The sequence below is a fragment of the Sphingomonas sp. SUN039 genome (assembly GCF_024758725.1).
Classification (GTDB): Bacteria; Pseudomonadota; Alphaproteobacteria; order Sphingomonadales; family Sphingomonadaceae; genus Sphingomonas_O.
Genome location: NZ_CP096972.1, coordinates 456,514 through 569,874, shown reverse-complemented (window position 1 = coordinate 569,874; position 113,361 = coordinate 456,514). Strand labels below are relative to the sequence as shown.

The 113,361-nt window shown below is 62.3% G+C and carries 112 protein-coding genes, 1 tRNA gene and 1 pseudogene (2 of these 114 cut by a window edge); 60 read left to right on the top strand and 54 right to left on the bottom strand.

Annotated elements, in window-relative coordinates:
- Positions 1–140: the 3' portion of an MFS transporter gene (locus M0209_RS02880; protein ID WP_258886800.1), read on the top strand. 1,057 nt of this gene lie to the left of the window's left edge; 140 of the gene's 1,197 nt are visible here — the last part of the coding sequence; its start codon lies beyond the left edge, outside the window; its stop codon occupies positions 138–140.
- Complete coding sequence (locus M0209_RS02875) at positions 137–1,048, top strand: alpha/beta hydrolase (RefSeq protein ID WP_258886799.1); 912 nt, start codon at positions 137–139, stop codon at positions 1,046–1,048. Before M0209_RS02880 ends, M0209_RS02875 begins: the two co-directional genes overlap by 4 nt.
- Here the strand turns inward: M0209_RS02875 and M0209_RS02870 are convergent.
- From M0209_RS02870 to M0209_RS02860, 3 genes are read right to left on the bottom strand one after another with little or no spacing between them, the layout of a single operon-like run.
- Positions 1,045–3,381: a glycoside hydrolase family 3 C-terminal domain-containing protein gene (locus tag M0209_RS02870; RefSeq protein ID WP_258886798.1), complete on the bottom strand. Its 2,337-nt coding sequence runs from the start codon at positions 3,379–3,381 to the stop codon at positions 1,045–1,047. The genes M0209_RS02875 and M0209_RS02870 overlap by 4 nt on opposite strands.
- The gene (locus tag M0209_RS02865) at positions 3,362–4,531 is read right to left on the bottom strand and encodes a Gfo/Idh/MocA family protein (protein ID WP_258886797.1); all 1,170 of its coding nucleotides are present in this window, start codon (positions 4,529–4,531) and stop codon (positions 3,362–3,364) included. Before M0209_RS02865 ends, M0209_RS02870 begins: the two co-directional genes overlap by 20 nt.
- Entirely contained in the window at positions 4,528–5,628 is a 1,101-nt protein-coding gene (locus M0209_RS02860) for an LLM class flavin-dependent oxidoreductase (protein ID WP_258886796.1), read from the bottom strand. Before M0209_RS02860 ends, M0209_RS02865 begins: the two co-directional genes overlap by 4 nt.
- Before the next feature lie 85 nt (positions 5,629–5,713).
- On the opposite strand from M0209_RS02860, the gene M0209_RS02855 reads away from it, so the two are divergent.
- From M0209_RS02855 to M0209_RS02840, 4 genes are all read left to right on the top strand, one after another.
- The gene (locus tag M0209_RS02855; RefSeq protein WP_258886795.1) at positions 5,714–6,379 is read left to right on the top strand and encodes a TetR/AcrR family transcriptional regulator; all 666 of its coding nucleotides are present in this window, start codon (positions 5,714–5,716) and stop codon (positions 6,377–6,379) included.
- 79 nt (positions 6,380–6,458) lie between these two features.
- Positions 6,459–7,889: an MFS transporter gene (locus M0209_RS02850; RefSeq protein WP_258886794.1), complete on the top strand. Its 1,431-nt coding sequence runs from the start codon at positions 6,459–6,461 to the stop codon at positions 7,887–7,889.
- A gap of 79 nt (positions 7,890–7,968) precedes the next feature.
- Positions 7,969–10,371 carry a TonB-dependent receptor gene (locus M0209_RS02845; RefSeq protein WP_258886793.1) on the top strand — a complete coding sequence of 801 codons (2,403 nt, stop codon included), beginning with the start codon at positions 7,969–7,971 and terminating at the stop codon, positions 10,369–10,371.
- Positions 10,372–10,432: 61 nt separating this feature from the next.
- Complete coding sequence (locus tag M0209_RS02840) at positions 10,433–11,899, top strand: MFS transporter (protein ID WP_258886792.1); 1,467 nt, start codon at positions 10,433–10,435, stop codon at positions 11,897–11,899.
- Here M0209_RS02840 and M0209_RS02835 read toward each other — a convergent pair.
- Both M0209_RS02835 and M0209_RS02830 read right to left on the bottom strand, forming a co-directional pair.
- On the bottom strand, positions 11,869–12,375 hold the full coding sequence (locus M0209_RS02835; RefSeq protein WP_258886791.1) for a hypothetical protein: 507 nt from the start codon (positions 12,373–12,375) through the stop codon (positions 11,869–11,871). The genes M0209_RS02840 and M0209_RS02835 overlap by 31 nt on opposite strands.
- Positions 12,366–12,977 carry a thioredoxin family protein gene (locus M0209_RS02830; protein ID WP_258886790.1) on the bottom strand — a complete coding sequence of 204 codons (612 nt, stop codon included), beginning with the start codon at positions 12,975–12,977 and terminating at the stop codon, positions 12,366–12,368. Before M0209_RS02830 ends, M0209_RS02835 begins: the two co-directional genes overlap by 10 nt.
- Before the next feature lie 84 nt (positions 12,978–13,061).
- On the opposite strand from M0209_RS02830, the gene M0209_RS02825 reads away from it, so the two are divergent.
- From M0209_RS02825 to M0209_RS02800, 6 genes are read left to right on the top strand one after another with little or no spacing between them, the layout of a single operon-like run.
- A complete protein-coding gene (locus M0209_RS02825; protein ID WP_258886789.1) occupies positions 13,062–13,601 on the top strand; it encodes a gluconate 2-dehydrogenase subunit 3 family protein in 540 nt (179 codons plus the stop codon).
- On the top strand, positions 13,598–15,277 hold the full coding sequence (locus M0209_RS02820) for an FAD-dependent oxidoreductase (protein WP_258886788.1): 1,680 nt from the start codon (positions 13,598–13,600) through the stop codon (positions 15,275–15,277). The genes M0209_RS02825 and M0209_RS02820 overlap by 4 nt, the downstream gene beginning before the upstream one ends.
- Positions 15,274–16,041: a TIM barrel protein gene (locus M0209_RS02815; protein ID WP_258886787.1), complete on the top strand. Its 768-nt coding sequence runs from the start codon at positions 15,274–15,276 to the stop codon at positions 16,039–16,041. The genes M0209_RS02820 and M0209_RS02815 overlap by 4 nt, the downstream gene beginning before the upstream one ends.
- Positions 16,038–17,342, top strand: a complete 1,305-nt coding sequence (locus tag M0209_RS02810; RefSeq protein WP_258886786.1) for an MFS transporter — start codon at positions 16,038–16,040, stop codon at positions 17,340–17,342. Before M0209_RS02815 ends, M0209_RS02810 begins: the two co-directional genes overlap by 4 nt.
- Complete coding sequence (locus M0209_RS02805; protein ID WP_258886785.1) at positions 17,339–18,292, top strand: ThuA domain-containing protein; 954 nt, start codon at positions 17,339–17,341, stop codon at positions 18,290–18,292. The genes M0209_RS02810 and M0209_RS02805 overlap by 4 nt, the downstream gene beginning before the upstream one ends.
- A 2-nt stretch (positions 18,293–18,294) precedes the next feature.
- The gene (locus M0209_RS02800) at positions 18,295–19,224 is read left to right on the top strand and encodes an alpha/beta hydrolase (protein WP_258886784.1); all 930 of its coding nucleotides are present in this window, start codon (positions 18,295–18,297) and stop codon (positions 19,222–19,224) included.
- A gap of 32 nt (positions 19,225–19,256) precedes the next feature.
- Here M0209_RS02800 and M0209_RS02795 read toward each other — a convergent pair whose 3' ends face one another.
- From M0209_RS02795 to M0209_RS02785, 3 genes are read right to left on the bottom strand one after another with little or no spacing between them, the layout of a single operon-like run.
- Positions 19,257–20,087, bottom strand: a complete 831-nt coding sequence (locus M0209_RS02795) for a nuclear transport factor 2 family protein (protein ID WP_258886783.1) — start codon at positions 20,085–20,087, stop codon at positions 19,257–19,259.
- 16 nt (positions 20,088–20,103) lie between these two features.
- Positions 20,104–20,946 (bottom strand): DUF1080 domain-containing protein, encoded by an 843-nt coding sequence (locus tag M0209_RS02790; protein WP_258886782.1) that lies wholly within the window; start codon positions 20,944–20,946, stop codon positions 20,104–20,106.
- Positions 20,943–21,341, bottom strand: coding sequence for a DoxX family protein (locus tag M0209_RS02785; RefSeq protein ID WP_258886781.1), 399 nt, complete (start codon positions 21,339–21,341; stop codon positions 20,943–20,945). Before M0209_RS02785 ends, M0209_RS02790 begins: the two co-directional genes overlap by 4 nt.
- Positions 21,342–21,541: 200 nt before the next feature.
- Here M0209_RS02785 and M0209_RS02780 point away from each other — a divergent pair, with 200 nt between their 5' ends.
- Genes M0209_RS02780 through M0209_RS02770 form a run of 3 tightly spaced genes read left to right on the top strand, consistent with a single transcriptional unit; the run spans position 21,542 to position 23,366 of the window.
- Positions 21,542–22,552 carry a sugar phosphate isomerase/epimerase gene (locus tag M0209_RS02780; RefSeq protein WP_258886780.1) on the top strand — a complete coding sequence of 337 codons (1,011 nt, stop codon included), beginning with the start codon at positions 21,542–21,544 and terminating at the stop codon, positions 22,550–22,552.
- Positions 22,553–22,566: 14 nt separating this feature from the next.
- A complete protein-coding gene (locus M0209_RS02775) occupies positions 22,567–22,944 on the top strand; it encodes a DUF6379 domain-containing protein (protein WP_258886779.1) in 378 nt (125 codons plus the stop codon).
- A complete protein-coding gene (locus M0209_RS02770) occupies positions 22,941–23,366 on the top strand; it encodes a nuclear transport factor 2 family protein (RefSeq protein ID WP_258886778.1) in 426 nt (141 codons plus the stop codon). The genes M0209_RS02775 and M0209_RS02770 overlap by 4 nt, the downstream gene beginning before the upstream one ends.
- A 5-nt stretch (positions 23,367–23,371) precedes the next feature.
- Here the strand turns inward: M0209_RS02770 and M0209_RS02765 are convergent, their stop codons facing one another.
- From M0209_RS02765 to M0209_RS02750, 4 genes are read right to left on the bottom strand one after another with little or no spacing between them, the layout of a single operon-like run.
- Entirely contained in the window at positions 23,372–24,385 is a 1,014-nt protein-coding gene (locus M0209_RS02765) for an aromatic ring-hydroxylating dioxygenase subunit alpha (RefSeq protein WP_258886777.1), read from the bottom strand.
- Positions 24,385–26,091, bottom strand: a complete 1,707-nt coding sequence (locus M0209_RS02760) for a family 43 glycosylhydrolase (RefSeq protein WP_258886776.1) — start codon at positions 26,089–26,091, stop codon at positions 24,385–24,387. The genes M0209_RS02765 and M0209_RS02760 overlap by 1 nt, the downstream gene beginning before the upstream one ends.
- A 1-nt stretch (position 26,092) precedes the next feature.
- Positions 26,093–27,148 carry a sugar phosphate isomerase/epimerase gene (locus M0209_RS02755; RefSeq protein ID WP_258886775.1) on the bottom strand — a complete coding sequence of 352 codons (1,056 nt, stop codon included), beginning with the start codon at positions 27,146–27,148 and terminating at the stop codon, positions 26,093–26,095.
- 13 nt (positions 27,149–27,161) lie between these two features.
- Positions 27,162–28,277: a Gfo/Idh/MocA family protein gene (locus M0209_RS02750; protein WP_258886774.1), complete on the bottom strand. Its 1,116-nt coding sequence runs from the start codon at positions 28,275–28,277 to the stop codon at positions 27,162–27,164.
- A gap of 130 nt (positions 28,278–28,407) precedes the next feature.
- Here M0209_RS02750 and xylB point away from each other — a divergent pair, with 130 nt between their 5' ends.
- Both xylB and xylA read left to right on the top strand, forming a co-directional pair.
- Entirely contained in the window at positions 28,408–29,847 is a 1,440-nt protein-coding gene (xylB, locus tag M0209_RS02745) for a xylulokinase (protein WP_258886773.1), read from the top strand.
- Positions 29,848–29,858: 11 nt separating this feature from the next.
- Positions 29,859–31,172 carry a xylose isomerase gene (gene xylA / locus M0209_RS02740; protein WP_258886772.1) on the top strand — a complete coding sequence of 438 codons (1,314 nt, stop codon included), beginning with the start codon at positions 29,859–29,861 and terminating at the stop codon, positions 31,170–31,172.
- Between the two features lie 32 nt (positions 31,173–31,204).
- On the opposite strand, the gene M0209_RS02735 is transcribed toward xylA, so the two are convergent.
- From M0209_RS02735 to M0209_RS02655, 17 genes are all read right to left on the bottom strand, one after another.
- A complete protein-coding gene (locus M0209_RS02735; protein ID WP_258886771.1) occupies positions 31,205–33,688 on the bottom strand; it encodes a glycoside hydrolase family 2 TIM barrel-domain containing protein in 2,484 nt (827 codons plus the stop codon).
- A complete protein-coding gene (locus M0209_RS02730; RefSeq protein ID WP_258886770.1) occupies positions 33,685–33,972 on the bottom strand; it encodes a hypothetical protein in 288 nt (95 codons plus the stop codon). Before M0209_RS02730 ends, M0209_RS02735 begins: the two co-directional genes overlap by 4 nt.
- 30 nt (positions 33,973–34,002) lie before the next feature.
- A complete protein-coding gene (locus M0209_RS02725; protein WP_258886769.1) occupies positions 34,003–34,329 on the bottom strand; it encodes a hypothetical protein in 327 nt (108 codons plus the stop codon).
- A 73-nt stretch (positions 34,330–34,402) separates the two neighbouring features.
- The gene (locus tag M0209_RS02720; RefSeq protein WP_258886768.1) at positions 34,403–35,923 is read right to left on the bottom strand and encodes a GH39 family glycosyl hydrolase; all 1,521 of its coding nucleotides are present in this window, start codon (positions 35,921–35,923) and stop codon (positions 34,403–34,405) included.
- Positions 35,924–36,561: 638 nt separating this feature from the next.
- On the bottom strand, positions 36,562–37,857 hold the full coding sequence (locus tag M0209_RS02715; protein WP_258886767.1) for a sugar MFS transporter: 1,296 nt from the start codon (positions 37,855–37,857) through the stop codon (positions 36,562–36,564).
- Between the two features lie 18 nt (positions 37,858–37,875).
- Complete coding sequence (locus M0209_RS02710) at positions 37,876–40,308, bottom strand: glycoside hydrolase family 3 protein (protein WP_258886766.1); 2,433 nt, start codon at positions 40,306–40,308, stop codon at positions 37,876–37,878.
- A gap of 65 nt (positions 40,309–40,373) precedes the next feature.
- A complete protein-coding gene (locus tag M0209_RS02705; protein WP_258886765.1) occupies positions 40,374–41,594 on the bottom strand; it encodes an MFS transporter in 1,221 nt (406 codons plus the stop codon).
- A complete protein-coding gene (locus M0209_RS02700) occupies positions 41,587–42,651 on the bottom strand; it encodes a LacI family DNA-binding transcriptional regulator (RefSeq protein WP_258886764.1) in 1,065 nt (354 codons plus the stop codon). The genes M0209_RS02705 and M0209_RS02700 overlap by 8 nt, the downstream gene beginning before the upstream one ends.
- Before the next feature lie 3 nt (positions 42,652–42,654).
- On the bottom strand, positions 42,655–43,572 hold the full coding sequence (locus M0209_RS02695) for a glycoside hydrolase family 16 protein (protein WP_258886763.1): 918 nt from the start codon (positions 43,570–43,572) through the stop codon (positions 42,655–42,657).
- 23 nt (positions 43,573–43,595) lie between these two features.
- A complete protein-coding gene (locus tag M0209_RS02690; RefSeq protein WP_408988173.1) occupies positions 43,596–45,095 on the bottom strand; it encodes a tryptophan halogenase family protein in 1,500 nt (499 codons plus the stop codon).
- Positions 45,095–46,126: a cupin-like domain-containing protein gene (locus tag M0209_RS02685; protein ID WP_258886761.1), complete on the bottom strand. Its 1,032-nt coding sequence runs from the start codon at positions 46,124–46,126 to the stop codon at positions 45,095–45,097. Before M0209_RS02685 ends, M0209_RS02690 begins: the two co-directional genes overlap by 1 nt.
- Positions 46,119–46,838, bottom strand: a complete 720-nt coding sequence (locus M0209_RS02680; protein WP_258886760.1) for a SapC family protein — start codon at positions 46,836–46,838, stop codon at positions 46,119–46,121. The genes M0209_RS02685 and M0209_RS02680 overlap by 8 nt, the downstream gene beginning before the upstream one ends.
- Positions 46,835–48,421: a tryptophan 7-halogenase gene (locus tag M0209_RS02675; protein WP_309547048.1), complete on the bottom strand. Its 1,587-nt coding sequence runs from the start codon at positions 48,419–48,421 to the stop codon at positions 46,835–46,837. The genes M0209_RS02680 and M0209_RS02675 overlap by 4 nt, the downstream gene beginning before the upstream one ends.
- A gap of 72 nt (positions 48,422–48,493) precedes the next feature.
- Positions 48,494–51,445, bottom strand: a complete 2,952-nt coding sequence (locus tag M0209_RS02670; RefSeq protein WP_408988172.1) for a TonB-dependent receptor — start codon at positions 51,443–51,445, stop codon at positions 48,494–48,496.
- A 420-nt stretch (positions 51,446–51,865) separates the two neighbouring features.
- A tRNA-Leu gene (locus tag M0209_RS02665) sits at positions 51,866–51,950 on the bottom strand.
- 48 nt (positions 51,951–51,998) lie between these two features.
- Complete coding sequence (locus M0209_RS02660) at positions 51,999–52,574, bottom strand: DUF805 domain-containing protein (protein ID WP_258886756.1); 576 nt, start codon at positions 52,572–52,574, stop codon at positions 51,999–52,001.
- Positions 52,575–52,597: 23 nt separating this feature from the next.
- A complete protein-coding gene (locus tag M0209_RS02655; RefSeq protein ID WP_258886755.1) occupies positions 52,598–54,550 on the bottom strand; it encodes a recombinase family protein in 1,953 nt (650 codons plus the stop codon).
- A 625-nt stretch (positions 54,551–55,175) separates the two neighbouring features.
- On the opposite strand from M0209_RS02655, the gene M0209_RS02650 reads away from it, so the two are divergent.
- Together M0209_RS02650 and M0209_RS02645 are read left to right on the top strand one after the other, a co-directional pair.
- Positions 55,176–55,433, top strand: a complete 258-nt coding sequence (locus tag M0209_RS02650; protein ID WP_258886754.1) for a hypothetical protein — start codon at positions 55,176–55,178, stop codon at positions 55,431–55,433.
- Positions 55,405–55,824 carry a hypothetical protein gene (locus M0209_RS02645; protein ID WP_258886753.1) on the top strand — a complete coding sequence of 140 codons (420 nt, stop codon included), beginning with the start codon at positions 55,405–55,407 and terminating at the stop codon, positions 55,822–55,824. Before M0209_RS02650 ends, M0209_RS02645 begins: the two co-directional genes overlap by 29 nt.
- Before the next feature lie 70 nt (positions 55,825–55,894).
- Here M0209_RS02645 and M0209_RS02640 read toward each other — a convergent pair whose 3' ends face one another.
- From M0209_RS02640 to M0209_RS02630, 3 genes are all read right to left on the bottom strand, one after another.
- On the bottom strand, positions 55,895–56,413 hold the full coding sequence (locus M0209_RS02640; RefSeq protein WP_258886752.1) for a hypothetical protein: 519 nt from the start codon (positions 56,411–56,413) through the stop codon (positions 55,895–55,897).
- Positions 56,410–56,733: a helix-turn-helix transcriptional regulator gene (locus tag M0209_RS02635; protein ID WP_258886751.1), complete on the bottom strand. Its 324-nt coding sequence runs from the start codon at positions 56,731–56,733 to the stop codon at positions 56,410–56,412. The genes M0209_RS02640 and M0209_RS02635 overlap by 4 nt, the downstream gene beginning before the upstream one ends.
- A 106-nt stretch (positions 56,734–56,839) precedes the next feature.
- Complete coding sequence (locus tag M0209_RS02630) at positions 56,840–58,201, bottom strand: hypothetical protein (RefSeq protein ID WP_258886750.1); 1,362 nt, start codon at positions 58,199–58,201, stop codon at positions 56,840–56,842.
- A 277-nt stretch (positions 58,202–58,478) separates the two neighbouring features.
- Here M0209_RS02630 and M0209_RS02625 point away from each other — a divergent pair, with 277 nt between their 5' ends.
- The 3 genes from M0209_RS02625 to M0209_RS02615 all read left to right on the top strand — a co-directional run bounded on the left by M0209_RS02625 (position 58,479) and on the right by M0209_RS02615 (position 61,423).
- Positions 58,479–60,128 (top strand): recombinase family protein, encoded by a 1,650-nt coding sequence (locus tag M0209_RS02625; RefSeq protein ID WP_258886749.1) that lies wholly within the window; start codon positions 58,479–58,481, stop codon positions 60,126–60,128.
- Positions 60,097–60,318, top strand: a complete 222-nt coding sequence (locus tag M0209_RS02620) for a hypothetical protein (RefSeq protein ID WP_258886748.1) — start codon at positions 60,097–60,099, stop codon at positions 60,316–60,318. Before M0209_RS02625 ends, M0209_RS02620 begins: the two co-directional genes overlap by 32 nt.
- Positions 60,319–60,523: 205 nt before the next feature.
- Positions 60,524–61,423 (top strand): ArdC family protein, encoded by a 900-nt coding sequence (locus tag M0209_RS02615; protein WP_258886747.1) that lies wholly within the window; start codon positions 60,524–60,526, stop codon positions 61,421–61,423.
- A gap of 30 nt (positions 61,424–61,453) precedes the next feature.
- Here M0209_RS02615 and M0209_RS02610 read toward each other — a convergent pair whose 3' ends face one another.
- Positions 61,454–62,008, bottom strand: a complete 555-nt coding sequence (locus M0209_RS02610; RefSeq protein WP_258886746.1) for a hypothetical protein — start codon at positions 62,006–62,008, stop codon at positions 61,454–61,456.
- 874 nt (positions 62,009–62,882) lie between these two features.
- Positions 62,883–63,317 (bottom strand): hypothetical protein, encoded by a 435-nt coding sequence (locus M0209_RS02605; protein ID WP_258886745.1) that lies wholly within the window; start codon positions 63,315–63,317, stop codon positions 62,883–62,885.
- 108 nt (positions 63,318–63,425) lie between these two features.
- Between M0209_RS02605 and M0209_RS02600 the strand changes: the two genes are divergently transcribed.
- Complete coding sequence (locus M0209_RS02600; protein ID WP_258886744.1) at positions 63,426–63,677, top strand: helix-turn-helix domain-containing protein; 252 nt, start codon at positions 63,426–63,428, stop codon at positions 63,675–63,677.
- 53 nt (positions 63,678–63,730) lie between these two features.
- Positions 63,731–64,894: a type IV secretory system conjugative DNA transfer family protein gene (locus tag M0209_RS02595; RefSeq protein ID WP_258886743.1), complete on the top strand. Its 1,164-nt coding sequence runs from the start codon at positions 63,731–63,733 to the stop codon at positions 64,892–64,894.
- Here the strand turns inward: M0209_RS02595 and M0209_RS02590 are convergent.
- Complete coding sequence (locus M0209_RS02590; RefSeq protein ID WP_258886742.1) at positions 64,887–65,228, bottom strand: hypothetical protein; 342 nt, start codon at positions 65,226–65,228, stop codon at positions 64,887–64,889. The two genes, M0209_RS02595 and M0209_RS02590, sit on opposite strands and share 8 nt — an antisense overlap.
- 132 nt (positions 65,229–65,360) lie before the next feature.
- Here M0209_RS02590 and M0209_RS02585 point away from each other — a divergent pair, with 132 nt between their 5' ends.
- The 3 genes from M0209_RS02585 to M0209_RS02575 all read left to right on the top strand — a co-directional run bounded on the left by M0209_RS02585 (position 65,361) and on the right by M0209_RS02575 (position 68,688).
- Entirely contained in the window at positions 65,361–65,585 is a 225-nt protein-coding gene (locus M0209_RS02585) for a helix-turn-helix domain-containing protein (protein ID WP_258886741.1), read from the top strand.
- A gap of 30 nt (positions 65,586–65,615) precedes the next feature.
- On the top strand, positions 65,616–66,005 hold the full coding sequence (locus M0209_RS02580; protein WP_258886740.1) for a hypothetical protein: 390 nt from the start codon (positions 65,616–65,618) through the stop codon (positions 66,003–66,005).
- 199 nt (positions 66,006–66,204) lie between these two features.
- Positions 66,205–68,688: a type IV secretory system conjugative DNA transfer family protein gene (locus tag M0209_RS02575; RefSeq protein ID WP_258886739.1), complete on the top strand. Its 2,484-nt coding sequence runs from the start codon at positions 66,205–66,207 to the stop codon at positions 68,686–68,688.
- 31 nt (positions 68,689–68,719) lie between these two features.
- Here the strand turns inward: M0209_RS02575 and M0209_RS02570 are convergent, their stop codons facing one another.
- The 3 genes from M0209_RS02570 to M0209_RS02560 all read right to left on the bottom strand — a co-directional run bounded on the left by M0209_RS02570 (position 68,720) and on the right by M0209_RS02560 (position 71,205).
- Complete coding sequence (locus M0209_RS02570) at positions 68,720–70,069, bottom strand: ComEC/Rec2 family competence protein (protein ID WP_258886738.1); 1,350 nt, start codon at positions 70,067–70,069, stop codon at positions 68,720–68,722.
- Between the two features lie 266 nt (positions 70,070–70,335).
- The gene (locus M0209_RS02565; RefSeq protein WP_258886737.1) at positions 70,336–70,713 is read right to left on the bottom strand and encodes a hypothetical protein; all 378 of its coding nucleotides are present in this window, start codon (positions 70,711–70,713) and stop codon (positions 70,336–70,338) included.
- Between the two features lie 309 nt (positions 70,714–71,022).
- Positions 71,023–71,205, bottom strand: coding sequence for a hypothetical protein (locus M0209_RS02560; RefSeq protein WP_258886736.1), 183 nt, complete (start codon positions 71,203–71,205; stop codon positions 71,023–71,025).
- Between the two features lie 214 nt (positions 71,206–71,419).
- Here M0209_RS02560 and M0209_RS02555 point away from each other — a divergent pair, with 214 nt between their 5' ends.
- The 4 genes from M0209_RS02555 to M0209_RS02540 are packed head-to-tail and all read left to right on the top strand — an operon-like array spanning position 71,420 to position 73,408.
- Positions 71,420–71,947, top strand: coding sequence for a response regulator transcription factor (locus tag M0209_RS02555; protein ID WP_258886735.1), 528 nt, complete (start codon positions 71,420–71,422; stop codon positions 71,945–71,947).
- Positions 71,948–71,987: 40 nt separating this feature from the next.
- Positions 71,988–72,356 (top strand): hypothetical protein, encoded by a 369-nt coding sequence (locus M0209_RS02550; RefSeq protein WP_258886734.1) that lies wholly within the window; start codon positions 71,988–71,990, stop codon positions 72,354–72,356.
- Positions 72,357–72,410: 54 nt separating this feature from the next.
- On the top strand, positions 72,411–72,875 hold the full coding sequence (locus M0209_RS02545) for a hypothetical protein (RefSeq protein ID WP_258886733.1): 465 nt from the start codon (positions 72,411–72,413) through the stop codon (positions 72,873–72,875).
- A complete protein-coding gene (locus tag M0209_RS02540) occupies positions 72,827–73,408 on the top strand; it encodes a RadC family protein (RefSeq protein ID WP_258886732.1) in 582 nt (193 codons plus the stop codon). Before M0209_RS02545 ends, M0209_RS02540 begins: the two co-directional genes overlap by 49 nt.
- 46 nt (positions 73,409–73,454) lie before the next feature.
- Here the strand turns inward: M0209_RS02540 and M0209_RS02535 are convergent, their stop codons facing one another.
- From M0209_RS02535 to M0209_RS02525, 3 genes are all read right to left on the bottom strand, one after another.
- Complete coding sequence (locus tag M0209_RS02535; protein WP_258886731.1) at positions 73,455–73,652, bottom strand: hypothetical protein; 198 nt, start codon at positions 73,650–73,652, stop codon at positions 73,455–73,457.
- 85 nt (positions 73,653–73,737) lie between these two features.
- Entirely contained in the window at positions 73,738–73,923 is a 186-nt protein-coding gene (locus M0209_RS02530; protein WP_309547047.1) for a DUF5818 domain-containing protein, read from the bottom strand.
- 41 nt (positions 73,924–73,964) lie between these two features.
- Positions 73,965–74,807 (bottom strand): hypothetical protein, encoded by an 843-nt coding sequence (locus M0209_RS02525; protein WP_258886729.1) that lies wholly within the window; start codon positions 74,805–74,807, stop codon positions 73,965–73,967.
- A gap of 250 nt (positions 74,808–75,057) precedes the next feature.
- Here M0209_RS02525 and M0209_RS02520 point away from each other — a divergent pair, with 250 nt between their 5' ends.
- From M0209_RS02520 to M0209_RS02515, 3 genes are all read left to right on the top strand, one after another.
- Complete coding sequence (locus tag M0209_RS02520; protein ID WP_258886728.1) at positions 75,058–75,264, top strand: hypothetical protein; 207 nt, start codon at positions 75,058–75,060, stop codon at positions 75,262–75,264.
- Entirely contained in the window at positions 75,261–75,533 is a 273-nt protein-coding gene (locus tag M0209_RS17400) for a DUF3761 domain-containing protein (protein WP_408988171.1), read from the top strand. Before M0209_RS02520 ends, M0209_RS17400 begins: the two co-directional genes overlap by 4 nt.
- A 435-nt stretch (positions 75,534–75,968) precedes the next feature.
- The gene (locus tag M0209_RS02515) at positions 75,969–76,424 is read left to right on the top strand and encodes a DUF3761 domain-containing protein (protein WP_258886727.1); all 456 of its coding nucleotides are present in this window, start codon (positions 75,969–75,971) and stop codon (positions 76,422–76,424) included.
- On the opposite strand, the gene M0209_RS02510 is transcribed toward M0209_RS02515, so the two are convergent.
- Entirely contained in the window at positions 76,418–77,941 is a 1,524-nt protein-coding gene (locus M0209_RS02510) for a YifB family Mg chelatase-like AAA ATPase (RefSeq protein ID WP_258886726.1), read from the bottom strand. The two genes, M0209_RS02515 and M0209_RS02510, sit on opposite strands and share 7 nt — an antisense overlap.
- A 95-nt stretch (positions 77,942–78,036) precedes the next feature.
- Here M0209_RS02510 and M0209_RS02505 point away from each other — a divergent pair, with 95 nt between their 5' ends.
- The 6 genes from M0209_RS02505 to yihA all read left to right on the top strand — a co-directional run bounded on the left by M0209_RS02505 (position 78,037) and on the right by yihA (position 81,835).
- Positions 78,037–78,348 (top strand): PGPGW domain-containing protein, encoded by a 312-nt coding sequence (locus M0209_RS02505; RefSeq protein WP_258886725.1) that lies wholly within the window; start codon positions 78,037–78,039, stop codon positions 78,346–78,348.
- Positions 78,349–78,441: 93 nt separating this feature from the next.
- Positions 78,442–78,576, top strand: coding sequence for a 50S ribosomal protein L34 (gene rpmH / locus M0209_RS02500; protein WP_258886724.1), 135 nt, complete (start codon positions 78,442–78,444; stop codon positions 78,574–78,576).
- Between the two features lie 11 nt (positions 78,577–78,587).
- Positions 78,588–78,956, top strand: coding sequence for a ribonuclease P protein component (rnpA, locus tag M0209_RS02495; protein ID WP_258886722.1), 369 nt, complete (start codon positions 78,588–78,590; stop codon positions 78,954–78,956).
- 127 nt (positions 78,957–79,083) lie between these two features.
- Positions 79,084–79,296, top strand: coding sequence for a membrane protein insertion efficiency factor YidD (yidD, locus tag M0209_RS02490; protein WP_258886721.1), 213 nt, complete (start codon positions 79,084–79,086; stop codon positions 79,294–79,296).
- Positions 79,297–79,332: 36 nt separating this feature from the next.
- Entirely contained in the window at positions 79,333–81,093 is a 1,761-nt protein-coding gene (gene yidC, locus M0209_RS02485) for a membrane protein insertase YidC (protein WP_258886720.1), read from the top strand.
- Positions 81,094–81,193: 100 nt separating this feature from the next.
- Positions 81,194–81,835 (top strand): ribosome biogenesis GTP-binding protein YihA/YsxC, encoded by a 642-nt coding sequence (gene yihA / locus M0209_RS02480; protein ID WP_258886719.1) that lies wholly within the window; start codon positions 81,194–81,196, stop codon positions 81,833–81,835.
- Positions 81,836–82,454: 619 nt separating this feature from the next.
- Here yihA and M0209_RS02475 read toward each other — a convergent pair.
- Positions 82,455–82,916 carry a cupin domain-containing protein gene (locus tag M0209_RS02475; RefSeq protein WP_258886713.1) on the bottom strand — a complete coding sequence of 154 codons (462 nt, stop codon included), beginning with the start codon at positions 82,914–82,916 and terminating at the stop codon, positions 82,455–82,457.
- A 10-nt stretch (positions 82,917–82,926) separates the two neighbouring features.
- On the opposite strand from M0209_RS02475, the gene dapE reads away from it, so the two are divergent.
- Complete coding sequence (dapE, locus tag M0209_RS02470; RefSeq protein ID WP_258886712.1) at positions 82,927–84,063, top strand: succinyl-diaminopimelate desuccinylase; 1,137 nt, start codon at positions 82,927–82,929, stop codon at positions 84,061–84,063.
- Here dapE and M0209_RS02465 read toward each other — a convergent pair.
- From M0209_RS02465 to M0209_RS02450, 4 genes are all read right to left on the bottom strand, one after another.
- The gene (locus M0209_RS02465; protein ID WP_258886707.1) at positions 84,018–85,697 is read right to left on the bottom strand and encodes a bifunctional diguanylate cyclase/phosphodiesterase; all 1,680 of its coding nucleotides are present in this window, start codon (positions 85,695–85,697) and stop codon (positions 84,018–84,020) included. The two genes, dapE and M0209_RS02465, sit on opposite strands and share 46 nt — an antisense overlap.
- A 100-nt stretch (positions 85,698–85,797) precedes the next feature.
- Positions 85,798–86,331, bottom strand: coding sequence for a Smr/MutS family protein (locus M0209_RS02460; RefSeq protein ID WP_258886706.1), 534 nt, complete (start codon positions 86,329–86,331; stop codon positions 85,798–85,800).
- The gene (locus tag M0209_RS02455; protein ID WP_258886700.1) at positions 86,309–87,538 is read right to left on the bottom strand and encodes a murein transglycosylase A; all 1,230 of its coding nucleotides are present in this window, start codon (positions 87,536–87,538) and stop codon (positions 86,309–86,311) included. Before M0209_RS02455 ends, M0209_RS02460 begins: the two co-directional genes overlap by 23 nt.
- Entirely contained in the window at positions 87,538–88,182 is a 645-nt protein-coding gene (locus M0209_RS02450) for a Tim44/TimA family putative adaptor protein (protein WP_258889546.1), read from the bottom strand. The genes M0209_RS02455 and M0209_RS02450 overlap by 1 nt, the downstream gene beginning before the upstream one ends.
- A 176-nt stretch (positions 88,183–88,358) precedes the next feature.
- Between M0209_RS02450 and secB the strand changes: the two genes are divergently transcribed.
- Genes secB through trpS form a run of 3 tightly spaced genes read left to right on the top strand, consistent with a single transcriptional unit; the run spans position 88,359 to position 91,472 of the window.
- Positions 88,359–88,865 (top strand): protein-export chaperone SecB, encoded by a 507-nt coding sequence (gene secB / locus M0209_RS02445; RefSeq protein ID WP_258886698.1) that lies wholly within the window; start codon positions 88,359–88,361, stop codon positions 88,863–88,865.
- Positions 88,866–88,872: 7 nt separating this feature from the next.
- Positions 88,873–90,456, top strand: coding sequence for a murein biosynthesis integral membrane protein MurJ (gene murJ / locus M0209_RS02440; protein WP_258886695.1), 1,584 nt, complete (start codon positions 88,873–88,875; stop codon positions 90,454–90,456).
- A 5-nt stretch (positions 90,457–90,461) separates the two neighbouring features.
- A complete protein-coding gene (trpS, locus tag M0209_RS02435) occupies positions 90,462–91,472 on the top strand; it encodes a tryptophan--tRNA ligase (RefSeq protein ID WP_258886689.1) in 1,011 nt (336 codons plus the stop codon).
- On the opposite strand, the gene M0209_RS02430 is transcribed toward trpS, so the two are convergent.
- A complete protein-coding gene (locus M0209_RS02430; RefSeq protein ID WP_258886688.1) occupies positions 91,469–93,385 on the bottom strand; it encodes a potassium transporter Kup in 1,917 nt (638 codons plus the stop codon). The genes trpS and M0209_RS02430 overlap by 4 nt on opposite strands.
- Before the next feature lie 103 nt (positions 93,386–93,488).
- Between M0209_RS02430 and M0209_RS02425 the strand changes: the two genes are divergently transcribed.
- Positions 93,489–94,838 (top strand): DUF4118 domain-containing protein, encoded by a 1,350-nt coding sequence (locus M0209_RS02425; protein WP_258886686.1) that lies wholly within the window; start codon positions 93,489–93,491, stop codon positions 94,836–94,838.
- Between the two features lie 80 nt (positions 94,839–94,918).
- Positions 94,919–95,599 carry a DUF4136 domain-containing protein gene (locus tag M0209_RS02420; protein ID WP_258886685.1) on the top strand — a complete coding sequence of 227 codons (681 nt, stop codon included), beginning with the start codon at positions 94,919–94,921 and terminating at the stop codon, positions 95,597–95,599.
- On the opposite strand, the gene dnaA is transcribed toward M0209_RS02420, so the two are convergent.
- From dnaA to mutM, 3 genes are all read right to left on the bottom strand, one after another.
- On the bottom strand, positions 95,596–96,969 hold the full coding sequence (gene dnaA, locus M0209_RS02415) for a chromosomal replication initiator protein DnaA (RefSeq protein WP_258886683.1): 1,374 nt from the start codon (positions 96,967–96,969) through the stop codon (positions 95,596–95,598). The two genes, M0209_RS02420 and dnaA, sit on opposite strands and share 4 nt — an antisense overlap.
- A 427-nt stretch (positions 96,970–97,396) precedes the next feature.
- Positions 97,397–97,660, bottom strand: coding sequence for a 30S ribosomal protein S20 (rpsT, locus tag M0209_RS02410; protein WP_258886678.1), 264 nt, complete (start codon positions 97,658–97,660; stop codon positions 97,397–97,399).
- Between the two features lie 69 nt (positions 97,661–97,729).
- Positions 97,730–98,545, bottom strand: a complete 816-nt coding sequence (mutM, locus tag M0209_RS02405; RefSeq protein WP_258886677.1) for a bifunctional DNA-formamidopyrimidine glycosylase/DNA-(apurinic or apyrimidinic site) lyase — start codon at positions 98,543–98,545, stop codon at positions 97,730–97,732.
- A gap of 223 nt (positions 98,546–98,768) precedes the next feature.
- Here mutM and M0209_RS02400 point away from each other — a divergent pair, with 223 nt between their 5' ends.
- The 9 genes and pseudogenes from M0209_RS02400 to M0209_RS02360 all read left to right on the top strand — a co-directional run bounded on the left by M0209_RS02400 (position 98,769) and on the right by M0209_RS02360 (position 105,728).
- Entirely contained in the window at positions 98,769–99,005 is a 237-nt protein-coding gene (locus M0209_RS02400) for a hypothetical protein (RefSeq protein WP_258886674.1), read from the top strand.
- A gap of 4 nt (positions 99,006–99,009) precedes the next feature.
- Entirely contained in the window at positions 99,010–99,621 is a 612-nt protein-coding gene (locus tag M0209_RS02395; RefSeq protein ID WP_258886673.1) for a Fic family protein, read from the top strand.
- 57 nt (positions 99,622–99,678) lie between these two features.
- The gene (locus M0209_RS02390) at positions 99,679–100,419 is read left to right on the top strand and encodes a class I SAM-dependent methyltransferase (protein WP_258886672.1); all 741 of its coding nucleotides are present in this window, start codon (positions 99,679–99,681) and stop codon (positions 100,417–100,419) included.
- Entirely contained in the window at positions 100,416–101,951 is a 1,536-nt protein-coding gene (gene ubiB / locus M0209_RS02385; protein ID WP_258886667.1) for a 2-polyprenylphenol 6-hydroxylase, read from the top strand. The genes M0209_RS02390 and ubiB overlap by 4 nt, the downstream gene beginning before the upstream one ends.
- Positions 101,952–101,955: 4 nt before the next feature.
- On the top strand, positions 101,956–102,774 hold the full coding sequence (locus M0209_RS02380; protein ID WP_258886666.1) for a nucleotidyltransferase domain-containing protein: 819 nt from the start codon (positions 101,956–101,958) through the stop codon (positions 102,772–102,774).
- Positions 102,771–103,943: pseudogene (gene coaBC / locus M0209_RS02375) on the top strand (bifunctional phosphopantothenoylcysteine decarboxylase/phosphopantothenate--cysteine ligase CoaBC). The gene M0209_RS02380 and the pseudogene coaBC overlap by 4 nt, the downstream one beginning before the upstream one ends.
- Positions 103,930–104,382 carry a dUTP diphosphatase gene (dut, locus tag M0209_RS02370; RefSeq protein WP_258886663.1) on the top strand — a complete coding sequence of 151 codons (453 nt, stop codon included), beginning with the start codon at positions 103,930–103,932 and terminating at the stop codon, positions 104,380–104,382. Before coaBC ends, dut begins: the two are co-directional and overlap by 14 nt.
- Before the next feature lies 1 nt (position 104,383).
- Entirely contained in the window at positions 104,384–105,136 is a 753-nt protein-coding gene (locus tag M0209_RS02365; protein ID WP_258886657.1) for a molybdopterin-synthase adenylyltransferase MoeB, read from the top strand.
- A 73-nt stretch (positions 105,137–105,209) separates the two neighbouring features.
- Positions 105,210–105,728 carry a hypothetical protein gene (locus M0209_RS02360; RefSeq protein ID WP_258886656.1) on the top strand — a complete coding sequence of 173 codons (519 nt, stop codon included), beginning with the start codon at positions 105,210–105,212 and terminating at the stop codon, positions 105,726–105,728.
- A 92-nt stretch (positions 105,729–105,820) separates the two neighbouring features.
- On the opposite strand, the gene topA is transcribed toward M0209_RS02360, so the two are convergent.
- A complete protein-coding gene (gene topA / locus M0209_RS02355) occupies positions 105,821–108,334 on the bottom strand; it encodes a type I DNA topoisomerase (RefSeq protein ID WP_258886654.1) in 2,514 nt (837 codons plus the stop codon).
- Between the two features lie 124 nt (positions 108,335–108,458).
- Between topA and M0209_RS02350 the strand changes: the two genes are divergently transcribed.
- Together M0209_RS02350 and M0209_RS02345 are read left to right on the top strand one after the other, a co-directional pair.
- Positions 108,459–108,800, top strand: coding sequence for a hypothetical protein (locus tag M0209_RS02350; protein WP_258886650.1), 342 nt, complete (start codon positions 108,459–108,461; stop codon positions 108,798–108,800).
- Positions 108,797–109,159: a hypothetical protein gene (locus M0209_RS02345; protein ID WP_258886648.1), complete on the top strand. Its 363-nt coding sequence runs from the start codon at positions 108,797–108,799 to the stop codon at positions 109,157–109,159. Before M0209_RS02350 ends, M0209_RS02345 begins: the two co-directional genes overlap by 4 nt.
- Here the strand turns inward: M0209_RS02345 and dprA are convergent, their stop codons facing one another.
- Positions 109,160–110,242 carry a DNA-processing protein DprA gene (dprA, locus tag M0209_RS02340; RefSeq protein ID WP_258886646.1) on the bottom strand — a complete coding sequence of 361 codons (1,083 nt, stop codon included), beginning with the start codon at positions 110,240–110,242 and terminating at the stop codon, positions 109,160–109,162.
- Positions 110,232–110,828, bottom strand: coding sequence for a glycerol-3-phosphate 1-O-acyltransferase PlsY (gene plsY / locus M0209_RS02335; RefSeq protein ID WP_408988224.1), 597 nt, complete (start codon positions 110,826–110,828; stop codon positions 110,232–110,234). Before plsY ends, dprA begins: the two co-directional genes overlap by 11 nt.
- Before the next feature lie 141 nt (positions 110,829–110,969).
- Between plsY and murI the strand changes: the two genes are divergently transcribed.
- The 3 genes from murI to M0209_RS02320 all read left to right on the top strand — a co-directional run.
- Positions 110,970–111,767, top strand: coding sequence for a glutamate racemase (gene murI, locus M0209_RS02330; protein ID WP_258886637.1), 798 nt, complete (start codon positions 110,970–110,972; stop codon positions 111,765–111,767).
- A gap of 185 nt (positions 111,768–111,952) precedes the next feature.
- Positions 111,953–113,167, top strand: a complete 1,215-nt coding sequence (gene hemA, locus M0209_RS02325; protein ID WP_258886635.1) for a 5-aminolevulinate synthase — start codon at positions 111,953–111,955, stop codon at positions 113,165–113,167.
- Between the two features lie 24 nt (positions 113,168–113,191).
- A protein-coding gene (locus M0209_RS02320; protein WP_258886631.1) for an endonuclease/exonuclease/phosphatase family protein crosses the window boundary here: on the top strand, positions 113,192–113,361 show its beginning. The gene runs 1,000 nt beyond the window's last position; only the first 170 of its 1,170 coding nucleotides appear in the window; the start codon lies at positions 113,192–113,194; the stop codon falls past the right edge of the window.

Sequence of the window (113,361 nt, the reverse complement as noted above, 5' to 3'; positions counted from 1 at the left end):
CGCAATCGCCGCGCCTCGTGCACGCGCTCGATGCGAGCCAGGGCTCGATGCAGAATGCGTTTCTGACAATCGGACTGGTCGGGCTGGCGGGGGCAACCGTCGCGCTGGCACTGCTGGCGAGTGGAAGGAAATCGGCATGAAAAAGGTGTTTTTCACGGCACTGGCGCTGGGGGTCAGCATCTGCACCCCGGCGAGCGCGCAAGAGAATATTGTCCTTAGGTTCGAGGACAGCCGCAAGATCGATTACCCGGGGGAGGTCGCGCTTGGCACCGGCAAGGGGCAGCCCAAAGAAGAATGGTTCCGCGAAAGCGGTTCGCTGCAGGTCCGCAACGTCGAGAGCGCCACGCTGACGCCCTTCCTGCCGCCCGCAGGTGCGCGAACAGGGGCCGCCGTGATCGTCGCGCCCGGCGGCGCGTTTCTGGGGCTTGCCATCGAGGAGGAAGGCTATCGGGTCGCCCGTTGGCTGACCGATCACGGCATTGCGGCCTTCGTCCTCAAATACCGCTTATTGCCGACCCCTGCCGACCCGGCGACCTTTCGCAAGGAAGTGAGCGACATGCGCACCGGCAAGGGCCCCGCCAGCTTTCGCCCGCCTGCCGAGACCCCTCCTGAAGCGCTTGCCGACGGGCAAGCCGCCATCCGCTACGTCCGCGCGCATGCCGCGCAATTCGGTGTCGATCCCGATCGCGTCGGCATGATGGGCTTTTCCGCAGGCGCGATGACCACAATGAGCGTCGCGCTCGCCAACGCTCCCGACGCCCGCCCCGCCTTCATCGCTCCGATTTACGGCAGGCAGGATGCGGTCACTGTCCCCGCCAATCCCCCGCCGCTGTTCGTCGCGCTCGCGACCAACGATCCGCTGTTCTGGAAGGGCGGAACCGGCCTGATCGACAGCTGGGGCAAGGCGGGCGGCAAGGTGGAATTCCACCTCTACCAGAATGGCGCGCACGGCTTCGGTCTCGGTGCTGCGGGCACGACGACGGTGGACTGGATGAACGGTTTCCGTCGTTGGCTGGAAGTGAACGGGCTGCTGGTCTCGAAAAACTAGCCCGACAAGGTAGCGGGAAAACCCTGCGCTTCGGCCCCGCGGGCGAGGCGCAAGGGTATGTTTTCGGGCAGCGATTGCCAGCCATCCTGCCAACGCCGCAACATCTTCGGCTCGGGCCGCACCACCACCCGCCGCTCTTCACCCGGTTCGAGCCGCACCTTGGCAAAACCGATCAGGGCGGTTTCGGGCGCATCGCGGTACAACTGGATCACATCCGATCCGGCACGATCCGAGATATTGCGGACGGTGACGGCAACGCCCCCATCTTCCGCCACAACATCGTGCCATTCGAACCGCGCATAGCCCATGCCGCTGCCTAGGGTATGGCGGGCGGGGGTGCCGTTCGCGATCAGGCCGCGATAGCCGAAATTCACGCCCTCTGCATAAACGAGGTCGCCGTCGGCGTCGGGCGTGGTCGAATAGCCGCAATAATCCACCTCTTGCCGGGCGATGCTCACCGGCATCCGCCCGCCGGGTTCGCGGTCGCCCGCGAGCACACTGGCGAGTGCAGGTGCGAACCCCTGCCCCGGATACCAGACGAGCATCAACGCGGCGGCGCGGTCCTCCCATGATGTATCGAAGGCGTGGCCAACATTGGCGACGATGGCGGTCTTCGGGTTGGCTGCCGTCACCGCCTCGATCAACGCGACTTGTTCGGGGGCGAGTTTGGTGTCGGCGCGATCCTTGCTCTCGACGCTCGAATCGCTGGTCTCGCCGACGATCAGGAAAACCGCATCCGCATCGCGTGCCGCCGCGATGGCGCGGGCGAGCATTGCTTCCGGACTGTCGGGCGAACGGATACCATACCACAGCCCCTGGCAGCGCGCGCCGGTATAGGCGAATTCGACAACGACCTCGATCTGCTGCCCCGCCGCTAGCGCCAGTTCGGTCATGTCGGCATCGCCGCGCTTGAGCGTACCCATGACATCCTTGGCGTCGAGCACCCCGCCGGTCGCAAGCAGATCGTTGCTATCGACGCGCATCCGGACCGTGCCCGTTCCGCCGAGATAGAACTTATGGACGCCCGCTTTCTCCGCCGTAAAAATGCCGGTCGCACGGATCGAGCCGGGTTCGTTGAAAACCGACTGCGTGTGCTGCCCCTGAAACCAGACGAGCGAGTTGGTCGTGCGGGTTTCGGTGAAGTTTGGCGAACCGTCGAGGTCGGGATTGGTAAAATACTCGACTGTCATCGGCATCGGCATCGCGGGGAGGCGCGGCTGCGGATCGACGCCGGGTTCGAAAATAATTTCGGTCTGCGCGCCATAACGCGCGCGGATGGCATCGATGGGGGTCGGTGTATCGGGGGCAACCGCGATCTTGGCAAAAGTACCGCCCTGATAACAGGGTGCGGCGGCATTGGGGCCGATCACCGCAATGCGTTTCACGGCACCGGGGGCAAGCGGGAGGAGATCGCCCTCATTTTTCAGCAGCACAAAACCCTCGGCGGCAGCGTCCTCGAGGATCGCCTGAGCTTGCTCGATGGGGAGGGGCGTGGATTTGGGACCGGTCACTTGCCGTGCGGTCGCCGCAACCCGGTTTGCCGCCGCGAACACACGGTCGCGTTCGATGCCGCCTTCATCGGCCAGCTTCGGCCCCATGAAGCGCGCCGGTCCTGGCATTTCGAGGTCGAGCCCCGCGTCGATGCAGCCTGCCCCCGAATGCGTGCCGAACCAGTCGGACATGATCACTCTGCCGAAGCCCCATTCGCGCTTGACGATATCGGTCAAGATGGGCGTGCTTTCCGAGCACCAGTCGCCGTTGACCTTGTTATAGGCCGCCAGCATCCCGGCGCAGCCCGCTGCTGCCGCCATTTCGAACGGCAGCAAGTACACTTCGCGCAGGGTGCGTTCATCGACGACGGCATTGACGCGGTCGCGCTCGGTCTCGCTGTCGTTGCACACGAGGTGCTTGGCGACCGCGCCGGTGCCGGTCGATTGCAGTCCCCCGATCCACGCCGCGCCCAGCACGCCCGCGAGCAGCGGGTCTTCGCTGAAATATTCGAACGCGCGTCCGGCCAATGGGCTGCGTGCGAGATTGAGGTTGGGCGCGAGGACGGCGTCGATGCCGCGCTCGATCGCGTCGCTGCCGACGACAGTGCCGACCTTGCGGACGGTTTCGGCATCCCAGCTTGCGCCGAGCGCGGTAGGACAAGGGGTGAGCAACGAAACCTCGCGCTCGTCGATGTTGCCGCTGGTCACGCCCATCGGGCCGTCGGCCATGGTGAAGGCGGGGACGCCCGCGTCGGGAATTTCGACACTGCGCCACATGGCAGCGCCCGCCGTCAGCGCGCAGGCTTCATCGAAAGTGAGCGGTCTAGAAGAGTTTTCGGGCATCGAGCATGCCTCCAAAGGGGTCGATGTTCGCCGCGCCCGCGATGTCGTCGGCAATCGGCGCGGGCCGTTCGCAACTGGTTTTCAGGTCCACCCGCTGCCCCGTCTCGCCCGACAGCCGGATTGCCTCGATCACGTCCATGACATGCAACGCCATGTCGGCGCTCGCGCGGTGGGGACGGTTATCGGCGATGGCATCGGCCATGTCGGCAAGGCCGCACAGCCGGTAATAGCCCACTTCGATCCCGAAGAAGTTGATCATCGTCGGCTTGTGGAAAGGCCTGCCCGAGTGGTCGAGCTCACGCTTCCCCTCGCGCGTTTGCAGCGTCACCTTGCCGTCCGACCAGTTCGGGTCGGGATTGTGCAGCGTGCCCTCGCTGCCGTAAATCTCGATGGGCGCACGGCCGTGCGGGCCGACATCCCAGGACATCGCCAAGGTCACCAGTGTGCCATTGGCGAACGTCAGAGTGCCCGCGATGCTGGTATCGACCTGCGTCTCGAAAACCTCGCCCGCCCGCGCCGCATTTCGCATCGTCCGCAGCGGAAAGGGCCTCGCGCCTGCCGCGCTGACCGACGCCACCGGCCCGAGCAGGTTGATCGCCTGCGACAGGTAATAGGGGCTGTGGTCGGACACCGGCCCGCCGCCCGTGCTGTAAAAGGGTTCGGGCTTGGGATGCCACATCTCGACCCCGGCATTCCCGAAGAACAGCGCCCCGCCGACGGGTGTGCCGATCGATCCGGCATCGATGGCGGAACGAGCCGCCTGATGCGCGCTGCCGAAGAAGGTATCCGGCGCACAGCCGATGCGAAGGCCCTTGGCGCGGGCGAGGGCAATCAGTTCCGCCGCTTCGGCGAGCGTTGCGGCGAGGGGCTTTTCGGAATAGAGATGCTTGCCTGCCGACAGGATCGCCTTCGACGTCGCGAAATGCGCCTGCACCGGCGTGAGATTCAGGATGACGTCGATTTCGGGATCGGCGAGCATCGCGTCGAAGCGAACTGCCGCGATCCCGTATTTCGCGGCAGCGGCTTCGGCACTGGCCATGCCCTTCGACGCACAGCAGCGCAGGTCGAGCTGCGGCCATGCCTGCATCGCCATATAATAGGGCGGCGCAATCGCGCCCGCCCCCAGCACCCCGACGCGAAGCGGCGTCACTTGCCGAACGCGGGCATGACCTTGCGCGACAACAGGTCGAGCGTCTGGTCGGCATAGGCGAGGCGCGCCGGGGTCAGCGGCCCCGTCGTCGTGCCGCACAGAATGTTGCCGATGCCGAGCTCGGCATAGGGCTGGAGATGCTCGATGACTGTTTTCGGCGATCCGTAGAGGCACCAGGTGCCGATCCAGCCTTCGTCGAGCGCGTTGATGTTGATGTCTTTTTTCTTGTTCGCCGCGTCCCCTTCGGCGCGCGCATTAAACTCGTTCTCGCGGTCGACCGCTTCCTGATAGCCTTTCAGGATGATTTCGAGTTCGGCACGCGCCTGATCGTCGCTCTCGGCAACATGGACGCATTGGTAGGTATGGGTCGACCAGCCGAGGGCGTCGGCGACCACGGCATCGCTATGCCCTGCTTCCAGGAGCATCCCCTTATAGACGTCGAAGTATTTTTTGACGTGGGTAAAGGGCTCGTTCCCGTAAATCTGCGGCGGGGTGAAAGCCGGAATATAGGCGGGCCAGCCGTTGACGGCCGCGCGGCGGGCACTTGCCTCCTTCATCGCGACCGGCATCAACCGCGCATGGCCAGGTGTAAAGGCCGCAGGGGCAATCCGCTGAATGACGCGGCCCTGATGCGGGCCGTTGTCGATTTCCACCGCCGGATCTTCCATCCGCTTCGCCCAGAGCGCCTCGGCGAGTGCCAGATTCTGTTCGGAGATCGCGCCCGCATCCTTGTAGTTGACGCCGAAGCCGATCATCTCCTCGGGTGTCGTCCCCGACCCCACACCGACAAGCAGCTTACCCTTGGTCAGCTGGTCGAGCAGGTTGATCCGCTCCACGAACCGCACCGGATGATGCAGCGGCACCGACACCACCGAAAAGCCGAAATGCATGTGCGGCATCTGTGCCGCGAGGTACGCAGCGAACATGAAACTGTCGCTGGCGGTCGGCATATAGCCGTTGAAATGGTGATCGGGCTGGAAAATGGCATCGAAGCCAAGCGTGCTCGCCTTGAGCGCATGTGCCTCGAGATCGAGCATCAGCTGTCGGTCGCCCTCGGGGCCCATCGAGCGCGCATTGAGAAAAACAGAAAACCGCATATACCCGCTCCATCTGCTCCGTTTAACGCAGCTTGTCGTCAATTAGAATTGACGTTCCTGTTTTATTAAGGCCACACTAGCTTCCATGTCAACTGCTCTCGAAGCCGACCCCGTAGTCGCTGCCCCTGCCGTCAGCCGCAAACCCCAGCAGGGGCGCAGCAAGGCCTCGCTCGAACGGATGCTGGCCGCCGCTGAGCAGCTGATGATCGAGCGCGGCTGCGAGGATTTCACGCTTCAGGAAGTCAGCCAGCGTGGCAACGTGTCGATCGGTTCGATCTATCTGCGCTTCGACAGCAAGGACAATCTGGTTCGCGCCGTGATTTCCGACCACCTCGAGCGGATGAAAGAAGAAGAGGACCGGATGCTGGCCGTCGTGACCGAGTCGGCCTCTCTGAACAGCTTCGTGGCAGCCTATGTCGAAGCCTATGCCGAACTGTTGAAGCAGCATGCGCCGTTGCTGCGACTGACGATGAAGCGCGCTGAAAACGACCCGCAGGTGTCGGAACCGGGCAAACGGGTGGCACTGCGGGTGGAAGACCTGTCGACAGCGGCAATGATGGCCTATGCCGACGAAATGGGTGGCAAAGACAAAGAGCTGAAAGCCAATTCCTCTTTTCACGTCATCTTTGCGACCCTTGCCCGTCAACTCAGCCTCGGCTCAACCGGCGAATCGGTGCATGACTATGACTGGAGCCAGTTGAAGCGCGAGCTGGGCCGGATGTGTCTGGCCTATCTCAAGCACGCCCGATGACGTCGCCCGCCTAGATTAAAATATTGATTTTAATTTTCCGCCAGACCGCTTATGGTGTGCGCCATAGGAGAGCGGCAGCATGGCACAGCCTGCGTCAATCGAACGTCTGAGCTGGCCGCAGCGGCTGGCGTGGATGGTGTGCGCCATGCCCGAACTTCTTAAATCCTTCGCCTGGGATTTCTTCGTCCTGTTTTTCTACGCCCAGGTCGTCGGCTTGAACGGCTTTCTGATCGGCGTTGCGGTTGCCATCATCATCGTCTTCGATGCGCTGGTCGATCCGTGGATCGGGGCGCTGTCGGACCGGATGACCGGTGCGCGCTTCGGGCGGCGGCACACGCTGATGTTTGCCGCGATCCTGCCGTTCATGATCGGCATTTACGGCGTCTTTGCGCCGCCGTCGGGCATGAGCCAGTTTGCGATTCTTAGCTGGTTGCTCGGCTTCGGGCTGCTCGCGCGCTGCGGCATCTCGTTCTGGACGGTTCCGGCTTATGCCTTGGGGGGCGAACTCTCGTCCGATGCGGACGAACGCCGGTTGATCGCGGTGCTGCGCAATCTCGGCAACCAGATCGTGATCCTGTCGGTGCCCGTCGTCGCGTTCGCGGTGTTCTTCACGCCGACCCCTGCCTTTCCCCGCGCGCAGCTCGACCCGGCCCCCTATCCCGGCTTCGGCCTGTTCGTGGCACTGCTTGGCGGGGCGCTGATGCTGACCGGCGCGCTCGGCACCTATCGAAAGGCGCGCGCGCTGGAAACGAACATGCCCGCGCCGCAAGTGAGCGAAGAAGCGGGCATTGGCGCGCTGCTGTCGCGCTTCTGGCGCGCCTTCCGGATCACGCCCAACATCGGCCGGGTGCTGATGGTCGCGTTTCTGGTGCTGTTCGTGAATTCGGTCATCAACCAGCTGACGCTGCATCTCGCGACCTATTTCTGGCAGCTCGACCATGAATGGACCCCGCGTATCCAGATCGGTGCAACCCTCGGCTCGATCCTTGCGATGGCACTGGCCCCTGCGTTCACGCGCGCGCTGGGCAGCAAGCGGGCAATGCAGGTGGGATTGACCGCGTTCTTCGTCGCGCAGGCGAGCGCGATCGTCCTGCCGCTCGCCGGATTGGCCCCCGCGGCGGGAACAGCAGCCATCGGGCTGCTCATCGTCGCGCTGCGCTTTCTGGGCGGGCTGGCCTATGGCCTGTACGTCGTGCCGTTCTGCATCGTCACCTATGACATCGGCGACGAGCATGAGGCGAATACCGGCGAACCTGCACAGGGGCTGGTCGCCAGTTTCATGTTCGTCGGGCTGCAACTGGGTAGCGGTGCGGTTGCGCTCCTCGCCGGATCGTTTCTCGGCCTGATTGCCTTTCCCGCCGGATTGCCCGTAGCGCAAATGCCTGCCGGGAAGGTGCAAGAGCTTGCGGTCTTCGTCCTGGTACTGATCCTCATAGCGGGCGGCACGATGGCCTGGCTGGTCGGTACGTTCCGACAACGCGCGGTAGCTGTCGAACCGCTGCCCGCTTGACAGTGTTGCCGCTTACATATAAAACCAGCATTCTAATTACAGTTAGCTGACTAATCGGCGGCTCTGGGGAGGATGACGTATGACAAGGACAATTTTGCTGCGCGCGCTGCTGGCGGGCACCTGCGGTCTGGCGATCAGTTCTGCGGCGTTTGCCCAGACCCCCGCACCGGCCGACACAAACGACGCCGAGATCGTCGTCACTGCCCAGAACCGCGCACAGAATGTCAACGACGTGCCGATTGCGATCAATGTGGTCAGCGCCGAACAGCTCAAGGCGGTCGGTTTTGGCAATTTGAACGACATCGACAAGATCGCGCCTGCGGTCCAGCTCAACCAGGATCAGGGCACCGTCAAAGTCACTGTCCGCGGTGTCGGCACGAACTCGAACGACGAATCGCAAGACACGTCGGTCGTCATAAACATCGACGGCGAGTACCTCAACCGTCCGAACGCGCTCGGCTCGGCATTGTTCGATATCGACCGTGTCGAAGTGCTGCGCGGGCCGCAGGGCACGCTTTACGGTCGCAACTCGACCGGCGGCGCGATCAATTTCATCACGCGCAAACCCGGCAAGGATTTCGGCGTCAACGCGACGGCGAGCTATGGCAACTACAATGCGATCCGTCTGGACGCAGGTGTCGACGTCCCGCTCGGCAGCGTCGCTGCCGTTCGCGTCGCCGGATTCTACGACAAGCGCAACGGCTATGTCAGCCACCCGGCCCGCGCGGCATTCGGCCCGTTCCCGGCATACGCCGGTGGCAGCACCGACGATAACGACGCCTATGGCGGACGTATTTCACTGCGGCTCGACCCGACCGAGCAACTATCGATCAATCTCGCAGGGGAATATGCCAAGCGCAAATTCACGCCTGCCGTATTCGCCTATGCAGACCTGAACGCAGCCGGGAACGGCCCGACCGGCCCCGGTTGCAATGCCAGCGGCTATACCCGCGTCGCGCCCGCTTTCGCCCAGACGCTGTGCGTACCCAACAACACCAACTTCCTCGGAACGATCGACCGGGGGACTTACGCAGCGCCTGGCTTCGGTACCGGCAATATCGCGCAAAGCACCTATGCCATTCGCGGACGACTGGCATACGAGTTCAGCGACGCCGCGATCCTGACCTACACCGGTGGCTACCGGAACTTCTCGGTCGACAACAGCTTTCTGACGCTACCTGTCAGCTATCGGTCCTATAATTATCTCAGCAAGACCGACACGCAGAGCCACGAGCTGCGGCTGAACGGCGTCATCGGCGGCATCACTTACCAGCTCGGCGGCTTCTACTTCAAAGAGAAGATCGCGAGCCTGTCCGGCTTCGTCATTCCGATCGGCAGTGCGCTCGGCACCACTCTGTCGTATTTCGGCCGTGACATCACGAGCGAAAGCAAGTCGATCTTCGGCCAGGTCGAAGTTCCGCTCGGCGACAAACTGACCGCCGTCGGCGGCCTGCGCTACACCGACAACAAGCGCACCGCGCTCTATCGCAACGCCTCGCCGTTCGGTGCCGGTCCGCCCGACTGCTTCACGTTGGGAGCTGCGGCCACCACGACCAACTGTCTGTTCGGGACCGGCCCGGGCGTAAAGAACTACGACGCCCTCCCCTATAGGACGACGCTCAACCTCGGCAGCAAAGAGAACAAGGTGACGTGGCTGGTAGGCCTGAACTACAAGCCGAATGCCGACACGCTGATTTATGGCAAGGTGTCGACCGGCTTCAAGGGCGGCGGTTTCGACGCGGTCGGAACCTATAAGCCGGAGTCGAACACGGCCTATGAACTGGGCTGGAAGCAGAGCTTCGGCGAGCGGTCGCAGCACCAGTTCAACATGAGCACTTTCTACTACGACTATCGCGATCTTCAGGTCTCGGTGTTGCTCAATACCGCGCTGGGCGGACAGACGTTCAACGCGGGCAAGGCGACGATCAAGGGCGTCGAGGCCTCGGCCGACATCGCGCTCGATCGGCTCACCAATTTCCATGCTTCGGTCAATTACCTCGATGCCCGCTACGGTGAATTGTTCGCGCAGTTCAACGTCTACACCGTGCCAGGCACCGGCGCCGACGTGAATGGCATCGGCGACCTCGACCCCGTCACGCCGGGCATTCAGCAGCCCAACTTCGCCGGCAACCGCCCGCCATTCTCGCCCGAGTGGGTCATCACGGCCGGGCTCGATCACAAGTTCGAGCTGGGCGACACCGGAACGCTGACGGCCGCCGTGAACACGACCTTCAAAAGCGCGTACTTCACCGATTTCTACAACTACCGCGACGGCAAGCAGACCGCGTTCAGCCAGACCGACCTGAGCTTGTTGTACAAGCCGGTGAGCGAGAAGTTCTCGGTCCAAGCCTACGTCCGCAATCTCGAAGGCACACGGCCGCTGACCTATGGCAGCTTCGTCTCGGCGGGATCGGACGACATCTTCAACTGGCAGTTCGGTTCGCCGCGCACCTACGGCGTACGCGTAAGCGTCGATTTCTGATCTTTAGAGACAAGGGGGAAATTCGGGCGGTTCCGGCGTGCCGGGGCCGCCCGAATTATTTATGGCATTCACGGTAACCGACAGCGCCTCTGCCCTGAGCCCCGCCCGCCGCATGTGGGCGGTGGGCGTGATTGCCTGCGTCATGGTGCTCGAACTCATCGACATGACGGTGCTCAACGTCGCTATCCCGACCTTGCGCGACGATTTCGGGGCCAGTCCGTCGCACGTCCAGTGGATGGTGGCGGGCTATACGACCGTGTTCGCGCTGCTGCTGATTACGACCGGCAGGTTGGGCGACATTTTCGGGTACAAACGCATGTTGATGCTCGGCATGGCGGGCTTTACCCTGTCGTCGTTGCTGTGCGGCATCGCCCCGACACCCGACACACTGGTGGCCGCACGTTTGCTGCAAGGGTTTACCGGCGCACTCATGGTGCCGCAGGGGACATCGCTGATTCAGGTGATGTTCGCGCCGCACGAAAGGATGAAGCCGCTGGCGATCTATGGCCTGCTCGGCGGTCTGGCGACGATGCTGGGACCGGTGATCGGCGGCGCCATCATCGGCGCGAACTGGTTCGGGCTGGGCTGGCGACCGATTTTTCTCGTCAACCTGCCGATCGGACTGGCAGCGCTTGTGGTCGCCTCGCTTGTGCTGCCGGAGGGGCGATCCTCGTCCGCGCCAAAGCTCGACTGGACGGGCACCCTCCTCTCGATGGCTGCGCTGTTCGCGCTGTTGTTTCCGTTGATCCAGGGCAACCGGTCGGGCTGGCCGCTGTGGAGTCTGGCGATGCTGGCCGCTGCGGTTCCGCTCGGCTGGCTGCTGGTGCGGCATACACGCGGACGCGCACAAGCCGGTCGCCCGACGCTGATCGAGCCAGCTGTCCTGAAAGTGCATCCATTCCGCGTCGGCCTGTCGGTGACGATCCTGTTCCAGATCGCCAGCACCGGGTTCATCTTCATCCTGCCGGTCGCGTTGCAATCGGGCCTCGGCTTGAGCGCGACCGACTCGGGGCTGGCGCATTTGCCGATGGCGCTCGCTGTGGCCTTGGGCATCGGCCTGTTGTCGCGGCGCTTGCTGCCGCGCCTCGGCACACGGATGATGACCTTCGGCAGCTTCATCATGATAGCCGGGATCGCGTTGGTCGGGCTGGTCGTCAGAAGCGGCAGCCTTGCCGGTCCGGACGCCCTTTACGGCCCGATGTTCCTGACCGGCTTCGGCATGGGCCTTGTCGTCGGGCCGCTGCCGCCGTGCACGCTGTCGGACGTCGATGTCGCGCATGCCGGAGCGGGGTCGGGCCTGCTCAAGACCGTGCAACAGCTTGGCGCGGCGCTGGGCGTGGCACTGGTCGGCAATCTGTTCTTTTCGCTCGGCGGCAGCGGGACAGGTGCGGCGATTATCGACGCTTATTTGCAGACGCTGGTCGCGATTGCCGCGTTGCTGCTCGCCGCAGGTCTGCTGGCGCTACGTTTCCCTGGCAACCTGCGGCTGCTCGCGCCTCAGTCCCCGGTTGCAGCCGCCGCGCCATAGAAGCGGACGACGCCGCCGCTGTTGCCGGACACCATGATGCACAGTTGCACGCCGAAGCGTGCGGTCAGCGGCGTCGGCAGCGGCAGGTCGGACAGGATGCGGTTCATCGGCGGATAGCGGTCGCGCCACAATTCGGGTGGCTCGAACGGAACGACCTCGCCCGATAACTTGGCCAGCCGTTCGGTCAGCGGCAACCGTTCCGACCCGCCATGGTGCGCGACCGCCCAGCCGATCCGTGCTTCGCCTGCGGTCTCCCACAACAGCCGGAAACCGGTCACCTGCGCGCCCGCCACGATCTGGAACGGCCAGTGAAACCAGATTTCCTTGTCCGGCCGGATCGCAAAGCTCGACGAAAAGCCCCGGTGATAGCCACGCCCCCCGGTCCAGGATTCGCCATCGACGGCGTCGAGCCAGTCGGTGCCCGCCTGTTGCGGGACGACTGCCGCCGGGGCGAGCCAATGCTCGGTCACGCCCATGACGGCTCGTTTTCGGGCAGCCATTTGATGCTGCAACCCGCACTCGGGCGCTGGTCGGTCGGTGGTGCCTCCCCTGCCAGCAGAGCATCGACTGCACGCTGCAAGTCCTCGCCGGTCACCGGCAGGTCATGGCGCAGCGGCGGCAGGCCGGGCACCGGGGGCCGGTCGATCTTGGGTCGGCTGGAGTCGTATTGACCGGCATAGAACAGCTTCAGATCGCCATCGAACAGGAAGAAATCGGGCGTGCAGATCGCCTCATAAGCGAGCGCGGCGCGCTGGTCGGCATCGTGAAGATAGGGAAAGCTCAAGCCCCGTTCGCGCGCAAAGGCCGGCATGAAATCGGCCCCGTCTTCGGGAAATTCCGCCGTGTCGTTCGAACTGATCGCCACCACACCCAAGCCTCGCGCCTGCCAGTCCCGCGCGCTTGCAGCAAAATGATCGATCAGGTGCAGCACGAACGGGCAATGGTTGCAGATGAAGGCGACGACCAGTCCCTTGTCGCCGCGCACATCGGCAAGGGTACGGAGCACGCCGCCGGTATCGGGCAGCGAGAAGTCGGGCGCTTGCGTCCCCCGCTCGAGCATTCGCGACATCCGCAGCATCGTCCCTCTCCCTTCGACCCGTTGACAACAAAGCCGACTCGTTCGTATAAGAATATTAATTCCAATTCAAGGAATGCGAGAGGCATGGCTGGAATCGACAAGCGGACGTTCCTGCAAGGGACAATGAGCGTTGCGGCGTCCGCGTTCCTGTGGGGGTGCGTCGGCAAAGGCGAGCCGGGCGGGCTGACGGCCACGCAATTGCAATTGCTCGGCCAGGTCGCCGATCTCGTCATTCCGCGCACCGATACGCCCGGCGCGGTCGATATTGGCGTTCCCGCCTTTGTCGCGCTGGCACTAGCGCACGGGTTGGGCGGTACAGACGATCCTAAGGCTCCGGGCGCACCGCCGGACAACGACTATGGTGCCTGGCTTGAGGCAAAGCTGGGCGCGAATCCGGCGATGACACTGCCCGCGCTCGACGCGGCCGCCTTCGCAAAGGACACCCCGCCCTCCCCCTGGAAAGCGATCAAGGGCCTGATCCTGACCGGCTATTTCACCAGCGAAGCGGGCGCGACCAGGACGCTCCGCTACGAACTCTTGCCGGGGCGTTTCGACCCCGATCTCCCGCTCAAACCCGGCGACAAGAGCTGGGCGAGCGACTGGACAGCGGTGGATTTCGGATGAGCGATTTCGATGCGATTGTGGTGGGTTCGGGCATCACCGGTGGCTGGTCCGCCAAGGAGCTGTGCGAAGCCGGCCTGAAGGTGCTGCTGATCGAGCGCGGCCGGATGATCGAGCATCAGTCGGGCTACACCAACGAGATGAAAAACCCTTGGGAAATGCCCTATCGTGGGGTGGGGGACGCCGCACTCTTCGCGCGTGAATATGCGGTGCAATCGAAGAACCGGCACTTCACCGAATTTACGCAGGACCATTTCGTCAACGACGCCGAAAATCCATACAGCACCGCCGACGGCACCGACTTCACCTGGTTCCGCAGCTATCAGCTCGGCGGCCGGTCGCTGACCTGGGGTCGGCAGTCCTATCGCTGGTCGGACTATGATTTCGGCGCGAACAAGGCCGACGGCAACGGCACCGACTGGCCGATCCGCTACGCCGACATCGCGCCATGGTACGACAAGGTGGAGAGTTTCATCGGTGTGTCGGGCGCGAAGGAAGGGCTGGCATCGCTTCCCGACGGCGTGTTCCAGCCGCCGATGGCACTGAATGTCGTCGAACAGCACGCGCGCGACAAAATCGCGGCGCGATGGCCCGACCGGCGGCTGACTATCGGCCGAACCGCCAATCTGACGCAGGAAAAGGAAGGGCGCAGCAAGTGCCAGAACCGCTCGATCTGCGCGCGGGGCTGCTCCTACGGGGCCTATTTCAGCACCCAGAGCTCGACGCTTCCGGCGGCGCAAAAGACCGGTAATCTCACGCTGGTCACCGACAGCATCGTCGAGGCGGTCGACATCGACCCCAAGACGCGGCGCGCGACCGGGGTGCGCGTGGTCGATGCCAAGACCGGCAAAAGGACGACCTATGCCGCAAAGATGGTTTTCCTGAACGCAGGTGCGTTCAACAGCGTCCATTTGATGCTGCGGTCGAAATCCGAAGCTTTCCCCAATGGGCTGGCCAACTCCAGCGGAGTGCTCGGCACGCATATCATGGACCACGCGACGACCTTGTCGGTCGCAGCGCTGATCCCCGGGTTCGAGGATCGCACGACGTTCGGCAACCGCCCGACCGGGATCGTCATTCCGCGCTTCCGCAATCTCGACAAGAAGGACGGCGATTTCCTGCGCGGCTATTCCTATCAGGGGGGTGCGCTGCAAAGCGGCTGGACAGCGGCCAAGCGCGAGGCGGGCCTCGGTGCCGACTTCAAAACACGCGCGACGCAAGTGGGGCCATGGCGGATGGTTCTCGTCGGCTTCGCCGAAAGCCTGCCCCGCGCATCGAACCGGCTGACGCTCGATGCGGCGAAGACCGACAAGCACGGCATGCCGCTGCTCCACGTCGCTTTCGCCCATGGCGACAACGAGGCGAAGGCGCTCGCCGATGCCAAGGCCGAGGGCGCGAAGATGATGGAAGCCGCCGGTGGCAAGGTGCTGATGGGCTTCGACCGGGCGGGTGCCGGCGGCACGGCGATCCACGAAATGGGCGGCGCGCGCATGGGCAACGATCCCGCCACCTCGGTGCTCGACCGCTTCAGCCGCGCGCATGATGTGCCCAATCTGTTCGTCACAGACGGCGCACAGATGGCCAGCTCGGCCTGCCAGAACCCGTCGCTGACCTACATGGCGCTGACCACGCGCGCCTGCGACCACGCCGTCGGGCTGCTGAAAGAAGGAAAGTTATGAAGCTTTCGCCCTGTATCGAATGGCAGTTTGCCGACGAGTACCCCGAAATGCCCGATCGTATCCGCGCCATCAAGGCAGCGGGGTACGACCACGCAGAATACCATCTGTGGCGCGACAAGGATGTCGATGCGGTGGCGGCGGCACTCGATGAAACGGGGATCAAGTTGACCGGCATCTGCGTCGATCCGCGCCGCAGCATTGTCGATCCCGCGCAGCATGGCGAATTTCTCGACGCCGTGCGCGACAGTCTGATCGCCGCGAAAAAGCTCGGGTCGCCGCCGATGATCGTGGCGTCGGGTTTCACCCGCGAGGGCGTGAGCGCCGAGGAGCATTTCGATACCGCGGTCGTCGCGCTCAAGCAGGCCGTTGCGCTGGCCGAGGCATCAGGGGTGATGCTCGTCATCGAGCCCCTCAACGACCGCGTCGAGCATCCCGGCATGTATCTGGTCAGCACCACGCTCGGCCTCGACCTGATCGAGGCGGTCGGCAGCCCGAACCTGCGAATGCTCTACGACGTCTATCATTCCGCGACGATGGGCGAGGACATGGAGGAGGTGCTCGCCGGCCGCATGCACCTCGTCCACCATATCCAGGTCGCCGACATGCCGGGGCGTAATGAGCCGGGAACGGCGACGCTCGACTGGCCCGCGACGATCGCGACGCTGCGGCGACTGGGCTATGAAGGCGCGCTAGGGCTGGAGTACCGCCCGACCCTGCCAACGTTGGAATCGCTGGCCAAATCGCGCGCGGCGCTCGGCCTATGAATGCGGCAAGGCTCAGCCTCAAGGAACGCCTGAGCTATGGCTTCGGCGACCTCGGCTTCAGCCTGCCGTACAATATGGCGAGCGGGTTCCTGCTCTATTATTACGTCAGCATCGTGAAGCTGCCCGCCGTGTCGGTAGGAACGATCTTCCTCATCGCGCGGCTGATGGACGCAGTCATCGACATGCTCGTTGGCATCGCGGTCGACAAGACTCGCAGCCGCTGGGGACGGACGCGCGGCTATATCCTGTTCATGGCGCTGCCCTACGCGCTGTTGTTCGTGGCCGTGTTCAGCGTGCCCGACTGGGGCCAGAACGCGCAGCTCGTCTATGCTTTCCTGACCTTCAAGGGGCTCGGCATCCTGATGTCGCTAGGGTCGATTCCCTATACCGCGCTGATGCCGATGATGACCGACAACCAGGACGACAGGCTCAAACTCAGCGGCGCGCGGTCGATCGGCACATCGGTATCGGTGGTACTGGGGACGGCCGCGACCACGCCGCTGGTCGGCCTGTTCGGCGGCGGCGACGAGCGGCGCGGGTTTCTGGCGGTCGCGATCCTGTTCGGCGGGATTTCGCTGATCGCGCTGACCGCGCTGTTCCGGAACTGCAAGGAGCGGATCGAGGACAATGCATCGCCCAGATATCCGATCCTGCCGGCCGTCGGCGAGATGCTCCGCAACCGCGCCTGGCTCGTCGCATTCGGCTTCTGCCTGATCTACTTCGTCCGCTTCGGCGGGATGATGGCCACGACGCCCTATTTCGCCATCGACGTGCTGGGCAAGCCGTGGATGATCTCGGTGATGATGCCCGCCATTGCCGGGATGCTGCTGCTATCGTCGTTCATTGCGCCGCCGTTCTATGCGCGGTTCGGCCTTCGCAACGGGTGTATCGCCGTGCTCGGCGCGGCGGCGCTGCTGTTCATGGCCCTGCCCTTCTGCGAAGGGAATGCGGAGCTGTTCCTCGGCGTGTACATCGCCGCCTGCCTCGCAACATCGATCACGATCACCGCAGCATTCACGATGATCGCGGCGACCGTCGATTTCCACGAAGCGCAATTCGGCACCCGCAAGGAAGGCCTGCTGTCGGCAGGTGTCAGCCTTGCGACCAAGGTCGGCATGGCGCTGGGAACGGCCGGGATCGCGTTCATGCTCGGCGCGGTCGACTATGCCCCGCAGGCCGTGACCGGCACCGCGCGCGAAGCGATCCGCTGGTCCTATTATGGCGGGACGGTGGTGCTGCTCGGACTACAGGTGCTGGTCGTGATGTTCTGGCCGATGAACGATCGAAAGGATGCCGCATGAAACGCACGCTCGCTCTGCTCGCGCTGATCGCTGCGCCGGTCCTCGCCCAGCCCATCGTCCAGTCGACCTATCGCCCGCCGGAAACGGTGCAGCGCGTCGCGGTTCCCGTCGATCCCAAGGAAGCACGGCTTCACGTCCTGATCATCAGCGGCCAGAATAGCTACGAGCACGACTGGACCGGCGTGAACAACCTGCTGCGCAAACAGATGCAGGATACCGGCCGTTTCGACGTCCGCGTCACCGAGGATTTCGACGAGGGCAACGTCGCGATGCTCAAAAAATATGACGTGGTGCTGCTCAATTATTCGAGCCGCTGGAATTACAGCGACGAGAAGCAGCACCTCTGGAGCCCGGCCGCGTTCGAGGCGCTCTATCAATATGTCCGCGAGGGCGGCGGGCTGGTCGCCTATCACAGCAGCTTCACCTGGGGCCGCGACATCCCCGAGTACAAGAAGCTCGTCGGTGCGACGATGCAGCCCGGCGTTTCGCGCCGTTCGCCGCCCGATGCGTTCCTTTTCGAACTGACCGACCGCGAGCATCCGGTGACCAGCGGTCTGCGCCGCTACCACTGGACCTTCACCGAAGACATGTACACCAACATGGTCTTCGCTCCGGATGCGAAAATCCATGTGCTGGCCACGGCCTATGACGATGCGGAGGCCTACACGCCCGAAAAGGCCGGTCCCAAATACCCCGTGGCCGCATACACGCCGGAAAAACTAAAGGCGATGAAGGGCCTCAATGCCAGCCATCCGCAGATCTGGGTGCAGGATTACGGCAGGGGTCGCGTATTCTCGATCACGCTGGGACACGGTCCGGACACGCTGATGTACGACGGTGTGAAATCGCTGATAATGCGCGGGACCGAATGGGCCGCGACGGGTAAGGTCACGATCCCGCCGTTCGACAAGGCTGCTGACTTTCCCGTCCCGACCAGCGAGAGGAAATAATGATGAAGCGCATGATGATCTGCACGGCGGCGATGTTCCTCGCTCCGGCCGCAATGGCTCAGCCTGCGGGCATGTCGCCGCCGAAGCGCGTCGCCATCCAGCCCGAGCCCGATGCGATTCCGCTCTATGCAGGCGTCGCCCCGGGCTTCGAGAACGCGACGCAGAAAGAAGTATGGACCGGGTTCAACGACGAGATCTGGATCCGCAACGTCACGCGCCCGACCCTGACGCCGTTCCTGCCCGCCAAGGGCAAGGCAACCGGTGCGGCAGTGCTCGTGATTCCGGGCGGCGGCTTCCGCTTCGTTTCCGCGACCAACGAAGGGTGGCCGATCGCCAAATGGCTCGCGGCGCGCGGCGTCACCGCGTTCGTGCTCAAATACCGGACGATGGCGACGCCCGATGCCGAGGCGGATTTTTTCGGACCCATGGCAAAGCTGTTTGCCACGCCCCGCCCGAATGCCGACCGCGAACCCGAGATGGTCGCGGCAGGCGAGGTCGCCCGCGCCGACGCACAGGCGGCGCTCCGCATGATCCGCCGCGATGCCGCGAAATGGGGCGTCGATCCCAAGCGGGTCGGCATGCTCGGCTTTTCGGCGGGCGCGATGACGACGATGCTGGTGACGCTCGCCGACGCACCCGATGCGCGGCCCGACTTTATCGCCCCGATCTACGGCCAGATGATCGCGGTGACCCCGCCCGCCAACCCCCAACCGATGTTCGCGGCCCTCGCCTCCGACGACATGCTGTTCAACAAACAGGGCTTCGGCCTTGTCGAAAGCTGGCAGAAGGCAGGCGGCCCGGTCGAGCTGCATTACTACAGCGCGGGTGGCCATGGCTTCGGCAGCTACAAAAAGGGGACGACCAGCGACCTGTGGTTCGATCAGTTCATGGCATGGATGGGCGCGAAAGGGTTGCTCAAGGCTGCAAAGTAAGGCGCGCCCGTTTTGGGGCGCGCCTGTCGTCTTCAATACTCGAACGTCTCGCTCATCGTCCGGTACGGCTCCGGCGGCCGCGCATCCAGCGTCTGCGAGCCATCCGTCCGGTACGGGTTGTTCCGCACCGTCACCGGCCCGTCCGGCCTGGGCATCATCACTGGTTTCCCGTCCTCGCCGAAATACATCAGGTCATCGCTGAACGGGTTGTTCTGGCTCTTCGACGCAAAGGGAATCCAGCCCATGCCGTGCGGCGAGCGGGCGACCTCGAAGCAGTGGAAGTGCCAAATCTTCCACACCCCGTCCTGCTTGATAAAATCGACGCCGTATTTGACCAGCACCTCGTGCATCCACACGCGCTTGCCGTCGACCAGCACATCCTTTTCGAACATGAAGTCAGGGGCCTGTTTCGCCGCTTCGAGATCGGTCACGCCCGATTCCACGCCACCCATCACCCACATGCCCTTGGCGGTCTTGCCGTCCGCCGCGACTTCGATCAGCGGGCTGGCGACATAGTGGAACGTCAGCTTGCCCTTCGGCGCGGGCCGCTGGGCATGATAGGCCATGATATTGTCCCAGTTCGTATAGACGCCGTTGTTGCTGTATTGCGCGCGGACACCCGGCGTCCCCTTCTTCGCCCAGAGCGGTATGATCTGCGGGTCCATGAAGGCGTTGTGCAGATACATGTAGCGCGAAAAGAGATTGGCAACGTCGCCGCGGTCGACCGACGATTGTGCCTTTGCGGTCAGCACAGCGACCTGCTTTTCCAGTTCCGCAATGCGCGGATCGGGTTTGGCGAGCGCCGGTGCGGTCCATGAAAGCGCGGCCAGCGAGGCGGCGACCGCGACGAATTTCCTGTTCATGGCTTCTCTCCCTGTTTCAATCGGAACCCTGTTTGCAGATGCGCGCAATGGCATCGGCATCGAGCGGCCGGATCATCGCATTGCGGAATTTGATCTCGGCCCATTCGAGTTCGAGCGCGATGCGGCCTTTGGTCATCGGGACCAGCGCACCGCTGGCATCGCGCTTTCGCATCTTGAACAATGTGTTGACGATCCGGCCGTTGACCAGATGCGCCGCCTGGTCGCCGAAGGCGATGAGGTCGAGCGTGTTCCATCCGTCGAGCCGCTCGAAATTGCCCGATTGCCGGTGCCACTGGCGCGCATAGCGCCCGGCCCTGACCGGCTCCTGATAGGTCGAGGGAAACGCCTCGATCCAGTTCGGCCACAGAGGGGTGCCGCCGAGCAGCGGCCCTTGCAAAGCCAGCGTATTGACCATGATGGCATCGCCAACATCGCTCTCCTGCACCTGGAACTCGACGCAATCGGGGAATAGCCGGTCGCGCTCCGGACCCATGTGATAGAGGACGCCGCTGTTACGCCGCTGGATCGCACGCGGTGCCCAGCGTCGCGGCCCCCAGGCATAGTCGACGCGCAGGTGATAATTCTCGAATTCGCCCACCGTCGCGATGTGGCCCGGCGGCGCGTCGTCGCGGACAAAGGCGGGCGAGAGGAAGCGCAATTCGCCGTTCGCGATGACGACCGCCTTGTTCAGATCCTTGTCGCCCACGCCTTCCTGATAGAAGGTCCAGCCGTCGAGCGATTTGCCATCGAACAGCGGCTTCCAGCCTGTGCGGGGCGCTTCGCGGGCAAGGACATGCCACGGCAACGCCGCGCCCGCCGTCAGCGCCGCAGCACCCTTCAACAGGCCGCGCCGGTTCATGCCAATTCTCCTGCCGCTGTTGCCTTACGAACGGGCCAGACGCAGACCGCAAAGAGAGCGGCCGCCATTGCCATCCGCTGGCCGTTGGCAGGGAGCGAATGGGTCTCGCCGTAAAGGATATGGATCGTGCCCGCGACGATCTGGCTGACGAAAACATAGACCGCGCCCCATTTCGCCGCGACCCGCCAGCGCGGCACGATCCCCGCCAGCAGCGCCAGCGCACACAGCATTTCGGTCACGCCCGCAATCCGCCCGAGCCATTCGGGCAAATGAACGGTGTACGCGCCGTGCTTGACCAGCTCGGCAAGCGGAGAAAATGCCTTGTGCCAGCCGACAAAGGCGAAGAACGCAGCGAGCGGCAACGCCAGTACGGCGCATAACAAGGTTCTGACCACGGCCGCCGTTCCTCTCCAGCTATATTAGAACAAATATAATGATTCATATCGTGTCAAGGCGATAATTGGCGCTTGACAGCATCGCCGGTTTATACGAATATGTATTCCAATTAGGGTTCAGGCCCCAGGGAACGCACGCATGGCGCGGCTTTTCCCGTTCCAGACAACCGTTGAACCAACAGCGAATGGAGAGGTGAATCGTGACCAGTCAGATCAAGCGGGGCGTCAGCCTCTACAGCTTCCAGAACGACACGTTTCAGGGCAAGATGACGCTGGAGGATTGCATCCGCACCTGCGCCGAAATGGGCGCGTACGGGATCGAGATTATCGGCGAGCAGACCTTCTGGGGCCACCCCGAATATGCGGTCGCCGATGCCGATGTCGACAACTGGCATGCGCTGATCAAGAAGTACGATTGCGTGCCAGTCAGCCACGATTACATGCTCGATTACAAGCGCTACAAGGGCCGCGAAATGCCGCTCGACGAGCAGATCGCGAGCGTGAAGCGCGACATCGACTTCGGCGTACGGCTCGGCGTTCCCTATATCCGCTCGCTGGTGTCGATTGCCCCCGAAGTGCTGGTCGGCGCCGCGCCCTATGCCGAGGAAAAGGGCATCATGCTGCTGACCGAAGTGCACGCGCCGCTGCATTTCGACCACCCCTGGATCGTGCGCCTCGCCGAGGCCTTCCAGAAAAGCGGATCGCCCGCGCTCGGCTTCCTCCCCGACATGGGCATGTTCCTCGATAAGTTCCCGCCGGTCTGGAAAGAAAAGTTCATGCGGGTCGGCGTGCCCAAAGCCATCGCCGACTATATCGAAAAGGCCTATGAGGACCGCGTTCTCAGCGAATATGTCATCCTGAACGTCCAGCAGATGGGCGGTGTCGGTCCCGCCATCGCCATGGCCGAAACGCTGCGCCACAACGCCGCGTTCGAGCCGAAGCGGATGCTCGACTACATGCCGATGATCCGCAACATTCACGGCAAGTTCTACGAGATGACTGCCGACTATGTCGAACCCAGCATCCGTTATGACGAGATCGTCGCGGTGCTCAAACAGGGCGGCTATAACGGCTACATCTGTTCCGAATACGAGGGCAACCGCTGGGTCGAGGACGCGATGGAGCCGGAATCGGTCGAACAGGTCCGCCGCCAGCAGGTTATGCTCGCCAATCTGATCGGTGAGCCGCTGCCCACCGCGCTTGCCGCTTAAAGGAGTCCTTCGACATGATGGACAACAAGATGATCGTCGAGAACAGCCTCGAGAGCAACGACAACGGCTTCGCCTTCTACGGCCGCCTGCCCTATTACCGCGGCCTCGGTCTTTCGATGGTCGAGGACATCGCCGTCTCCGCCGACGGCGAACCTGTCGCGCGCGAGGATGTGCGCTTCCATGTGCGTGGCAAGACCTACACGCTCGACCAGATGGAAACGGTTTACGACGACCGCTGGAACTTCGGCGAAAAGGCCAAGATCATTGCGATGAAGCCCGGCGGCTTGAAGCCCGGCACGCACAAGATCGACTTCGCGGTGCGGATGCGGGTGAGCTACCTGCCCTTCGTGCCGACGACAAAGGACAGCAAGGAGCTGGCGCTCGCCGCATGAAGCGGGCGCGTACGCTCCTCCTCCTGGCGTTGACGCTCGGCGCAGCGACGAAACCCGACAACCGCGCGATCGTGACCGACTTCGCGCGGTTGTTCTACACCGAGCGCGACGTGAAGCGCGCGTTCGAAACCTATGTCGTGCCCGACTATATCCAGCACAATCCCGGCCTCGCCGACGGGCGGGCCGCGGCGGTCGCCGCGCTTGCGCCGATGTTCGCCGACCGGGTCAAGACCTTCGAAATCAAGCGCATACTCGTCGATGGCGACATGGCGGTCATCCACATCCATGTGCGGCCCACGCCGGACTCGCGCGGGGCGTCGGTGTTCGACATGTACCGGCTCAAGGACGGCAAGATCGTCGAGCATTGGGACGTCATCCAGCCCGTGCCGGAGAAATCCGCGAACCCGCATCCGATGTTCTGACCGGCCTAGGCTTCGTTTGCGGCGACCGCTTCGCTCCGTCGCATCTGCATCAATCGACGTCGCGCCCGGATGGCACCGGCATCGCTGGCAAGGATCAACGGCCGCGCGTCCCAGAAGTCCTGTCCCGCCAGCGCTTCCTCGGCAGACTCGATCATCGGCTCGTCTTCTTCGAGGAAAACGCGGCGCGCCTGTGCCGCCTCGGCCTCCCCCGGCGCGTGGTCGTAGAAATAATGCGACGTGCCTGTCGTTTCCGGCGTCACGATATGCGGATTGCGCAGCGGCGGCACCACGAGTTCGGCCCGATTGCTGTCCGCCTTCGCGATGCCGATGCTCAGGTCCATATTGGCTGGCGCGTGCCAACGCATGTGCAGCCATTGATCGATCTTTGCCCCCTCCTCCAGCATCGGCGCGGCCCAACCCGGCGGTTCTGCGCCTGCGATATCCCAGTTGTTCCAGATCGCGCCGTCGGGCTCCTGCTTGACGCTTTGCTTGCCGATGAAGATCGATCCGTTGGTGCCGAAGCTTTCGACATGGATGAACTCGGCGTGTGTCAGGTCCATCAGATTGTCGGTCATCAGCTCGTAATTGCCCTTGATGACCAGATGGCCCCGCTCGGCGGGACGGTCGCCATCAAGATAAGCGTAATCGGGAATCGAAGCCGGATCGGCCAGCGCCGGGTCGCCCGGCCAGAACCAGATGCCGAGGTGGCGTTCGACGGCGTACATCGTCGCGACCTGCGCGCGGGGCTGCACATCGGGAAACGGGCTGTGGACGCACTGGCCGGTGCTGTCGAAGCCGAGCCCGTGATAGCCGCACACGACGCGGTCGCCATCGCGTCGCCCTTTGCTCAGCGCCACGAAGCGGTGCGGACAGCGGTCTTCGATCATCGCAATGCTGCCGTCCGACAGGCGCCAGATCAGCCACAGTCGGTCGAGCAACCGACGGCTGAGAAATCCGCCGTCGGGCACCTGCTCGGCCCAGGCCGCCATATACCAAGCGTTGCGTACATAGCTCGACATCAACCGGTCTCCATCTTTCGGCGTTGAGGTGCCCGACCCGCATCTGCGGTGGCGAAATCGTCAGTCGCCCGATAGACGAAGCGGTCGAAGCGGACGGTCCCCGTACCCGCCGCGAACAGGGCCACGCGCAGGCTGGTCAGGTCCTGCATGGTATTGGCGTGGCATCCCGACGTCTCGGCCCGGATTTCGTGCCGCGTCCAGTCGCGGCCGTCGAGGCTCCAGTAATAAGTGACGATATGATGGTCGTTCACGACGCGAAGGTGGATTTTGCGGGTCGGGGGCGCAGGTTCGCGCCAATGGCCGGGCTGTCCGCCACCATAGGTGATCATGCGCTCGCCGTTGTGGCTGATACCGAGGAACAGCCGGTCGCTGAAAAACAGCAACAGGCCACCCTCCGCGCCTTCGCCGAGCGACATGGTGACTTGCGCCTGATAGGCGCGATCGCCTGTCTGCTGCGTCAGGACGGTCCCGTTCTGCGGACCGGAGCCTTGGGCCTTAAGCCACAGGGCATTTTCGCGCACTTGCGCGAGCGAACGATCGGGTTCGCCGTTGATGTGCAGGGTCCAGCGCGTCCCGATCGCGTCGGTGGAAAAATCGTCGGACAGCAGCAACGGCGGCCGCGGCGAGGGACGGGCCTCGACAGGCAACGGCTTTGACAAATCCCCGCCCGTTGCGCGCGGCCAGCCGTCCGCCGTCCACACCATCGGTTCCAGCAGCGTCTGGCGACCGAGCGTCTGGTAGCCGTTTTCATAGCCATGATAGACCAGATACCATTGCCCGCCCGGCCCTTCGACAGCGGTGGCATGGCCACGCGAATGCCAGGGTTCGGCAGCGTTCCAGGTCCGGACAATCGGGTTGTGCGGACAGTTTTCCCAAGGCCCCTTCGCCGAGCGCGACCGGGCCGCGATGACCATATGCCCGGTCGGCGGACCGCCGGTGCCGCCGACAGCGCTGATCAGGTAGAACCAGTCGCCTTTGCGGAGCAGTTTCGGTCCCTCGAGCGAATAGCCTTCGACGACCCAGTCGTCGGGATAGCGCCAGCCGTCATAGACTTTTTCGATCGGGCCGGCCGGAGCAAGCCCGTCGGGCGTCAGCAGGACACGGTGAATTCCCGACAGGTAGAGATAGCGCTGACCGTCGGTATCGACGACATGGCCGGGGTCGATGTACCCGCCGATCCCGGTATCGACAGGCGCGCTCCACGGCCCGGCGATGTTATCGGCATGGATAACATAGATGTTCGCAAAACTCTTCAGGCCGGAAGACCACGGCGCCTTCATGAACGGAATATAGATAAAATACCGACCGCCGTGCCTGATCAGGTCGCACGCGAATACGGTGCCGATCGGCTTGGGCAACGCCGCGCAGACCGGCGACCAGTTCACTAGATCGCGCGAATGCCAGATCAAAAGACCGGGCATGGCATCGAAGGACGAATGCGTCAGATAATAGTCGTCGCCATCCTTAAGGATGGTGGGGTCGGGATAGTCGCCCGGCAGCACCGGATTGCGGTAATGACCATTGCCGAGATCGGCCTTGCGCCGCCCCTCGGGTGTCCTGCCCCAAATGACACGCGGTGCCGTGCAGTTCGCGGTCCTTGCCTCGGCCGCTGTGCCGGTCGCGGCCAGCGCATCGGCTTGCCCGACAGTCAGCGCAGCGCCTGCGCCGATCGTCATCTTCAGGGCATCGCGCCGCGAACTGCCCATCTTACCCGATCCCCATCAGCCGCTTGTTGAGTTCGCGGTCCGCTCCGCCCGCGGCGAAATCGTCGAAGGCGCGTTCGGTGACGCGGATGATGTGGCGGTCGATGAACGGCGCCCCCTCGGCGGCACCCTGTTCGGGATGTTTCAGGGCACATTCCCACTCGAGTACCGCCCAGCCGGCGAAATCATTGGCCGCCATCTTCGAAAAGATCGCGGGGAAATCGACCTGCCCGTCGCCGAGGCTGCGGAACCGGCCGGGCCGGTCAACCCAGGACTGGTAGCCACCATAGACACCCGAGCGCCCGCTCGGCCTGAACTCGGCATCCTTCACATGGAAGCATTTGATGCGGTCCTTGTAGATGTCGATGAACGCCAGATAGTCGAGCTGTTGCAGCACAAAATGGCTGGGGTCGTAGAGGATATTTGCGCGGGGATGGCCGCCGACGCGGTCGAGAAACATCTCGAATGTCACACCGTCGTGCAAATCCTCGCCCGGGTGAATCTCATACGCCACGTCGACGCCGTTTTCGTCGAACACGTCGAGGATCGGCTTCCACCGCCGCGCGAGTTCGTCGAAGGCGTCTTCGACCAGCCCCGCAGGCCGCGCGGGCCATGGGTAGAAATAGGGCCAGGCCAGCGCCCCCGGAAAGCTGGCATGGGCATTGAGGCCAAGACGTCGGCTGGCCTGTGCGGCGAGTGTCATCTGCTCGACCGCCCAGGATTGCCGCGCCGCCGGATTATTGTGGACCTGCGTCGGCGCGAAACCGTCGAACTGGGCATCATAGGCCGGGTGAACCGCGACCAGCTGCCCCTGCAAATGCGTCGACAGTTCGGAGACCGCGAGCCCCTTGTCGGCGAGCATGCCCGTAATCTCATCGCAATAGGTCTGGCTCTCGGCAGCTTTGGCAAGGTCGAACAGGCCCGCCTCCCAGCTGGGGATCTGGATACCCTTGTAGCCATGCCCCGCCGCCCAGTCGGCGATGGTGTCGAGCCGGTCGAACGGCGCATCGCTCCCCGCGAACTGTGCGAGGAAAATCCCCGGTCCCTTGATCGTCTTCATCAGGTCGGTCCTTTCAAACGGTCAGCGGAACCCAGCCGGCACGCGTGCGGCTGGCGGTCACGGCAGTATCGACGAACGTCATGCCGCGCAGGGCATCCGCGATTCCCGGCAGCAATGGAGCCGGCTCGCCGCGCAGGACGGCGGCGAAATCGCGGTAGAGATTGGCAAAGGCTTCGAGATAGCCCTCGGGATGCCCGGTCGGCGTGCGGGTCCGCGACACCGCGTCGGGGCCCAGTTGCGCGCCCCCGGCATGGATGATCTCGGTGCGCCCGTCGAGCGTGTGAAGCATCAGCGTGTTGGGCGTTTCCTGCTTCCAAATCAGCCCGCCCTTTTCACCATAGAGCCGGATACGCAGGCCGTTCATCTCGCCGACCTCGATCTGGCTGGCGAGCAGGACGCCGCGTGCGCCGTTTTCGAAGCGGAGCAGCACGGTGCAATCGTCGTCGACCGGTCGACCCGGGACGACGGCGGCGAGATCGGCCAGGATCTCGGTGACCTGTAGTCCCGACACGAATTCGGCCAGCTGGAATGCGTGCGTGCCGATGTCGCCGATGCAGCCGCCGGGCCCCGAGCGCGCGGGGTCGATCCGCCATTCGGCCTGCTTGCCGGTCGCCGCCCCTGCCAGCCAGCCTTGCGGATATTCGACGACGACTTTCCTGATCGTCCCGAGCGCGCCAGCCGCCACCCGGGCGCGGGCCTCGCGGACCAGCGGATAGCCCGAATAGGTGTGCGTCAGCGCATAGGGCAACGCCGATGACGCGACCAGCGCGGCCAGCTCGTGCGCCTCTGCCAGGGTCGCGGTCGCGGGCTTGTCGCTGATGACCGGAACTCCGGCGGCAAGCGCGGCGCGTGCGGCGGGCAGATGATGATGATTGGGCGTGACGATCGCAACGAAGTCGATCGCATCGCTGCGGTCGCGCTCGCGCGCGAACAGGGTATCGAGATCGGCATAGGCGCGCGCCGGGTCGATGCGGTAACTTTCGCCGGCCTCGCGGCTGCGCCCGGCAGCGCTCGAAAAGCAGCCGGCAACCAGCTCGATCTCGCGATCCATTTCGGCGGCGATCCGATGGACAGGGCCGATAAACGACCCCGGTCCACCGCCGATCATCCCCATCCGCAATCGCCGCATCGCCCTCTCCGGATTTGCATGTTTATAATGATCGTTCTAGTTTGATGGAGAGCGCAGTGTCAAGTTGCGCCACAACCGAAAAGGCATCAGGCCCGCCAGTGGCGGCCGCCGGTTCCGGGAGAGGAAGCACATGTACCTGGGGATCGATGTCGGCACGTCGGGCGTCAAAGTCGTCGCGGTCGCACCCGACGGCAGCTTGCGCGCGCAGGCGACATCACCCCTCTCGGTGGCGCGCCCTCACCCCTTGTGGTCCGAACAGGACGCGGACGACTGGGTCGCGGCGACCGAGGCAGCGGTGCTCGAACTGCCATCCGCGATCCGCGCGAAGGTGCAGGCAATCGGACTTGCGGGCCAGATGCACGGCGCGACCCTGCTCGGCGCGGACGACCGCCCGCTGCGCCCGGCGATCCTGTGGAACGACGGCCGCAGCTTCGGCGAATGCGGCGAGCTGGAAGCCACCGTGCCCGAATCGCGCGCGATCACGGGCAACATCGCGATGCCCGGCTTCACCGCGCCCAAGCTGCTCTGGGTCAGGAAGCATGAACCCCGCGTGTTCGACGCGGTGCGCACAGTTCTGCTGCCCAAGGACTATGTCCGCCTGGCGCTCACCGGCGACAAGGCTTCGGACCTGGCCGACAGCGCAGGCACGCTCTGGCTCGACACAGGCAAGCGTAGCTGGAGCGACGCGATGCTGGCGGCATGTCATCTGGACGAAGGGCAGATGCCGTCGCTCCACGAAGGCAGCGCCGTTACCGGGCACCTCCGACCCGCGGTGGCCGAACGCTGGGGCATGGCGCGCGTGCCGGTCGTCGCGGGCGGCGGCGACAACGCTGCCGCGGCTGCAGGCGTCGGTGTCGTCGACGACGGCGACGCGCTGCTGTCGCTCGGTACATCGGGCGTCATCTTCGTCGCGACGCGCGCGTTCAGACCCAATCCGGCGCGCGCTGTCCACGCGTTCTGTCACTGCCTCCCGGACATGTGGCATCAGATGAGCGTCCACCTGTCCGCCGCAAGCTGTGTCGACTGGGCCGCGCGGCTCTGCGGAGTCGATGTCGCGCGCATGTTCGCGCTCGCCGAGCAGGTCGGCACCGGGACCGGGGACGAACTCTTCCTGCCCTATCTGTCGGGCGAGCGGACGCCGCACAACGATCCGCATGTACGTGGCATGTTGCTCGGGCTCGATAACGATTCCGACGCGGGGCGCATTGCTGCCGCCGTTCTTGAGGGCGTCGCCTTCGCGCATGCCGACGGCCTTGCCGCCTTGCGCGAGGCGGGAACCATGGTCGAAACGCTGGCGGTTGTCGGCGGCGGTGCGCGCTCGCAGCATTGGGGACGCGTGATCGCGGCGGCGCTCGACGCGCGGCTGACCTATCTCGACGGTGGCGAAGTCGGCCCCGCGCTGGGGGCCGCACGGCTCGCGCAGATCGGGGCGACCGGCGCGACCATCGCCGATGTCTGCACGCGCCCGCCGGTCCGCGCCGTCATCGAACCCGAAGCCGAACTCGCCGACCGCCTCGCCCCTCGACTCGAGCGGTTCCGCGCCGCCTATCCCGCCCTGAAATCGATCTGAAAGGACTCCCGATGTCTGCCGATTACTTCGCCGAATTTGCGCCGGTCCGCTACGAAGGGGCCGACACCGTCAACGACCTGGCCTATCGCTGGTACGACAAGGACCGCATCGTGCTCGGCAAGCGGATGGAGGACCATCTGCGCTTCGCTGTGTGCATGTGGCATACGTTTTGTTGGCCGGGCAGCGATGTGTTCGGCGCAGGCACCTTCTCGCGACCGTGGCACGCAGGTGCCAATGACGCGTCGGCCGCCAGGGCCAAACGCGAGGCGGCACTCGCCTTCGTCGAGAAACTCGACGTGCCCTTCTACTGCTTCCACGATGTGGATGTCATGGCCGATGCCGAGGGGATAGGCGCGTTCCGCAAGAGCTTTGCCGAAGCCGTCGATCATCTCGAAGCGCTCCAGCACCAGCATGGCCGCAAGCTGCTCTGGGGCACCGCAAACCTGTTCAGCCACCCGCGCTACATGGCGGGAGCCGCGACCAATCCCGACCCGGAAGTCTGGGCATGGGCGGCGAGCCAGGTGCGCGATGCACTCGAAGCGACGCACCGGCTTGGCGGCGCGAACTATGTGCTGTGGGGCGGACGCGAGGGCTATGACACGATCCTCAACACCGAGGTCGGGACCGAGCTCGATAATTTCGGCCGTTTCCTCAGTCTCGTCGTCGATCACAAGCACCGGATCGGCTTTACCGGCACGATCCTGATCGAACCGAAACCGCATGAGCCGACCAAGCACCAATATGATTTCGACACACAGACGGTTTACGGCTTTCTGAAGCGCTTCGGTCTCGAGGACGAGGTCAAGGTCAACATCGAGGCCAACCACGCGACCTTGTCCGGCCACACTTTCGAACACGAACTGGCCATGGCGCGCGCGCTCGGCATCTTCGGCTCGATCGACGCCAACCGCGGCGACCACCAGAATGGTTGGGATACCGACCAGTTTCCCAATTCGGTCGAGGAATTGACGCTGGCGGTATTGGAGTTGATCCGCGCGGGCGGGTTCACGACCGGCGGCTTCAACTTCGATGCCAAGGTCCGCCGCCAGTCGATCGACGCGGTTGACCTGTTCCACGGCCATATCGGCGGGATCGATACGATCGCGCATGCCCTAATCACGGCCGAGGCGATCATCGGGGACGGCAGGCTCGATAGTTTTCGTGCCGAACGCTATGCCGACTGGCAGGGCGCGCTCGGCCGGTCGATCCACGCACCGGGCGCAACGCTCGCGCAGATCGCCGACATCGCGATCGATCGCGACCTCGCGCCGGTACGCAAATCGGGTCGTCAGGAATGGTGCGAGAACCAGATCAACCGGTTCTGAACAGCATCGCCGTCAGGGAAAAATCGTGCCGGTCAAACCAGTCGCACGGTAGCCGCTGCACCCTGCAGGCCGTCGGCCCGCACCTCGATCCGCACGGTTCCCGGCGCGCCGCGACTGCGCAGGATCGCCATCGCGCGGCCTTGGAAACTTTCGGCCTCGCGCGACTGGAACGAGCCGACCGCGAGCGGGTTGGCGCTGCCAAAGCCGATCAGGTCGGCGGGTCCGTCGACCGTCACGTTCAGCTTGCGCTTCTCGTCGGGAACGATCCGTCCCTGCGCGTCGACGATGTCGATGGCGACATAATGGAGCGACTGGCGTGCGCCTTTGCCTTTGGGCTGTTCCGCCGTCGCCCGCAGCCTGGCGGGTGCCGAGACCGTCTCCAGGGTCCGGCGTCCGATGACCGTGCCGTCCCGATAGGCGACGGCTGACAGCGTGCCGGGCGCATAAGCAACGCTGAATTCCGCCTTCGATTTGTCGGCAGGCTTCAGGTCTTTCGAACCGACCTGCTTGCCGTTCAGCAACAGCTCGACCCGGTCTCCGCGCGAATAGAGCCGTACGAGAAGCGGCTTGCCCTCCGATCCCGTCCAGCTCCAGCTCTGCAGTTCGTCGGACCAGCCCCAGGGTGCGATGAATTCGACCTTTCCTTCAGGCACCGGCCGCTGCACCGCGAATTCGAGCGGACTCAGCCCCCAGGCGACATCGCGCGCGCGCGACGCAGCTTTCTGGTGTCCGATCAGGTCGATGTCGCCGCAATATGCATTCACCCAGGGATATCCGGCGATGTAGAATGGAAATGCGCCGGCCTTCAGATGCGTCGCAATTCCGATACCCGCTTCGCCGACGTAATCCATCGCCGTCCACACGAACTCCCCGAGGAAATACGGCACCCGCTCGGTCAGTTCGGCATAGTCGAACACTTCCTTGGCGAACGTCTCGGACGCATAGACGACGCGTTCGGGATGGCCGGCATGTTCGGCTTCGATATCCTCGAGCCGGTAGTTATAGCCGGGGACATCGAGGAAGATCGTCGAGGCATTGTCGACCTTGCCCCCGCGACCGCGCCGCGCACTCGCCTCATCCGCGATCATCGGCGCACCAAGCACACCGTTGAGGCCCGCCGTCACCGGGCGCGTCGGGTCGATCCGCTTGACCGCATTGGCGAGTTTCCACGACCATTCGAGCCCTTCGTCGGTGGTGCGATAGGGGATTTCGTTGCCGATGCTCCACATGATGACGCTGGGGCTGTTGCGTGCGCTGAGCACCATTGCCGACACGACTTCGGCCCAGTGATCCTTGAAGCGGGTCGAAAAATCCTGCGGCTCCTTGGCCGAATGCCAGACGTCGAAAGCTTCCTCGATCAGGAGCATGCCAAGCCGGTCGCAGGCGTCGCGCAATGTCCGCGACGCCGGATTGTGCGAACTGCGGATGGCATTGTAGCCGCGCGCCTTCAGCAGCCGGACGCGGCGGTCGTCGGCATCGGCAAAGGCGCACGCGCCGAGCAAGCCGTTATCGTGATGGATACAACCGCCGCGAAGCTTCATCGCTTTGCCATTGATGGCGAGGCCCCGCTGCGGGTCCATCGTGACGATACGGATTCCGAACGGCTGGACCATGCGGTCGACGACCACACCGCCCCGCTGCAATTCGGTTTCGAGGCTATGGAGAAGCGGACTGTCAGGGGACCAGAGGCGGGGCGCGCGCACGACGAGCGCCTGCTTGACTTCGGCCGCCACAGGCGACGTTGTTTCGGCGACCACAACGCCTTTCGCATCGCGCAATCGTGTGACCAGTTCGAGCGCGGCATCGGCACTCTCGATCCGGGTCGTGACATCGATTGCGGCACCCGCGCTGTCGATCTTGCGCGTCCACCCCCCGACGCCCCACCGGGCAATTCGCGCGCCCGCTGGAACGACGTCCAGCTTGACCTGCCGGTAGAGCCCCGAGCCGCCATACCACCGGCTGTTGCGACCGAGATTGCGGACCCGCACGGCAAGCACATTGTCGCCGCCGCGATCAAGGAACGGCGTCAGGTCGAAGGCGAACGGCATATAGCCGTGGACGTTGCTGCCGAGGCGCTGCCCGTTCAGCCAGATGTCGCTGTCGAGATAGATGCCGTCGAACAGCACCTCGACCCGCGTATCGCGGGGCAGGCCGTCGGTGCGGAAGCGGCGCCGGTACCACCCTACCCCGCCGACGGTGAAACCGGTCGCGGTGCCGCCCTTCGACTTCTTGTCGAACGGGCCGGCGGTGCCGCCGGGCGCGTCTTCAATGCTCCAGTCGTGCGGAAGGTCGACACTGCGCCAGCTACTGTCGTCGAAGACGGGCTGCTCATAGCCTTCGCCCGCGCCACGGAAGAACCGCCAGTCGTTGTCGAACGGCTGATCGCGCCCGACACGCAGCGATGAAACGGGATCGGCAGCCAGGGCCGACGTTCCCATGGCGAGGGTCAGCGCCGCAGCTCCGGCCGTAATCGCCATGGCTTCGCGCCGATCCGTGCAGAATTCATTGCCGGTCATCTTGCCGACCCCAGCGCCTTCAACTGCGCGTCGATGCGGTCGAGGTCCGCGGCCTTCACCACGCCGAACTGGGTGAGCGACCGGAACGAGAAATTGCCGAGATGCGGTTTCAACTGCTCGTTGCCGATGCGCTGCTGCATATTGGGGATTTCCTTCAGGACGATCGCCCATGCCTCGGGGATCGCCATCAGGTCGGCGATAGCCGTATCCTTGGTATCGAGCGGGCGGTGAACACGGACCGGTTGCACATAGGCGGTTGCGGGCGGGTAGAGCGGCGCATCCATAGTCAGTTTCCCCAACCTCGAAGCACAAAATTACTTCCCGGCGGGGAGTTTCGCGAGATCGGCGTCGATCTTGGCAAGCGCCTCGTCGGTGATCTTGTCGGCGGCATAGGCCTGGATCGCCTTCAGCGTCATGCTGCGCGCCATGTCGATCTGCGGGTTGGCCGTGAACCCCGGCATATGCTTTTCAAGAATGGCTTTGGCGGCAGGATCGTCGAGCAACGTGCCGATGTCCGTGTCCGTCGTATTGTAGGCAGCTTTTGCAGCGGGCGCGGTCGGTGCCGGCGCAGTCTGTGCAGCGACAGCTACCGGCGAAAGCGCGGCAGCGAACAGGGCAATTGCGAACATCTTGCGCGTCATCTCGAACCATCCTCTTCCGTTTTTAAGTTCATATCTTGAACTATCTCTCCATGAACCGAAGTTCTGCCGTGAGTCAAGCCGCAAGCTCGATCAACGCGAGTCCCTCGGGCGGCAGATCGAGCACGAGATCCCGATCGGCGCCCAGCCTCATCGACACGGGCGGCGCAATCTCGGCCGCCTTGCGCAGCGCCACGAGCTGCGCCGATGTTGGATATTGCGGCGACCCCATCTTGCGCCAGGCCGGCATGGGCGATCCGCGCTCCTGATCGACGTAGCGAACCTTTGCGACCGCCCCGGCTTTAGCCCCGTCGAAGTGCACATGCAGGCGTCTGGCGTCGCCGACCTGCTTGCGCGCCGCGCCCGGAACCGGAACGCCCGACGGCTGTGAAACCTCGGCGAGATTCCAGACCAGTGTCGCGGTCGAACCGTTCGCGTGGCTCGATGCCAGCGCAGGTCCGTCCGCTGCCAGCTGCTGCGTGCCCAAAGCGCGCATCAGCTTGAACGCATTGAAGGTCGGCAGCGCGATCTGCTGCACCATCGGCGCGTAACCGATGCCGCCTTCGTTCAGGATATGGTCGCGCACCCCGAGTTCCTCATAGGTACCGCTCATCACCCAGTGCGACATGCCCTGCACATGCGGCAGGCACCCCTTGACGATATGGGCGACCATGGCCGGGCTGTCCGACGACCATTCGGACAGGTACAGCGGCTTGCCCTTGTGCGGCGAGGCGTCGATCTCTCCCCGTGCCTTTTTCATGGCGGCCGGAATCACGTCGGACTGCAGCATCTTTGTACCGGGTCCGAACACCTTGGCCTGATTGTCCGAGGCGTAGATGTGCGTGGCGAAGAAATCGACCGGTGCGTTGTTGGCGGCAGTCCATGCCGCGAAATCGCCGATCCACGCGGCTTGCGACGTGGCGGGACCGCCGACCTGCAGCTGCGGGTCGATCGCCTTGATCGCCACGGCCGTCGCTTTGTACATGTCGAAATACTGCTGCTGCGTGCCGCTCCAGAAAAAGCGCAGATCGGGTTCGTTCCACACCTCGAACGGCCATTGGCGCACGGTCGCCAGGCCATAGCGCGCGATCAGCGCGCGCACGAACCCGGCGACGAAGGTGGCCCAGGCCTCGTTCGAGGTCGGCGGGCTGGTATTGCCATTGTAGAAACCGAAACCGGTGTCGGCTGACGCGAGTGCCTTCGGCATGAAACTGAGTTCGACATAGGGCGCGACGCCGCGCGTCAGCAGCCCGTCATACACCTCGAACACATTGCGGAAGTTCGGCTTGGCGACCCTGCGATTGAGGATGCTCGGCGCATAGACACCCATTTCGTCGCAAAAGATGCCATGAAACCGCACGCGCTTGAGACCGATTTCGGCCTTCCATCGATCGAGATCCTTGCGCCAGCTTTCGCGCATCGTGATCGCCGCGCGGTCGGACCCCGCACATTCGGTCCAGACATGCGGCAGCGCGCCCACCGTATTGCGTAAATCGACGCGAACCCGGACGGTCTGCACCTCGGCAAGCGCGCGCGTCGGTATCGCAGCTGCGGTCGCCAGGGTAGCGCCCCGGGTAAGAAAGCTCCGGCGATCCATAGCCTCTCCATTCGGGTGAACGGGCATAGACGATGCCCCCGGCCCCGCATGTCACCGATGCACGAACAGGCTTGGTGTCATCAATTGCTTTGATCGCGAGGCGATGTTGCGTACCCGGATATCCACCATGACACCGCCCCGGCGATGCGGCACGGACGCGAATTGGCCCGCGGCCGCACGCCTACCCATGTTGCAGAGCTGGTCGTGCCAATGAATGTCGGCTTGCTCGCTGCCCGACCGGGCAAGGACTTCCCGCTTGCTGTATCGGCAACTTGTCGGCAACCCTGGTGCGGGCGGTGGGAATCGAACCCACACTCCTTGCGGAACCGGATTTTGAGTGGGGCGAGATTTCCATAAATCATTGATAAGGTTATGTATTATGGCCGGCAAGTAAAAACTGCGTAAGAGTATGTGTAAGTTTGACTTCCAGTGCGCGTTTGCTTCGCGCCCTAGAACCGGTCATTCAAACTCGTTTGATATACACCGAAAGCGGACATCTGATTTTGGTCCCCGCAACGCTGCAAATCGAATGTCGCCCACGGCCAGCATTAAACGCGCATGATAGCGATTAGGCGCCGTCTGTTCATTTACCAAACTGGCTTGGGCCGCTTTCAGGTTAACATCCGACAGCCTTAAGACTAAACTGCGGGCCGACGCGCATACCAGCCAAAGCTTGCGATGACAGCATAGCAAAGCGCTGGCAGCACGAGTGCGGTTGCCAGGCTTCCGGTCGTGTCGGCAATCGCGCCGGTCAGCAGCGGAATGACCGCTCCGCCAAAGATCGCCACATTGATGATGCCAGACCCGTCTGCCGCGCGGGGCCCGAGTTTCTCGCACGCCAGCGAAAAAATCGTGGGGAACATGATCGCATTCATCAGCCCGATCGCCAACAGGCTGTAGCCCGCCGTTGTGCCGCTGGTATGCGTGGAGATCGCCAGAAGAGTGATCGCGCCAACCGCGACAGCCGAGAGCACTTTGCCGGGGCTTACGACGCGCAGAACCGCCGACCCGATGAATCGGCCAACCATTGCCCCACCCCAGTACAGCCCGATCAGTTTGCCGGCTGCTTGCTCATCGAGCCCCATGACGTGCGCCTGTTTGAGGTAGTTCACGATCAGCGAGCCAATGGAAACCTCCGCGCCCACGTACAGGAAAATGCACAGGGCACCGAAACCGAACCGGTGTCGCTTCAGCAAATCGAGCCCGGCGAGGCCCGTGCTCGGGGCGTGCCGTTCGTCCTTCAGCGCATTGCGGAACATCCAGACGGCACCTGCCACAAGCAGAAGCGCCACAGCGATACCGAGATAGCCCATGACGATCGCCTGGCTCTCCGCCGTTCGGTAGGCGTCAAGCTCGGCACCGGAAAGCTGGTTGACACTCACCTTTGCCAGGCCACCGAGGATCAGGATCGAACCGAAGTAAGGAAAAACCGTCGTGCCAAGCGAGTTAAAGGCTTGGGCGAACGTCAGCCGGCTGTGTGCCGTGGCTGGTTTGCCGAGAAGCGAGATCAGCGGGTTTGCAACGACCTGAACGATTACGACTCCACTGGCGAGGACAAACAGAGCGAGAAGGAACACGCCATAAGTCGCGGTCTGGCTGGCCGGAATAAACAGCAGGCAACCCACCATCATCGTCAGCAGGCCCGCGACCGCGCCGCGCATATAGCCGATCCTCTTGATCAGCCGCGCGCCGGGAATCCCAACAAGCGCATAGGCCGTGAAGAAGCAGAATTGCACGAGCATGGCCTGGGTGTAATTGAGCGTGAACAACTCCTTCAGCTTGGGAATGATCACGTCATTCAGGCTGGTGATCCCGCCGAAGATAAAGAACAGGCCCATGACGAAAAGCTGCAGCTGCGGCGCATCGATATGGCCGCCATCGTCTGCCGCCTGGGCGTTGTCAGAACTGCCGGTGGCAGGGGCGCCGATTGCCATGCTTCGATCTCCTTGGGGCTATTGCGCTTTTGTGGGGCAGGAAATCGCGCTGCCAACTGGCTCGATGCGGATGTCACGCAGGGTTGCAACAAAGCCCTTGTTGGCAGTCAGGCGCAGAGGCGTACCGACCGCGCGAAGATCTGCGCCTGCTTCCTTGAAACAGCGCAACGGAATGCGGGTCTCAATCTTTGTGCCCGGGGGACTGGTCTGCAGCTGCGAAGCGAGATCGAGACTTGCCCCCCCCAAACCGACCAGAAGCGGCCCTGCGGGCAGAGCATCGATGCGCCAGTCGATGCGAAGCACAAACCCCTCATCCAGCTGACGCGTGAGATTGACTGCGGGACCGTCAATCGCAATCGAACCGTGATCGGCCCAGTTGAACTGACGGGCATCCTCCTGCGCGGTGAGGTCTAGCGCGCGCGCCGTTACCGCGCTGTCGAGGCCCAGGCGCCAGGGCGATGGCACCTGCCCTCGTGTCAGGTAGGTATCTTCGCTCGCCGACGCGACGAGATCCACCCTGGGCTCTTCGTTGACTGGCCCCATGTTTTTAGCATTTGAATAGTTCAGCCCATACCCAATGGGAAACAAGGGAGATTTGACCGGCGACAGCGCATCAGCCGGCCAAGGAAACGGCAGGCGGCCGGTAAAATCGCGCGCCGTCTTGCCATTGCTGCGGGCAACCAAAACGTCGGCGACGCCATTGCCCTGCGTACCGGGCAGCCATGCGGCAACAAACGCATCAGATGCATTGATCTGCGTGCCGGTAAACATCGGGCGGCCCGAGAGAAAGACAGAGACGACGCGAATGCCCTGAGATTTGAGCCGCAAGATCAGGTCCTGCTCGCCCTTGCTGGCACGGAATGCCAGGTCCGGAGCATCACCCTGATATTCGGCATAGGGCGTTTCGCCATAAACCACGACCGCAACGTCCGGGCGTACCGACCAGCTGCCATCGGCGGAAATGGCAGCATGGCCACCAGCATCGCCAACGGCGGCAGCAATCGCGCGGCCTATCGTTTGGCCGTTCGGAAAATCAGCAGCTGTTGTATCCGTGCCCTGCCACGTAATCGTCCAGCCGCCGGCCTGCATTGCCATGCTGTCGGCTCCCGGCCCCGTGATCAGGACGTTCGCGCCCGGGCGGAGTGGAAGCACCCCATCGTTGTTCTTGAGCAGAACCAGTGATTTTGCCGCCGCTTCCCGCGCAAGGGCAAGATGATCGGGTGCACCAATCTGGGCATGATCGCCGCGGCGAACGGGGGCCGTATCGAGCAAACCAAGCTTGGCTTTGACGCGCAGGATACGCGTCACGGCATCGTCAATCCGGCTCATGGGGAGCGAGCCGTCGCGCGCTTCGCGAAGTGTGGCTGCAAAAAGGCCCTTCCAGCTGTCAGGCGCCATGGCGAGATCGAGGCCGGCCCTGAAACTTGCAGGGCAGTCGGTGACGGTGCACCCCGGCACCTGTCCGTGGCCGTTCCAATCACCAACAACGAGCCCGGCGAAACCCATCCGGCCCTTCAGCACGTCGGTCAGCAGACTGGCATTGCCGTGATTCTTGACGCCATTCCAGCTTGAGAAGCTGGCCATCACCGTCAGGGCTCCCGCATCGATCGCGGCAGGATACCCTTGCGCATGGCGCGCAACGAGCTCGCTCTCAGAGATATCGGCGTCACCCTGATCTTTTCCACCGGCCGTTCCCCCATCGGCAAGGAAGTGCTTTGCGGTCGCAGCCACATGGCTTGATCCCATGGACTGGCCACGAGTGAGTTCACCTTGCAGGCCGCGCGTCATTGCTCGGGCATAACGGGCCACCAGCGCCGGATCGGCACCATAGCCTTCATAGCTGCGTCCCCAGCGAAGATCCTGAGGTACAGCGAGTGTTGGCGCAAAAGTCCAGTCGATGCCGCTTCCCGCGACCTCGGCAGCGGTCGCGGCTCCGATCCGCTCAATGAGCCCATCGTCATTCGCCGCACCGAGCCCGATGTTGTGCGGGAAGATCGTGGCGCCCGGCAGGTTAGAATGGCCGTGGACGGCATCGACACCAAAAATTATCGGGATTCCCGCGCCGCTCTTGCGTGAGGCCTCGCGGTATTCGCTGACCATTTGGTCCCATTTCGCGCCGCTGGCACGCTCGTCGCCATAGGGTCCGGAATTGCCCCCGGCGAGGATTGAACCAAGTGGATAGGTTTCAAGGTCTTTTGGCGTGATGGCCGAAATATCGGCCTGGATCATCTGGCCGATTTTTTGTTCGAGCGTCATTCGCGCGAGGATCGTTGCGATCCGTTGTTCGGTTTTGGGATCAGAAAAAGCGTCCGGGCTCTTCGCCGCCGGCCAGTTGGCGGGGTTTGCCTGAGCGGGCGGCGTCGGCGCGGCAGCTGGCCGGTTCTGCTGGATCGATGCAGAGCATCCCGAAACAAACAAAGCTGCGACCAGCAGCGCGCGCGCGGCAATCATTGATACCCTCTTCCCGCATTCTTGTGAACGTTCTCATCATTCACTTGCATGCAAGAGACACAAAATCAAGCAAAGGCCTCGGATTTGGCAGCCCGCGGCCACAGGATAACGCTCGCAAGCGCAGCGAGGATCGCAAACAGGAGGAAGAGAGCAGGAAACCCGAACCGGGGAACCAGTGCCAGCGTCAGCCAGGGCATGATCAGCGACGGAACGGTATTCGTCAGATTGAAGAGCCCGAGATCGCGGCCCCGCCGATCGGATCGCGGCAAAACGCGAAGCGCTTGCGCCGAATGCAGCGCGAGGAAAACCGACGTTGCCAGCCCAAACAACGCATACGTGGCAATTGCCAGTGGCAGTGTGGGCGCGACGGCCATACCGATCAGGGCCATGGCCGAGATCGCAGCGCAAATTGCCAGTGGCAGAAACGGCCACCGCATCCGGTCTGTGAAGTGACCGGTGATCAGTGCCAACGGCGCCGAAAGAACGAGCACCACGCTGAACACGCGCGCCGTCTGGCTGTCGTCCATCGAAGGGTCAATCGAACGGAACCAGAAATAGAGATAGGCGAACAGGGCAGCCTCGGCGATCTGTACAAACAGACGCGCCACCCACATGCGCGTGAATGCATGCGGCCCGATATCGCCGCTATAGGCGATGCGCTGTTCGCCGACATCAACGGTAGACTGTCGCTGCTCACCGATTGCGGGCCGCATGCCAAAAACCAGCACCGGCATGACGCAGCAAGCGACAAAGATCGCGACGAGCCCTAACCGCAGGGCGGGCGATGCCATTCCAGGAAAGGTCACCAGTGCACCAGAAAGTGCACCCAGGCCCGGTCCGAACGCTAGTAGCCCACCAAGCAAGCCCTTTTGTGAATCGGGAACGCGATCCCCCGCCCATGCCGCAAGCGGCGCGAGCATCATGTTTAGCGCGACTTGCCAAAGCACCACCAACACCACCAACGCCGAAAGATCGTCCGCAGTGCTGATCGCGAGCAGCAGCCCTGACGAAAGCACCATGCCGCCCCAGATCCAGGCGCGTCGGTTGCGCGTGATATCACTCAGATAGCCGAACGCGATGTTGCTGATGCTGGCCGCAATCGCGCCGGCGAAGGCGATATAGGCCAGCCAGACGACCTCCATTCCTCTTGGCGCGAGCGACGCAACGCGCAACGGAAGCAGGATCGTCAGGAACGGGACGAAGGCAACGGCCCCGCCACCCCAGGCAAGACCGTATAGCAGCAGGAAGCGCGTCGACTCAGTTCGCGGTGTCAGCGGCTCAGCCACCCAGTCGGTCGATGCAGTCGGCGACCGAACCCCGTTCAACCAAATCAGCCGTGATCACGGTCAGTGCTTCTGGACGGGCTTCACCCTTATGGGCGGCAATTATCAGTTCCACAGCCTTCGACGTCGTCGAGGCGATCGGCTGATCAATCGCAGTCAGAGGCGGCTGGGTGAAATGAACCAGCGGCGTGTTGTCAAAGCTGATGACTGAAAGCTGGCCTGGGACATCTAGGCCCAAAGACCGGGCAACCTCTAATGTCGCAAGCGCCATCTGATCGTTGCTCGCGACGATTGCAGTAGGACGGTTCATTGATTCCAAGAGCTGCCGGGCCGCGGACTCGCCCGACGAATAGCTGAAATCACCCTCGGCAAGGAGGCCATCTGTCGGAAGCCCGGCGGTTGCCATCGCGGCTTTCCACCCATCCACACGCCAGCCGCTGAGGTTATATTCAGGCGAGCCGGCGATGAAGCCGACACGCCGGTGCCCACGCCCCAAAAGATATTCTGTGGCCATGCGGGCTGATCCATGGTCGTCCATCGAAACGGGAATTCCAAAGCCGTTCTCATGCGAACCGATCCTGGCGAACGGGATATTCTGCTTGGCCAGGAAGGAAACGATCTGCGGATTGTCCGAATGCGGGGGAGTCAGGATGATGCCATCGGGCTGGAGCGCCGCAATCGCGCCCAAAATTTCGCGCTCGATATGGTCGCTGTGCGTGTCAACCAGTTCGAAGATCATGCGATAGCCGTGCTCGGCGCACATCAGCATGCCACCGAGCAGCATCTGGTCCACCCAGTCCGTTCCCTGTCGCGCGCGCCAATCTGCAATGGTGCGATCACGATCGTTAAGCGCGAGGATAAGGTAGGAGCGGGAACCGCTCATCCGCTGCGCTGCGATGGAGGGCACATAGCCAAGCCGGTCGATTGCGCCCTGCACCCGCTGCTTCATTTCCGGCCGCACATTGGGCTCGTTGTTGATCACGCGGCTCACCGTTTGCAGGGAAACCCCGGCATCTGCGGCGACGTGCTTGATCGTTACAGCCTGGCGCCGTCTCGCCATGCGCTACTTGCCCTCTTCGCTCGGTTGCCCGGTCGGCGATCTATCCGTCCTGTCGCGCTTCTGCCAGACACGAATCCAGTCCATTGCAAAGCGTTTGGGGAAGCCGCCTGTAGCAACGCCACCTGTTCCCCTGCTCTCTGCAAGGCCACCGCCAATGGCCAGGTTGACGATCAGGTGAAATTTTCGATCAAAAGGCGCGCCGGGAGATTTGGATCCGGTCGTCGACCATTCGTTTGAAGATCGCTCGGCATAGGTGTGGCCGTCGATTTGCCAGATCATGCGATCCCTTTGCCATTCAATCGCATAGTTATGGAAGCCCTCCAACACTTCAGGGGCATGTACCTCTGTTCCCCTATGCAGGTTTGCTGGCCATTTGCCGCCGAAGTGCAATGTGCCGAGGATCGTATCCTCCCGTCCCGTAAGACACGTCTTGCAGCGAACGCCCAGATTTACCGCCTCCAGAATATCAATTTCGCCCGATGCCGCCCATGGGCCATAGGCACCCTCTTCGGGCAGCATCCAGATCGCTGGCCATGCCCCCTGCCCCTGCGGCACGAGGGCCCGGACCTCGATACGACCGTAGCGCCATGACGCCTTGCCGCGCGTGGTCAGCCGCGCTGAGGTGTAGTCACGCGCCGCTGCAGCGGTGCGCGTGGCGGCAGTGGTTCGCTGGGACTGGGGGAAAGCTGAGCCGCTGGCGCGTTGGCGCAATGCGGTAATGACCAACTTGCCGTCGACAATCGCGGCATTGTTGCGGCTCTCCGTGTAGCACTGCCGCTCGTTATTGCCACCGCCCCAGCAATCGACGTCAGAGCTCCATTTGGTCGCATCGATTGTTGGCTGGTCAAACTCGTCGGACCAGACAAGCTGCCAGTCGTCGGCGCGCGCTGTCGGGACTATTGCCAGAAGCGCCAGCGCCAAACATATTTTGACGCAACGAACGATCACGCGGCGACGGCATTTTGAGCGCCACAATAATGGGCGACATAGGCGTCATGCTGCGGCAGGCTCGCCACTGTCTTTGCGACACTATCGCGAAGCCCGGCCAGAAGGTGGTGAAGTTCTTCGTCCGAAAGCTTTGTTGCCACCGGGTGATAGGCTTGCGGCGTGATCCCCTGCCCCATCATCACCTGAACCCAGCTGTTTTCGGCAAAAAGCTCTTCATTCTTCCGGAACACGCGGCCGGTTTCGCGGAACAGCTCGATCTTTTGCGTCAGGCTTTCGGGAATTTCCATGTCGCCGCACTGGCGCCAGAATGGACTGTCGCGCCGTTCGGTCGCCTTATAGTGCAGGATCAGGAAATCACGGACCTGTAGCATATCGGTCATTTGCTGCTCGTTGAACTCGGCAACGTCGCGTTCACTCACCGCGCCCATCGGCATCATACGGATCAGGCGCAGGACGGCGCGCTGGATCAGGTGGATGCTCGTCGATTCCAGCGGCTCCATGAACCCGCCGGACAGCCCCACCGCCACGCAGTTACGATGCCATTGCTTGCGCCGCGCGCCAGTCACGAAGCGGATGAAATTCGGTTCGGTCAGCCGCGTCCCCTCAACCGTTGAGACCAAGCGATCGAGCGCCACCTCGCGGTCAAGATAGCGGCTGCAATAAACGATTCCATTGCCCTGCCGGTGTTGCAGGGGGATGCGCCACTGCCAGCCCGCATCATGGGCAATCGCACGCGTATAGGGGATCGGCGGGCGGACACTCGATGTCTGCACGGCGATCGCGGAGTCACAGGGAAGATAATGGCTCCAGTCGTCATAGCCGACCTGCAGCGCGCCCTCGATCAGCAGCGCGCGAAATCCCGTGCAGTCGATGAACAGGTCGCCTTCGACGCGCGTGCCTGACTCGAGCACCAACGCGGCGATATCGCCCGATGCACCATCAAGCTCAACGCGTGCGATCTTGCCTTCGACCCGCCTGGCCCCATCGGCCTCTGCCATGCGCCGCAAAAAGGCCGCATAGAGCGACGAATCGAGCTGATAGGCATAATTCATCCGGTTGTCCGGCAGATGCGCGAACCGGCTCGCATGAGCTGCTTGCAGTTCGAGGCAATAGTCGTCGTAGGATGCCGAATGGCCCTTGGTCAGCCCATGCATCCAGAAATGCTGAAAGCCCGCAGACCAATGATCGCGGCCCGTCAGGCCAAAGGAGTGGAAATAGGATTCTCCATCGCGTTTCCAGTTTTCGAATTCGATGCCCAGCTTGAACGTCGCCTGGGTCTCACGCATGAAATCGGCTTCGCCGATCCCAAGCAATCGGTTGTAGGTGACCAGCGGCGGGATCGTGCTCTCGCCCACGCCGACCGTACCTATGGCATCGGATTCAACGAGCGTCAGTTCGATCGCATCACCCATCGTCCGCGCCAGCGCGGCCGCGGCCATCCAGCCGGCAGTTCCGCCGCCAGCCACAACAATCCGGCGTTTGGTGTATCCGCTCATCATCGGCTCAAAGTCCTCAAGAGAAAGGCGCGCAACCGCCCCGCGGTCTCCGCCGTCAGGGGATCAAGAACGCCACGGGCGTTTTCGGGAATATGCGCAGCCACGGCAGGGCCGCTTTCGAACACGTAATGCGCGAACATGTCGCGCCAGATGGCCTTGTCTTCGGCGGGCAGATCGCGGATCGCGAGGATAGCGTGGTTGAGGGCATCCTGCGGCTGGCCCAGGTAGCGCGGCGTGTCGCGCCACCAATAGTTGAGCAGAATGTTGAACGGCGCGAGCCCTTCAACATGGTGCCACCACATTGAGGGAATGAAGAGGGCATCGCCTGGCTGGAGCTCGGCAAGCTGCGCCTTGGCAAGCGCGTCAGCGAAGCGCGGGTAGCGGTCGAAATCGGGCGCATGGAAATCGACCATGCTCACAGCACGACCGGCCGGCGTGTTGTCGATCGGCCCGAGGTAGAGATTGCGAAATTGCTCGGGCGGAAAAAGCGTAAAGCGGCGTGCACCGGCAACACAGCAGGCCAGATTGTCAGGAAAATCATTGTGTGCCGCGATCCGCGTTGGCGTCCCTATCCACAAACTCACCAGTGGCTCGCGCGAACCCAGATCGAGCGGATTTTCCTGCTCTATGCCCACAAAATGCGTCGGGACGTCGATCGAGGCAAGATAAACGCTGGGCGGGTCGCGACGCCCCTCATTCGCGTCGATCCCACCGAAAATGTCAGTCAGCTTGCCCCGCGCCGTCCGGAAATTCATATCCATCGCCGCATCATAGAACATGCGGCCATTATGCCCTGGCTGTCCGACCGAAACCGCAAATGGCACGTCTCGCGCGCGCTCTATCAGATACTGCCTGACCTCACGGGGTGCGCGAAGGCCGGTCTGGACCATGGGCCAGTCGGCCACCAGTCCTCGGATCACAAAGGGAGACCGGCATCCCCGCAGCAATGTGTCGAGCGCCTCCGGGGTTGCCGCCTCTCGCTCGACAACCGAAGGGATCGCAGCAAAAAATATCGGATCGGCGTCAGCCACCGACAATCCGTGCGTTTTTGCGCGCGACCAGTTCGCCGAAGCGCGAAAGCGAAGCCATTGCCATGAACAGGGGCGACAAATGCCCCTCAGCATTCAGTTGGCCGAGCGCTTCCCCGTCAAGCTCTGCAAGGCGGCCCTCGTTGATCGTGTGATATCCCACAAGCGAATGACGCGAGCCGTCATTCAAAGGCACTTCAAGCGTGAACGGTTCGATCAGGTCGTAACGGATAAGCGCCTCGAAGAAGGCCGGGCTCTGCCGATGAGCATAGTCGAGGTTGCCAAGGCGCTCGGCGATCAGTTCCAGATAGGGACTCGGGCGGCCGTCTTCGTCGAACACGCGCATTCCGTCTCCACCCATCGCGATCCGCGGATGCCTCGTATCGACATGGACCCGCGGCGTATCGAACCCCTCGGCAGGGCGGCCAATAAGGAAAGGCTGGATTGCGAGCGCCATCGGGCGATAGCTGGCTGCCCAGGTCTCGCCCTGAAGGAATAAATTCTCACCGCTCTCAAACCCGAAAAGCGCCACGGCTCCAAATGCGCCGGTCTCGATGTCACGCCGGAAGACAATCGGGAAATGGCCCTGAATCTGCCGAAATTCCGCTGGGGGAGCGAGGCAAGCCATCACATTGTCGCCATATTGGGCGCCGGCGCCGGTGTGCACTCTGAGGTCGCCGTGATCGGCACTGTTGAGGATCCGGTGGTTGCTCATGTTCGGGCCATTGCTCCCTGCAGGGCGTGCGGCTTGGCTTCAACCGCGACTGCCGACAAATATGTGCGATTGGTCGGCAAGGCAGCAGTCAGGCCGCGAGATCGCTCACGCACATCAGCAAGACTCAAGACGGCCGCCGCCGACGGCTTTCCGTGCTGAGGCGGGGCGGAAAATCCCATGCCGTAAAGGACATAAAGGTGGCTTGCGGCTGGAAAGATCTCATCGATCTGCGGAAAATCCCATGAAGACGGTGGCTGTTCACGCCAAAGAACCAGCTGTTCTGTCAGGCGGGGCGGGATCGTTTCAGCTGTGCGCTGCGCCTGCCAATAGGGCTCGGGACGACGACTGAGAACATAATGCAGCTTCAAGAAATCCACGATCCGATCCCACCGGTAGCGAAACAGCGTGTTGAACCTCGCAGCGTGGATTTCCATTGTCGCCCGGCTCGCCGGAAAGTTGTCGCTTAGCGCGTTGAGCGACAGCTCGATCAAAACGATCGCCGAGGCTTCGAGTGGCTCGATGAAGCCAGCGGACAGCCCAATGGCTAGGCAATTCCGCGTCCAAAATTGCGCACGATGGCCTGTCCGAAATGAAAGCCTGCGGCGGGCAAGGTGACTGGCGTCAAAGTCTGGAAACTTCGCCCTTAGATAGCTTGCGAGCACACGCTCGGCTTGATCATCAGCCATAAATCGCGAGCTGTAGACGCAGCCGACACCGCGACGTGTCGGCAAGCCGATGTCCCATAGCCAACCCGCCTCATGGGCCGTGCCGATAGTTTGTGATGCTACAGCGCTATTTGCCGTTACGGGCACTTGCACAGCCAGCGCCCGATCATTGAATGACACATCCGACCGATCAATCCAGTCCGCCTTGCAATAGCCATCAATCAGTATTGCGGCCTGCCCCGAGCAGTCGATAAAGAAATCTCCTGCGAGTGCTCTTCCATGGCGCAGTTCGAGCGCAGCGATGTCGCCATTGTCCGACGGGACAACGCCTGTGACGTCATCCGCAATTCGAGTGATACCAAGGCGCTCAATTGCATGCTTTGCCAGCAATGCGGCAAATTTCCCGGCGTCGAGATGGTACCCATAATTCAGTGCGCCAGCATAGTCAGGCATCGCACGCTGCCGTGGCGCAAGGTCACGCGCGCAAATCGCATGCTGCGATGTCATTGCCGCAGCAAATGGCATTGTGCGACCCGCCTCGTGCCAGGCAGCCAACAGTTCGCGCGCGTCTCCAGGGGGCAAGCCAGTGAATGGATGCAGATAGCTGTCGTCAGTCGTTCCATCGATCCAGCCATCGAAACGAGAGCCCTGCTTGAACGATGCGTCGCACGCCTCAAGGAACTCCGTCTCGGAAATGCCAATGCTCGCCAGAGTTGCGCGCATCGTCGGCCAGGTGCCTTCGCCAACGCCGATTGTCGGAATGTCAGGCGATTCTACCAATGTGATCGATAAATCGGGTCGCCTGGCAGCGAGCACACACGCAGAGAGCCAGCCGGCTGTGCCGCCGCCTACAATGACAACCTGTTGAACCGAGCCGACCATCACTCCGAAACCATAGCGGACATTCGCCCAAACCAAGGAGAAAAAGAGCCGCGCTGGCGTGCAGCGCGGCTCTTTGGGTCACAGAATATGCTGATCAAGTCTCAAATGTCAGAACCCGAAACGGACGCCCGCTGCATATCGGGCATAGCCAGGAGCTGCGAAGAACACAGTCTGGTTGTTGCGCTGATGCCCGCGACGGTCTGCATTTGTGATGTTGATGCCTTCGGCAAAAATCGTGAGCCCCTTGCGGATCTCATAGCTCGCGCTGGCGTCAAACTGGCCATAGGATTCGATGTAATAGGGATCGAAGCCATAGCCCGAAAGGAAGCCGGCACGCCAGTTGTAAGCGATGCGGGCTTGAACGCCCTTTTTGTCATAATACAGCACGGCGTTCGCGCTGTTGCTGACCCCGTTTACGGCAAACTGTGGCACAGTATAGCGTACGGTATTATCGAACTGCGTGTCGCTGTTGACGATCGTGTAGTTCACGATTGCGCCGAACCCGGTTTCCCAGAAACTGTGCTGGACGGCGAATTCCCAACCCGAGAGCTTGGCTTTCTGGGCGCTGTTGGTTGGCTGCGTGATGATGAAGTTGACGAGCGGATCACCTGGTTGTCCAATGATACCATTGGTTGCCACATCGAAGCTCGCCGGAAAACGCTGCGCGATATAGGCGACCAACTGGGCGGCGGTCGCGTTCGGTCCGAGTGCTGCCCGGGCCGCTGCCGCATTTGGCCCGCCCGCTGCATTGGTCAACCCGAAGGCAGGCTGATTGACCTGCGTCTGGCTGATAAAATTCGAGACGTCCTTGTGGAAGTATCCCACCGAAATATAGCTCGTCGGCGCGTAATACCACTCTGCCGAAAGATCGATGTTCTTCGACTTATAGGGCAGCAGGCCGGGATTGCCGCTAGCACCGGTGCTGCCACCTATACGGATCGGCGAATCAAGCGTGGTACCGCCTTGCAGACTTGCATAATCGGGGCGTGTGATCGTGTGGCTGTACGACGCACGCAGTCTGACGTTCCGCACTGGCGTCATGTCGAAATCGATAGCCGGTAACAGGTTTCGATACTGCCCCGTGAGCGTCGTAAACGCCTGGTTGGCGCCATAGATGATCGCGGTTTCGTTGCCACCCGTCCACACTGTGCGGTTCGGGATCGGCACGAGGGCGGAAGAGTCGATCTTAGTGCTTTCATATCGCAGGCCGAGCCGGAGATGGGCCGGACCATCGAGAAGATCGAACGTATGCGACGATTGGATGTAGGGAGCCCAAGTGCGCTCGTGGACCGTGCGATCGGCAGTGAACTTGGCAAGGCATGTGCCCGTCGCCTGCGCAGAGGCGCAGATTCCCAACCGGCTGTTCAAAAGCGTAATCAGCCCAACCGTGTCGATCTTGAAATAGCTCGGAATGATCGCCGGATCGCCCGCACCTTCCTGACCGCGCGCATCATTGGCCAAGCCGGTGATGGTATAAAGACTGTCTGGCGTATCTGCCGCCGACAATGTGCCACCCCAGGTGTCGTTCTGGATCACGCCGAACGCCGAGCGCACCCGGTTGTCGGTCATGGTGACACCGAAATCGAGGCTGTCGATGAACGAAGAGTCGAAATCATATCCGCCCTTCAACGAAACCTCGTTGATCTCGTCGCGCATGTAGGCGTTGCGGAACGCATTGCCTGCGGGGCGGATGTTGGCCGCCGTGATCGCCGAGCCTGGATACATGGCGACCGAAATGACCGGTAGTGCATGGGTAAAATCGACGCGTTGCGACTGGACGCCGAAAATTGCGCTGCCGACTGCGATGGCGCTGCCATAGGGCGAGGTCGGCTTGCTTTCCGCCGTGGAGTGATGGCCGTCGAGTTCGAGACGAAGACCGCCCGGACCATCCCATTTGATATTGCCGCCGATCGATCGGTTGATCGAGCGATTGGCCGCAACTGCGCCAGTGATGGCGAGATCCTTGCCTTCGGCCGCAGTAAATGTCTCGGCATAGAAGTTCGGGCCTGCGGCGGGCCCATCGGTCCAGCTGCTGCTCGTATTGTTGTGATTGAACCATACACCGATGCTGTTCGTGCGTGCATCGACTGTGTTCTGGGAGAAGGTGTAATCCACGGTGGCAACCAGCGTATCGGTCGGCTTCACCTGCAAAACTAGCTGGCCGTTGATGCGTTCACGCGTAAATGTCGTGAAGTCATAGCCGGCGTTCTGGGTGACCTGATAGGTCGAATTGGGACCGGGGCGATTGGCGATGTTCGCGTAGCGCGGATCGCCCGGCAGTGCCAGCGAACCCCAGTTGTTTTCGTTGCCCAGATAGCCTTCGCGCCAGCCCGCATTGAACTGGGCCTGGCTCCCATTGCGCTTCTGGTAAGACCCACTCACGAGGATGCCGATGCGGCCATCCGCAAATGTATCGCTGATGATGCCTGAAATCTCAGGCGTGATCTTCTTACCGTCGAAGCTCGACGTATCGTAGACGCCTTTCGCGCCTATGCTGCCATGGAAGCCCGGTCGGTCCAGCGGGCGCGCTGTCTTGATGTTGATAACCGAGCCAATGCCGCCCGTGGCAAGCGTTGCCCTGCCCGACTTGTAGACTTCGACTCCCGCGATTCCTTCGGACGCCAGATTGCCGAAATCGAAACTGCGCGAGGCTGGCGCGCCATTGCTGCCGCCAAGGCTCGAGGCTGGCATCTGGCGCCCGTTGAGAAGGACAAGGTTGAAGTCCGGCCCAAAACCACGAACCGTGACCGTGGAGCCTTCTCCACTGTTACGGTCGATCGACACACCGGTGATGCGCTGCAGCGACTCGGCAAGGTTGGTGTCAGGAAATTTTCCGATGTCTTCGGCAGAAATCGCATCGACAACACCCTGCGCATCGCGCTTGATATCGAGCGAGGCGCGAAGACTTGCACGGATACCGGTGACGACAATTTCGTCTGCAGTTGAAGGGGTGTCCGCCGCAGCAGTCTGTGCCGCGACCGGCTGTGCTGCGAATCCGATCGCGAGCACCGAAGCTCCCAGCAAAAGCTGCCCAAATGCGGGTTTGCGCAATGCCTTCATACCGTTTTTCCTCCCCAAATTCGTTCGCCCGATGCCTCGGATCGCCGATTGTGAACGTTCACCTATCTGATAACGTTCACTTGGTCAAGGATAGATCAGCTCAATCAGGGCCGCACCTTCTTGGCGAACATTCTCAATCGGTAGATTCGTTGGCTCGCGTTTTGGGGGCAGTTTGGTGTCGCGTCGCGCCGTCGCTGACCGGACATTATCATAGCGCGCGGGAACGACATTAGTAAATTCCGTCACGAGTTTGGCCGGCGTATCTGCCTAGATCGGAGAGTGTGAGGTCGACATCACGCTGGAGCACTGACGGCTCCGAAATTACCCGCAAACAAATTGTGACGTCACAGGGTCACGCTCGTCTGCCGAAAGCAATCGAAGCGAGTACTTGAATCCGGCATTTTAATGTATTTTTCCAGGTGGTGCGGGCGGTGGGAATCGAACCCACACTCCTTGCGGAACCGGATTTTGAGTCCGGCGCGTCTACCAATTCCACCACGCCCGCACAGGCTGGGACGCGCCGCTTACGACGCGCGCCCCGCGCCTGCAAGCGTCAGCTGAACACGGTTTCGAGGTCTCCGCCCGGGTCTTTGGGGTCGGGACCGAAGCGGTTGGGGCCGCGGGTTCCTTCCAGGCACATGAAGACGAGCAGCATCACGCCCAGCACCAACACCGCCAGTCCGCAGATGCCGATCAGCACGGCCGCCGACGCAGCCGTCGTCGTCTCGTTTGCGCCGCCCGATGCGGCCATGCCGATCATGCCGAAGCTCAACACGAAAATCGCCACATAGGGCGCCAGCGGGGCCAGCAACCACCAGCCGCGCCGGTCGGTGTCGTGCAGGCGCCGCACCCCGACCGCGATCGACGGGATCAGCATGGCGAGGCTGAACAGCACGTTGAGAAGATAGATGATGCCCACCGCGCCACCGGCGGCCATCAGTGCCGCCGGATTGGAAGTATCGCCGCCCGCGCCCGCCGCGAACAGCGCGGCCCCGCCAAAGACCAGCATCAGAACCAGAAAACCGAGGCCGACGAGGATGTTGAACAGGAAGAACATCCAATATTCCTTCCGCCGCGAACGCCCGCTGAATTCGGCGTACCGCTTCAGCGGCATGATCATCCATTCCATCGTCTAGCTCCCCCGTTTCCCCGTCAATTCCTTGGCGCCTGCCGTCGGTAACTCAGCGCCTCGGCTATGTGTATGCGGCCCACACCCTCGCTGCCAGCCAAATCGGCAATAGTGCGGGCGACGCGCAGGATGCGGGTATAGCCACGCGCGGACAGCCGCATCGCTTCGGCGGCTTGCGCCAGCAGGCGACGACCGGGCTCGTCGGGAGTTGCGTGCTTTTCGAGGACTTCGCCATCGGCTTCGGCATTGGTGCGCGGACCGCCTTCGCCGTAACGTGCCGACTGCACCGCGCGCGCCGCCGCCACCCGGGCACGCACTTCCGCAGAACCTTCCGACGGCGGCGGCAGGACGAGATCGGCGGCGCTGACCGCAGGCACTTCGACGTGCAGATCGATGCGGTCGAGCATCGGCCCCGACACTTTCGCCTGATAGTCCGCCGCGCATTTCGGCGCACGGCTGCACGCCAAAGCCGGATCGCCGAGGTGGCCGCAGCGGCATAGCCGCGTTGCGTCTATGCCGTCAGTTGCTTGAAAAGGGAGGTGGAGAAGCATGATCTCGACATCCTCCTTTCCGATAACGATGCGGTCGGTGATCGCTTCGATGATTTGACGTTTTTCAAGGTGTGGAAGGTCGTTCCATCTTTCAGCCAGATCACGCGCCTCTCCCATCAATTCGTTCCGCGAGACGGAGGCGATTTTCAGTAGATCGAGTTGCGCTTGAACCTTGGGAAGTTCCTCGGACAGTTGCCCTATGCGCTCGCTAAGCGGGCGATGGTGGCGACCAAAATCTTCGGTCGGAATTTGTCCACTGGCGTGAAGCTCGAATATCACCCGTTCGTCAGCTTCAATCTTTTTGCGCTCGGCGACGAGAGTTTCGAGCAGGCGTTCTTTGTCGCGCATTGCCTCTTGCGCGGCGCGGTTGTGCGCTTCGATTTCATCAGGCTCGATGAGGAAATGGCGAAGCTGTTCCTGAAACACTGCTTCCAGATCGGCGACGGGAATTTTATTGCGGCAGGTGTCGCAGATGTATTTTGGCGAGTTCGACGGCACCATCATTTTGCCGCCACACTGACAAAAGGCGTAGCCCGAGAACAACTGGACATTGCGCCGTGTGATTGGCTTTCGTCGGGCTGCTACCGCTTGGAGAATGCCCTGGCATTCGTCCCACAGCTTTTCGGACACAATCGCCTCGACCGGATGATACACCCACTCGGTTTCGGGCTTGAGCGCCCATGATTTAGTGCGGTCGTCGCTGTATGTGTAATTGGCGCGGTGCAGACCCTTTGCGGTGGGGTCATCAAGCAGGTTGCGAACTGTGGTATCGGAAAACTTCGACCCGTTGCGGGTGCGATATCCGCGTTCGTTGAGGATGCGGGCGACCGTGCGCTTGCGTTGATGTTCGACGAACAGTTCATGGAGGAGCGCGCGAACCGGCGCTTCCTTAGGATCAGGCACCAACTGCCTATCGACCCAGCGATACCCAAACGTGGCACCACCGCCGAGCGGCTTGCCCATCTTGGCGCGCACCGGCACCGAGGCCCGCACACGGTCGGCAATTTCCTCGCGTTCCCATTGCGCCATTGCGGCGATCATCGTGAAGAACAAGCGACCGGCGGGAGAGCTTGTGTCAATGGCTTCTTGCAGCGAGATCAGGTCGGCGTTCGACGCGCGGAACAGTTCTGAAAATTCGAGAAGTTCACGGGTGTTGCGCGCAAGGCGCGCGAGCTTCGAGAAGACCAGCCCCGTAATATGCCCGCGCTTGATGTCGGCGAGCATCCTCTTGGCTTCGCTGTGATGCATCACCGCCTTGCCGCTCACGGCATCGAGACGATACACTTCGACGACCTGCCAGTCGCGACCTTCGGCATATGCACGCGCTCTGCGTTCGTGGTGTTCGGGGCTTTCGCCCCTCACCTGATCCTCAGTCGAAACTCTGATCCAGATACCGACACGCTTGGGTGTACCGTCGCTTGGCATATGCCGCCCTTCCCGCTTTGAACAGGAATCTTAGGAGGATCGGAGTCGGGGGCAAGGAGGTTTTTGCCTACGACATCACGCCGTCAAAACTCGAAATGGCACTCAAATTCGAGGGGGAGCAGCCCATCCAAGGGGCAGCCTACCGACAGTTATGCACCATCTGCCGACCCTAGGTTGATTAACTTTTTGGTAACCAATAAACCATTTGTTCACTTAGGGAGATTGTCGTTGGCTCGTTGCCTAGACACCCAGATGTTTGAGCGCGACAGGCCGCAGCAAGCGTCGCTTACGCCCCCGTTCACCAGACTCTGCAAGACATTTTAATGTCTGAAAGACTACGCTGCTTCGGCCAGAGCCTACTGAAAGCCGGAGACTGAAGATGGCAGTGCGCACAAGGGCTTGGAATGTAGCACGACAAGTTAAAAGCGAAGCGATCCGTGTGCGCGATTATGTGCAATCAGTAAGCGCGTCTGATACAGTATTAGGTGGGCTGTTGGGAGTGTTTGCATTTGCAAGCGACCAACATCCAAAAAATAGAACCGTGAGACTGCTAAATGTGGGGGCTGTTGCCAGCTCCCGCAAAGGGAGTTTGACGGCACCCCTCCTTGACGAAGGGAGGAGAGACATGAACGCATTTTGGGAAAGGTTGGATGCTGTTGCCAGCCAAGCCAAGCAACACTATGCGAAACTAGAAGCTACGATTGAGCCACTGCATTTCGGTGAGTGGGTTTCCATCGATGCTGAATCGGGGGCATATGTTTTTGGCGGAACACGGCGCGAGGCCTGTGAAAACTTCGAGGCTCGCTTCGGCGCAACGACCCCATCATGGACGACACAGGTAGGAATGCCTGCAAGTGTCGGTTTCGCAGACGGGTCACTATAGCCAGCGCGGGCATCCGCTCATCGAACTTGCTTTCTATGGCAAGGACGATGGTAAACCGGTCACATCACCGTTGATGGTGGACACAGGTTCTTCGTTTCAGCTGTTGGTTTTCGAGGACTGGGTGTCACTTCTAGGCTGGCCGATCACCCAACAAATCAGTTCTGCAACGATGATGGACGGTAGCGACGTCAACGGATTCGTCACATCGGGTTACGTTGGTTGGTTTGAGCAGATGACGCAGATTGAGGTTTTCGTCTGCCCATACGCGAGCGCTGCGTCGAAACGACAGCGGCGAGAACACGTAGGATATATCGGCATGGGGCTGCTAAGGCAGACCGAAATCCACCTCGCAGGATCAAGTGTACGTATTTTGAAGTCAGGGGAGGCGTAACAAACGCCTCCCCTTTTTGATCTTCATTCGGGTCAGTACCGTTCAATCGCAGATCGTCCGTTCTGGACACTCAACGAGACAGATCGTCGAAAAGTGTTAGCGCACCCATTTGGTAGTGGGTCAGGACAAGTGCAGCGGCGCAAAACATTGCCATGCGCCGATCCTCGCTCTGCCATGCCTTGCGCGGTTTTGGCTTTCGATACCCGAAGGCATCAATCTGGCGGGCAACACTTTCGGCAATTTCCTGCCGGGTCACGGCCCCCACACTGGCAAAACATGCCTTGATGTCGCCGAGGGTATAAACGGCGATATCTATGTTGCGACTGACGCACAGACTGGCAATCGCCTTATAGAGGCGAGCAATCCGTTCGCCTCGCTTGGCGACACTTTTGACATCTTCGAGCAGCAGGGTTTCCGGCAGAAAGCGATCCAGCATCCGTTCCAGTTTCTGTAAGCAGATGCCGTTCTTATCCCCTCGCGCGATGACCGTTCCCCAGTCATAAGGCGCGAACGGGCCTTCAAAGACGACATAACCGAACCCGCGCGAGGTGGCATGAAGCGCAAAGATAAGAGAGTTCTTTGGCATCATAGCTCGGTGGTTTGAGAGGTCGCGCGCTTGACCATATCGTCGAGCGTCCGCAGCTTTCTAAGTGATCGCGCGTCGGTTTTGTCGCGGAGCTTTTGATCGAGCGAAGCAGCACGGCCCATTACGGCGTTTTCAATACGGGCATATAGAACTGAAAAGAGCTTTCGGGGTTGCGTCCCGAAAACGACCTGGAGGGCAAGTGCGGTGTCGAGGCTCGTCGCCTCTCGAAAAAGCTCAAGCTCGCTAAGCGTCGATTGCGATATATCGACCAGATTGCACAGCTCTTCTTGGGTGAGGGCGGAACGATTACGGACACGGCGCACAGAATTTTTGTGAGGCATAAGGGTTGGAATTATGGCTGCGACCTAAACGGTCGCTCCATTCATCATCGCGTCGCACCCGTTTTCGCGGGAGACGTCACAATATCGGTCAGGCCGATATTTTTGCGCTTCGCGCAAGAAATCCCAGCGCCGCAATCTCCGGTGCCGCTATCACCATTTCGGCCGGCAAACCAAACCTGTCCGCGAGCGCGTCGATTTTACCGCGTTCGCTTTGCGGGATGACATAGACGCCTCGCGTCTTGGTTGTGACCAGTCCGAGCTTCCCGCGCACCAACCAGCCCGTTGCCTTGCTCTCGATTGGTGCAGCACCATGCTCGGCCATCGCATCGTTGAACTGCGCGGTGATGTCAGCGAGCGTCAGATACGGTGTCGGTGCCACGCGGAACATCAGTCGCAAGACCTTGACCATCGTGGCGTCCGCTGAGGCGGCGCGTTTTGTTGTCACACGCGCCTCGCAAGCCACGAGGTCGTCCGCGATCTTAGTTCGCAGCGGTTCGTCGTCGATCAATGACAGCAGTGCCAAAGCCGACTGGTTACCCCGTGGAGACAGACCGTCGACCAGTCGACGAGGGTCAGGGCCGACCGCGTGTCGGGCCTGAAATCGCCATGCCAACAGCTTGTTACGAAGCAGCAGCGCATCAGACTTCATCGTATCGCTCAGATGGATATCAATGTCGGGACGCAGTGGCGCGTTACCGGTAGATTCGGTGATGAAACGGCTTTCAAGGGCATCGTCCGCAAAGGGTGCACGCATGGCGACGAGCTTGGGGCCGAAGACCTTGAACGCTTGCGGATTGAGTTCGCGATACCTGTTGGTCATGGTGCGGAGCACCGGCAAACCCTTCATCGTGCCGTTGTTGAGAATTTTGGTCAGATCGGCAGTGGCGTCCGAAAACCGTAGATCGGCTTCGTCGAGTATGAGGGTGCCACCAAAGGCATCGAGCACATGGAATATAGGGGAAACCGTGGATGCCCCCGATGCAAAGAAGGGCTTGTAGCAGAGCGATCCTATGGCGAGCAGGCGGCGGGTCTTGCCGCTACCGGGCATTCCTAAAAACCTGAGATAACCCAGTTCGTTGAACGCATCGTGCACCCATGTCAGCAGAACGTAATGAACGGCGATGTCTTCGTACAGTTCTGGCAGATCGACATGACGGTGGATGAACGCCTTGATGTCACCGATCAGTTCCGCCTTCGATACGCACTCGCCGACCGCTGACGGCAGCAGCACACATCCCGAGGTCAGCAGGTTATTGGTGGCGGCATACGGGATGAGGCGCTCGCCGGTCGGAAGATCGACCTGGGCCTCGACCGTTATCGAGCCATCAGGTGCACAGACGGCAAGTGCGGTGGTTGCCGTATCGGCGTCATATAGCAGTTCGACCATCGTCCCATCGGGGCAGACCCGCGAAATAGTCGGTATCGTGGTATCGGTTTTGGCAGGTGTCATTCCACCAGCATGAGGGGGACGGCACCTTAACGACAGGCGTCACAATACCGGTATGAGAGGTATTGTGACGCCTGTTGCTCGCTGTCTGTTCGTCGCACGATGGGGATAGCGCGATTCGCGTGAATCGGATTCAAAGCGTATGATTCCGGCGTTACCTACCCATGCACTCCCTACTCCCTATTTTCCCAATATTCCTCCTAACTTGCACAACGTCCGCGCGGATTCATAGCGACGGTTCGGAGGGACTTAGGGACGTAAGGGACGTATTCCGGCCCCTATGAGATATTTTCTTTATTGCCGAAAATCGTCCGAGGCTGAGGATCGACAAGTCCTTTCGCTCGAATCCCAACAACAAGCGATGCTACGTTCGTTCGGCGACCGGGATGACATCGAGGTCGTCCAGACCTTCGTGGAATCAAGGAGTGCCAAGTCCCCCGGACGACCGATATTCGCCCAGATGCTCGCACGGATCGAGCGTGGCGAGGCCGAGGGCATCGTCGCTTGGGCACCCGACCGACTGGCGCGCAACTCCATCGACGGCGGGCAAATTATCTATCTGCTCGATTGCGGCGTGCTGCATGACCTGAAATTCTCGACCTACACCTTCGAGAACAACTCGCAGGGCAAATTCATGCTGTCGATCATGTTCGGGCAATCCAAATACTACAGCGATGCCCTGTCGGAAAACGTCAAACGCGGCAACCAGACGAAGCTCGAAAAGGGCTGGCGACCCAACCATGCACCAATCGGCTATCTCAATTGTCCGGTGACGCGCACGATCCTGCCAGATGCAGATAGATTTGCGCTGGTGCGACGAATATTCGACATGTTCCTGACGGGCGTGCTTTCGCCGCGTCAGATCGCCCTCATTGCCCGCGACGAATGGGGTTTTGTTTCTCCCCGCAAACGACGCAGCGGCGGCAAACCGCTCGCTCTGTCCACGATCTACAAAATGCTGGGCAATCCATTCTATGCGGGCAAGATACTCTGGAAGGGACAGATATATCCCGGCCAGCATCAGCCGGTCGTCACCAAAGACGAGTTCGCGCGGGTCCAGTGGCTCTTGAAGCGTGACGGCATTGCCAAATCTTCCCGTCACGACTTTTTATATACCGGCCTCATTCGCTGTGGAACGTGCGGCATGATGGTGACTGCCGAGCAAAAGACGAACAGATATGGCTCACGCTACACTTATTATCACTGCACCAAACGCGGGTTAGGGCCGAAGTGCGTGGAACGCTCGGTCGAACAGGATGTGCTCGAACAGCAGTTTATCGCCTTCTTGTCATCCCTCGCCATTGATCGCGATGTTGAAGAATGGGCGTTCGATGCGTTGGAGCGCGAACGGGCTTCCAATCAAGAAACATTGGAAACTCAGCGTCGATCATGCTTGGCCGCTATGGACGAAAATGCGTCGCAAATACGCGAACTCACTGCCATGCGTTTGCGTCGCATGCTGTCCGATGACGAGTTTGTCCTTGAGAAAGCACGGCTCGCATCCGAGGGTGAAACGCTTCAAAAAGGGCTTGCCGAACCAGATCCACAAAATCGGTTCGAACTTTTGCGCGACGTGATTTCGTTCAGCAGATGCGCCGTGGATTGGTTTTTGCAGGGTACAAAAAGTGATCGTCAATTAATCATCAAAACGGTCGGTTCGAACTTTTTACTTAAGGGCAAAATACTGAGCGTTGAGGCCATGAAACCCTTCTCGGTGAACCCATTTTTTGGGCAAATTCCACGTCGGTGCACTGTCGTAGAGGATGTTAGAACTTTTTCTGACCAGACGATGGCGACCGGAAACCGGCTTCTCAAGGACATATCGGACAGCCTCGCAGACCCGAACAGGGAAATCGAGCTGCGTAGTCTTAAGCTGCTTCGGGATCGGTTTGCACCGGATGAGAGTCCGTATCTGGCAAAGGCCGCGTGATGAGACGGTAGAGATCGACGAGGCCAGTAGCGATCGGACGGGCATCTTCACGGGTCAGGCGGTCGCCGAACGCTCGTTCATACCGGCAAATGAAATCGTCGAGGTGTTCGTCGGCAATGAGCATGACGCTCTCAGTGTCATGCACCAGATCGAATGCTGCACGGCGGCAGATTATCGGGACAACCGATAACGCCGAAAATGGTGAGGTCGATATGTTCCCCGGAATAAGTCCCTTACGTCCCTAAGTCCCTCGACCCGCACCAGATCATCGGCCCAGCCGATATTGTGCCCCCGTGCCGACATCGGCCCCCTGCCCCACACTGAACCTCGGAACCTCCCTCGCAATGGGGAGCGCCTCAATCCTTGGGACGCTCCCGCTTGTGCAGGAGGAAAATATGAAATCCGATGTTCTTTCGAGTGAACGGTTCGATGTATATCGTGCCGTCACCAACACTATCGTTGCCGCAATCGAAGCGGGAGCCGGTGAGTTCGTTATGCCGTGGCATGGAAACGGTGTTGCCATCGCAAAGCCGCAGAACGCTCATACGCATATGGAATATCACGGCATCAACGTCATCGCGCTTTGGGCGCAGGCGTATGAGCAGGGATATCGCAGCGGGTATTGGGGAACATACCGTCAGTGGCAGGAGGTGGGCGCTCAGGTCGCCAAGGGCGAGAGGGGTTCCACCATCGTCTTCTTCAAACGGATCGAGGAGGAGTCGAAAGCCCAAGGGGACGAGCCTTCCATTCGGCTCTTTGCCCGAGCATCAAGGGTGTTCAATGCCGATCAAGTCGAAGGTTGGACGCCGCCGGAGGAGAGGCGTCAACCGGGAACCGGCGAGATCATGGAATCGGTGGCGTTGTTCGTGCAGGCCAGTAAGGCCGACGTGCATATCGGCACGATGGCTCGCTATAATATCCCCGGCGACTATATCGAAATGCCCGAGATCGGCCGTTTCATCGACACGCCGACAAGCTCCGCCACTCAGGCATACGGCGCAACGGTCCTCCACGAACTCGTACACTGGGCCGGGGCAAAGCACCGTCTCGATAGGTTCGGTGAACGATTGAAGATGGAAGACGTTGCCGCCGAGGAATTGGTGGCCGAGATCGGTGCAGCATTCCTATGTGCCGACCTGGGCGTGAGCAACACGCCTCGTCCCGACCATGCCGCTTACGTCGGGCATTGGCTGCAACTGCTCAAAAACGATACCCGTGCGATTTTTACAGCCTCCCGGCTTGCCAATCAGGCTGCCACCTATCTGCATGAGATTGTGGCAGCGGGAGAATGGTGACCTACAGCCTCCCTAGCGGGAGGCTGTTTTTCATTCGGGTTGGTCAAACAATGGCAGATCAAAAGCCGTTCTATATGCCTTCCTCATCGCATCGAAATCTTCAAACGACAGCCGAGTATCGCCCACGGTCGGACTGGCAGCATGAGCCGACACGATGGCAATCAGTGCTTCAATCGACGCTTTGAAGGCCTCGAGAAGGCGAAGGGACTTCATCGCCTTCGTCTTTTCGTCAGACTGGAACTCGGAGAAAATACGTGTGTAGGTAAGGATAAGCGCCGTCGGCAAACCCATACTCCGAGCCGCAATTTCAATATCGCCATAGTGAATATGCTTTTCGTTTCTCGTCGCTAGGTACAGCCACTCCGCCGTTCGTGGGTAGTGATAAAGGCGCTGCTCGTTAGGAGTTATTCGCGAAATGGCCCACTGGATCGCATCCGCAAACGGAACCGTATCCTTGCCGTAGTCATGCGCGATCACGTCAAAAAAGAACTTCCGAATCGAGTCGGGGTTTTTTCGCTCCATACCTTTCGTTATAGGCTTCCATCGACCGATTCGCCGATGCAGTCGCTGCTTGGCCTTTGGCACGTATTCCCCCCATTTACAGTATCGCTGGCAGTACCAGCCTAGCCCCGTATTTGGACGATAGTATCGTTTTCAGACTCATCCAAATGTCCGATTGCCTTCATCAAAAAATTTGGGGATAGCTTTCTACATCTGGTGGTAAATGGGGGGTATCGCCACCAGATGGTGCCATCTTGGCATACCGGCTGGCCCCGCCCAGCGCCACTCCAACGCTCGCCCTGCGGGACGTGCGAGCAACTAGAAGCCTTGCTTCTCTTTGGGTGGCGGTTTGTGTTTTCCACACCAAAGAAAGACCCCCAATCTTCCGCGCCATAGCTCGGAAAATCAGGGGTCTAGGTGACTGGGTTGCGGTTGGCGCCGCGCCCCCAGCCTAGCGGGGCTAGTCAACAACAGTCAGTCTAGGAGATTGGCCATGAGTCGAAATGCCCCGCATGCCATAATACTAACCCTCTTTTCCGGCCTTAGCCACTATGCCCTGTTGACATCCGACCTAGCGCATATGCTTGCTGGGCACGGTTCTATGCCAGAGTGGTTGGCACTTACAGATCAAGCTTGCCAGTTCCTGTTCTGGCTTGGTTCAGTGACCGTCATTGTGCACGCTACACCCTATATCGCAAGGTTCATTGTCTGCTGCGCCGAGGCCGTTATCAAGTTTTGGGAATTGAGTGGTCGCGCCTTTGATTTTCTGTGGCACCACACGTGGAGGCTGACGCGAAAAGCACTTCGGACAATGTTTTCGCGCCTTGCAACCAAACTTGAGGAACGCGACGGAGATTGCGTCACTACCGAGACGACAACGATCAGAGGGCCGTCGAACAGCCTTTGAAGACCGGCAGCCGCGCTTACGGGAGACTGCCATTTTGACGATTGTCGGGGATCAGAACCCGTTGGCTTGTATCTGCGATACGCGCCAGCCCGATTCCCAATGCTCAATCTGGAACTCGTACGTGACGTTGTAGGGTTCGTTGATATTCCAACCTGGGTGAGCGAACCCGTAGCACGCCTTATCCGGTGCCGTCTGCTGACCAAAATGCGTTTCAGGGTTGGTGACGATTATGGGAATGATCATCTTCACCTTCCCCGTGTCCTTCCCGAGGGTCGTGTCGACAATTTGCGGATCGCCGACCGAAAAGACGTCCGAACACATACTCATCTGAAACAACTGAGACTGCCATTTTCTGGCAAGGAGGCGCGCCTTGGCGTCGGCCATGATCCCCGTCTTGTCGGCGGCGCTAAGCCCACTGGCCCCCGAACAGGCTCCAAGGACGAGGACGCCAACCAGCGTCGTTCCAGATCGCAACACCTTACCCATCCGCCTTCCCCACCCATCTGTTCCCATTGCGAATGCTCAGCGCAGCTCGAAAGCAAGTCAATAGTCTATTTTGCACTATTCTAAAATGGCCTGCGAATGGGCGTGACTATGCCGTATTCACGCAAGTCCGCCTTCGAGCAGCCGTACATCGACATCATCGACCGGCTGATAGCGCGGCGGCAGGAACTCGGCATCACGCAAGCCGACCTCGGGGCGATGTTCGGCGACACCCAATCGGCGATCAGCAAAATCGAGCGGCGTCAGCGACGTCTTGATGTGTACGAATTCGTGAGATTCTGCCGGGCGCTCCAGATCGCGCCTGACGAGATTCTGCGTCCGTTGTATGAAGGCCAGCCATAGAGCGGATATTCTGCCCCCGTGTCAGTGTGGCTGCGTCCGCGCACAATGGCCCGATGGACATATCCTATTTCGCCGAAACCAACTCCCGCAACCGGTTCACGCGCTTCGGAATTAAACAGACCGACCGGCTGTCGCACATGTATATGCTGGGAAAGACCGGCGTCGGGAAATCGACGCTGATCGAGACGCTGGCGCGATCCGATCTTGAGCATGGCCGAGGGTTTGCCCTCATTGATCCACATGGCGACCTTGCTGAGCGGATGCGGGATGCCGCCAGCTTGAGCAGACGCCCGTTTATCTATCTGGACGCCGCAGCACGCCATCAGCCCTATGGATACAACCCGCTACGTCGGGTGCGCGAGGACAAGATACCGCTGGCGGTTAACGGTCTTCTCGACGCCATGAAGAAGCTATGGGGCGATGCTTGGGGCGTTCGCATGGAACACGTCCTTCGCAACTCCCTCTATGCCTTGATCGAGCGCGACGGTTCTGTCCTTCCCGATGTTCTCCGCCTCTACGGCGACAAGACATTTCGACAGGGGGTGGTGCGCGGGATTAGGAGCGACGTGGTGCGTCGCTTCTGGCTTGACGAGTTTGAACAGCTACCGGATCGTTTGCGCGCGGAGATGGTCGCACCGATTCAGAACAAGCTCGGTGCGCTCCTTACCGATCCACGATTGTATCGGGCATTGGTCGCACCTGAAATCCCCATCAGCTTCCGCTCCGTTATGGACACCGGCGGCATCTTGATCGTGAATCTCGCCAAAGGACGGATGGGTGAGGACAGCGCCAACATTCTCGGTAGCATTATGGTGGCAACGATCGGACTGGCAGCACTCAGCCGATCAGAGACGTTCATATCCGAGCGTCGTCCGTTCTTCCTGTATGTCGATGAGTTCCAGACGTTCACCACGCTCGCCTTCGCCAACATGATGCCGGAAATGAGGAAGGTGGGCTTGGGTTTGGTCGTCGCACACCAGTATCTCCATCAGCTCGACGACGACGTGCGACATTCGGTGCTGGGTAACGCAGGGACGCTCGTATCTTTTCGAGTGGGGCCGGGGGATGCCAGCGTTCTAGCTCGCGAGTTTCAGCCGACCTTCGACGTTCTCGATCTGCTCAATCTGCCCAACCATGCCTTCTATATCAAGCTGATGATCGACGGGACACCAAGCAGGGCGTTTAGTGGTCGGACATTTGCACCGGGCGCTATTTGAACTTCACCAGCGTTCCGCAGACCAACACCCTTCCCTTCGCGCCGACCGAATTGGGCGTCTCCCACGAAATCGTCATACCGACCACGGCATCGGCCCCGTTGCGCTTGGCGACATCGGCCAAGGCCGACTGTGCATTGTTCAGCGTCTTATCGAACCCATCCGCCATGGTCATCGGCGGATACATTGCCGCCGCACAAGCACCGTCGATGACGGTATGTGGCCGACCGACGTCGGAGATCGTCACCATCTGAATCGTCGCCGCTTTAGGACTGGCAGCGAGCGCTATCGTCGAGAACGAAGCCGCTGCGATGGCAACAAGGTGACGTGCATTCATATCCGACAACCCCCGCATCAGACCAAAGTATATGAATATCATATATCCGAAGATCGTATCTATCGGAAGTGGCTCAATTTCACCTGTCCCAAGGTGCGTGTGCCGAAATCTGTGTTCACTCCCGCATATGCCGTGCTGCTCGACGTGCTCGTCTCGGCAAGGAAGTCTGCGGGTGTGACCCAGCTTGAACTGGCAAGGCGCTTAGGGCGACCACAGCCGTTCGTTTCCTATATCGAGCGTGGGGAACGTCGGATCGACGTGATCGAGTTTTACGTCATTGCCCGCGCGCTTGGCTGCGATCCGCGCGCGCTGTTCGAGCGCATTGCAAGCCAATTACCCAAGGACGTGACCATATAGCTTTCATCTAAAATCCGGGGGGACAAAACCATGAAGCTGCTCATTCGCCGTAGCCAAAAATCCAGCCTTATGGGCAAGGCTATGTTCGTGTTTGAGGTTCGGGCCGAGATCACGGATGCCGAGCGCGAACATATCGCGCGATACAAGCTCGGCGACACCCTGCTTTATGAAAGGAGCGACACGCGGGCCAAAGGCACGGGCGTGATGGGCTTCACGGCCGCCGTTGCCGCAAACATCGTGCTGGCTTCCATGAACATCTCCGTGAAGGTGAGCGACCTCACCAACGGCAAGAAGATCGAGTGCAAGGACATCATGGAAATGCTCGCCGTCGAGGGGCAGATCAAAGAGGCAGCAGCAACCTTCAAGCAGGTGCTCGACGCCGCCGCGACCTTTGGCGGCGAGGAGGTCTTGGAACTCTGAGGTGGCATGGGGCAATCTCAAATCGCTGTTGAGTGCCAATCCTCGAAGCACCGAGCTTCGCGATACCCGCGCAGCATGGGATAGTGTGCAAGAGCGCTGGCACACATCGGTGTTCGCCGAGACTCCGCCCGAGGGATTTGTCGCCAAATGGCTCAGTGACGCAACCGACAGCGTCAAGCGCGCGCCCGCGACCGAAATCTTGGTCGAACTCTATATGGCAAGCGATGCCATATTGCGGCGCGAAGATATCATGCCGGTCGCCGCATTGTGGGAGAGCATCGAGAGCGATCTTGAGGTGGCGGTGAACTTCCGCGCCATGATCGAACGACGCAAACGCTGGATCAGCGACCCCGACTATTTGCTGGGTATCGTCGGCAGGCGCTTCACCTCCCTCTACGAAAGCGTCTTTGCTGCCCTTCCCGAGCCGTGCTTTTCGCCCTGGAGCGACGATGCCTTTGGGGTGCCTTTGATCGAAATGGTCGAAGACCCCCATGAGCTTCTGAGCAGCATCATGCTGTTTCCGTATGACGACGACACGATACGATACGGGCTATTCGACGATCTACAGCGCACCCTCACCCGCAACCTTATGGTGGCGTCGGGATTTAGCCCAACTGACAACCCGCACGAACGCGCCGAGCGATTGAAGCACCCGACCCACCGCGACATGTCAGGAAAATCGCTCGACGAATTGGTCGAACTCTATTTTGCTGACACGCCTTTCCTGAAATTGCTGCGGTTGCCGGTGCCGTTCCACGTTTCTGACGAGGCGCGCTTCGAACATTGCCACATCGTCGGCGGCACCGGGCACGGAAAGACCCAGTTGATGCAGCGAATGATCTATGCCGACCTACGGAAGGCGCAAAGCGACGAGCGATCGGTTGTCGTCATCGACAGCCAAGGCGACCTTATCAACAAGCTAGTGCGGCTCGACCTGTTCGATCCCCTCGCACCGAACTCGCTTGCTGAGCGCCTCGTTTTGATCGACCCGTCCGATGTCGACTACCCCGCGTCGCTCAATCTGTTTGCAACGAACACCAAGCGGGTGGACGGATACGATGCTGCCGACCGCGAGCGGGTGTTGAACGGCGTTATCGAACTCTACGAAACCTTTTTCGGTGAGATGCTCGGTGCGGAGCTAACCCAGAAGCAGGGCGTCATCTTTCGCTATCTGGCGCGGTTGATGCTCACCATCCCCGACGCGACGATCCACACGCTCATGCAGCTAATGGAGGATGGCCGACCGTTCAAAGAACATATGGACAAGCTCGACGGGTCGGCGCGCTATTTCTTCGCCACCGAGTTCTTCCATCCGTCCTTTGCCGCGACCAAAAAACAGATCCTCAAGCGCCTATGGGGTGTGCTTTCGACCCCGGCCTTCGAGCGCATGTTCGCGCAGACGGCCAACAAGCTCGATTTGTTCGCAGCACTCCAATCGGGCAAAATCATCCTCGTCAATACGGCCAAGGACATGCTCAAATCCGATGGCAGCAGCCTATTGGGACGCTTCTTCATCGCCATGCTCGCCCAAGCCGCGCTTGAGCGTTCGACTGTGAAGGCAAGCGAGCGAACGCCCACCTTTGTCTATATCGACGAGGCGCAGGAGTATTTCGACGACTCAATTGAAACGATCCTCTCGCAAGCCCGTAAATACCGGGTGTCGCTGACCTTGGCGCATCAAACGCTCGACCAGCTCTCGACGGGACTGCGTTCGAGCTTACTTTCCAATACCAGTTTCAAATGCGTGGGCGGTGTGTCGAACAAGGATGCCCGAACGCTTGCGGGCGAGCTTCGCACCACGACCGACTTCATCGAGGACATGCGGCGCAAGGGTGATCGCAGCGAGTTCGCGGTCTGGCTGAAACACGCGACGCCTCAAGCTATCCGGCTGTCAGTGCCACTGGGCTTTGTCGAACGACAGCCGATCATGGCCGAAGAATCCTACGCGGCGCTGCTTGCCTTGAATCGCAAGCGATATTGCGGGACGCGCGCCGATATCGTCGATTTTGCACCCATCAGCATTCCGAAAGCGACGACCGAACCGGTGACGCAAGCGCCGTCACCCCCTTCCCCACCTCTCGATACAGTGCCGCCGACCCCAACAGAGCGTGGCATCGAGCCACTTCCCGAGCCGGTCGAATTCACGCCCGATGGGATCGGACCGACCACAAGCGAGCTTGGCAAGGGCGGGCCGCAACATCGCTACGTCCAACACCTAATCAAAGGCATTGCCGAGGAACGGGGCTTTCGCGCTGTGATCGAGCAGCCGGTCGAAGGCGGCAGTGTCGATGTCGCCTTGTATCGCGACGGCATTGCGCTTGCCTGTGAAATCTCGGTTACGTCCAAAGCGCCATATGAAGCGCACAACCTTGCTAAATGTCTGGATGGTGGTTTCAGCCGTGTCTTTGCGATTGCCACTGACGCCAAGCGCCTGCGCGCCATCGAAGACGCTGCCAATATCACCCTATCGGACGAAGAACTGGCAAAGATTGAGTATGTGACACCCGATGCGTTCGCCGAAACGCTTGATGCGCTATTTGTCCCCCCAACCGAAACAACCGTGCGCGGATACAAGGTCAAAGTGTCGAAAACCCGTGTCGGCATTACCGAAGCACGGGATCGCCGCGCTGCCGTTGCTCGGGTTATCGCCGGGTCATTGCGAACGCTGCCGAGCGAAGGCTAACAGCCAGTCCGGCGCAGCATTCGCCGCGATTTCATTGCTGCGTCTGGACGACTTTTTGCCCTGTCGCACTCGCAGCGATGACGATATTTCCGTCCCAACCGGTGGAGAAGATCGCCTTCGAGATAGTTTCAGATTCAAAGACAGGAGGCTTCGTACTGTTTGGCGCTTTGCCCGAGACCCCAACCGGAAACGTCCCCGTTGGTCGAGTCATTGAGACGCCGAAGGTCGGATTGCTCAAAAGTCCAATCGCAATCTTGTTTGGATGTCCAAAATTATAGGCGGAGAACCCCGGTTCTTTGGCAGCCGGATTGCCCGCGCTCACGACCGCTATTTCAGGCTTGATGACCTGTAGCAGTTGAGCGGTGGTGCCGTTCTTCGATCCATGATGCCCGACTTCGTACACATCGACGTCGATAATGTCGGGATTGAGGCTGTAGGACTGGAGAAATTCCGGTTGAGCATCATCTTCCAGATCGCCGGTAAACACAAACGAACTTTCGCCGAAATCGACACGCACCACGACACTATCGTCGTTCTGATTCTTCGCCCACGTATGGCCCTGATTGTCCGTTCCCCAGAGAACGCGAATGTCGGGATCGACCGGTGAACAGGCCAACGGGTCGATGCTGGTTGTGGTGAGGCCATCTGACCTGACGATTGACTCGTTCGAGACGAGCGTCACGGGGACACCTTTGGCCGCCCCGTAATCGAGCAACTTTTTCTGGCCGACCCAGCCAGAACCGGATGTACCCGCATTCGTCACAATATTGGATATGGTGAACTGGTTTGCGCCGCCTTGCGTGAGCGCGGCGACGCCTGATGTGTGGTCGCTGTGCGGATGGGTAAGTACAACCAGCGCTATCGTGCGATTGAGATCGGCGCGGCGTGCAAAGACACCGTTGAGATACGCAATCAGTTTCGCCGTTCCAGCTGGCCCCTGCCCGCCGGTATCGATCAGCGCGACCCCGCAGCTGAACTCCAAAAGTGTCGCATTGCCCTGCCCGACATTGATGTAGTGCGCGAGCATCCAGTCAGGTCGCAACTTCGGCGAGACAGACAATGCCGGGGCCGTCAGGTGCGCCGAGAACAGTGCCTCGGTCGTCCCGCTGTGAAGAACACGCGGGCGTTCATCGACGCGCCCTGGACGATTGGTGCGATCCGTCGGCGATGCCGCTCCACCGCTAATAGCAATCGACGTAATTAGCGGTGTATCAGGAACGCCAACCGCAGCTTCGGCGGGAAACGCCACGTCAGGGCTGTGCCGAACCACTAACGGTTGCTCAGGTTCAGCAAACACTTGGGACGGAAGCACCAATGCAAAGAGTGCGGTTGCTGCAACGAATTTCGCTAGAGTGCGACTGGGCTTGCGATGCACGGTCATTACATTTCCCCCTGCAACTTTTATTAGAACTTCCGAGGAAATTCGATGTCTCCGCAGTCGAAATCGACTCCGCTTCCTCCGTTTCAATATTTGCTCAATCGTAGCGATGCGCAAACGAAAAAACCGCCCTCGGCGTTTCCCTACAGACCTTCGCCCACTGCGAAGTCGCGCACCCATCGCCGCATCGCTCGCATCGCTCGCATCGCGTGTCGCCGAACTGCTAATTTTGACGCAAGAGCCGCAGACGGTTGAGTTCTTGAAAGGATTCAGTGCAACGAACCCAAGTCAGTCATAAGACTCACTTTTTCTTTGATAAGCGACAGGCGACACCGTTGGCGTTCAACCTCGACGAGCACGATAAACCCATCATGTGTCGGAAACCGATGTAGGCCAGTTTCAAGTGGACCATTGGTCAGCATGTCAAAGGCTAGGCGCGCAACGCAGCGGGCGATCTCTTGGCGTTCTGATTCATGCTGCGGCAGTCCGATCAGCTCTTGGCCGACGTAGTGGCTAAGATTGAGACTCGAAACTGCCGGAATGCCGAGAGCAGGCGCGTTGAAATCAAACGAGATCAACTGGTGGACTGGAACAACCCCAAGATTTGCCCACTCAGCCAAATGCGCTCGAGCGTCAGATCGATCCAATGGGCTGCCCCCTTGCCACGATACCAGCGTGTCATCATCGCTTGACCGAAGCGTCTCTTCCAGCAGATGACACGCAGCGCGCGTTCGGGCCGATAGTGCGCGTGGCCAATTGGGCGTAATCGTCGCCACGTTCGATGACTCGCGGGAAATGCAAGACGTAAGACTCTCACGAGCGGGTGGATTAGCAACCCATCGTTCGCAGCTCACATCGCTTTGAAATGTCAAAACAAGCGTCGGAGCGGCGTTCATAGTATGAGAAATCGGTTATTTTGCGCGCCGCTGCAACTACACTCGTATCAAAGATATAAATTACTCGGCGCAGTGCACGATTTGTCCAATGCGAGGTTCCCGGATATCGACCCATAAAGCATGTTTGGCCGTTGATAGAAGCGATGCCGACAGTCCTAAATCAGCGCGCTCAAGTCGTTTCTGAAGAATATCCATTTCGGCGCGAATCTCGCGCACCTGTGCTATGCGGTCAAATGCATTCACGATGGAACTCCGTTCAAATTTTCATGATGTCGCCGAATTGTCGGTCACTTGCCCACGCATGGCGAATCAGAGTTTGATATTTGTGCCATGTTTGTAACCGCTTGATCGAACCGTCTCCGTACCAATTATTACATCACTCAAAAACGACTGCGCGGACGAGCGAGAGCAGGTTCAACTCATTGGCTTGTGTCCCAAAATGTTACACTCTGTCACCGTGGACGACCCGTTTGAATCTTTGACCGAACGCCAGCTCGAATGCCTCGAACTGGCTTCGTTACCTATGACGGCCAAGGAGATCGCGCGCTCCCTTTCGATATCGCCAAAGACAGTCGAGGCTCACTTGGCCGCCGCGATCAGTCGGCTTGGCCTCGCCAATCGCAACGAAGCAGTGCGTCGGTTGCGCGAGCGCCGCGCCGCATCGGGAGAAATCCCTAGGGACGTAACCCCCATATCCTACGGCATCCCGACCGCCCCATCACCGGAAACGGAAATACCGATGACAGTGGGCAGCGAGCTTCATGAACCAGCCTCATTCCGCACGTTTGAGGATATATGGATGTTCAAACGCCCCTCGTTCACCGGCCCGGTGAAAGGAGCGACGCGCGATGACCTGACCATATCCGACCGGCTGGTATACATCCTGATATCGGCCGTCTTCATTGCGCTGTGTCTGGCAGCCGCCACCAACCTGCTTGCCGATACCTTGATATCGCTGAGCACGACCCTTTCAAAGTTGCCCTAGGGCAGCCGACGCGGCCCCTGCGCCGCCCCGAGGAGAAACCATGAGAATGCAGAAGGAACAAGCGCTCGCACAGCGCGCCGAGGCGGCTGCGTCCGTCGCACAATCGTTGGCCACAGCCGAAGGCGATTTTGACCGTGCCATGGGAAGCCTCGCTGCGCTTACCACGGCATTGCTCAACGCTCGGGCCATGACTGGACTGTCGCCGGTAATCGGACAATCGGCGTTCGACCGTATCGGTGAATCGACCGCGTTGATGTTCCAAGCGCGCAGCCGGATCATCGACGCCCATCATTGCCTGAATGCAACACGCGCCGAGATCAACTTACCGGCAACGGCATTCGGGCCGTGGCAAGACTGCCCGCCACCGTCAGCCGCCGAAGGCCGTACCGTGCTCAAGATTGCTGCCTGAGCGCCTATTGTTGACCGGACTGCGAAAGCATGTTCCGGTCAACCAATGGTGCCGATGGTTATCATCACCAGCCTGTTCGTCGCAGCCTGTCTGTATGCCGGGATATGCGGTGGCGCACCGGAGCGACTGACTGCCGTTGCATTGGTCGCGGCAGCACTCGCGACCTTCATTTTTGGCTCGGGTGCCTACACCGGAGGACAGATTCGCTGGGCGATTTTCGCCATCGACGCGACCCTGTTGCTCGCCTTGGTGCTGATCGCCCTTCGTGCAAACAGGATATGGCCGCTGTGGATGTCAGCCCTGCAACTCATTACGGTAGCGGCGCATGTCCTGAACATGATTTCGTCCAACCGGAATCCGTGGGCGTATGTGGCCTCCATCACCGTGACCAGTTTTCTGATGCCGCCGGTCCTAGTTTACGGGACTTACTCACTGCAACGACGCCGGAGAGTTCAGGGGCCGCAAACCTCTTGGAGCAGCTTCTTGCGGCGGCAGGGATTCCCGAAGCGGAAGCAATAGCCCGCCTCCTTATCGACAGTTTCGGGAGTTTGCGCGGCGCACTCACGGCGCGCCCGTCGCGCCTACACAGCGCAATCGGAAAAGGGAGCGCGGCACTGCCCTTTTTGAAGCTGTGGCGACAATGCCTGTTATTCAGTCAGCGCGAGCAGCTTAGGCTACCGGTGCGGTGTTCGTCAGAACAGCTTGTCCCCTTCCTTCAAAATCGCATTGGGCAAGAACCGATCGAAGTCGCCTACGTCATTCTGTTCAACGCGACCGGTGGTCTGTTATGGGATGGCGAGATCGCGCGGGGTTCGTTTCAGCACTGCCCAGCCGAGCCAAAGGAGATTGCCCGCAAGGCGCTTGAGGTCGGTGCGGCGCTGGTCGTCCTCGCACATAATCACCCGGGCGGCGATCCTACGCCAAGCACTGCCGACCGGACATTGACGCGGCGTGTGTCGGATACCTGCCGACTGGTCGATGCGGTGCTGTTCGATCATTTGGTGATCGGCGCGCAATCGGTGACGAGCTTTCGGGAATTGGGATTGCTGTAGCTAGAATGGCTTTGGCGGGGAGCGGCGACCGCTCCCCGCCATATGGTTATACGGGTTTGGCACCGGGCGAGCCGCACTTGGCAAACTTGCCATTCGCTTTGCACCGGACGGCCTTGGCCGGAGCCGTCGGGCATTTCGTGAACTTGCCCTTGGCATCCCTACAGGGTGCAGCCAGTGCCGGGGCAGCAGCAAAACCAATCACCATCGAAAGTGCCAGCGCACTCCCTACAACACGGCGGATCATCACAATTCTCCTCGTCCGAGTCCGCCAGTCGGTTGGCGCGACCAAGAGAGGCTAGCGGTCGGAATTGAGCGCAGCAAGTAGGGTGCTAAAGGAGGACAACTTGTGTAACATTCAGCAGATCGAAATCACCACGTGTGCCGGTTACGCGCACCCGACGTCCGATCAGCTTATAGAACCGGCTTGCCATATCGAGCCGCCACTCGCCGCCGCCATCCACGCGCAAAACGGGAAGCGGCGAACCAGACAGCAGCAGCCCGTCAACGGTGTGCAAGGTTCCGCGCGGCATGATCGAGGAAACCGCTGCTTACCGCCCTACTTGGCCGCAGTGAACCCGCACTGCCCCTGTTCCATCGAAATCTGCTTGGTGATGCGGGTAGCGTTCTGCGCGTAAGCCTCTGTGACGGAGCCTTGATTCACCGTCTTGCCACGGAGCGGACTTACCCCTTGGCACAGATGGAAGACATGCGGCGTCGAAGCCGTCTTGGCCCCGTTTTCAGGTGCGATCCAATACACGACATCCAGACCGGCGGGATTTGCGGCGCTCTTTGTCGCAGCCGCCACATCAGCCGAGTCTCGAGCGATGTCCTGTGCTTGAGAAGCGACCTCGGGCGAGCAGGCCGTCGTCGGCTGACTGGCTTTGATCTGCGCCGCGCAGGCGTTCATATCCTGCGTGTATTGCTCAACCGAAGGCGGCTTCCAGCTTACCCCGACAAGTGTCGCACCGATCGCCAAGACCGCTCCGATTCCACCCGCAATCTTTTTGTTTTTCGGGTCCATGTCCTTGTCCATGAAGATCAGGACGAGGAGCGGCAGGAACGCGATCACGGTGATGATTGCGCCGAGCTGATTCTGGAAAAAGAACTTTGCCGTGTCGGATGCACGCGCCGGGTCTTGCTTGTTTGCGGCCTTCCACAACAAGCTGCCGCCAATCGCAAAAACCGCTATCACAACCAAGATGCCGATCAAAAGCGCGAGGTTGCCGTGATCGAACTTGTGCTTGAGGAGCAGCACAACCCCCGTGATTTCCGTACCGATGGCAACGGCCCACGAAAGCCCAGCGAAGATGCGAAGGCGTTTGGCGGCGGCCACCTGGCCTTGCGCGGCTCGCCATTCCCTCGTGACATCGACCTCGCCAGTCGGCTTATCATCGGACATACCCGTTCCCCCATGCACTCTGTCGATTCAACGAATAGCCCGATGTCGAACCGTTCTTCAATGGGGCGATGATACGAGATGGCTGAGCCAGCCCGTCATGGGCAAACGATTGCTGCCATCTCGCCATCGGAAACGAAGGCGGAGAGCGTTTGCCACATGAGCAAAAGCAGCAATCGAACGAGGTTGGACATGTGCTTGACGACAGGTCGCAGTCGCGTAGCGTTCTATGTCGTCGGCTAGGGATATGCACATGACGGTTGCCAAATGGGAGTACTGGTCAGTCGCCAATATGATGGTGTCGGCACACGGCGAAAATGTCCACGCCGCCGTAGCACTACGTCTTGCCGAGGCCAAAGTGAGCGGACACGAAAGCGACATCATCGTCTGGAACGAGGTTGCCAAGCGGCTGCCCGAGATCATCGCCGAGCGATCAGCGGCCCAAGGCGATGCAGGATGAGGAAGGTTCTTGCTATTGCTATGGCGCTTGCCTTGCTCGCGCCGTCAACCGGCATCGCGCGCAGGACGCATCACACCACGCAGAGCTATCCCAACACCTACGGGAGTGAATACTACACCGCTCGCAGCGGCCACCGTGTGCACCGTCCCGTTCGTGCAAACCGTGCGCCAGCGGGAGCAAGCGCGCAATGCAGGGATGGCACGTGGAGTTTTAGCGAAAGCCATCGCGGCACCTGTTCGCATCACGGTGGTGTTTCGCGCTGGCTGTAATCCTGTCCGCCGTGCCTGACGAACGTGGAATTCGATTGCCCTTGTGACCGCCACCTGTAATCCTCGTTAAATAGACTCCGAGTGAGTAGGTTGCGAACGAGGGAGAGTATGATGACAAAAATCGGTCTTACGCTGGTAGCCATTACAGTGATCGTCGGTAGCAGCATGTCGCCCGCGGTGGCGCGCCGAAGCTCTTCAAGCACGTATCACGCGCCAAGTACCCGTTCGAGCGAGCACGTCGTGAGTGGATACACTCGCTCAAACGGCACCTATGTCGCTCCGCACTATCAAACCAATCCCAACACGACGCGCAACGACAATTATTCGACGCGAGGGAACACCAACCCGCATACCGGCACCGCAGGCACTAAGCCCCGCGACGGAGAAGCCAGTCCAAACTGACTCGGTGCTTTCACATGGTTGATGGAGAGGAAGATGATGAAACCGCTGTATTTCGCTTTGGCGCTGGCTATCCCGATGATCGTTGCAGCGCCCGCGAGCGCCCGCAATTACGACTGCACCAAGGCAGGCAATGCCAACAAGGCAGCCTGTAAGGGCGCAACACCTGCCTCAGCGCCCGCTCCGAAACCCGCAGCCGCGACGGCTCCGGCTGCCAAGGGTGCACGCAACTATGATTGCTCGAAAGCTGGCAATGCCAACAAGGCCGTCTGCAAAGGTGCAGCGCCAGTGGCACCAGCGCCTGCAGCGAAGGCCGCACCTGCACCGCGAGCAGCCCCCGCGCCTCGCACCGCGCCCGCAAAAACCGGTCAGGCTACCAGTGTTGGCGGGCCAAACGGTGCGACGGCCAAATGTCGTGACGGCACCTATAGCCAGTCGGCACATCGCTCAGGCACGTGTTCACGCCACGGCGGCGTCGCGCAGTTTTATTGAGATCGAATTGACGCTGTGATTGGCGGGCCAATATTTCGGCCCGCCGATTTCATATCGAGAAATGCCCCGAGACGACGCATCGACGGCTTGGTCGGTCGGCGCGTCCCACGCTCCCACGACATCCACGTCCCTTCATCAAACCCGTGCGAAGCAGCAGCGCGTTTGATCGAAAGACCGTAACGGCGACGTTGTGCCATCAGCTTTTGCGGCAATGTTTGCGGAACAGGCCAAGGCTCATACCCAAGAAACGCAATGACCAATGGGTAGTAGCGAACCGAAGGTTCGCAGACCCCCTTCTCCCATTTTGCGTAACCTTCCTCGCAAACGCAAAGCAGCTTGGCAGCGTCCTTTTGAAACAAGCCGAGATCGAGCCGTCTCAGACGCAGGTATGAGGCAATGGATTTTCCACCATCCTTTTGAAACTCTTTGCGAAATGAGCGAAGAGACACTTCGACGTATGGCAACAAGGCAACGCGGCCACACGGATTCATCGCAGCGACCAGCTGCACCCGCGCCGGAAAGGTCACATGCGCGTTGGCGCGCGCCACACTGACATTGCCGGTCTCGAGCGGCTGACGCAGCGAATCGAGCACCGGGCGCTGGAATTCAGGCAGCTCGTCGAGGAACAGCACGCCCAGATGCGCGAGGCTGACTTCGCCCGGTTTGACGCGCAGGCCCCCGCCGGTCAGCGCCGCCATCGACGCCGAATGATGCGGGCTACGGAACGGGCGCGTCCGGATCAGCCGCCCGCCCGTCAGCTCCCCCGCCACCGAAGCGACCATCGACACTTCCAACGCCTCGCTCGCGGTCAAGTCCGGGAGAATGCCGGGAATGCACGCCGCCATCAGCGATTTGCCCGAGCCTGGCGGCCCCACCATCAACAGATTATGCCCGCCCGCTGCCGAAATCTCGACCGCGCGCTTGGCCGTCTCCTGCCCTTTGACCTGCGCCAGGTCCGGGCCATGGTCGCACGGTTCGACTTCGCCTGCCGCTGGCGGGGGCAGCAGAACGGACCCTTTGAAATGGTTGAGCAGCGACAACAAATCGGGCGCGGCGATGACTTCGACCTCGCCCGCCCAGGCGGCTTCCGGCCCTTGCGGTTCGGGACACACCAGCCCCTGCCCCGCACCCGAGGCGTGAATGGCGGCGAGCAGCACCCCCGGCGACGCCGCGATTCGCCCGTTCAACCCGAGCTCGCCGACCACGACATAGCCCGCCAGTGTCTCCGCATCGACGATCCCCATCGCCCCGAGCACCGCGAGCGCAATCGGCAGGTCGTAATGCGACCCTTCCTTGGGCAGGTCGGCCGGCGACAGGTTCACCGTGATCCGCTTGGGCGGCAGCGCGAGGCCGAGCGAGGCAATCGCGCCGCGCACCCGCTCGCGGCTCTCGTTGACCGCCTTGTCGCCGAGCCCCACCACGTTGAACGCGGGGAGGCCCGCAATCAGCGATGCCTGCACCTCGACGCTGCGCGCCTCCAGCCCCAGATAGGCCACCGTCGGCACGGTCGCTGTCATCGTCGTCCCCCCAGCTGCACGCCCGCAGGCTATGCAAAAATTGATCTAAGCCGGTCTGCCTTGCGGATGCAACCGGCGCTGCCCACATCGCGGTCATGTCGATGAAGGACCGATGGCGGGCGTTCGAGCGCAGTCCCCTGGGGCGCAACCTGCTGGTCGCGGCGGGCATTTTGCTGTGCATTGTCGCGGTAATCATCGGGCCGTTGCCGGGGCCGGGGTTTATTCCGCTGTTCGCGGCCGGGCTGACGCTGTTGCTGCGCTACGCCAAATGGTCGAAGCGGCTCTATGTGCGCCTCAAACGGCGCTGGCCCAAACAGGGTGCCTTTGCCGACCGTGGTCTGCGCCGGGGAAGCGCGAAACGGCGGGCGGCGTTGGCGCGCGCGCAAATGGCGGACGAGGCCGATTGACTTTTGCCGTCGCTCCGCATAGGCGCACCTCCATTGGCGGTCGTCCGTTCGGCGGGCGGCCTTTTTCTTGTTCCGAATCCGAAGGCATGAGCGATGAAGCGCACTTTCCAGCCCAGCAATCTCGTCCGGGCCCGTCGTCACGGTTTCCGTCACCGGATGGCGACAGTGGGCGGCCGTGCCGTGATCCGCGCGCGTCGCGCCCGCGGTCGTCACAAGCTCTCGGCCTGAGCGATTTCGAGGTGGACCGCCGGTCCACCGACTCGGAAATCGCGACCACGAAGATTCAAACATTACGCAAGCGTAGCGACTTCCTCGCGGCGAATGCGGGGAAGCGTGCGCCGATGCCGGGATTCGTCCTGCTTGTCCGCGACCGCGCCGACGATAGTCCTGACATGCGCGTCGGTTTCACCGTTACCAAGAAAATCGGGAATGCCGTCGTCCGCAACCGCATGAAGCGCCGCTTGCGCGCGCTCTCGCGTGAAGCGCTGACGAGCGAAGGTGTCCCCGGTGCCGACCACGTCCTGATCGGCCGCGCGGGCGGAATCGAGCGCGACTATGCCGCATTGAAAGCCGAGCTCGCCAAAGCACTGGCCAAGGTAAAGCGGTGACGCCCTCCTTCTTCTTCGAGCGCCAGCGAGAAGCCCCGCCGAGCGCCAGCGAGGTGCCTGGCCGCAGCATCGCGTTCTCGCTCCGCTCGAAGAGGGTTCTCGCTAACGCTCGAACAACGGTGACGCGGTGATCACGCGCCTGCTCATCCTGCTCGCGCGCGGCTGGCAAATCGGCCCGTCGCGCGTCCTGCCGCCCAGTTGCCGCTATATGCCCTCATGTTCGGCCTATGCGATCGAGGCGCTAAGCCGCTATGGGGCGCTCAAGGGGGGTTGGCTGTCGGCCCGCCGCCTTGCGCGCTGCCACCCCTGGGGCGGCAGCGGCTTCGACCCGGTTCCCTGATTAGTTCCCAAGTTTCCCAGCGAAAGCAACGCACTCGTGCAGTCCGAACAACGCAATTTCATTCTCGCCATCGTCCTGTCGGGTCTTATCCTGTTCGGGTGGAGCACGCTTGCCAGCCGCTGGTTTCCGCCCGCGAACCCGCCGGTGACCAAGGTTCAGGGCGGCAAGACCACCCCCCTTCCCGCACCCGGTGCACCGCCGCCGGTAACGGCACAAGCCGCAAAGCAATCGCGCGACACGGTCCTCGCTGCCTCGCCGCGCCTGCCGATCCGTAATGCCAAGGTCAGCGGCTCGCTGAACCTGAAAGGTGCGCGGATCGACGATCTGATGCTGACGTCGTATCAGGAGACGGTCGCGAAGAATTCGCCCAATGTCCGTTTGTTGTCGCCGCAGGGCGCGCCGCAAAGCTATTTTGCCAGCTTCGACTGGATGGGCACCGGCGTCGCGGTGCCGAACGCCGATACGGTGTGGACCGCCGACAAGGCCGAACTGACGCCTGCGTCGCCGGTCACGCTCCGCTGGGACAATGGCCAAGGGCAACTTTTCATCCTGAAGATCGCGGTCGACGATCAATATATGTTCACCGTCGACCAGCGTGTCGCCAACACCAGCGGCGCACCGGTCGTGCTGCGCCCCTATTCGGTGGTCAACCGCGCCGAAAAGCCGGCCGACCCCGATAACTGGATCGCGCATATCGGGCCGATGATGGCGGTCGGTGGATCGGTGAATTACGACATCGACTATCATTATCTGACCGCGACCGAGGTCGGTTTCTGGGACCGCATCTTCGGGACCAAGGCCGTCCCCGGGGTCAACAGCGCCAGCGGCGTCGGCGGCTGGCTGGGCTTCGGCGACAAATACTGGCTGACCGCGCTCGCCCCGCAGGGCAATCCCCGTATCGATGCCGCCTTCCGCGCCGACGCAGGCAGCTTTCAGGCCGATGTCGTCCGCGCGCCCGTGACCGTCGCGCCGGGACGTGCCGCCGCCGTCGTCACGCATTTCTTTGCCGGGGCAAAACAGATCAACGTGCTCGACGGCTATGAAGCCGACCTCAAGATACCGCTGTTCGGCAAGGCCATCGACTGGGGCTGGTTCGAGATCTTCGAAAAGCCGCTGTTCCATTATCTCCACTGGCTGTCCGGCATCATCGGCAATTTCGGTCTCGCGATCATGGCGCTCACCCTGACCGTCCGCGGCCTGATGTTCCCGATCGCGCAAAAGCAGTTCCAGTCGATGGCAGCGATGCGGATCGTCCAGCCCAAGATGAAAGCGATCCAGGACCGCCACAAGGACGACAAGGCACGCCAGCAGCAGGAGATCATGCAGCTGTACAAGACCGAAAAGATCAATCCGCTGGCGGGCTGCCTGCCGGTCTTCATCCAGATGCCGATCTTCTTTGCGCTCTACAAAGTGCTGATGCTGACCATCGAGATGCGGCACCAGCCGTTCGTGGGCTGGATCCAGGATCTGTCGGTCCCCGATCCGCTGACGCCGGTGAACCTGTTCGGCCTGTTGCCGTTCACCCCGCCGCACATCATCGCCATCGGCGTGCTGCCGATCATTCTCGGCGTGACGATGTACATCCAGTTCAAGCTGAACCCGCCGCCGCCCGATCCGGTGCAGGCGCAGATGTTCTCGATCATGCCCTGGGTGCTGATGTTCGTAATGGCCCCGTTCGCGGCGGGCCTGCAGCTCTATTGGGCGACGTCGAACATCCTAACGATCGCGCAGCAGAAATGGCTCTACTCGCGCTATCCGGGGCTCAAGAACTCGCCCGCCGCGCCGACAGTGGCGTAGTTTTCTTCGAGCGCCAGCGAGAAGCCCTGCCGAGCGCAAGCGAGGCACACCGACGCGCTTCTCGCTGGCGCTCGAAGGAGCACCTCGCTAACGCTCGGCGATGAACACCGAAGACACCGACCTGACCGAGCAGGCGAGAAAACTCTTCTCCGGCCCTATCGCTTTCCTCAAATCGGCGCCCGCGCTCGTCCACCTGCCCGACCCGGTCGCCCCCGAGGTCGCGTTTGCGGGCCGGTCGAACGTCGGCAAATCGTCGCTGCTCAACGCGCTGACCAACCGCAATGGTCTGGCGCGCACGTCGAACACGCCGGGACGCACACAGGAGCTTAACTTCTTCGACGTCGGGGAGCCGCTCCGCTTCCGGCTCGTCGATATGCCCGGCTATGGCTTTGCCGAGGCACCCAAGGACGTCGTCAAGAAGTGGCGCTTCCTGATCAACGATTATCTGCGCGGACGGCAGGTGCTGGGTCGTGCCTTCGTCCTGATCGACGCGCGCCACGGGGTGAAACCGGTCGACGAGGAGATCATGGGAATGCTCGATGCCGCCGCCGTCAGCTACCGGATCGTTATAACCAAGGCGGATAAGGTAAAGGCAACGGAACTGGCCGATGTTACGGTCCGCACCGCCGAAGCTGTCCGCAAGCGCGCCGCAGCCCATCCCGATATCATTGTTACATCGAGCGAAAAGGGTATGGGCATTCCCGAACTTCGCGCCGCGGTGTTCGAGGCGGCTTCGCTCTGACATCAATCGAAATCGCTTGACATAATTATCCTTATAGGTTATTTTTTTGCCTCTACTGATTCGAGCGTCCGATCAACGCAAAGGGTTGGCAGCGCGAACGGCGACGTTCGTGACATGCGACCGGCGCGGAGCCATCCGGTTTTTCAAAGCCGATGCATCGCCGTCGGATCGCCGGTGGCCCGGCTATCCGGGGTGTACAGAGCCCGAAACTTCTTTCGCGGTCCTGCGGGACTTAAGACTGCGACCGACGCGGCATGAGCGAAAAGACCGACCTTGCGGCAACGACCGCAACACAGTTCGTCTCTATAGGCACTCTTCGGCGCAGCCACATCCAATGCGAAGCCGGGCACAAAGGCGATACGGCACCCTCTAACCAAGCGTGCCTGACTGGAACGACCCACAAAGTCGTCCCGCCCGGATGCCCGTGGCAGGACGCGCCGGTCGCATTTTCGCGCGTTCGGGCTGCAGGAGCCGAACTGCGCCTGCCATTGTAGGAGATTTCTCGGCGCGAAGCAGAAGGGGCTTCGACAAGCTCAGCCAAGACGGGTGGAGAGCGTCGTTCCCAAACCGGCTTGGCTGAGCTTGTCGAAGCCCCCTACTTCTTCCGCTTCACTTCTCTTCAAACCCGCGTCTTGGCGTAATCTGTCCCGTCCTTCGTCGTATATCGATTGTCGGCGGTGAACATCATATCGATGTCCGAATAGCCGCCGCCGGTGCGCTCCCCGCCGCCAATGGCGACAAACACGCAGTCAATGTCGCTGCGGTTGACGATATGGTGTCCGTTGGTGCTGCCCTTCGGCCATGCCGCGCAATCGCCCACGCGCAACACCGTCTCGCCCGCATCCTCGATCAGCACGCCTTCGCCCGCGATCATCACGACCATTTCGTCCTCGCCGTCATGCCAGTGGCGCTGCGACGACCAGGCGCCGGGCTTGAGCACGACATGGCTCGCGCCGAAGTCGGTCAGCTCCGCGACAGGGGCCAGGCGACGGTACCAGCGGCCCTGCACTTCCGCGTCGAACGGCGCGGGATAACCGGTGGCGTTGGTTTGCGGGATTGCGTCGAGCACGATCTTGGGCATGAGGGGGACTATGACCGACGCCCTGACGCTCGCCAAGTCCCTGATCGCCGCGCCCAGCGTCACCCCCGCAACAGGCGCGGTGTTCGATGTGCTGGCGGCGGCACTTGCGGCGCAGGGCTTCGACGTCGACCGGTTCGTTACCGGCGAAGCGCCCGACGGCCCGGTCGAAAACCTGCTGGCAACGCGGGGCCGCGACACGGGACCGCATTTTGCGTTCGCGGGGCATCTGGACGTGGTGCCACCGGGTGCAGGCTGGGCCTCGGCCCCCTTCGAACCGGTGGTGCGCGGTGCCCTGCTCCACGGGCGCGGTGCGGTGGATATGAAAGGCAGCATCGCTGCTTTCGTCGCTGCGGCGGCGCATAAGCCCGACCATGCCGGGCGGCTCACGCTTATCATTACCGGCGACGAAGAGGGCCCGGCAACCTATGGCACGGTCGCGCTGATCGAACGGATGCAGGCGCGCGGCCTCATCCCCGATCTGTGCCTCGTCGGCGAACCGACCTCGGCAAACCGTCTCGGCGACACGATCAAGATCGGACGGCGCGGATCGGTCAACATCTGGATCGAGGTGGCGGGGACGCAGGGACATGTCGCCTATCCGCACCTCGCCGATAACCCGATTCCCCCGCTCGTCCGCATCCTGTCGGAGATCGAAGCGATCCATCTCGACAACGGCAACGACTGGTTCCAGCCGTCGAACATCGAAGTCACCACCGTCGATGTCGGTAATCCTGCAACCAATGTCATCCCCGCCAGCGCCACCGCGCGGCTCAGCATCCGCTTCAACGACCTGCAACGCGGCGACGCTCTCGTCGCGCGCATCCGCGACCTCGCGACGTCGATTACGCCGCGCGCGACGGTCACCGCCAAAGTCTCGGGCGAGGCCTTTTTGACACCCCTTGGTGCGCTCAGCGCACTTGTCGCCGGTGCTGTCCGCGACGTGACCGGTATCGACCCCGAACTCTCCACGACCGGCGGCACTTCCGATGCGCGCTTCCTGTCGAAACTCTGCCCGACCGTCGAATTCGGGCTGTGCAATGCGACGATGCACAAGCTCGACGAGGCGGTCGCGCTCGACGACCTGACCGCGCTCACCGAAATCTACGCGCGCATCCTGTCGGCAGCCCTTCCCGCCCAAACGCGGTAATCGGCCTCGATCATGGGCGGTGCAATCGCATAGCCCTGCGCCGCGTCGCAGCCCATGACCCGTAGCATGTCATATTGCCCGGCGGTTTCCACCCCCTCGGCAATCGCCTTGGCGCCAAGGCCATGGACCAGCGTAATCACTGCCTGCACCACGTCGCGCGCGGCCTGATCGCCTTCCATGCCAGCGATCAGGCTCGCGTCGAGCTTGACCGTATCGAATGGCAGCGAGCGCAACCGCGCGAGGCTCGACAGGCCCGACCCGAAGTCGTCGATCGCGATCGTGGCCCCGTCGCGGCGCAACTGCCCGATCCGGTCGAGCACAGCGGGGCTGCATTCCATCAGCACCGCTTCGCTGACCTCGAATTCGATCAGCGACAGCGGTGTCCGGGCACGCGCCAACGCGCCGTTGAGGCGCGTGAAGAACTCGGGACGGGTAATCTGGCGGGGACTGAGGTTGACCGCAAAACGCGGCGCAATCGGATCATCGGTCCAGTGCGCGACGCGGCGCGCAATTTCGTCTATGGCCCAGTCGCCGATCTCATGGATCAGTCCGCTTTCCTCGGCACAAGCGATAAAGTTTGCGGGCAAGCGCAGACCGTCGGTCGGATGATTCCACCGCAACAGACCCTCGGCCGCCTGTACCCGTCCGTCGGCCAGTGCGACTTGCGGCTGGTAGGCGATGGTGAATTCTTTGTGTTCGATGGCATGACGCAGTTCGACCTCGAGCAGCGTCCGTCGCGCCATCCGCTCGGCCAGCAATTCGGCAAAGAGCTGATACTGGCCGCGCCCGCTGGCCTTGGCATGGTACATCGCCACGTCGGCGGCGCGGATCAACGGGGTCAGCATTGTGCCATGTTCGGGCGAGAGCGCCAGGCCGATCGACGCGCCGACGGTGACCTGCTGGCCACCGATATCGAACGGCTTGGTCAGCGCATCGAGCAAAGCCCCGCCAAGCCGCGCCGCGTCGTCACGCCCCTCCACATGCGGAAAGAACAGCGCGAACTCGTCGCCGGCGTGACGCCCGACAATCGGCTCTCCGGCAGCACCCGACTGGCGCACCACTTCGCCTGCGGCCACCGCGCGCAACCGGTTCGCCACCATGACCAGCGCCTGATCGCCGCTGGCATGGCCGAAGGTGTCGTTGACCGCCTTGAAATTGTCGAGGTCGATGAACGCCAGCACCGACATGCCGCCCGTCGGCACGGCTTTCAACGCGCGTTCGGCCTCGTGGCGGAAATGGGTCCGGTTGGCGAGCGAGGTGATCGGGTCGAACAACGCCAGCGTCGTCGCGCTCTCGAGGTTTTCGCGGACCTGTGCGAACATGCCGTCGAGCGCCCCCGAGAGCAGCGGCAGCGCCTCCTCCACGGCAGACGGCGTACGGCTGGTCAGGTCGCCTTCCGCAGCCTCGACGATCCGGGCCGTCGCGACATCGACTGCCTCGGCAACGCCCGCCAGCGCGCGTTCCGCCGAAGCCCAGCTCATGATGGCACACACGATCGCGATGGCCACCGCCCTGAACACACCCGGCGCATCGGGCGTGGGGTCGGCAAGCGCAATGAGCGCAAGGATGAACGCGGTCGCACCGACGCAGAACGCGAAGGCGACGGCGCGCGATTTGAGCGTCACTCCTTCCATGCGTCCCAAAATCCCTGCTGTCCCTAACAAGGGCGGTCGTCCCAACCGCATCGGGCATCGTCGCACGGGCGCGCTTAAGAAAGCGTTGAGATTTGAACCTTCAGCGACGGTCCGAGCGTCGCAAAACCACATAAAGCGCGCCCGATCCCCCGTGACGGGGATGGGCGGGACGGATAGCGGCAATCCGGTCGGCAAACGGCGCGGCCTGCATCCAGTCGGCAATCGACGCACGGATGATGCCGCGCAGCGGCGTATCGAGGCGGCTTGTGCCGGATGACGGTGCCTTCCCGGTCACCACGACAACCAGCCGCTCCCCTGCGGCCACGGCCTGTTCGAGCGCGTCCAGCGCGCGGTCGTGCGCGCGCGCCAGCGTGCACCCGTGGAGATCGACGGTCCGGTCGGGCGACAGCTTGCCGCCCTTGAGATCACGGTCCCATTTGCCGTCGAGCGTCGCACGCGGTGCGGTCGGGCGTGGCAGCGTAGGGCGCGCGACGGGATCGGCTTTTCGGTGCAGCGGTAGCGGTTTCGCCGCGCGCACCGTCGCGTCATTGCCCTCGATTCCGCCCTCGCCGCGCACATCGGCGGTCACCCGCCGCCACAGCGCGCGTTCGTCAGGGCTGAGGACGCGCGGCATCGGCATTCAACCGCGCAAGCGTGCCGCGCGGAACCAGAATCAGCGCCGAACCGCGCCCCGACATTCCGCCCGCGATCCGTCGCGCCTCTTCGCCTGCACCCCAGAAGGTATCGACACGGTTCGCGCCCTTGATCGCGCCGCCGGTGTCCTGTGCGACCCACAGGCCGTCGGCCTCGGCGCGATCGAGGTCGAGCCACACCGGTGCACCAAGCGGAATGAACGCCGGGTCCGCCGCGACGCTCGTGCGGGCAGCGACCGCGACACTCAACGCGCCGATCGGTCCCGCACCGGTCAGCTCGCGGAAAAAGACCCAGCTCTTGTTTTCGCGCATGATCGCGCGGCCTTCCTCCGGGTGGGCGCGCAGCCACGCCATGATGCCCTGCATGGAAAGCTGCCCCGGGCCGACCAGCCCGCGATCACGCATCAAGGCCCCGATGCCGGTATAGTCGCGGCCGTTCTGGCTGTTGTAGCCGATCCGCATCACCGATCCGTCGGGCAGCCGCAACCGCCCCGAACCCTGCACCTGGAGGAAGAAGAATTCGATGGGGTCGGCGGCCCAGGCGATCTCCAGCCCGCGTCCGGCAAGCGCCCCTTCCTCGATCTGGGTCCGGTCGAAATAGGGGACGAAGGTGCCGCCGGATATCCGTCCCCGGATCGTCTTGTTCTTCAACCCTTCGGCAAAATCGCCGAGATCGAGTTCGACCAGATCGGCAGGCTTGCCATAAACCGGCACCTGGTTGGCGGCATCCCGCGTGCGGCTGCCCGCGATTTCAGGTTCGTAATAGCCGGTGGCAAAGGCCTGCCCCGTCCCGACCCGCACCGTTTCGAACTGTGCAGCAAAAAAGGCACGCGCGTCGGTTGCCGTCGATGCGGCGCTACAGGCCGCAGTCCAATCTGCGCCACGCGTCAGGCCCGACAGGTCGTTACGGCGCTGAATCGCCGGACAACTCAGCCGAAATGCCGCGAGGGCGCGCGATGCCGCCTCAGGCGAAATCGCGAGCGTCGCCACTTCCGGTCCTGCGACGACGCCGGCTTTCACAGCATTGGCCGTCGGCGGGATCGACGCAGGCGGTGCGACGGGTTTGGGCGGTGTCGGCTTGGGCGCAATCGCCACGGGCGCAGGCCGGACAGGTGCGGGAGCCGGAGGCACGATCCCGCCCGCGCACGCCGACAGGAGCAGCATCAGGCCCCCCGCGACAATCCGCATCAGGCGGACTCGTCGGTGTCGGTCAAAATCCAGTTGGGATCGTCGCTCTTCAACGTGCGGCTGAACGTCCAGACATCGACGGTCGGCACGGCATCGGTCAGCGAACCCGCCACGACAGTGCCGTCGGCATCGCGCGTTACCGTCGCAATATCGGCGTCGAACGCCACCGTCACCCGCGCCTCGCGGCCCTCGACCCCGGCCGCAACAATGCGCGCCTTCTCGATCGTCACCAAACGGTTGTCGAGGACGTGACCCGCCGTCGTCCGGTCGGCAATGGATTCGGCAAAGGCGGCGCGCACGTCGTCGCTGGTCAGTCCCGCCAGCTCACCGGCGTTGCCTGACCAATAGGCCTCGAGGATCATCCGGTAGGCACCCTTGGCCCCGTCGATAAACCGCGCCACGTCGAACGATGGCTCGGTCGCGATGATCGCCCGCACGCCCGCCGCGGCACCTTCCTCGAAAACGGAATCGGGCGCAGCAAGCGGCGTCCGGCTGGGTGAAGCCACCGTAGGATAGGCGACAGGCGGGCTGTGTTCCTCGACCGGTGGCAACGGCTGTTCATGGCCGGTGCGCTTGCCGAGCACGGCATAGAGCCGAAGCGCGAGGAACCCCGCGACCATCGCCAGAACCACGATTTCGACCATTGTCGACACAACTCACTCCAGACACGTCGCTACCTACATAAGCGCAAGGGGCCGACACTTCAAACGGGCATTCGCACGCGGCGCGAAACCGCCATCGACAGTCGAGCCTTGCGGTGCCGGTTGCAGCCATGTAACCGCGCCCGCACCCAACTTCACCTGACGAAAGACCAAAGACGATGGCCGACGACGCGGCACCTGAAATCACCAATACCGAACCGCTGAGCAACGGCGAAGACACTGCGCCGCAGGCCGGACTTTTGTCGCAGTACGTCAAGGACTTGTCGTTCGAAAATCCCAATGCGCCGGCCGTATATCAGTGGCAGGGGCAGCCACAGATCGACATCCAGTTCAACATCGCGTCGGGACAGGTCGGCGAGGATGCCTATGAAGTCATCCTGAAGGTCGAGGCGAAAGCCGTCGCCGCCGACAAGGTCGCGTTCCAGGTCGAGCTGTCCTACGCCGGGCTCTTCGCGCTCCGCAACATTCCCGAGGATCAGCTCCAGCCGTTCCTGCTCGCCGAAGCGCCGCGCATCCTGTTCCCCTTCGCGCGCCGCGTGCTCGCCGATGCCGTCCGCGACGGCGGCTTCCCGCCGCTGCTGCTCGAACCGATCGACTTCGGCCAGCTCTATGTCGCGCAGGCCGAACAGGCCGAGGCACTGGGAGCGCCGGTAGGCCAGGCTTGAACCCGAATTGAACCTCGTCCGCGCCACCGCGTCGATCGGCGGCCTGACTCTCGTCAGCCGCGTGCTCGGCATGGTGCGCGACATGCTGATGGCGCGCTACGTCGGCGCGGGGCTGGCGAGCGACGCCTTCCTGATCGCGTGGCGCCTGCCGAACCTGTTCCGCGCGCTGTTCGCCGAGGGCGCGTTCGCCGCTGTCTTCGTGCCGATGTACAACCGCCGCATGACACAGGCCGAGCAGGAAGCGGCCGAGAGCGGACTTGCGGCGGCCAACGAATTCGCCGGGCAAGTCCTCTCGGTCCTGCTCCCCTTCCTCATCCTGTTCACCGCGATCATGATGGCCGCGACCGCACAGATTGTCTGGGCCATGACCGGCGGGTTTCCGGACGGCGGTCCCGAAAAGTTCGACCTCGCGGTTCACCTCACCCGCATCACCTTCCCCTATCTGGCCCTCATCAGCCTCGTCTCGCTGCTCGGCGGCATCCTCAATTCGCTCAACCGCTTCTGGGTCAACGCCGCCGCGCCGGTGCTACTCAACATCGCGATGATCGTCGCGATCCTGTTCTTTCGCGGCACCAGCCAGGCCCAAATCGCCGAGACCCAAGCCATTGCCGTCACCGCTGCGGGCGCGCTGCAATTGCTGTGGCTGGTCTGGTCATGCCGCCGCGCCGGTGTCGTCCTGAAACTCGCGCGGCCCCGCCTGTCGCCCGATGTGAAGCGGTTACTGCTGTTGATCGGCCCCGCCGCCCTCGGCCAGGGGGCGATCCAGTTCAACCTGCTGATCTCCACGAGTCTGGCAGCGCGCTTCCTTGAGCAAGGCGCTGTCAGCTACCTCTATTACGCCGACCGCCTTAACCAGCTCCCGCTCGGCCTGATCGGCATCGGCGTCGGCACCGCGATCCTGCCGACTCTGTCGCGCCAGATCGGCGGCGAGGACCATAAAGCCGCCGCGCATACCCAGAACCGCGCGATGGAATTGTCGCTTTTGCTCGCCCTCCCCGCCGCCGTCGCGCTGGTCGTCTCCGCGACCCCCTTGGTGCGCGGCGTGTTCCAGCATGGCGCGTTCACCGCCGCCGATACGCTGGGTGCATCGGGCGCACTCGCCGCCTTCTCGCTCGGCGTGCCCGCCTATGTGCTGATCAAGGTGCTGACCCCGGGCTTTTACGCGCGGCAGGACACCAAAACGCCGGTGCGGCTCGCGGTCGTCTCGATGCTGGTCAATTTGGCGGGCAATCTGTTGTCGGTGCTGGTCCTCGACGCGGGCTTTACCGGAATCGCCCTGTCGACCGCCCTCGCCGCCTGGGTCAATTTCGCGCTGCTCTATGCCTGGCTGCACCGCCGCAACCATTTGCAGCTCGACGCACGGTTCAAGGCAAAGGCGCTCCGCATCATCGCCGCCAGCACCGCAATGGGTGCAGCGCTGTTCGCGCTCAACCCGTGGCTCGATCCCTTTATGGCGGGCGGCTGGCAGGAGCGGGTCACCGCACTCGTCGCGCTTTGCGGCATCGGCGGCGCGGTCTATGGCGTCGCCGTCCTGCTGCTCGGCGGGGCCAGTCTCGGCGAACTTCGCCGCCAGTTCACACGGAAAGCCTGATCCCCATGCGCGTCCTTTCGGGCATTCAGCCCACCGGCAACCTCCACCTCGGCAACTACCTCGGCGCGATCCGCAACTGGGTGCGGATGCAGGACGAGGTCGCGGCCAAGGGCGGGCAGAGCCTGTATTTCCTCGCCGATCTTCACTCGCTGTCGGACCATATGACCCGCGAGGCGAGGCGCGACGCGCTGACCGATATGGCCGCCGCGCTCGTCGCCTGCGGCATCGATAGCACCAAGTCGGTTCTTTTTAATCAGGCTCGCGTACCGGCACATGCGGAATTGTGCTGGCTGCTCAACGGCACCGCGCGGATGGGCTGGTTGAACCGGATGACGCAGTGGAAGGACAAGGCGGGCAAGAACCGCGACGGTGCCAGTGTCGCGCTGTTCGACTACCCGGTGCTGCAGGCGGCCGACGTGCTGCTCTACCAGACGACGCATGTGCCGGTCGGCGACGACCAGAAACAGCATCTGGAACTGGCGCGCGACATCGCGGTCAAGTTCAATGCCGATACGGGCCGCGAGGTGTTCACCCTGCCCGAACCGACCATCCCGCCCGCGGCCGCGCGGATCATGTCCTTGCGCGACGGCAGCGCGAAAATGTCGAAGTCCGACCCGAGCGACATGAGCCGGGTAAATCTGACCGACGACGCCGACACGATCGCGCAAAAGATTCGCAAGGCAAAGACCGACCCCGAGCCGCTGCCGGGCGACGTCGCGGGGCTGGAGGGTCGACCCGAGGCGAAGAACCTGATCACGATCATGGCCGCGCTTGACGACCGCAGCGCCGATGCAGTGCTGGCGGAATACGGCGGCGCGAATTTCGGCCCGTTCAAGGCGGCGCTGGCGGAGCGGCTGGTGGTGGCACTTAGCCCAATCCGCGAGCGGTATTTAGGGCTGCGCAGGTCGCCGGAAATCGATGCGATTTTGATCGACGGCGCAACGCGCGCGGGGGCACTGGCCGCGCCGACGCTGGCGGCGGCATACGATGCGCTGGGGCTGGTTTCGGGTCGCTAGATCTGCACCTGGCTGCCGAGTTCGACGACGCGGTTGGTCGGCAGCTTGAAGAACTCCATCGCGCTTTCGCTGTTCTTCGACATCCAGGCGAACAGCTGTTCGCGCCACAACGCCATGCCCGGTCGTTGCTTCGACGCGATCAGCTTCTGACGACCGAGGAAGAAGCTCGTCGCCATCATGTTGAACGGTTCGCCGCAGGTCGAAATACCGGCGAGATCGCGCGGGATGTCGATTTCCTCCATGAATCCGTAGCGGAGCACGACGCGGAAGAAGCCATCGCCAAGCACGGTGACTTCCGAGCGGGCATCGGGCTCGACGTGCGGCACGCCTGCCACCTGCACCGTCAACAGGATGATCCGTTCGTGCAGCACCTGGTTGTGCTTCAGATTGTGGAGCAGAGCGGCGGGGATGCTGTCCGGCGTTGCCGACATGAACACCGATGTGCCGCGCACGCGGTGCACCGACTCGGCGGCCGAGGCGATGAACGCCGAGAGCGGCATTGCCCCTTCGTCGAGCCGGTCGCGCATGATCCGCCGCCCCTTTGCCCAGGTCGTCAGCAGGGTGAAGATGACGAGGCCCATCAGGATGGGGAACCAGGCACCCTCGAACAATTTGGCAAAGCCCGAGGCGAGGAAGAGGAGATCGACGGTGATGAAGGTCGCAAAGCCGATCGCCCCGCGCCACAGCGGCGCACGCCAGATGCGGAACACCACGATATACTGCATCAGGGTCGTGATCAGCATCGTGCCCACCACGGCGAGTCCATAGGCAGGCAACATTGCGGCGGAATGCTGGAAGGTGACGACAAGCAGCGCGACCATCGTTGCCAGTGCCCAGTTGATCACCGGCAGATAGATCTGGCCTTTCGCCTGCGACGAGGTGTGGAGAATTTGCATGCGCGGGATGAAGCCGAGCTGGATCGCTTGCTGGGTGACCGAGAACGCGCCCGAGATTACCGCCTGGCTGGCGATGATCGTGGCCAGTGTCGCGATGACGAGCAGCGGGATGGTCAGCGACGGCGGCACCATATGAAAGAACGGATTGTCGGCAAACGCAGGGTTGCGGAGCAGCATGGCCGCCTGCCCCATATAATTGAGCATAAGCGCAGGCATGGCGATCGACAGCCAGGCGAGCGTGATCGGCTTGCGACCGAAATGGCCCATATCAGCATAAAGGGCTTCGGCCCCGGTCACGGCATAGACCACCGCGCCAAGCGACAGGAACGAATAAAAAGGATGCGCGGCGAAAAAGCCCCACAGGTGCACCGGGCTAAGGGCACCGAGCACTTGCGGATAATCGACGATATGGACCACGCCCATCGCCGCAATGGTCGCGAAATAGACCAGCATGACCGGGCCGAAGAATCGTCCGACGCGGTGGGTGCCGTGACGCTGGATTGCGAACAGTCCGATCAGGATCGAGAGGGCGATCCAGACGATATAGGGCTGGAATGCCGAGCTGACGACGCCCAAACCTTCGACGGCAGAGATCACCGAAATCGCGGGGGTGAGCATCGCGTCCGCATAGAATAGCGCGGTCGCAAACAAGGCGAAGATCAGCAGCCAGCCTTTCGGTGCCGCCGCGCCCAGCATGCGCTTGATCAGCGCATAGAGCGCAAGGCTGCCGCCCTCGCCGTGATTATCGCAGCGCATGACGATGAAGACGTATTTCACCGTGACGACGAAGACGAACGACCAGAAGATCAGGCTGACGATACCGTAGAGGTCGGTCACGTTGACCCCGAGATGGTAGCGCGGGTCGAGTGTCGCCTGCAGGGCATAGAGCGGGCTCGTTCCGATATCGCCGAACACGACGCCGAGCGCGCCGAGCGTAAGGGCCGAAGTGCTGCCTTGAGGCGAATGCGAATCCGTCGCGCTCTCGGCAGCAGGCGGTAGAGTTTTGGTGTTTTCCATCGCCGCGCAATGGTGCCGAACCGCATTAAAATTCCATGTGGAATCACATGCAAAACTTCCCGACCCCCTCGACGAAAGGGCCAGGCAAGTTCATTTTGGGCGCATGGAACACCATGCCACGACCCTGAGGGGCGACACACCTGCGCTGTCGGTGTCGATCACGCGCTATGCCGCAGCGCTGTTGGCTGTCGCCGTGGCAACCCTTGCCGGCTTGCTCGTTTCGGAGCGATGGGGTGCTGAGCCCGTCGTGCTGCTCTACATTCCCGCTGTGCTCGCAGCGGCAATCTATGCAGGATTGCGGCCTGCGCTCGCTGCTGCCGTGGCGTCTGCACTCGCGTATAATTACTGGTTCACCGCGCCTTATCATACGCTGCGGATCGATCGTCCGGCGGATATCGTCACGGTCGTCGTCCTCTTTGTGGTCGCAGTCGTCACCAGCCAGCTTGCGGCGCGCCTGCGCGAGCAGGCCCGGATCGCGGCGGCACATGCGGCGCGCAATGCGGCGATTGCCGGGTTCGCGCGCCGCCTGCTCTCGTGCACCGACCGGGACGGCATTTCTGCCGTCAGCGTCGACGATCTCGCCCGCCTGTTCGGGTGCAACGCAGTCATGATGGCAGGGCCGCCCGAAGCGCCCGTGTGCATTGCCGGGGCACCGGGGATCGCCTCGCTGGCGCCCAGCGATATCGCGGCGGCCGGCGTGGCGCTCAGCAGCGGCGATCCGGTAGGTCGTGGCGTTAAACGTCTGAACCTGGCCGACTGGCAGTTTCGCCCGGTAACATCGGATAGTGCCATTTTGGCCGCCGTGGGGCTGGCGCGCGACGATGGCCTCTCCCCCGTCGCCAACGACCAACTGCCGCTGCTCGGCAGCCTGCTCGACCAGATTGCGCTGGCGATGGCACGCGCCGCAGTCGAGCGCGAAGCGCGCGAGGTAGTGGCGCTGCGTGAACGCGACCGGATGCGGTCGGTGCTGCTCGGCTCGATCGGCGCGGACATCAAGCCGCGCTTGAACGCCATCGGGGCGGCCGCGCGCGCCTTGCGTCGCGAGGGGACAGCCGACAAAACGCTCGTCGCCGAGGTCGCCGCCGAAACAGTGAAACTCGACCGCTACATCGAATCGCTTGCCGATCTCGGCCCCGGCCCGGACCACGATCCGCTGAATTTCGGCGATGTTGTCGTCGATCTCCGCAGCCGCGCGGTATCGCGGGATGGCATAACCATCCACCTGACGCCGAAGGAATATGCGGTGCTCGCCGAACTGGCGAAACATGCCGGGCGCGTGTTGAGCCACGCGCACCTGTTGCGTGCGGTCTGGGGCCCGGCGCAGGTCGACCATATCGACTATCTGCGCGTTGCGGTCCGCACCCTCAGGCAAAAGCTCGAGGTCGACCCGTCGCATCCGAGACTTATCCTGAACGAACCCGCAGTCGGCTACCGGCTCGTCAGCACCGCTTGAACTTGCGCGCGGTCCACGCGTTCACCACCCGTTCAACGCAGATCGACCACATCCGGTCGACTTATGATAAGAGGGTCGCCATGAACCGCTTTCTCACCGCTCTCGCCCCCGCCGCACTCCTTGCCCTTGCCGGGTGCGCCGCGCCGTTTCAGGCGCAGGTTTCGCGCTTTCAGCAACTGCCCGCGCCACAGGGTCAGACGTTTGCCATTATCGCCGAGAACCCGCGGCTCGATAACAGTCTGGAGTTCGCGCAATATGCGAACACGGTAGCACAGCGGCTGGCAGGCTATGGCTATACGCGAGCGGTTGCGCCGGGGGACGCGAACCTCGTCGTGCGGCTCGACTATGGCGTCGACAAGGGGCGCGACCGGGTGCGGTCCGTGCCGGGGTTCGGGCCGGGCGGCTTCGGGGCAGGCTATGGCCCGCGCTTTGGCTATTCGAACGGCTGGGGGCCGTATCGACCCTATTGGGGCTTCGGTCGCCGCGCCTGGATCTATGGCTATGACGATCCGTTCCTCTACGGATCGCGCTACGACGAGGTCGAAAGCTACACCGTCTACCAGTCCGAACTGACGATGAAGATCGAGCGCAAGGGCAGCCGCGAGCGCGTGTTCGAGGGGACGGCGAAAGCGATGTCTTCGGACAACGACCTGACGACGTTGGTGCCGAACCTGATCGAAGCGATGTTTACCGGGTTCCCGGGGAACAGCGGCCAGACGGTGCGGATTACGGTGGCGCCGCCGGAGCGGCAGAAGCGTTAGCCTTCGAGGCTTCGAAGCAGCAACCGCACGTCGGCGTCGATCTCGGTGTCCGCCGCGCGGAGCTTTTCGATCTGCTTGACCGCATGGATGACCGTGGTGTGGTCGCGCCCGCCGAAGCGGCGCCCGATTTCGGGCAATGACCGCGGGGTCAATTGCTTCGACAAATACATCGCGATCTGGCGGGGCCTTGCGACCACGCGGGCACGCCTTGCCGACACCATTTCGGCCTGACGGATCTTGAAATGGTCCGATACGCGCTTCTGGATTTCGTCGATCGTCACGCGCCGCCGCCCCGCGCGGAACATGTCGGCCAGCGTGTCCTCGGCAAATGCCTCGTCGATGGGGCGGTCGTTCAACGCAGCATAGGCGACGAGCCGGTTGAGGCCGCCTTCGAGTTCGCGGATGTTCGAGGCGATGCGCGCGGCCAGCAGGTCGCGGACCAGCGGCGGAATCGCCTGCGGCATGGCATTCGCCTTGGCCTCGACGATGGCGCGGCGCAGCGCATAGTCGGCGGGCTGGATATCGACGACGAGGCCCTGCGTCAGGCGCGAGAGGATGCGCCCCTCGATGCCGTCCAACTCGTGCGGCGACCGGTCGGCGCTGATGATCAGGCGACGCCCGCCGCGCATCAGTTCGTCGACGGTATAGAGGAATTCCTCCTGCGTCGTTTCCTTGCCCGCGATGAACTGGAAATCGTCGATCATGAGCAGGTCGACCGAGCGCAGCCGCGCCTTGAACGCCAGCGTATCCTTGGTCCGCATGGCATGGACGAAATCGATCATGAACCGTTCCGCCGACATGTACAGCACGCGGGCGTGCGGTTTGCGCGCCATATAGCCGTGGCCGATGGCATGAAGCAGATGCGTCTTGCCCTGCCCCGTCGGCCCATGCACGAACAGCGGGTTGAACCGCATCGGCCCGCCCTCGGCAATCGCGCGCGCGGCATTGTGCGCGATACGGTTGCTGTCGCCGACAAGGAAATTGTCGAACGTCAGACGCGGGTCGAAGCGGAAGGCAGGTTCGACCGCTGCGGCGGGCGTTTCGGCAACGGCGGCCGCCGCCGTGAAATTCTGAACAACATCGCCATCGTCGGCGAGGATGCGGACCCCGGTGACATCGGGCAGCGCCGTGCGCCAGGCCAGATTCAGCCGGTCGGCAAAATTCTTTTGCACCCAATTGGCCATGAACGCGGACGGGAGCGCGAGCGCCACGGTGCGGTCGACCTTGCAAAAGCCGTCGTAACGGGTGCGCCCGAGCCACTGGTCGAAACTGCGCGCGCCGATATCGCGACGCAGACCGTCGCGGATCGTCGGCCAGACCGCCGCCGCGCGATCCTCGATAACGCTGTCCAGATCATCCCCCGACGCCAATTTTCCCCGCCTCTCCGTCCCGCATGCCTTGGGATCGGACCCGAATCGCCACGCGCACAGCACACAAGTCCCGAACGCAGAAAAGCCGTTTATTTCTGCGAACTTCGACACTGGTGCTGGTCGCGACGGGTGAGTCGCGTCGTCCCTCGCCGACTTTTTTGAGCGCCGATGCGGGGCCGCGCAAGCCATGCAGCCTTAAAAAAAATGAAATATATCGGTTGACGCGCAGGACTCACGGAATTGCGCCAAATTCGGGTCAAGTGGCTGTTTTACGCCATTTTTCGCGAGTGTAACCGAATGTGAACCGCCCGAATCGCGGGAATCCCTGACTTTTTTCCGTCATCGATTTGCAACGTAAAAAGCCCCGCCGGTCGGGTGACCGGCGGGGCCTTCGAATCCCTCTCGTCCCGTATCGGGACGGCGATATTCAGGCGAGCGCCGCGACCCGCTTTGTCAGGCGCGCGAACTTCCGCGACGCGGTGTTCTTGTGCATCACGCCCTTGGCAACGCCACGCGCAATTTCGGGCTGCGCGGCGGCCAGTGCCGCTGCCGCTGCACCCTTGTCACCGGCGACCAGCGCCAGCTCGACCTTCTTCACAAAGGTACGAATGCGACCGACCCGCGCGCCATTTACTTCGGCGCGACGGTCGTTGCGCCGGATGCGCTTTTTAGCCTGGGGCGTATTCGCCATGAAGTCCTCGATAAATCTGTGTTCGGAATGAAGGCGCGGCCCATAGCCACGAGGGTGCTGTCGGTCAACCTATCGCTGACAGGCAGGACACGAAAAGGTCGAACGCCCGCTGTCGATCAGCCGGACCACCTTCCCCTTGCCGCACGGACACGCCTCGCCTTCGCGGCCATAGACGCGCCATTGCTTGGCGAAATAGCCGAGCTGGCCGTCGGGGCGAGCATAATCTCGCAGGGTCGATCCGCCCGCCTCGATAGCCGCGAGCAGGACGCCCCGGATCGCCTCGACCAGCGCATCGAGGCGTTGGCGCGGTACCTGTCCGGCGGGTTTGCGTGGACCAATACCGGTCAGGTTGAGCGCCTCGCACACATAGATGTTGCCCAGCCCCGCAACGATTCGCTGGTCGAGGAGCATCGCCTTGATCGTGGCCATGCGTCCTTCGAGCACCCGCGCCAGATACGCGCCTGTCAGCTCAGGCCCGAGCGGTTCCGGCCCCAGCGCCGCAAACGGTGGCCACGCCTCGAGCGCATCGCGCGCCACCAGATCGACCGACCCGAACCGCCGCGCATCGTTGAGCGTCAGCCGGTGGCCCGACCCGGTTTCGAGCACCAGATGGTCGTGCGTCCCGATCTCTTCGGGATCGACCCGCCAACGCCCCGACATGCCGAGGTGAAACACCATCGCATCGCCGCGATCGGTCTCGACGATCCCGTATTTCGCGCGACGTGACAGCACCGTCACCCGCGCGCCCGTCAACCGCTGCCGCAGATCGACTGGAAAGGCACGGCGCAGATCGGGACGGCGCGCCTCGACCGAGGCCAGCACCTGTCCCTCAAGAAAGGGCCGCAGGCCGCGCACGGTGGTTTCGACTTCGGGAAGCTCGGGCATATCGGTTCGCTGACGCGTGCGCCATCGGCGGTCAAGCGCGAGCTGCGGTGGTACCAACGCATTTCTGCACATGATGAAAACTTACCAATGTCCCGAAACCTCAGCATCTGGTATGCGTTAGGCCTATCCAACGACCGATTGTATTGCTTGCCTCTAGACCTTGACATAGTCGGCTTGGAACATATATAGAACATTAACCTGCCATTGACGTCAGGAGGCGATCATGTCCATTGTTGGCGTTGCAGACACAAAATTGGGGGTAAGCGGAATGATACCTGAAAGCATCGCTACCAAACCGCAGATTCTTGAAACCCTGCTTACACCGAGAAAGCCAGCAACCCGAGCTGACCTTTTGGCAGAAAGAGTATCCTATATTTATGGAAACCTGCCGGGAAGCAGCGAAGTAACACGCGACAAGGTTTATGCACGATTGACTGAACTGGAAGGTTCTGCAACCTAGTCGTATGTACATTTACGATTTGGTCGGTAGGGACGAGCAAAACCCCGCATACCAGAATTTGGCGATTGAGAATCTTGATCGCCAATATACGTTTTTGCGGTCGTTCGTGAACGCCTCTTTGGCGCTGCAACGCGACATGGTGTCGCTCGAATTTTTTCTGTCGCTGAACCACCATTCCATATCATGTTTGCACGCATCAGCTGGTCAACTTAGACCCTGCGGCGTCAGGGTCGGCAAATACGAACCCCCACCTCATTACCAAGTCCCCGCACTGATGCACATGTTCATCGACGAGGTGAATAGGAAGTGGGAAATTGTCGATCCTGTCTTTCTGTCGGCCTTTGTTCTGTGGAAGCTCAACCATATTCATCCCTTTGTTAACGGAAATGGGCGGACAGCCCGCGCGGCATGCTATTTTATACTCTGTATGAAGCTCGGTAAATGGATAGACGGCAATCCCATCCTTCCGGAATTGATACGGAAACGGCGCCCGGACTATATACAAGCTCTTGAAACAGCGACAGATTCTGCCGAAAAAGGTACGCCAAATTTGCGACCGTTGCACGCATTGCTTGAAGAGCTCCTGCAAGAACAGGGTAACCAGGTTCGCCCGTAAGGTTCTGATCGGAACCCAGTTTGCGGCACGTCATAGTCCCCGCTAGAGGCGTGCTCCATGAGCGAAACAGTTTCCTTCGGCTATGAAGACATTGCCCCCACCGAAAAGACCGCGCGGGTGGGTCAGGTCTTCACCAGCGTCGCGCGCAACTACGACCGGATGAACGACGCGATGTCGGGCGGGATGCACCGGCTATGGAAGGACCGCTTCGTCCGCCGCGTGAAACCCCGCGCAGGCGAGTTCATCCTCGATATGGCAGGCGGCACCGGCGATATCGCCTTCCGCATGGACGCGGCAGCGGGCGGCGACGCGCATATCACCGTTGCCGACATCAACCCCGACATGCTGGGCGTCGGCATCGACCGCGCGGCGGATCGCGGCATCGACGGGCTGGTGTGGACCGAAGCGAACGCCGAGACGCTGCAGTTCGAGGACAAGAGCTTCGACGCCTACACAATCGCCTTCGGCATCCGGAACGTGACCGACATCCCGAAAGCCCTGCGCGAGGCGCACCGCGTGCTGAAACGCGGCGGGCGGTTCTTTTGCCTCGAGTTCTCGACGACCCTGTGGCCGGGCTTCGGCGAGGTTTACGATGCCTATTCGCACCGGCTGGTCCCCAAGATCGGCGGGATGATTGCGGGCGACGAGGATAGCTATCGCTATCTGATCGAATCGATCCGGCGCTTCCCCGATATGCCGACGTTTGAGGCGATGATCGGCGATGCGGGCTTCGTGCAGACCAATGTCGAGCCGATGCTGGGCGGGCTGGTGGCGATCCACAGCGGCTGGAAGATTTGACCCGCCCGGCAACGCATTTGTGGCGGCTGATGAAATGGCTGCGGACGCTGGCGCGGCATGGCGCGCTGGCGGGGATCGAGCGCGATCCGATGACCCCGCCGCCGGTCAAGCGCCTGATCCGTATTGCGCGCTTCGGGGCCAGCGTGCCCAAAGTGCCGCAATATGCCGAGGCGTTTCAGGCATGCGGCCCCGCCGCGATCAAGCTGGGCCAAGCCCTCGCCACGCGGCCAGATCTGGTCGGCGAGGAAGCGGCGCACGACCTGCTGCGCCTGCAGGACCGGCTGCCCGCGCTGCCCTACCCGGTCATCAAGGCCGCCATCGAGCGCGGTCTCGCCCGCCCGGTCGACGAGGTGTTCGCCAGCATCGAGGAAACGCCTGTCGGGGCGGCCTCCATCGCGCAGGTCCACCGCGCGGTCACGACCGAAGGCGTCACGGTTGCGGTCAAGGTCGTGCGCCCCGGCGTCGAGGCCGAATTCGCCGCTGCCCTCGAAACCTATGAATGGGCTGCCGCGCAACTCGAAGAAATCGGCGGCGAATTCGCGCGCCTGCGCCCGCGCCTGACCATTGCGACCTTCCGCCAATGGACGCTGCGCGAGCTGGACCTCCGGCGCGAGGCGGCCTCCGCCTCCGAACTTGCCGAGGGGCTGACCGCCGAGCCCGGGTTCCGCGTGCCGACCATCGACTGGAAGCGTACGTCGCGCACCGTGCTGACGCTCGAATGGATCGACGGGATCAAGCTGTCGGACGTCGCCGCCATCGACGCCGCCGGGCACGACCGACGGGCGCTTGCCCATACGCTCGTGCGCGGCTTCCTGCGTCAGGCGATTGCCGAGGGCTTCTTCCACGCCGACATGCATCAGGGGAACCTGATGGTCGCCCCGGACGGCGACCTCATCGCCATCGATTTCGGCATCATGGGGCGGATCGACCGGCGCGCGCGGCAGTGGCTCGCCGAAATCCTGTTCGGCCTGATTACCGGCAACTACCGCCGCGTCGCCGAAATCCATTTCGAGGCGCAATACGTCCCCGCGCACCATAATGTCGCCGAATTCGCGACCGCGCTGCGCAGCGTCGGCGAACCGATGCGCGGCCAGCCGGTCAAGGACATGTCGGTCGGCAACATGCTCGACAGCCTGTTCGCGATCACCCGCGATTTCGACATGGTGACCCAGCCGCATCTGCTGTTGCTGCAAAAGACGATGGTGATGGTCGAAGGCGTCGCGACCGGCCTCGATCCCGACATCAACATGTGGGAAGTCGCCGAGCCCGTGGTGCGCAACTGGCTGCGCGGCGAATTGGGACCGGAAGCGCTGCTCGCCGACCGGATGGTCGAGGACATCCGCACGCTCGCCCGCCTGCCCGACCTCGTCCGCCGCATCGAGGCGGCTTACCCGGTCAAGGGCGGCGCGCCCCCGGCGCCGCCGCTGGCGCCGGTCGAGCCGGTGCGCTTCGGCTGGGGGTGGCTGGGCTATGTCGCTGTGGCGCTGGTCGCAGGCGCGGCTGGCGCGGGCGTGATGCACTGGCTAGGCTAGAGTAATGGCGCTTCGTTCGCTCGCAGCCGGACTCGCGACAGAAAGAGTCGCCGAGATCGATCGTCGGCTGGCAACGATCCGCCGCGATGACAAGGTGTCGATCCTGATCGCTATCGAGAGTGGTAGTCGGGCGTGGGGATTTCCCTCGCCCGACAGCGATTACGACTGCCGTTTCATCTTCGTTCGACGTCCGGAAGATTACCTGTCTCCTTGGCCGCTGCGCGATGTCATCGAAACGCCGCTTGTCGATGAGATTGATCTGAATGGCTGGGAGTTGGGCAAGGCGATCCGCCTGCTACTTAAAGGCAATGCCGTCGTACTCGAGTGGCTGATGTCGCCGATCTGGTATGAGGGCGATGCCTCGGCGCGGGATGCGCTGATCGCGCTGGGCAACGCGCATACCCACCGGACGGCCATTGTCCGCCACTATCTCCACCTCGGCGAACGGCAGCGGCGAACCTATTTTTCGGACGAGACGCCGTTTCCGGCGAAGAAGCTGTTCTACGCGCTGCGCCCCGCAATGGCCCTGCGCTGGTTGCGGATGCACCCCGATGCTAAGGTGCCGCCGATGCATTTGCCCGATCTCGTTGCCGAAGCCGATGTGCCGCCAGATGTCGCGGCGATCATCGTTGATTTGGTGGCACGCAAGGCCGTGACGCGGGAACTGGGAAACACGTTGTTACCGGAACCGATTTCGGCGATCATCGCCAGTGAGTTCGAGCGCGCTCATGAAGCGGCGGGTCGGGCACCGCTGCCGTCGACCGAAGCCAAACGTGTGGGCGCAGAGGTGTTTCGACGGCTGGCGAATGAGGCTTTTCGATGACCGCCCCGCGCATCCTCCTCATCGTCGGCGGCGGGATTGCGGCGTACAAGTCATGCGAGCTGGTGCGGCTGATCCGCAAAGGCGGGGGCAGCGTGCGCTGCGTCCTGACTCCCGGCGGCGCGCAGTTCATCACGCCGATGACACTGGCGGCTCTCAGCGAGCAGCCGGTGCACACCTCGCTCTGGGATCTGAAGGACGAGGCCGAGATGGGCCATATCCAGCTGAGCCGCGAGGCCGATCTGGTCGTCGTGGCGCCCGCAACCGCCGACCTGATGGCGAAGATGGCAGCGGGCATTGCCGACGACCTCGCGACCACGTTGTTGCTGGCGACCGACAAGCCCGTGCTCGTCGCGCCCGCGATGAACGTGCGGATGTGGGAACATGCCGCGACTCGCCGCAATGTGGCGCAATTGCGGGCGGATGAGCTGACCGTGCTGGAGCCTGACGAAGGGCCGATGGCGTGCGGCGAATACGGGCCGGGGCGGCTACCCGAGCCGGAGGCGATTTACGCCGCGATCCTGTCGCAACTCGCGGGCTGACCGTTGCACATCATCGTCACCGCCGGCCCCACGCATGAGCCGATCGACCCGGTGCGCTACATCGCCAACCGCTCGTCGGGGAAACAGGGGTTCGCCATCGCCGCCGCGCTCGCGGCGAAGGGCGCGCAGGTAACGCTTGTCGCCGGGCCGGTGACGCTTCCCACCCCGCAAGGCGTCACCCGCATCGACGTCGAAACCGCGCGCGAAATGGCCGCCGCCGTCGAGGCCGCGCGCCCCGCCGATGCCGCAATCCTCGTCGCTGCCGTTGCCGACTGGCGCGTCGAAAGCGCGGGGCAAAAGATCAAGAAGGACGGCAGCGGCACCCCGCCCGTCCTGCACCTCGTCGAAAACCCCGACATCCTCAGCGGTCTGGCGCGCAGCCCGCAGCGCCCGCGCCTGCTAATCGGATTCGCCGCCGAAACCGAAAATGTGGTGGCGAACGCGCAGGCGAAACTGGCGCGTAAGGGATGTGACTGGATCGTCGCCAACGACGTCTCGGGCGACGTGATGGGGGGTGCCGCGAACACCGTGCATGTGGTGACAGCGGATGGCGTTGAAAGCTGGGCGGAAATGTCGAAGGAGGAGGTTGCGGCCCGCCTCGCTCAAAGGATCGTCGATGCCCTTGCCTGAAATCACCATCCCCCTTCTCCGCCTCCCCCACGGCACCGACCTCCCCCTCCCCGCCTACGCCACCGACAGCGCGGCGGGCATGGACATTGTCGCCGCCGAAGACCTCACTCTCGCTCCCGGCGCGCGCCATGCGGTCGCGACGGGGTTCGCGATGGCGATCCCGGCCGGATATGAGGTGCAGGTCCGCCCGCGCTCGGGGCTGGCGCTCAAGCACGGCATCACCTGCCTCAACACGCCCGGCACGATCGACAGCGACTATCGCGGCGAAGTGAAGGTCATCCTCGCCAACCTCGGCAGCGAACCGTTCGAAATCCGGCGCGGCGACCGCATAGCCCAGCTGGTCCCTGCCCCCGTCCAGCGCGCGACTTTGCAGGAGGTCGACGGCCTCGACGATACCGCGCGCGGCGCGGGCGGGTTCGGATCGACGGGCACCAAATAGCGTGCTCACCGACGACGAACTGACCCGCTACGCCCGCCACATCGTCCTGCGCGAGATCGGCGGGGCGGGGCAGATGAAGCTGCGCGGGAGCCGCGTGGCGGTGGTCGGTGCGGGCGGAATCGGGGTGCCGGTGCTGCAATATCTCGCGGCGGCAGGCGTCGGCGCGCTGACCGTGGTCGATGACGATGTCGTCAGCGCGTCGAACCTTCAGCGGCAGGTGCTCTACACGACCGGCGATGTCGGCTCGCCCAAGGCATTACTGGCGGCACGGCGGCTGTTCGACCTCAATCCCTTCGCCACCGTGACGCCGGTGGTGCAGCGGATCGAAGCGGCCAGTGCCGACACCTTGCTGGCCGGACACGATGTCGTCGTCGATGGGACCGACAGCTTTGCGACCCGCCTGACCGTCGCCGATACGGCGTGGCGGTTGCACATCCCCCTTGTCTCCGCCGCCATCGGGCAGTTCCACGGACAGGTCGGCACCTTTACCGGCTGGCTAGCCGACGCGCCGTGCTATCGCTGCTATGTCGGCGACGCCTTCGACGCCGATGATTGCGATACCTGCGCCGAGGACGGCGTGCTGGGCGCGATGACCGGCATGGTCGGCAGTATGGCCGCACTCGAGGCGATCCGCGCGATTGTCCCATTCGGTGAACCTGCAACCGGCAAACTGCACATCATCGATGGCCTGACCCCGTCGATGCGGACGATCCGCATGCCCAAGGATCCTGGCTGCTCGACCTGCGGTGCCTGATTACGCCATTTCGGCGTTAACGGCTTATAAGTGTTAACGCCTTACAAGCGGCCCGTTAGCAGGGGGACCGTAAATGTCTGGATTGACCAATGTTTCGCTGAGCTTGGCTACCTATAAGGCGATCGAGGCGCAGCGACTGTCGTTCGGCGAGAGCCACGACGCGATCATCCGCCGGGCGCTGGCGACGCGATCAGGGCAGCGGGCGCGGACGGCCGGGCGTGCGGCGCTGCTCGCCCGTGGGGCACCGCGCAAGCGCGGTCGCGTCCGGGTCACGCTGTTCGGGCGCGAGCAGGACGTTTTTAACCTACGTGATGCCTATCTGGTTATATTGACGGCGTTGACCCGGCATAAGGCATCGTTGCTGCAACTCCTTGCCAACGAGGGCAGTACACGACGGCGCTGGGTTGCGCCCTCGGCGGAGGCGCTGTTCGTTACTGCGCCGCATCTGGCGCACGAGCACGCTCATGAAATTGCACCGCAATGGTTTGTTGATACGAATGTCTCGCGCGCGCAGATCGTCGCGCGGCTGACGGTCGCGGCGCGACTGGCGGGGTATAGCTACGGCGAGGATATGCGGGTGATCGAGGGGTAGGCTGAGAAGGCAGGGGCTTCGACAAGCTCAGCCAAATCGGACGAGAGACGATCTCCCAAGCCGACTTGGCTGAGCTTGTCGAAGCCCTTTCCTTACTTCTTCTTCACCGCCGCCTTCTTCTTCGGTGCCGCTTTCTTCTTGCCCTTCTTCGCCGGTGCCGCCGCCGCGCGCGTGTCGATTAACTGCGCCGCTTCCTCAAGCGTCAGCGCCTCCGGCTCCACCGATTTCGGCACCGTCGCGTTGGTCGTGCCGTCGGTGACATAGGGACCATAGCGTCCCGCCATCAGCTTGATCTCAAGCTCGGTGCGCGGGTGTGCGCCCAGGACTTTCAACGGGGCCGTGCTCCCCCGCGCCGGACGCCCGCCGTTCGCCGCCGCTTCGGCCAGTTTCACCACGGCGGCATTCATGCCCGTCTCGAACACTTCCGCGGTCGAGGTCAGCCGCGCATATTTGCCGTTGTGCTGGAGGTACGGGCCATAGCGACCGATGCTCGCCATGATCTTCTCGCCGCTCTCGGGATGCACGCCGACTTCGCGCGGCAGGCTGAGCAGCTTGAGAGCCAGTTCGAGGTCGAGTTCGCCCGCATCCTTGGGAATCGACGACCGCTTGGCGTCCTTGCCATCGCCCAGCTGGACATAGGGACCGAAGCGCCCGGACTTCTTCGCGACCTCGAGTCCGCTTACCGGATCGGTTCCCAGCACCGCATCGCTGCCGCCATTCTCGGCCTCCGCCGACCCGCCTTGCGCGAACTTGCGGGTGTATTTGCAGTCGGGATAGTTCGAGCACGCGACGAACGCCCCGAACCGCCCGCCGCGCAGTGCCAGCCGCCCGGTCCCGCAATTCGGGCAGATACGCGGATCGGTGCCGTCTTCCTTCGCCGGAAACAGGAACGGCGACAGATATTCGTCGAGCGCGACCGTAACATCGGACGGCTTGGTTTCCATGACCTCGGCAGTCTTCGGCTTGAAATCGCGCCAGAATGCTTCGAGCACCGCCTGCCAGCCCTCGCGCCCGCCCGACACATCGTCGAGGCTTTCCTCCAGCCCGGCCGTGTAATCGTAACTGACATAGCGTTCGAAAAAGCGTTCGAGGAACGCCGTGACCAGCCGCCCGCTCTCATTCGGGGTAAAGCGGTTCTTGTCGGTGGAGACGTAGTCGCGGTCCTTCAGCGTCTGCAAGATAGACGCATAGGTCGAGGGCCGCCCGATACCGAGTTCCTCCATCCGCTTAACCAATGTGGCTTCCGAATAGCGCGGTGGCGGCTGAGTGAAATGCTGGTCGGCACGCACACCTTTTTTCGCGGGGGCATCGCCCGATTTGAGGCGCGGCAGGCGGCCGTCATCGTCGCCGGTATCGTCGCGGCCCTCTTCGTACAGCGCGAGATAGCCGGGAAAGATCACGACCTGCCCCGTCGCGCGCAGCCCGTGCTGGCCGGTGCCATCGGCCAGTTCGACCGTCGTGCGTTCGAGCCGCGCCGACGCCATCTGGCTTGCCATCGCGCGCTTCCAGACCAGATCGTACAGCCGCGCATGATCGCCCGAACCGGCGCGGTCGCGGCCGAAATCGGTCGGACGGATCGCCTCATGCGCTTCCTGCGCGTTCTTCGCCTTGGCGGTATAGTGGCGCGGCTTGTCGGGCACATAGCTCGCATCATAGCGGTTCGCGATTGCGCCCCGCGCCGCCGTGATCGCGCTGCCGTCCATCTGCACGCCGTCGGTCCGCATATAGGTGATCGCGCCGTCCTCGTAGAGACCCTGGGCGAGCCGCATCGTATGGCTCGCCGAGAAGCCCAGCTTGCGCGCCGCCTCCTGTTGCAGGGTCGAGGTCGTGAACGGCGGCGCGGGGTTGCGCGTCAGCGGCTTGGTCTCGACGCTGGCAACCGCGAAACGTCCGCCTTCGACAGCCGTTTTCGCGGCCTCGGCATCGCTCGCATTGCCGAGCGTCATCTTGTCGACCTTGTCGCCGCGCCAGCGCACCAGCCGCGCCTCGAACGGCGCCCCGTCATGTTCCAGATCGGCGATCACCGACCAGTATTCCTGCGCGCGAAATGCCTCGATCTCGCGCTCGCGATCGACGATCATCCTGAGCGTGACCGACTGGACCCGCCCTGCAGACTTGGCCCCGGGCAATTTGCGCCACAGGACCGGCGACAGCGTGAAGCCAACCAGATAGTCCAATGCGCGGCGCGCGCGATAGGCGTCGATCAGGTCGTTATCGAGCTCGCGCGGAGCCGCCATCGCGCTCAACACGGCAGGCTTGGTAATCGCGTTGAAGGTGACGCGCTTCACGTCGCGGGGCAGCGCCTTTTTCTTCGCCAGCACCTCGCGCACATGCCAGCTGATCGCCTCGCCCTCGCGGTCGGGGTCGGTCGCGAGGATCAGTCTGTCGGCCCCCTTCGCCGCATCGGTGATCGCCTTCAGCTGCTTGGCCTTGTCGGCGTAGTTTTCCCATTCCATCGCGAACCCTTCATCGGGGTTCACCGACCCGTCCTTGGGCGGCAGGTCGCGGACATGGCCGTAACTGGCGAGAACTTTGTAGTCCTTGCCCAGATATCCCTCGATGGTTTTGGCCTTGGCAGGCGATTCGACGATGACCAGATTTTTCAAGCGTGGGTGCCCCTCATACGTACGCGCGAGGGTGGCGGGGGGAATTGGGCAGCGTCAAGCGGTGACGGATATCTTGTTGTCACTGGTGGTGCAGTATATGATCGCCGCTAGGGGGTAAGCTGACATGCAGTCCGATATCGACGTGTTCACCTATCTTATCGTGTATAAAATTGCGATTTTGATCGCGGGCGTTGCATTGGCGTACATGGGATTTCGTCTCTTTCTGGCGGACAAGGCAACGGCTGCGGGTGAATTCTCAGCAAAAGCAAATCTGCTCGAACTCAAGTTGTCCGGCGCAGCACCTGGTGTGTTTTTCGCGCTTTTTGGCGCTGCTGTCATATGCTTCTCTATTTTCAAGGGTGTGCAATATTCCAGCGAGCCCGGGATGGACGCGGTTAGCTCACCTGTTGCGGAGGCAACAAATACTGCCATTCCCGTCGTGATTCCGGAGGCAGCACCGAAATGACGCTGATCAAACCTGTCTGGATGACGTTCTTGGCGGCCGTCGCACTAACGATGCCAAGACAAGCATTTTCGGAGACGCCCGCCGAGATGTATGCGCGAGGGTATGCTGCCGCGAGGGCAGGTGATCGCGCGATGTGCGTCAAAGCGCTTCAAGACTATCTGGCATCGGGTCCCGCCATTTCGAATGCTTTGAGAGCGCAGATCCAACTGCAGATTTCACTGTGCAGCGGCGTCTCCATTGCGCAATTGCCGAACATCTCTCGATCGGGAAGTGCGATGCCGAACCCGAGACCGCCAAAGATAATCATCAATGGACACGGGACGCTAGGCGGAGCCAGAATGACCCATTCGGTAAACTAGTTATTCGCTGACCCGCCCGCCCGCGTGACGCGTAACCCTGCCCGCGAGTTCGAGTTCAAGCAACACGGTCGCCACGACCGCCGGATGCGCGCCCGATTGGCGGACGAGTTCGTCGACTGCGACCGGTGTGTGTCCCAGCAAGTCGGTAATCGCGCGGCGGGCCGCGTCGTCTGCCTCCACATCGACCGGTCCCGCGCGCCAGCGGTCCACGGGCGCGCGCACTTGCGAGCTCATCGGGCGGATCGCCTCCAGCACATCGGCGGCGTTCTGCACCAATGTCGCGCCTTCGCGGATCAAGGCGTTGCAGCCCTGCGCGCGCGGGTCGAGCGGGCTGCCGGGGACGGCCATGACTTCGCGGCCTGCCTCGTTCGCGAGCCGGGCGGTGATGAGGCTGCCCGATTTCGGCGCGGCCTCGATCACCACCGTCCCCAGCGCCATCCCCGCGATAATCCGGTTGCGCGAGGGAAAGTGCCGCGCGAGCGGCTCGCGCCCCGGCGGCTGTTCGGCGATCAACACACCGTCACGCGCGATGCGGTCCTGCAGCTCGGCGTTTTCGGGCGGGAAGGCGATGTCGATGCCGCTGGCGATAACACCGACGGTGCCCGCATCGACCGATCCCTGATGCGCGGCCGTGTCGATGCCGCGTGCCAACCCCGAAACGACGAGTACCCCTTCGCCGGTCAGGTCGTGCGCGAGGCCGCGCGCGAAGCGGCAGGCGGCGGCGCTCGCATTGCGCGCGCCGACGATCGCAATGGTCGGGCGGTCGAGCAGATCGAGCCGACCGCGCACGATCAGCGCAGGCGGAGCGGTGTCGAGCTCGGCGAGCAAGGGCGGATACAGCCCCTCGCCAACGAACAGATACCGCGCACCGAGCCGTTCGACCGCGCGCATTTCCGCCTCCACATCGGACAGGCTGGCGATCTGCGGCGCGCGCCCGCCGCCTCGCGCGGCGAGATTGGGGATGGCCTCGAGCGCCGCCGCCGCGCTGCCGAACCGCGCGATCAACTGAAAATAGGTGACCGGCCCGATATTGGCCGAGCGGATCAGGCGGAGCTTGTCGCGCGCCGCGCTGTCAGTCGCCAACCGGCTGGCTCTTTTGCCCGACGCGCGGCTCGGTCCCCGCCAGCAGCCGCGCGATGTTGTCGCGGTGCTTCCACAACACCACGAGCGTCAGCGCGATGAACAACGCCGTTGTCTCGAACGCCCCCCACCAGGCTGCCGCGACCGGCGCGGCAAGGGCGGCGAGCATACCGCCAAGCGACGAGTAGCGGGTGATCGCCAGCACCGCGATCCAAGCACCGGCATAGACCAGCCCGACCGGCCAGAGCAGCGCCAGCGCTATGCCCGCATAGGTCGCAACCCCCTTGCCGCCCTTGAACCCCAGCCAGATCGGATAGCAGTGGCCGAAAAACGCCCCTGCCGCACCCAACGCGCCGTAATCGGGATTGATATATTGGGCGAGCAGCACCGCCGCCGCGCCCTTCGCGCCGTCGAGCAACAACGTCGCCGCCGCCAGCCCCTTGCGCCCCGTCCGCAGCACATTGGTCGCGCCGATATTGCCCGATCCGACCGCGCGCAGATCGCCGCCGCCCGCCATCCGCGTCAGAATGAGGCCGAACGGAATCGCGCCGAGCAGATAGCCCAGCAGCAAGGCCGTCGCCGGAGCGATCCACACTGCGTTCACGTGTTCAATTCCCCGCCGCTGCGCCCAAGTATTTGTAACATAAAGACCGCAGTCGCACGCGCAACAATTTCATGTCATTGAGACCGGGCGTTTTCGTCGGCGTAAAGCCACGCTAAGGGGCGAGCAATGGAAACGGCGTCACCCATTTTGTTCTTCGACTCGGGCGTCGGTGGACTGTCGGTGGTCGCGCCGACCCGCGCGCTGCTGCCGACCGCGCAGTTCGTCTACGCGGCGGACACGGCCGGGTTTCCCTATGGCACGAAGAGCGAGGCCGAGATCGCGGCGCGGGTGCCCGCGCTGCTTGGGCGGCTGGTCGAGCGATACCGGCCTCGGCTGGTGGTGGTGGCGTGCAACACCGCCTCGACGATTGCGCTGTCGGCGGTGCGCGGCGCGCTCGACGTGCCGGTGGTCGGTACCGTTCCCGCGATCAAATCCGCTGCGGAGGCATCGACGACCCGCGTTATCGGGGTGCTGGGGACCGATGCGACGGTGCGGCAACCCTATGTCGACCGGCTCTCGGCGGAATTTGCCAGCGACTGCACCGTGGTGCGGCACGGATCGGCGGCGCTGGTCGTGCTCGCAGAAGCGAAACTGCGCGGCGAACCGGTTGCGGTTGCGGAGGTTCGCGCCGCGATTGCAGGCCTGTTCGACGGGCCGCACGGGGGCAGTATCGACACGGTGGTACTGGCCTGTACCCATTTCCCGCTGCTCGCCGAAGAACTGGCCGCCGCAGTCCCGCACCCGGTGCGCTTCGTCGATGGCGGACCGGGCATCGCGCGGCGAATCGCGCATCTGACAGCGGGGCAGGACTGGCCCGACACCGCACGGCCGGGCGTGGCCGTGGTGACACGGCTGGATGATGCGGCGCGGACGCTCGCTCCGGCGTTTGCCGCGCGGGGATTTCCCGAATTGGTGCAGCTCTAACTTCTTCCCCGAGCGAATACGAGGGGCACTGCCGAGTGAAGTCGAGGCTCTTGCCACCGGGGCAACTTCTCGACTTCGCTCGAAGAAGTCCCTCGTCTTCGATCGGGAAACAGCAGTGCATTCGGCTCAGTTGCGAGACGTTCGCACTGGCACCGCCGCCCGAGTCCGATTATTCGCCCGCCCCGATGGATTATAACCGCGTCTTCGCCCAGGCTATCGATCGGCTGCACGCCGAGGGCCGCTACCGCGTCTTCATCGACATTTTGCGGAACAAGGGCAGCTATCCCAACGCACGCTGTTTTGCCGGACACAACGGGCCGAAACAGGTCACCGTTTGGTGCTCGAACGATTATCTCGCGATGGGCCAGCATCCCAAGGTCGTCGCGGCGATGGAGGAAGCGTTGCACGACGTCGGCGCAGGCTCCGGCGGCACGCGCAACATCGGCGGCAACACGCACTATCATGTCGATCTCGAGGCCGAGCTCGCCGATCTCCACGGCAAGGACGGCGCGCTGCTGTTTACCAGTGGCTATGTCTCGAACGAGGCAACGCTGGCGACGCTGGGCAAGATCCTGCCCGGTTGTGTCGTCTTTTCGGACGAACTCAACCACGCGAGCATGATCGCGGGCATCCGCAACTCGGGCTGCGAAAAGCGGGTCTGGCGGCACAACGATCTTGCACACCTCGAGGAATTGCTCGCCGCCGAGGACGCCGACACGCCGAAGCTGATCGCCTTCGAGAGCGTCTATTCGATGGACGGCGATGTTGCGCCGATCGCCGCCATCTGCGACCTCGCCGACAAGTATAACGCGCTGACCTACCTCGACGAAGTCCACGCCGTCGGCATGTACGGCGCACGCGGCGGCGGGATCAGCGAGCGCGACGCCGTTGCCGACCGGGTGACGATCATCGAGGGGACGCTGGGCAAGGCGTTCGGCGTGATGGGCGGCTATATCGCCGCGTCGCGCGACATTGTCGACGTGATCCGCTCATACGCGCCGGGGTTCATCTTCACGACCAGCCTGTCGCCGGTGCTTGTCGCGGGCGTGCTGGCGAGCGTACGCCACCTGAAGGCGTCGAGCGAAGAGCGCGACGCGCAACAGGCCGCCGCAGCGACGCTCAAGCGCCTGTTTGCCGAGGCAGGTCTGCCGGTCATGGACACCGTCACCCACATCGTCCCGCTGATGGTCGGCGATCCGGTCAAGGCCAAGCGGATCAGCGATATCCTGCTCGCCGAATACGGCGTGTACGTTCAGCCGATCAACTACCCCACGGTCCCGCGCGGCACCGAGCGCCTGCGCTTCACGCCAGGGCCGGCGCATACGACAGAAATGATGCAAGAGCTGACCGGCGCGCTCAGTGAAATCTGGGGACGGATGGAGTTGCGCAAAGCGGCCTGAGCAAACCGTATCGGGGGGACGACCATGGCGATCATCAAATCGTTGCGCTGGAAAGAGAGCTTCCGCCAGAACCCGGTATATCAGAAGTTTGCCGCCGAACGGCTGCGCGCGCTGAAGGCCGCCCTCCGCGCCGAGGTCCATGGCGAGACGAGCGAACACAGCCTGCGCCTCGCCACGTGGAACATCATGCATTT

What these genes read in the sequence shown, in the direction of transcription:
- M0209_RS02875 (WP_258886799.1), top strand. Translation starts at nt 137, where the DNA reads ATGAAAAAGGTGTTTTTCACGGCACTGGCGCTGGGGGTCAGCATCTGC.
- M0209_RS02870 (WP_258886798.1), bottom strand. Translation starts at nt 3,381, where the DNA reads ATGCCCGAAAACTCTTCTAGACCGCTCACTTTCGATGAAGCCTGCGCG.
- M0209_RS02860 (WP_258886796.1), bottom strand. Translation starts at nt 5,628, where the DNA reads ATGCGGTTTTCTGTTTTTCTCAATGCGCGCTCGATGGGCCCCGAGGGC.
- M0209_RS02855 (WP_258886795.1), top strand. Translation starts at nt 5,714, where the DNA reads ATGTCAACTGCTCTCGAAGCCGACCCCGTAGTCGCTGCCCCTGCCGTC.
- M0209_RS02850 (WP_258886794.1), top strand. Translation starts at nt 6,459, where the DNA reads ATGGCACAGCCTGCGTCAATCGAACGTCTGAGCTGGCCGCAGCGGCTG.
- M0209_RS02845 (WP_258886793.1), top strand. Translation starts at nt 7,969, where the DNA reads ATGACAAGGACAATTTTGCTGCGCGCGCTGCTGGCGGGCACCTGCGGT.
- M0209_RS02840 (WP_258886792.1), top strand. Translation starts at nt 10,433, where the DNA reads ATGGCATTCACGGTAACCGACAGCGCCTCTGCCCTGAGCCCCGCCCGC.
- M0209_RS02835 (WP_258886791.1), bottom strand. Translation starts at nt 12,375, where the DNA reads ATGGGCGTGACCGAGCATTGGCTCGCCCCGGCGGCAGTCGTCCCGCAA.
- M0209_RS02830 (WP_258886790.1), bottom strand. Translation starts at nt 12,977, where the DNA reads ATGCTGCGGATGTCGCGAATGCTCGAGCGGGGGACGCAAGCGCCCGAC.
- M0209_RS02825 (WP_258886789.1), top strand. Translation starts at nt 13,062, where the DNA reads ATGGCTGGAATCGACAAGCGGACGTTCCTGCAAGGGACAATGAGCGTT.
- M0209_RS02820 (WP_258886788.1), top strand. Translation starts at nt 13,598, where the DNA reads ATGAGCGATTTCGATGCGATTGTGGTGGGTTCGGGCATCACCGGTGGC.
- M0209_RS02815 (WP_258886787.1), top strand. Translation starts at nt 15,274, where the DNA reads ATGAAGCTTTCGCCCTGTATCGAATGGCAGTTTGCCGACGAGTACCCC.
- M0209_RS02810 (WP_258886786.1), top strand. Translation starts at nt 16,038, where the DNA reads ATGAATGCGGCAAGGCTCAGCCTCAAGGAACGCCTGAGCTATGGCTTC.
- M0209_RS02805 (WP_258886785.1), top strand. Translation starts at nt 17,339, where the DNA reads ATGAAACGCACGCTCGCTCTGCTCGCGCTGATCGCTGCGCCGGTCCTC.
- M0209_RS02800 (WP_258886784.1), top strand. Translation starts at nt 18,295, where the DNA reads ATGAAGCGCATGATGATCTGCACGGCGGCGATGTTCCTCGCTCCGGCC.
- M0209_RS02795 (WP_258886783.1), bottom strand. Translation starts at nt 20,087, where the DNA reads ATGAACAGGAAATTCGTCGCGGTCGCCGCCTCGCTGGCCGCGCTTTCA.
- M0209_RS02790 (WP_258886782.1), bottom strand. Translation starts at nt 20,946, where the DNA reads ATGAACCGGCGCGGCCTGTTGAAGGGTGCTGCGGCGCTGACGGCGGGC.
- M0209_RS02775 (WP_258886779.1), top strand. Translation starts at nt 22,567, where the DNA reads ATGATGGACAACAAGATGATCGTCGAGAACAGCCTCGAGAGCAACGAC.
- M0209_RS02770 (WP_258886778.1), top strand. Translation starts at nt 22,941, where the DNA reads ATGAAGCGGGCGCGTACGCTCCTCCTCCTGGCGTTGACGCTCGGCGCA.
- M0209_RS02765 (WP_258886777.1), bottom strand. Translation starts at nt 24,385, where the DNA reads ATGTCGAGCTATGTACGCAACGCTTGGTATATGGCGGCCTGGGCCGAG.
- M0209_RS02760 (WP_258886776.1), bottom strand. Translation starts at nt 26,091, where the DNA reads ATGGGCAGTTCGCGGCGCGATGCCCTGAAGATGACGATCGGCGCAGGC.
- M0209_RS02755 (WP_258886775.1), bottom strand. Translation starts at nt 27,148, where the DNA reads ATGAAGACGATCAAGGGACCGGGGATTTTCCTCGCACAGTTCGCGGGG.
- M0209_RS02750 (WP_258886774.1), bottom strand. Translation starts at nt 28,277, where the DNA reads ATGCGGCGATTGCGGATGGGGATGATCGGCGGTGGACCGGGGTCGTTT.
- xylB (WP_258886773.1), top strand. Translation starts at nt 28,408, where the DNA reads ATGTACCTGGGGATCGATGTCGGCACGTCGGGCGTCAAAGTCGTCGCG.
- xylA (WP_258886772.1), top strand. Translation starts at nt 29,859, where the DNA reads ATGTCTGCCGATTACTTCGCCGAATTTGCGCCGGTCCGCTACGAAGGG.
- M0209_RS02735 (WP_258886771.1), bottom strand. Translation starts at nt 33,688, where the DNA reads ATGACCGGCAATGAATTCTGCACGGATCGGCGCGAAGCCATGGCGATT.
- M0209_RS02730 (WP_258886770.1), bottom strand. Translation starts at nt 33,972, where the DNA reads ATGGATGCGCCGCTCTACCCGCCCGCAACCGCCTATGTGCAACCGGTC.
- M0209_RS02725 (WP_258886769.1), bottom strand. Translation starts at nt 34,329, where the DNA reads ATGACGCGCAAGATGTTCGCAATTGCCCTGTTCGCTGCCGCGCTTTCG.
- M0209_RS02720 (WP_258886768.1), bottom strand. Translation starts at nt 35,923, where the DNA reads ATGGATCGCCGGAGCTTTCTTACCCGGGGCGCTACCCTGGCGACCGCA.
- M0209_RS02715 (WP_258886767.1), bottom strand. Translation starts at nt 37,857, where the DNA reads ATGGCAATCGGCGCCCCTGCCACCGGCAGTTCTGACAACGCCCAGGCG.
- M0209_RS02710 (WP_258886766.1), bottom strand. Translation starts at nt 40,308, where the DNA reads ATGATTGCCGCGCGCGCGCTGCTGGTCGCAGCTTTGTTTGTTTCGGGA.
- M0209_RS02700 (WP_258886764.1), bottom strand. Translation starts at nt 42,651, where the DNA reads ATGGCGAGACGGCGCCAGGCTGTAACGATCAAGCACGTCGCCGCAGAT.
- M0209_RS02690 (WP_408988173.1), bottom strand. Translation starts at nt 45,095, where the DNA reads ATGAGCGGATACACCAAACGCCGGATTGTTGTGGCTGGCGGCGGAACT.
- M0209_RS02680 (WP_258886760.1), bottom strand. Translation starts at nt 46,838, where the DNA reads ATGAGCAACCACCGGATCCTCAACAGTGCCGATCACGGCGACCTCAGA.
- M0209_RS02670 (WP_408988172.1), bottom strand. Translation starts at nt 51,445, where the DNA reads ATGAAGGCATTGCGCAAACCCGCATTTGGGCAGCTTTTGCTGGGAGCT.
- M0209_RS02660 (WP_258886756.1), bottom strand. Translation starts at nt 52,574, where the DNA reads ATGGAATGGATGATCATGCCGCTGAAGCGGTACGCCGAATTCAGCGGG.
- M0209_RS02655 (WP_258886755.1), bottom strand. Translation starts at nt 54,550, where the DNA reads ATGCCAAGCGACGGTACACCCAAGCGTGTCGGTATCTGGATCAGAGTT.
- M0209_RS02650 (WP_258886754.1), top strand. Translation starts at nt 55,176, where the DNA reads ATGAACGCATTTTGGGAAAGGTTGGATGCTGTTGCCAGCCAAGCCAAG.
- M0209_RS02640 (WP_258886752.1), bottom strand. Translation starts at nt 56,413, where the DNA reads ATGATGCCAAAGAACTCTCTTATCTTTGCGCTTCATGCCACCTCGCGC.
- M0209_RS02630 (WP_258886750.1), bottom strand. Translation starts at nt 58,201, where the DNA reads ATGACACCTGCCAAAACCGATACCACGATACCGACTATTTCGCGGGTC.
- M0209_RS02625 (WP_258886749.1), top strand. Translation starts at nt 58,479, where the DNA reads ATGAGATATTTTCTTTATTGCCGAAAATCGTCCGAGGCTGAGGATCGA.
- M0209_RS02620 (WP_258886748.1), top strand. Translation starts at nt 60,097, where the DNA reads ATGAGAGTCCGTATCTGGCAAAGGCCGCGTGATGAGACGGTAGAGATC.
- M0209_RS02615 (WP_258886747.1), top strand. Translation starts at nt 60,524, where the DNA reads ATGAAATCCGATGTTCTTTCGAGTGAACGGTTCGATGTATATCGTGCC.
- M0209_RS02605 (WP_258886745.1), bottom strand. Translation starts at nt 63,317, where the DNA reads ATGGGTAAGGTGTTGCGATCTGGAACGACGCTGGTTGGCGTCCTCGTC.
- M0209_RS02600 (WP_258886744.1), top strand. Translation starts at nt 63,426, where the DNA reads ATGCCGTATTCACGCAAGTCCGCCTTCGAGCAGCCGTACATCGACATC.
- M0209_RS02595 (WP_258886743.1), top strand. Translation starts at nt 63,731, where the DNA reads ATGGACATATCCTATTTCGCCGAAACCAACTCCCGCAACCGGTTCACG.
- M0209_RS02590 (WP_258886742.1), bottom strand. Translation starts at nt 65,228, where the DNA reads ATGAATGCACGTCACCTTGTTGCCATCGCAGCGGCTTCGTTCTCGACG.
- M0209_RS02580 (WP_258886740.1), top strand. Translation starts at nt 65,616, where the DNA reads ATGAAGCTGCTCATTCGCCGTAGCCAAAAATCCAGCCTTATGGGCAAG.
- M0209_RS02570 (WP_258886738.1), bottom strand. Translation starts at nt 70,069, where the DNA reads ATGACCGTGCATCGCAAGCCCAGTCGCACTCTAGCGAAATTCGTTGCA.
- M0209_RS02550 (WP_258886734.1), top strand. Translation starts at nt 71,988, where the DNA reads ATGAGAATGCAGAAGGAACAAGCGCTCGCACAGCGCGCCGAGGCGGCT.
- M0209_RS02545 (WP_258886733.1), top strand. Translation starts at nt 72,411, where the DNA reads ATGGTTATCATCACCAGCCTGTTCGTCGCAGCCTGTCTGTATGCCGGG.
- M0209_RS02535 (WP_258886731.1), bottom strand. Translation starts at nt 73,652, where the DNA reads ATGATCCGCCGTGTTGTAGGGAGTGCGCTGGCACTTTCGATGGTGATT.
- M0209_RS02525 (WP_258886729.1), bottom strand. Translation starts at nt 74,807, where the DNA reads ATGTCCGATGATAAGCCGACTGGCGAGGTCGATGTCACGAGGGAATGG.
- M0209_RS02520 (WP_258886728.1), top strand. Translation starts at nt 75,058, where the DNA reads ATGACGGTTGCCAAATGGGAGTACTGGTCAGTCGCCAATATGATGGTG.
- M0209_RS17400 (WP_408988171.1), top strand. Translation starts at nt 75,261, where the DNA reads ATGAGGAAGGTTCTTGCTATTGCTATGGCGCTTGCCTTGCTCGCGCCG.
- M0209_RS02515 (WP_258886727.1), top strand. Translation starts at nt 75,969, where the DNA reads ATGATGAAACCGCTGTATTTCGCTTTGGCGCTGGCTATCCCGATGATC.
- M0209_RS02510 (WP_258886726.1), bottom strand. Translation starts at nt 77,941, where the DNA reads ATGACAGCGACCGTGCCGACGGTGGCCTATCTGGGGCTGGAGGCGCGC.
- M0209_RS02505 (WP_258886725.1), top strand. Translation starts at nt 78,037, where the DNA reads ATGTCGATGAAGGACCGATGGCGGGCGTTCGAGCGCAGTCCCCTGGGG.
- rpmH (WP_258886724.1), top strand. Translation starts at nt 78,442, where the DNA reads ATGAAGCGCACTTTCCAGCCCAGCAATCTCGTCCGGGCCCGTCGTCAC.
- yihA (WP_258886719.1), top strand. Translation starts at nt 81,194, where the DNA reads ATGAACACCGAAGACACCGACCTGACCGAGCAGGCGAGAAAACTCTTC.
- M0209_RS02475 (WP_258886713.1), bottom strand. Translation starts at nt 82,916, where the DNA reads ATGCCCAAGATCGTGCTCGACGCAATCCCGCAAACCAACGCCACCGGT.
- dapE (WP_258886712.1), top strand. Translation starts at nt 82,927, where the DNA reads ATGACCGACGCCCTGACGCTCGCCAAGTCCCTGATCGCCGCGCCCAGC.
- M0209_RS02465 (WP_258886707.1), bottom strand. Translation starts at nt 85,697, where the DNA reads ATGGAAGGAGTGACGCTCAAATCGCGCGCCGTCGCCTTCGCGTTCTGC.
- M0209_RS02460 (WP_258886706.1), bottom strand. Translation starts at nt 86,331, where the DNA reads ATGCCGCGCGTCCTCAGCCCTGACGAACGCGCGCTGTGGCGGCGGGTG.
- M0209_RS02455 (WP_258886700.1), bottom strand. Translation starts at nt 87,538, where the DNA reads ATGCGGATTGTCGCGGGGGGCCTGATGCTGCTCCTGTCGGCGTGCGCG.
- M0209_RS02450 (WP_258889546.1), bottom strand. Translation starts at nt 88,182, where the DNA reads ATGGTCGAAATCGTGGTTCTGGCGATGGTCGCGGGGTTCCTCGCGCTT.
- secB (WP_258886698.1), top strand. Translation starts at nt 88,359, where the DNA reads ATGGCCGACGACGCGGCACCTGAAATCACCAATACCGAACCGCTGAGC.
- trpS (WP_258886689.1), top strand. Translation starts at nt 90,462, where the DNA reads ATGCGCGTCCTTTCGGGCATTCAGCCCACCGGCAACCTCCACCTCGGC.
- M0209_RS02430 (WP_258886688.1), bottom strand. Translation starts at nt 93,385, where the DNA reads ATGGAAAACACCAAAACTCTACCGCCTGCTGCCGAGAGCGCGACGGAT.
- M0209_RS02425 (WP_258886686.1), top strand. Translation starts at nt 93,489, where the DNA reads ATGGAACACCATGCCACGACCCTGAGGGGCGACACACCTGCGCTGTCG.
- M0209_RS02420 (WP_258886685.1), top strand. Translation starts at nt 94,919, where the DNA reads ATGAACCGCTTTCTCACCGCTCTCGCCCCCGCCGCACTCCTTGCCCTT.
- rpsT (WP_258886678.1), bottom strand. Translation starts at nt 97,660, where the DNA reads ATGGCGAATACGCCCCAGGCTAAAAAGCGCATCCGGCGCAACGACCGT.
- mutM (WP_258886677.1), bottom strand. Translation starts at nt 98,545, where the DNA reads ATGCCCGAGCTTCCCGAAGTCGAAACCACCGTGCGCGGCCTGCGGCCC.
- M0209_RS02400 (WP_258886674.1), top strand. Translation starts at nt 98,769, where the DNA reads ATGTCCATTGTTGGCGTTGCAGACACAAAATTGGGGGTAAGCGGAATG.
- M0209_RS02395 (WP_258886673.1), top strand. Translation starts at nt 99,010, where the DNA reads ATGTACATTTACGATTTGGTCGGTAGGGACGAGCAAAACCCCGCATAC.
- M0209_RS02390 (WP_258886672.1), top strand. Translation starts at nt 99,679, where the DNA reads ATGAGCGAAACAGTTTCCTTCGGCTATGAAGACATTGCCCCCACCGAA.
- M0209_RS02380 (WP_258886666.1), top strand. Translation starts at nt 101,956, where the DNA reads ATGGCGCTTCGTTCGCTCGCAGCCGGACTCGCGACAGAAAGAGTCGCC.
- dut (WP_258886663.1), top strand. Translation starts at nt 103,930, where the DNA reads ATGCCCTTGCCTGAAATCACCATCCCCCTTCTCCGCCTCCCCCACGGC.
- M0209_RS02360 (WP_258886656.1), top strand. Translation starts at nt 105,210, where the DNA reads ATGTCTGGATTGACCAATGTTTCGCTGAGCTTGGCTACCTATAAGGCG.
- M0209_RS02350 (WP_258886650.1), top strand. Translation starts at nt 108,459, where the DNA reads ATGCAGTCCGATATCGACGTGTTCACCTATCTTATCGTGTATAAAATT.
- M0209_RS02345 (WP_258886648.1), top strand. Translation starts at nt 108,797, where the DNA reads ATGACGCTGATCAAACCTGTCTGGATGACGTTCTTGGCGGCCGTCGCA.
- murI (WP_258886637.1), top strand. Translation starts at nt 110,970, where the DNA reads ATGGAAACGGCGTCACCCATTTTGTTCTTCGACTCGGGCGTCGGTGGA.
- hemA (WP_258886635.1), top strand. Translation starts at nt 111,953, where the DNA reads ATGGATTATAACCGCGTCTTCGCCCAGGCTATCGATCGGCTGCACGCC.